This window comes from Pseudomonas sp. BN607 (genome assembly GCF_029871175.1).
Lineage (GTDB): Bacteria > Pseudomonadota > Gammaproteobacteria > Pseudomonadales > Pseudomonadaceae > Aquipseudomonas.
The window spans coordinates 1-114,708 of the sequence record NZ_SSOE01000053.1; the positions used below are offsets into that span (position 1 = coordinate 1).

The window sequence follows — 114,708 nt, forward strand, 5'->3', positions numbered from 1 at the left end:
CTCGACGAGCAGCGCCAACCGGTGCCGCAAGGGGTGGCGGGGGAGCTGTACATCGGTGGCGTACAGGTCGCCCGCGGCTACCTCAACCGGGCCGAGCTTACTGCCGAGCGCTTCATCGATGACCCGTTCGTGCCTGGCGGGCGCCTGTACCGTACCGGCGACCTGGCCCGCCACCGGCCAGACGGCAACCTCGAATACCTCGGCCGCAACGATGACCAGGTCAAGCTTCACGGTCTGCGCATCGAGCTGGGTGAAATCCAGGCCAGTCTCACCTGCATCGAAGGGGTGAAGGAGGCGGTCGTAGTCGCACGCGAGCAACAACTGCTCGCTTACTACACCGGCCAGCAGCAGCCGTTGGAGGCGTTGCGTGCGGCGCTGCTCAGCCGCTTGCCGGCGTTCATGGTTCCGGCGGTTTTCGTGCATCTACAGACGTTGCCGCTGAGCCCTAACGGCAAACTCGACCGCAAGGCGCTGCCAGAGCCCGGCGTGCTGCATGACCGCCCATTCGAAGCCCCGCAAGGCGAAACCGAAAACCTGCTGGCAGCGATCCTGGGTGAACTGCTGGAGGTGCCACAGATGGGCCGCCACGACAATTTCTTCGAGCTCGGCGGCCATTCCCTGGCGGCCATTCGCCTGGTCGACAGGCTCAACAAGGCGGGCCTGCGGGCTGCGCTCAACGACGTGTTCCAGCAGCCCAGCGTGGCGTCGCTGGCAGCCCGGCTGTGCGATCACGCAGGCCAAGGCGAGGGCGCCATCACGGTACGCGAGGGCGGGACGCAAACCCCGCTGTTCCTGCTTCACGAGTTCACCGGGCTGGACTTCTACTTCCCGGTACTGGGCCAACAGCTGGGTGGCGATTTCGCCATCTACGGTTTGCCTGGGGTGCCTGCCGGCCAGGCCCAACCGCGCACCATGGAATGCCTGGCCCGTTACCAGATTGCACAGATGCGCAAGGTGCAACCCCATGGCCCGTACCGCTTGGCCGGCTGGTCGTTTGGCGGGGTCGTGGCGTTTGAAATGGCCAACCAGTTGCTGGGGGCGGAGGAAACGGTCGAGTTCGTTGGCCTGATCGACACGCATGTGCCGCGCCTGGCTGACCAAGGCAAGGCGCGCTGGTCGGGAACACATGCACTGGAGCGGCAACTGTTGCTGAACTGCAGGACCTTCTGGCGCACCCAGGGCCCGGCAGCCGCGGAAAAACGGGCGCAACTGCAACGCCTGGAGTCAGCGCAGGCCGATTTTGCCGGGTTGCTGGCCAGCTGCCGCGAGCACGGGCTTCTCTACGGGTTGTGGGCGAGCATGAGTGATGCGCAACTGCTGCATTACTTCAGCCGTGAGCTGGCTCACGGGCATGCGTTGGCCCATTACCGCCTGTCGCCCCTGAGCATGCCGGTGCACTTGTTCCGGGCCGAGCAGGGCAGTGACAGCCTGCCGAGCCTGGGCTGGCGCGAGGCTCTGCCGACGCAGCCATTGTCGGTCATTGCCGTACCCGGTGACCACCGCAGCTTGATGGAGGCACCCCACGTGACGGCGGTTGCGCAGGCGCTGACCGAGGCCCTCGCCACCTGCAGCGCGGGGCCCCATACGGGTTATTCATCGCCTGTAGCCATCCAGACCGGCCAGGCGGGGCACACGCCGCTGTTCTGCGTGCCCGGGGCCGGTGACAGCGTGACCAGTTTCATTGGCCTGGCCGAGGCACTGGGGCCGGAATGGCCGCTCTACGGGTTGCAAGCTCGGGGCCTGGACGGTGCTGGCGTGCCGCACAGTACGGTCGAAGCTGCTGCCGACTGCCATGTGCAGGCCATCGAAGCCTTGTACCCGCAAGGCCCGCTCAGTTTGCTGGGGCACTCGTTCGGTGGCTGGGTGGCGCACGCCATCGCAGCCAGGCTCGAGGCCAAGGGCCGGCAGGTACGCTCGTTGACGCTGGTCGACAGCGAGGCACCGGGCGCAGGCGGCACCTGTGGCCAGCCCTACACCTTCGGAGAGGCCTTGCAGCGGTTGATCGATGCCTTGCAACTGGCCACGGGCAAGGCCTTTGGGATCGATCCGGCCGCTTTTGCCCAGGCCACGGATGACCAGCAGTTGCAGCAGTTGCATGCAGCCATGGTGGGCAGTGGGCTGCTGCCTGCGCGCTCCACCCCAGGTGTTCTGGACGGCACGGTGCGTACCTTCGCGACCGCACTGCGAACGGTCTACCGGCCGCAGCTGGCCTACAGCGGCCCGGTGGGGTTGGTGCTGGTGGATGACCCGCGCCTGGATGCACTGGGTAACGCCCGCGAGCACGCGGGCATGCAGGAGGGCTGGCAGCAGCTCATGCCACGCCTGGCGCTGTGGCAGGGCCCGGGGGATCACTTCAGCATTCTCAAGGTGCCGGATGTGTTCAGCCTGGCGGCCTGGTGGCATGACGGGCAGGCATTGCAGCACGGCAAGGTTACCCCATGACCATTGGCGGTGATTGCCCCTTGGTCGAGTGAATTTTTTGGAAAGTGAGTGTTCATGGACAAATCCAGATTCCGCAAATACAGCCTAGGCGTTGCCGTGGCCCTGGTCGTCGGCATCAGCCTGTACGCCATCCAGGCCCCGGCCAAGCCGCCGCAATACATCACCGCTACGGTCGAGCGGGGCGACATCGAGAATGCGGTGCTGGCCAGTGGCATGCTCGAAGGTATCAAGCAGGTGGATGTCGGGGCCCAGGTCTCGGGGCAGCTGAAGTCGCTGAAGGTGAAGCTGGGGGACAAGGTCAGCGCGGGCCAGTGGTTGGCCGAGATCGACCCGCTGGTACTGCGCAACACCCTGCGCCAGGCCGAGGTCGATGAAGACAAACTGCAGGCCGAGCGGCGTTCGACGATGGCCCAGCTGAAGCAGGCCCGGCGTGTGTACGAGCGTTACCGCGAGTTGCAAGCCGACGAATCGGTGTCGCGCCAGGATTTCGAGAACGCCGAGTCCGAGTACGAAGTGCAGCAAGCTGCCGTGCGCTCGCTGGATGCGCAGATCCAGAGCGCCCGGGTCGAAATTGACACCGCCAGGGTCAACCTGGGCTACACCCGTATCAACGCGCCAATCACCGGCCATGTGGTGGGCATCGTCACCCAGGAAGGGCAGACCGTGATCGCCAACCAGTTGGCCCCGGTGCTGCTCAAGCTGGCCGACCTCGACACCATGACGGTCAAGGCGCAGGTGTCGGAGGCCGATGTGATTCACATCAGCCCTGGCCAGGAGGTGTACTTCACCATCCTCGGCGAAGACAAACGCTACTACGCGAGGCTGCGCGGCACCGAGCCTGCGCCGCAGAACTACGCGCAAAGCAGTGACAAGAGCGAGGGCGGTACCAGCAAGGCCAGCGGAGCGGTGTTCTACAACGCCCTGTTCGAGGTACCGAACCCGGATCACCGACTGCGCATTTCGATGACCGCTCAGGTGCATATCGTGCTCGATACCGCCCAGGCCGTGCTCACCGTGCCGGTGGCGGCGTTGGGCGCGCGCAACGGTGATGGCAGCTTCCCGGTGCGGGTGCTGGATGCGAAGGGCTTTGCCCAGGTACGCAACGTGCAGGCGGGCATCAACAACAACGTGAAGGTGCAGATCAAGGACGGCCTGGCCGAAGGCGAAAGGGTGGTGATCGGCGAGCCGGTGTCTGGCGAAACAGGGGCGTGAGCATGAACATGAATGTCCAGCCGTGCGCCGGCATGGCGGTTGCCTGCAGCAACGCCGAACCCTTGTTGCATTTGCGCGGTGTAACGCGCAGCTTCCAGGCCGGCGACCGCGAGTTCCTGGCGCTCAAGGGCATCGACTTGCAGATTCACAGCGGCGAACTGGTGGCGATCATCGGTGCCTCTGGGTCTGGCAAATCGACCTTGATGAACATCCTTGGCTGCCTGGACAACGCCAGCAGCGGCAGCTATCAGGTGGGTGGGCAGGAAACCCGCGCGCTGGACGATGACGCACTGGCGGCACTGCGCCGTGACCACTTCGGCTTCATCTTCCAGCGCTACCACTTGCTGCCGCACCTGGACGCCCTGCACAACGTCGAGATACCGGCGGTGTATGTCGGCACGCCGCAGGGCCAGCGCCATGCACGGGCGCGGGAACTGCTGTCCCGCCTGGGCCTGGCCAGCCACCTGGCGCACCGCCCCAGCCAGCTGTCGGGTGGCCAGCAACAGCGGGTGAGTATCTGCCGGGCGCTGATGAACGGTGGCCAGGTGATTCTTGCCGACGAACCGACCGGCGCGCTGGACACGGCCAGCGGCAAAGAGGTGATGAACATCCTGCTGGAGCTGCACGCAGCCGGGCACACGGTGATCCTGGTGACTCACGATCCGAAGGTAGCGGCCCATGCCGAGCGCATCATCGAAGTCAGTGACGGGCAGATCGTCAGTGATCGGCGCAGTGCTGCAGTGCCTGTGCCCAAGCCCGAACCGGAGCCCGTGGCGCAGGGGCCGCGGCGCCTGCTGGTGAGCCTGGGGATGTTCCGCGAAGCGTTCAAGATGGCCTGGATCGCGCTGATCTCGCACCGCATGCGTACCTTGCTGACCATGCTGGGGATCATCATCGGTATCACCTCGGTGGTGTCCATTTCGGCCATCGGCGAAGGCGCCAAGGGTTACGTACTCAAGGACATCCAGGCGATCGGCAGCAATACCATCGATATCTATTCGGGCAGCAACTTCGGTGACAGCCGGGCCAAGACCATCGAAACCCTGGTGCCCGCCGATGTCGCTGCCCTGAATGAACTGTACTACGTGGACAGCGCGACCCCGGTGATTGGCCAAAGCACATTGGTGCGTTACCGCAACCTGGATGTGGACGTGCAGCTCAATGGCGTCAGCGAACACTACTTCCAGGTGCGGAACATCCCGTTGGCGGCAGGTATCGTGTTCAGCGCCGACGATGCCCGGCGCCAGGCCCAGGTGGTGGTGATCGACCACAACACGCGCAAGCGCCTGTTCGGCGCGAACATCGACCCGCTCGGGCAGGTGATTCTGGTCGGCAACCTGCCGTGTACGGTGATCGGCGTCACGGCCGAGAACAAGAACCTGTTCGTGGCCAGCAACCAGCTGAACATCTGGGTGCCTTACGAAACGGCGGCGGGGCGTGTCCTGGGGCAGCGCCACCTGGACAGCATCAGCGTGCGCATCAAGGACGGCGTCCCCAGCAAGCGGGTGGAGGAGGAGGTGACGCGGGTGATGCTGCAACGGCACGGTACCAAGGACTTCTTCACCAACAACCTCGACAGCATCATGCAGACCGTGCAGAAGACCAGCCGCTCCCTGACGTTGCTGTTGTCGCTGATTGCGGTGATTTCGCTGGTGGTCGGCGGCATCGGCGTGATGAACATCATGTTGGTGTCGGTCACCGAGCGTACCCGCGAGATCGGTATTCGCATGGCGGTAGGGGCCCGGCAGTCGGACATTCGGCAGCAGTTCCTGGTCGAAGCAGTGATGGTCTGCCTGTTTGGCGGGCTGGTGGGGATAGGCCTGTCGTATGGGGTGGGGTATCTGTTCGAGTTGTTCGTCAAACAGTGGGAAATGGTGTTCTCACCTGCCTCGATCGTGATGGCATTTGCCTGCTCGACGTTGATCGGCGTGGTGTTCGGGTTCGTGCCGGCCAGGAATGCGGCGCGGCTGGACCCGATCGAGGCGCTGGCGAGGGACTGACACAGCCCCGTGCGCCCGAGACAGACCCGCGACGTGCAGGCGCAGCGCAAGGCTGCCCCTGCAGGGGACCGTGCCGGGTCAGCAAGGGTGCTCAACCGGTGCGAAGAAGGTCGGCACTGGTTACGCTATTCAGGCCTCGGCATACATCCAGCGCATCAACGAATGCCGACCGCTGATCCCTAGTTTGATGGCTGCCCGGCGCAGGTAGCTTTCCACGGTATTGACCTTGAGCCCCAGCCGATCGCCCTGTTCCGGCGCAGTATGCCCGGCCAGCAGACCCAGGCACACCTGGCGCTCGCGTTCGGAAAGCGTCAGCCCTGACTGCGCCAGCCGGTCGACAAAGCGCTGCTCCAGGCTTTCCTTGGTGTGCCGTTCAGGAGTGGGCTGCAACGCATCGACGTGCTTTTCCAGCATCGGCAGCAGCAACGGCGAAATCGCGTCCAGGCGGCTGCGCTCGAAGGCCGAGAAGCCATAGGTGGAGTCGGCGCGGATCACCTGGATTTCCAGGCGGGCGTTGCCTTTACGGGAGATGCGGTGCAGCCGTGAGGGGTCGTTGAAATCGCCATCCGGCTGTTCGTCCGAGGAAAACACCGTCTCGTCGATCAGCGTCGAATCGCAGGGCAACAGTGGCAACTGGCGGATCTGCGTGGCGTCGATGGACAAGTGGGCCTGGATCAGGTCGTGCAGCATCCGCGGGAACTGGCGGCTGCCGGTGCTGGCAATGACTTTGCCAATTTGCGGGTAGAGCAGGTTCGAATTCATCGTGTCATCCATGAAGGCCAATGAGGGTTATCCCGCCGCGGTATTGCCGGCCCGCATCCAGGGCGTGCGAAGGGAAGTGGTTGGTATCCTAGTACAACGAATGAGTGACGCTTAAATGAAGCAGGAATAATGGCAGAATAATGGCATCTATGCGTGCCCGGCTGGCACTGCGCGGGTTGTCGGGTATCATGCGGCTCCCCACCATTGTCACGAGGCCCGTCCCATGTCCCTGAGCGCTGAACAGATCGGCGAATTTCGCGTATTCGCCGAGCAATTGGCCGATGCTGCCGCTGTGGCGATCAAGCCGTACTTTCGTGCCAGCCTGGCTGTCGAGGACAAGGGCGGGCGCCTGTACGACCCGGTGACCGTGGCCGACAAGGCGGCCGAAGACGCCATGCGTGAGCTGATCCAGGCACGTTACCCCGAGCATGGCATTCTTGGCGAAGAGGCCGGCGTTGCCGTGGGCAGCAGCCCGTTGACCTGGGTGCTGGACCCGATCGATGGCACCCGCGCCTTCATTACTGGCTTGCCACTATGGGGCACGTTGATCGCGCTGAACGACGGCACGCAGCCGGTGGTGGGGGTGATGAACCAGCCGTTCACCGGCGAACGTTTCGTCGGCACCCCGGAAGGCGCCTGGCGCAGCGGCACACCGCTGCAGACCCGTGCCTGCGCCGACCTGGCGTCGGCCACGCTGATGTGCACCACGCCGGACATGTTCGACACCGCCGAGCGCAAGGCGGCATTCGAAGCAGTCGCCGGCAAGGCGCGATTGATGCGGTACGGCGGTGACTGCTATGCCTACTGCATGCTGGCCTCGGGTTTTGTCGACGTGATTGTCGAAGCGAGCCTTCAGCCGTATGACGTACAGGCACTGATGCCGATCATCGAAGGGGCGGGTGGCGTGATCACGGCGTGGGATGGCAGTTCGGCGCAGGATGGCGGGTGCGTGGTGGCCTGTGGTGACCCTGCGCTGCATGCGCAGGTGCTGGAGATGCTGCGCCAGGCACAATGAAAGCGCTGGCATGACCGCTGCATGTGACGAGCCACTGCGTGCATGCAATGGCTTGTCACTGGCTTTAGCGGGGCTCAGATCAAGAGTTGCATTGCGCAATAACCGCTGTCGTCACTGCGCAATGCAACGAATCGGAGGCCGTTGGGCCCTAACTGCGCAGCGGATATTCTCGTCACCTCATCGGGCACCAGATAGCGCCCTCCCGTCCCGAAGCTTACGTCCGGTTTACCGTCGTGGGTAATTCTGTAAATGATGCCTCTGTGGGAAATCGAGTCGCCGTCGAGCATGTACAGGTTTCCGGCAATGTAGATGGCACCGGTTGGGCCGATGATGACCGTTCCTGCATTGAACGCCCTGATCTTCGCATCTAGACCAAGGTCGATACTCAGGGTGCCGGTCCCGTTGAACGCAGTATCCGGCTCGCCTGTGTGCTTGTCGCAGACCTTGACCAACAGCTTCACGGAATCGCTCGATAGAATGCTGCCCAGCGCGACAACGATTCTGTGCTCATCCGCGCCAAGCTGAATGTTGTGGCTACCAAAATTCAGGTACCCGATTTTGTTGAAATCCAGATCCAGTTGCCCATTACTCTTGTACCTGGCTACAAAGCTCTCGGTCTCCTCCATGCCTGTCAGGGCAAACCCGCCGTCCTCGAAGAAATGGGCGTCCGTAGGTCGGAATGGGGCATCACCGCCCCTAAAATCTTTAATCTGCCACTGGCTCTGGTCTTCATTCGGGCCGAGACCGGCAACTGGCTCACCGGTCTGAGCATCATGCAAGGCAAGCCAGAACTTCTGACTGTTCGGTTGCAAATAGATCGAAGAAGCGTACAAGGTTTTGATCGTCTTGCCGAATAATACACTACGGGAAGCTGCTCCCGAAACGGTGGCCTCCTTGACTTCTGCCTGTTGCAGTGGGTTTGAATGGCTTGTTATTTTCGAAGCGTCTGTTTCTGAACGGTGGTATTCAGAGAGCCCGCTGGATGCAGCTGGCGTGGAGGACCACTCCTCGGGTTGGACCCGTATCATGCCCTTCGTGCCGAAGCCTTCAAGGGGGAGGTAATTGCTTTGAAAGTGGCCAACGACGGCGTGGTATGACAAGTCGTTATTTTTTTGGGTGAGACATTGAGAGTGGGTGATGAACCTCAAACTGTCGTCGATTTTTGCACGCGTGATGAAACGGATTTCTCTTTCACCTCTAAGCTCAGGGTCTATAGAGGAATTTTCAATTTCGACGAAGACGGATTCGGGTTTGCCCTGGGCATCCAGTGATGTCCAGTAGGTATAGATATCGTTATCAACGACGGTTTCGGCGATCCATATCATTCGGCCCGCGGCGTCAATGTTCCAGGAATAGGAAGCTGGGAAGGCTTGGGCGTTCTCAGGTTTAGGTAGAGCGGCATAGCCCTGGTCGCCAAACTTCAGATCCAACGTTCCCGCTTTATTACCAAGCTCGCTCATGATGTTTCCTCCGAGAATTGCAGCGAAGTATCAACTCATTCTGGCAGGCCTGGGTACTATCAAATTTGTCAGGTGGTGCTCGCTGTCCGGTGTGCTAGGCTGTGTACGAAAAGTCTTAAGACGCAGGTCAGGCAAGGCGAAAACAGCCGAGGAACGGCCGGGGTCGCGCCCGACTGTACTGGAGTACATGAGCATTCCGAGGCTGTTTTCAACGCAGCATGAACAAGTATCAAGGCTTTTTGTACAGCGCCTAAGGTGAACCGCGGGGTAATGTATATAATTCTTGCTTTAGATTTAAGTGGCGGGTGTGGGATGACATGACCGCTGACTGCGACAAGCCACTGCGTGTCATGCAATGGCTTGTTCCTTGCTTCAATGACGATCAGATCATCAGTTTCATGGCGCAGTAACCGGCATTTTCATCCAGTTGTGCAACGAACTGGAGGCCGTCGGGCCGTAACTGCGCCTCTTCTAATTTAGTCACTTTATCGGGAAATACGTAGCGGCCTTCCGACGCGAAGCTGACGTCCAGTTTTCCGTCGCGGGTGACTCTGTGAATGATGCCACGATCCGACATTGAAGGGCCGTCATAGTAAAACAGGTTTCCGGCGATGTAGATGTCACCGGTTTGCCCAATGATAACGCTTTTTGTACCAATACCTTTTATCGTCATGCCGAGATCAATTTCTATACTTAGCGTCCCGGTTTCGTTGAAGGTCGTATCCGGCGCCCCTGTGTGCTTATCATAGACCTTGAGCAACAGCTTCACGGGTTCGTATAGCAAAGGTGTGCTCACCGCGATAACGATTCTGTCTTCATTCGCGCCAAGCTGTATGGTGTGGGCACTCAGCCTTATGAACCCGACTTTGTGGAAATCGAGATCCAGTTGCCCATTGCTTTTGTATCTGGCGACAATACTTTCGCCCGCTTCAGTGCCTACCAGGGCGAATCCGCCGTCCTCGAAGAAATGGCATCCCTCAGGTACGAATACGCTATCACTGTCAAAAAAATTTTTAATCTGCCATTGGCTCCGACTTCCATCCGGCCCGAGCCCGGCGACTGGCACGCCTGTCTGTGCATCATGCAAAGCAAGCCAGACTGTCTGGTTCGGTTGCGAATCGAACGAAGAAGCGTACAAGGTTTTGATCGTGTTGCCGATCAAAACGCTCGGGTGGCTGGCGCCATTGCGCGATCTCTGTCTTCTCGTTGCAGCTGCTCTGGAGTACTGGCATCGCTGAGACAGTGTGCTTCCGAACGGCGATGTTCAATGGCAGTGCTGGGCGCAGTTATCGACGTGGGATGGCCGTCAGGTCGAACCACTATCATGCCTTTTGTGCCGAAGCCGTCAAGCGGGGTGAAGTTGTTTTGAAAGTGCCCAATAGCGGCGTGATAGAGCAGGTCGCCATTTTCCAATATATTACATTGGGAGCAGGTGATGAAGGTCGAATTCCCTTCTGCTGTCGCGGGCGTGACGAAATAAATTTTTCGTTCATTGGAAAGCGCGGGATCTATGGGGGAGTCTTCGATTTCGACGAATCCGGGCTTGGGTTGCCAAACACCCTTTGCATCCAGCGTTGTCCAATAGTAGAAGAGCTTGTTATCAATGGCGGTAGCAGCGGTCCAGACCATTCGGCCCGCTGAGTCAATTGTCCAGGCGTAGGACGAGGGCGTATGGAGGGCGTTGGGTGGTTCCGGTAGCTTGGCGTAACCCTCATCGCCGAACTCGAGATCCAGTTCACCCGCTTTATAAATACGTGTGCTCATGGGGTTTCCTCCGTTTGAGCGCAGAGTATCAACGCATTCGGGCAGGCTGGAGTACTGTCAGATTTACCAGGTAACGGGAGTGACCTGCCGGGGCTGCTGAAGCCGGTCTATCGCCAAATCGGCCGGTTAAGGTCAGTGCAACAGTCATTCACGCGTCGTTGGTGCTGGACCGCGCCGCAGGGAGGAAAAGCCGTCGTGGTGTACCCCTGGCTGCATCAACACTGAAACCGGGACTTGCTATCAACGTCAGGTTCATTGATCCCACCGCAGTGCACTTTTTCCATTTTCCGGGCTCTATGCTTGGCCAGGCCCTATTTATCTCCAATGTGGCCGCCGAATTTCGAACCTGTGCCGATGGCTTTAACCGACTCCAATTTCTTTCCCCGCCTGCTACTGACAAGTGCCCTCGCATGCCTGTGCGCCTGCACGCAGCAGCAGGGGCGTGACATGGTCAACCAGCTCGGCAACGGCAAGCCCAGCGAACTGTTCCAGACCAGTGTCGACCGCCTGGCCACGCTGTCGATGCGCGACAACCTGCAAAGCCTGTACCTGCTGATGAACAAGCTTTACCTGCGTAACCCCAACCAGTGGAAGCTGTCCGGGTACGTCGACGCCGCCACGGCCGAGCGGCAGATCCGTATCGCCATCGAGCAACGTCAGCCGCTGCCGCAACTGGGCAACCGCCGCGACCTGGCTGCCTTGAGCTACGCCCTGAGCCCGGAGTTCCGGGGTGACCGCGTGGGCGCATTCATCTACGCGATCGGCAGCATGCTGATTACCGCGCACGGGGGGCGTAGCGAGTTCTACATGACCGACACGATCGACCCGTTGTTCATCAACAACGCGGCGCGCAATATCGAGAAGGCCACCTGGATGCTGAGCCAACGGCAGGATGCCAATGGCGTATTGCTGTTGTTCTCCAATGAAATTTCGGAGGAGGGCAGCAACCTGAGCTTTGCCGTGGAGTTCGGCAAGATCGTGGCGCGCCTGGATTTGCTGGCCGAGTTGCTGGATGAGCGGTATCGGCGGATCGGGCTCAACTATGCCCAGAGCCTACTGCTGATGAATTTCCTGCCCGTGCAGTGACATTGCCTCCAGCATGGGGCGAAACTCGTCCAGCAACCAGTCGCGCAACCTTTGGCAGCTGGACTCATGTTCCTTGTCTTCATTGAAGGCCAGGAAGTGGAAGGTGTCCTTGAGCACCAGTTCTTCTGCCACCGGCCTTACCAGCAGCCCCTGCGCCACCAGCGGCGCCACCAGGTGGTGCCAGCCCAGTGCCACGCCCTGGTTGCCCAGCGCCAGTTGCACCAGCAGGTTGTAGTCGTTGGCATTGAAAAAATGCGGTGCGGTGTTGGCGCGGCTTTTCAGGTCGACGTCATGGAAGGCCAGCCACACGTTCCAGTCCACATGCTCGGCCACCTGCGAACGGCCATAGGGGCTCAGGTTGAGCAACGTGGCGTCGCGCAGCCCCTGCAGGGTGCGTATCTCCGGGTGCTGCGCTAGGTAGTGCGGCGTGCACACCGGGTAGATCACGTCATGGTTGAGCGGGTGCGAGCTGTAGCCTGCCTGCACTTTGCCCAGCTTGGTGATGTAGATATCAGGGCGAACCCCCGGCTCCATCGACAGGAAGTTCTGGGTGGTCACCAGGTTGATGTCGATGTCCGGGTTCTCGTCGAAGAACCTTGGCATGCGTGGCCCCATCCACAGCGCGGCAAAGGCCGGTGAACAGCACAGGGTGACCACCTGCTTGGTGTTGGTGTTGCTGCGGATGCGCTCGGCCGCCTGGGAAATGTTGACGAACGATAACTGCACCGCATCGAAGAAGATCGACCCGGCGACAGTCAACTCTACCGCGCGCCCCACCCGGGTGAACAACTCTGCACCCAGGTAGGTTTCCAGCTCACGGATCTGCCGGCTTACGGCGGCTTGGGTCACACACAAGGCTTCGGCTGCACGGGTGAAGTTCTGGTACTTGGCGGCAGCGACGAAGACTTTGACCGCGCGCAGCGAGGGCATCTTGATCAGCGTCTGATCGGGTTCGGAGTGTCTGACCATGGCGTTGGGTGCAGGTCCTTGGTGATACCTGATGGGAGCAGCCTTGTGCTGCGCAAGGCCCCGTCCAGGCCCCGCTAGCGCAGTGTATGAGCGGGCATCTTCCCAGCACAAGGCTGCTGCTGGATTCGACTGTTTCCAAGCGCTCTGCGGCGGGGCTTGCCCTGCGATTGATAACTTCAGGTAATGGTTTGCGTGCTGCAAATGTCGTTGGACCCGCTTTGTATCAGGCCCTAACGTTAATCACACGGCGCGACACCGAGACATCGATGTCGAACAATTTTTCGAAGCAGGACATTCTGCGTGCCGGTTATGACTCACGTTCGAATTTGAACGGACTGCCAAGCGTACTCGCACTGATCGCTACCCGCCTTATTGAAAGTGCGATGTTGATAGATTGGTTAATAAGCATAATAAAGAGGGTCGTATGAGCCATGCCGATGAGATTCTTTCGGTAAACAATATCTTCAAGGTGTTCGGTCCCAACCCGAACATGGCCATGGAGATGCTCCGCAAGGGCGCCGACAAGAACGAAATCTTCAGCAAGACCGGCCACGTCGTCGGCGTGTTCGATGCAAGCTTTTCCGTCAAACGTGGCGAGATCTTCGTCATCATGGGGCTGTCCGGCTCGGGCAAGTCGACCATGGTGCGGCTGTTCAACCGCCTGATCGAACCTACCTCCGGCAGCATCCACCTCAACGGCAAGGAAATTACCGGGCTCTGTGACAAGGCCCTGCTCGATGTGCGCCGCAAGGAAATGGGGATGGTGTTCCAGTCCTTTGCCTTGATGCCGCACATGAGCGTGCTGGAAAACACCGCGTTCGGCCTGGAAATTGCCGGCGTACCGGAAGGCGAACGCCACCGCCGTGCCAGTGAAGCCTTGAGCCAGGTTAGCCTGGCGGGCCACGAGCACAGCTATCCGCACCAGCTCTCAGGTGGCATGCAGCAGCGCGTGGGCCTGGCCCGGGCGCTGGCCAACGACCCGGCGATTCTGCTGATGGACGAGGCGTTTTCTGCGCTCGACCCACTGATCCGCAGCGAAATGCAAGGTGAGCTGATTCGCCTGCAGGCCGAGCAGCAGCGCACCATCATCTTCATTTCCCACGACATCGAGGAAGCCATTCGCATCGGCCACCGCATTGCGATCATGGAAGGTGGTCGCGTGGTGCAGATCGGTACACCGCAAGAACTGATCAACCAGCCGGCCAACGATTACGTGCGCACCTTTTTCAAGAGCTTCGACAGCTCGCGCGTGCTCAAGGCCGGGGATGTGGCCCGGTTCGACCCGGCGGTGGTGTGCAAGGTCAACGGCAAGGCCCCGAGCTTCCAGGCCGGTGTCCCGTTCGGCTACCTGGTCGACGACCGAGGGCAGTTGCTGGGCGTGGTCGACACCGACGCCAACGGCGCCACGGCCAGTGACCGCTACAGTCTGCATGAGCAGCGCCCGGTGTACATCGACACACCGCTGCACGAGGTGCTGGGCATTGCAGCCGACCTGCCGTATCCGGTACCGGTACTCGACCGCCAGGGCGCCTTCAAAGGCACGCTGTCGAAGAACGAGCTGCTGCAGACCCTGAGCCGCAATTAAAACAACAAAGAGGTAAGCCCTCATGTCCGAATTCAGCCTTCTCGACCCGTTCCAGGCGGCCACCATCCCCTTGGGCGACTGGGTCACCGCGACCCTGAATTTCCTGGTACACAACTTCCGTGAGGTGTTCCGCGCCATCCGCTGGCCGATCGACCAGGTGCTCAACGGTATCGAGTTCACCTTGCAGAGCATCCCGCCCACCATCGGCATCATCCTTTCCTCGTTGCTGGGCTGGCAGCTCGCCGGCAAGCGCATGGCATTGCTGTGTTTCGTCACCCTGACCCTGCTTGGCCTGATCGGCGTATGGTCAGAGTCGATGACCACCCTGGCGCTGGTACTGACCTCGGTGTTTTTCTGCGCGGTCATCGGTATCCCGCTGGGCATTGTCTGCGCCCGCAGCAACCGCCTGGAAAGCATCATCCGGCCGCTGCTGGACGCCATGCAGACCCTGCCGGCGTTCGTCTACCTGGTGCCGGTCGTGATGCTGTTCGGTATTGGTAACGTGCCTGGGGTGCTGGTGACCATCGTGTTCGCCCTGCCGCCCCTGGTGCGCCTGACCAACCTGGGTATTCGCCAGGTGCCGGAGGACAAGATCGAAGCCGCACGCGCCTTTGGCTGTACGCCACGGCAGATGCTGACCCGCGTGCAGCTGCCGCTGGCCACCTCGACCATCATGGCCGGCCTTAACCAGACCCTGATGCTGTCGCTGTCGATGGTGGTGATCGCCTCGATGATCTCGGTCGGCGGGCTGGGCCAGATGGTGCTGCGTGGCATCGGCCGCCTGGACATGGGCCTGGCTACCGTGGGCGGGGTAGGGCTGGTGCTGCTGGCAATCTTCCTCGACCGCCTGACCCAGGCCATGGGCGCCCGCACCAGCGGTGACCCGAGCCTGCGCTGGTACCACACCGGCCCGGTCGGGTTAGTGCTGCGCCTGATTGGCGCAGGGCAAGCGCAAGGGCGGCGCAAGACCGCCTGAGCACTGCAAGAACCTTGAGACGTTCGATCTGCCGCACTTGAAGATAAAAATGAGAAAAAGGTAAGCGACGATGCACGAATCCAAATTCACCCGCAGCATCCTCAAATGCGCCACGGCGCTGACCCTGGCGGCCGCGGCCCTGGGTGCACACGCCTCGGCGGAAAAGCCCGGCGATGGCGTGAAGGTAACGCCGATCTTCCCCTCCATCGCCGAAGAGCGGTTCCGGGGCGAAGTGGCCATGGAAGGCCTGCGCGAGCTGGGCTACAAGGTGCAGGAGCCGAAGGAGACCGAATACGGCGTGATGATGGTGGCCTTGGCCAACGGCGATGCCGACTTTACCGTGCACCTGTGGGAGAAACTGCACAACCAGTTCTACCAGCAGGCCGGTGGTGACGAGGTGATGGTCAAGACCGGCAACATCCTCCCGGGCGTGGCCCAAGGCTACCTGATCGACAAGAAAACCGCCGACCAGTACAACATCAAGTACATCACCGACCTGAAAAAGCCGGAAATTGCCAAGCTGTTCGACACCGACGGCGACGGCAAGGCCGACATGACCGGTTGCAACCCAGGCTGGGGCTGCGAGCTGGTGATTGCCCACCATATGAAGGCCTACGACCTGGACAAGAGCATCACCGTCAACCAGGGCTCGTACTTCGCGCTGATGGCCGACACCATCGCCCGTTTCAAGGAAGGCAAGCCGATCTTCTACTTCACCTGGGTACCGCAGTGGATCGCCAGCGTGCTGGTCGAAGGCAAGGACGTGGTCTGGCTGGAAGTGCCGAAAACCGACCTGCCAGACGGCAAGAACGATGTCGACACGATGTACCACGGCAAGAACCTGGGCTTTGCCATCGACAAGGTGGTGGCTGTGCTGAACAAGGACTTTGCCGATAAGAACCCGGCAGCGCAGAAGTTCCTGTCGCTGGTGCAGATCAGCATCGACGACGAGAGCAACCAGAACCTGAAAATGCAGCAGGGCGAGAAGAAGCCTGCCGACATCACCCGCCATGCCAAGGAATGGGTGGCAGCGCACCGCCAGCAGTTCGACCAGTGGCTGCAGGCCTCGCGCGACGCTGCGGCCCAGGCCGGTAAGTAACCGGATCCATCAGTGTTGGCTCATTCGCGGGCAGACCGCACCTGCAGGAAGTTGCAGGGGCGGGCTTGCTCGCGAACGAGCCAACGCTAATTTTGCTGTTGAGTCAAAGCCATGAGCCACTTCGAAAGCACCCTCAAAAACACCAACCTGGCCCACCTGGCCCCCGCCATCCGCACCACACTCAGCATGCCCTGCCAGCGGGTGGCCTTTATCCTGCGCGAACACTTCTCGATGATGGCTTTCACCGCCGCCATGGACAGCCTGGTCACCGCCAACCTGATGAGCGCCACGCCGTTGTTCCAGGTCCAGGTGGTAGGCGAGGGCGAGCAAGTGCTGAGCGACCTGGGCATTGCCTTGCCCGTCAACACCCAGCTGGCCGACCTGGACGTACAGGGCCTGGACTGCCTGTTGGTATGCGGCGGTTTTCGCGTGCGCCTGGAAACCGCAGCGCTGCTACGCGCCAGGTTACGCCAGGCCGACCAGCACGGCTGCCAGCTGGGTGGCCTGTGGAACGGTGCCTATTTCCTGGCCGAAGCAGGATTGCTCAATGACCACGATTGCGCCTTCCACCCCGATGGCAGGGCAATGATGAGCGAACTGTTCCCCAAGGTGCGCATCAGCCGTCAGGCCCATGTGCTGGACCGCCGCCGGATGAGCTGCGCCGGTGCCAGCAGCGCCCTGGACATGATGTTGGCGCTGCTTGAGCAGTGCGGCGGAGTGCCGTTGCGCCGCGCCGTGGAGCAGATGCTGGCATGTGATCGGGCGCGGGTGATGAGCGATGCCCCGGCCAGCACCCCGGAAATCGACCCCGGCCTGCCCAAGGGCGTGCGCCTGGCGCTGGAACTGATGCACGCCAACATCGAGGACCCCATTGGCATCGATGAGATTGCCCAGCATGCCGGTTTGTCCCGCCGCCACCTGGAGCGGTTGTTCCGCCGACATGTACAGGCGACCCCTCCGCGTTATTATCTGGAACTGCGCCTGACCCATGCGCGGCAGTTGCTGCAGCACACCAGCAAGTCACTGACCGAAGTGGCGGTGGCCAGCGGGTTCGTGAGTTTCCCGCATTTCTACCGGCGTTTTCGCGAGTTGTTCGCCATTGCGCCACGCCAGTACCGGGCACGCAGCCAGGGATGGACGGCGCGGCAGGATGTGGCAGTGCATTGAGTGATGGGCTGCCTGTGCCGGCCCATTCGCGGGTAAACCCGCTCCCCCACAGTTCGAGGTAGCAGATTTACCCCGAGAAGAGGGAGTTGCCGGAAAAAACGTTCGATAACCGAACATTTACAGCATTTGAATTGTTCGCTATCCGCCCAGCCAATCCCATCGTTGCATTGCCCAACCCCCCCCTTTTTGCTGTAGTGTCCCCCATTCGCCGGCTGTCGCCTGCCCCTGCGACGCGCTGCCAGCCCGATAGAATGACCGTGATGACCGCAACCACAGCCCACAAGGCGGTAGGACGCGGCGACCAGAACAATAACGATACCGAGTGCCTTGCCTATGGAAAGCCGCCTGCTGAGCGAGCGCAGTAGCGTGTTTCACCACGCCGACCCTTATGCTGTGTCCGATTATGTGAACCAGCATGTCGGCCAGCATTGCATCGGTCTGTCCCGTACCACCCACCCCCAGGCTAGCCTGAGCCATCGCAAGTTCGCCGAACTCGACCTGTGCCGTATCAGCTACGGCGGCAGTGTTCGCGTTACTTCGCCCGCGCTGGAAACCATCTACCACCTGCAAGTCCTGCTCAATGGCAACTGCCTGTGGCGCGGGCACAAGCGCGAGCAACACCTGGTGCCGGGTGAATTGCTGCTGATCAACCCCGACGACCCGGTTGACCTGACTTACTCGGAAGACTGCGAGAAGTTCATCCTCAAGGTGCCGACCCGGCTGCTGGACTCGATCTGCGATGAACAGCGCTGGCAGCGCCCTGATGGAGGCGTGCGGTTCTTGCGCAATCATTACCGGCTGGATGAGCTGGATGGCTTCGTCAACCTGCTGGCCATGGTTTGCCACGAGGCGGAAGTGGGCGATTCACTGCCCAGGGTGCAGGGCCATTACAGCCAGATTGTCGCCAGCAAGCTGCTGACCCTGATGAGCACCAATATCCGCCGCGAGAGCCTCAGCTCACCGGGTGCAAGCCTGGAGCGGATCATCGATTACATCGACCACAACCTTAAGTTCGAGCTGACAGCGGAGGCGCTGGCGGAGCAGGCGTGCATGAGCTTGCGCTCGTTGTATGCGCTGTTCGATCGGCACCTGCAGACCACACCCAAGCAATACGTGCGACAACGTAAGCTGGAACAGGTGCGTGCCTGCCTGGGCGATGCCAGTTGCTCTGTGCGTAGCGTGACCGAACTGGCCATGGATTATGGCTTCCTGCACCTCGGGCGTTTTTCCGAAGTGTATCGACAGCAGTTTGGCGAATTGCCCTCCGAAACCTTGCGCAATCGGCGTTGAACCGTACCGGTCTCTCGCGGGTAGGGCCGCGAAGAGACGCTTGAGCCTGTCACCTCAACCTGCACAAAACGGATAGCACCCCGCACAAACCGGATATTGCGACCCAATCCCAGCCTCTAACCTGACCAGGTCTAAACAATAACAAGGGAGACCCTGGCCATGTCCCTGGGATTCGACTACCTCAATGCCATGCTTGAGGACGACCGTGAAAAGGGCGTCTACCGCTGCAAGCGCGAGATGTTCACCGACCCACGCCTGTTTGACCTGGAGATGAAACATATCTTCGAGGGCAACTGGATCTACCTGGCCCACGAAAGCCAGATCCCCGAGAAAAACGACTTCCTCACCCTGACCATGGGGCGCCAGCCGATTTTTATCGCGCGCAACAAGGACGGTGAGCTCAATGCCTTCCTCAACGCCTGCAGCCACCGCGGCGCCATGCTCTGCCGCCACAAACGCGGCAACCGTTCCAGCTACACCTGCCCGTTCCACGGCTGGACGTTCAACAACAGCGGCAAACTGCTGAAGGTGAAAGACCCGAGCAACGCCGGCTACCCCGACAGCTTCAACTGTGACGGCTCCCACGACCTGACCAAGGTGGCACGCTTCGAGTCGTACCGGGGCTTTTTGTTCGGCAGCCTGAACGCCGACGTGAAACCGCTGGTCGAGCACCTGGGTGAGTCGGCCAAGATCATCGACATGATCGTCGACCAGTCGCCAGAAGGCCTGGAGGTGCTGCGTGGTGCCAGCTCGTACATCTACGAAGGCAACTGGAAGCTCACCGCCGAGAACGGCGCTGACGGCTACCACGTAAGCTCCGTGCACTGGAACTACGCCGCTACCCAGAACCAGCGCAAGCAGCGCGAGGCGGGCGACGAAATCAAGACCATGAGTGCGGGTGCCTGGGCCAAGCAGGGCGGCGGTTTTTACTCCTTCGACCATGGCCACCTGCTGCTGTGGACCCGTTGGGCCAACCCGGAAGACCGCCCGGCCTATGAGCGCCGCGACCAACTGGCCGCCGACTTCGGCCAGGCCCGCGCCGACTGGATGATCGAAAACTCGCGCAACCTGTGCCTGTACCCGAACGTGTACCTGATGGACCAGTTCAGCTCGCAGATCCGCGTTGCCCGGCCGATTTCGGTGAACAAGACCGAAATCACCATCTACTGCATCGCGCCGAAAGGCGAGAGCGCCGATGCCCGCGCCAAGCGTATTCGCCAGTACGAAGATTTCTTCAACGTCAGCGGCATGGCCACCCCGGACGACCTGGAAGAATTCCGCTCGTGCCAGACCGGCTATGGCGGCGGCACTGGCTGGAACGACATGTCCCGTGGCGCCAAACACTGGGTAGAAGGCGCCGATGAGGCAGCCAAGGAGATTGACCTCGAACCCCTGCTGTCCGGCGTGCGCACGGAGGACGAAGGCCTGTTCGTGCTGCAGCACAAGTACTGGCAGGACACCATGATTCAGGCCCTCAAGGACGAACAGCAGCTGATCCCCGTGGAGGCCGTGCAATGAGCCTGTATGAAACCGTACGCGACTTTCTCTACCGCGAAGCGCGCTACCTGGACGATGCCCAGTGGGACCAGTGGCTGGAACTGTACGCCAGCGATGCCAGCTTCTGGATGCCGAGCTGGGACGATGACGACACCCTCACCGAAGACCCACAAAGCGAGATCTCGCTGATCTGGTACGGCAACCGTGGCGGCCTGGAAGACCGCGTGTTCCGCATCAAGACCGAACGCTCCAGTGCGACCGTGCCCGACACCCGCACCTCGCACAACATCAGCAACATCGAGATCGTCGAGCAGGGCGAGGGCAGCTGCCAGGTGCGCTTCAACTGGCACACCCTCAGCTTCCGCTACAAGACCACCGACAGTTACTTCGGCACCAGCTTCTACACCCTCGACCTGCGCGGCGAGCAGCCGCTGATCAAGGCCAAGAAGGTGGTGCTGAAGAACGACTACGTGCGCCAGGTCATCGACATCTACCACATCTGATACAGGGTTTTGCGAGCATTGCCCGGTGCGTCTTGTGATGCGCCGTGGCCCGGCTCGCCCGCGAGGTGCAACATGAGCTACCAGATCGCACTGAATTTCGAAGACGGGGTTACCCGTTTCATTGAAGCCACCGGTCAAGAAACCGTGGCCGATGCCGCTTACCGCCAGGGTATAAACATTCCGCTGGACTGCCGCGACGGCGCTTGCGGTACCTGCAAGTGCAAGGCTGAGTCCGGGCGTTATGAGCTTGGCGACAACTTTATCGAAGACGCACTGAGCGAGGACGAAATTGCCGCAGGCTACGTGCTGACGTGCCAGATGCGCGCCGAAAGCGACTGCGTCATCCGCATTCCGGCCTCGTCGCAGCTGTGCAAGACCGAGCAGGCCAGTTTCGAGGCAGCCATCAGCGCTGTGCGCCAGCTTTCGGCCAGTACCATTGCCCTGTCGATCAAGGGCGAGGCCCTGAGCCGCCTGGCCTTCCTGCCAGGGCAGTACGTCAACCTCAAGGTGCCGGGCAGCGAGCAGAGCCGGGCCTATTCGTTCAGCTCGCTGCAGAAGGACGGCGAAGTCAGCTTCCTGATCCGCAACGTGCCGGGCGGGCTGATGAGCAGCTTCCTGACCAACCTTGCCAAGGCTGGCGACAGCCTGAGCCTGGCCGGGCCGTTGGGCAGTTTCTACCTGCGGCCGATCCAGCGCCCGCTGTTGCTGCTGGCCGGTGGTACCGGGCTGGCGCCGTTCACGGCGATGCTGGAGAAGATCGCCGAGCAAGGTAGCGAGCACCCGTTGCACCTGATCTACGGCGTGACCAACGACTTTGACCTGGTCGAGCTCGACCGCCTGCAGGCGTTGGCAGCATGCATCCCCAACTTCACCTACAGCGCCTGCGTGGCCAACCCGGACAGTCAGTACCCGCAAAAGGGCTATGTGACCCAGCACATCGAGCCACGCCACCTCAACGACGGCGATGTCGATGTGTACCTGTGCGGGCCGCCGCCGATGGTCGAGGCGGTCAGCCAGTACGTGCGGGAACAGGGCATCACCCCGGCCAACTTCTACTACGAGAAGTTTGCGGCTGCGGCCTGACAGCCCCCTCTGATTCAACGCAATACCCCGACCCTGTGGGAACGGGCTGCGCGGTGGAGGGCACGGGCTTCGCCCGTGTTCGCGGGCATGCCCGCTCCCACAGTCATCGCGCAGCCTTTCAGGCTTTGAGCAAGACAGTGGCTGCCACAGGGTCTCTCGCGAACTGGAGATTTGCATATGAACAACAGATTCCAAGGCAAGGTCGCCCTGGTCACCGGTGCCGCCCAAGGCATCGGCCGGGGTGTGTGCTGGCGGCTCAAGGCCGAAGGTGCGCAAGTGGTAGCGGTGGACCGTTCCGAACTGGTCCACGAGCTGGCGGGTGAAGGCATGCTTACCCTCACCGCCGACCTGGAACTACACAGCGACTGCGCCCGGGTCATGGCCAGCGCGGTGGAAGCCTTTGGGCGCCTCGACATACTGGTCAACAACGTAGGCGGGACCATTTGGGCCAAGCCCTTCGAGCACTACGATGTCGAGCAGATCGAGGCCGAAGTACGCCGTTCGCTGTTCCCGACACTGTGGTGCTGCCACGCCGCGCTGCCATACATGCTTGAACGCAGCAGCGGCGTCATCGTCAACGTTTCTTCCATCGCCACCCGTGGCGTCAACCGTGTGCCCTATGGCGCGGCCAAAGGCGGCGTCAATGCGCTCACCGCTTGTCTGGCCTTCGAAACGGCGGGCCGCGGGATCCGGGTCAACGCCACCGCGCCGGGTGGCACCGAAGCGCCGCCCCGGCGCGTACCCCGCAACAGTGCAGCGCAAACCGAGCAGGAAAAGCACTGGTACCAGCAGATCGTCGACCAGACCCTCGACAGCAGCCTGATGCACCGCTACGGCAGCATCGACGAACAGGTCGGGGCCATTCTGTTCCTGGCGTCCGACGAAGCCTCGTACATCACCGGCGTGACCCTGCCGGTAGGGGGCGGTGACCTCGGCTGAGCAACACCTTCAGGGCAACAGCTTTCCAACACAACAAAAACAAGAGCGACAGATGCCATGCGAACCCTTGACGTACACCCGATCATCGATAACGCGCGCTTTACCTCGTTCCACTGGATGGTCATGGCCTGGTGCGGCCTGCTGCTGATTTTCGACGGCTATGACCTGTTCATCTACGGTGTGGTACTGCCGGTCATCATGAAAGAGTGGGGCCTGACCCCCTTGCAGGCCGGAGCACTGGGCAGCTATGCGCTGTTCGGCATGATGTTCGGCGCCTTGGCCTTCGGCAGCCTGGCCGATCGCATCGGGCGCAAGAAAGGCATTGCCATCTGTTTTGCATTGTTCTCGGGGGCGACCATCCTCAATGGCTTCGCCAGCAGCCCCAGTGAATTCGGCATCTATCGCTTCATCGCCGGCCTGGGCTGTGGCGGCCTGATGCCCAACGCCGTGGCATTGATGAACGAATACGCGCCCAAGCGCCTGCGCAGCACGCTGGTGGCGATCATGTTCAGTGGTTATTCGCTGGGTGGCATGCTGTCGGCGGGTGTCGGCATTTTCATGCTGCCACGCTACGGCTGGGAATCCATGTTCTTTGCCGCGGCCGTGCCGCTGCTGCTGTTGCCGGTGATTCTCTACTACCTGCCAGAGTCGATCGGTTTTCTGGTGCGCCAGGGGCGTAGCGACCAGGCGCGAGGGCTGCTGAAGCGACTGGACCCAGGCTGCGATGTACAGGCCGATGATGTGCTGCAGGCAACTGATCGCAAAGCCGGCGGGGCATCGGTGCTCGAGCTGTTCAGAAACGGCCTGGCCATTCGCACCTTGGCGCTGTGGCTGGCGTTCTTCTGTTGCCTGCTGATGGTCTATGCGCTCAGTTCGTGGCTACCGAAACTGATGGCCAACGCCGGTTACAGCCTGGGCTCCAGCCTGTCGTTCCTGCTGGCACTGAACTTCGGCGGGATGGCCGGGGCGATCCTCGGCGGCTGGTTGGGCGACCGCTACAACCTGGTCAAGGTCAAGGTGGTGTTCTTCATTGCGGCCGCGCTGTCGATCAGCCTGCTGGGTGTGAACAGCCCTATGCCGGTGTTGTACCTGCTGATCTTCATTGCCGGTGCCACTACCATCGGCACGCAGATCCTGCTGTATGCCGGCGCTGCACAGATGTACGGCCTGTCGGTGCGCTCCACCGGCCTGGGCTGGGCTTCTGGCATCGGCCGCAACGGCGCCATCGTCGGCCCACTGCTGGGTGGCGCGCTGATGGGCATCAACCTGCCGCTGCAACTCAATTTCATCGCATTCGCCATTCCTGGTGCGATCGCCGCGCTGGCCATGGCCGTACACCTGGCCAGTGGGCGGTCACGGGCTTTGCAGGAGGCCTAAGCCACCGCGAAGCAGGCAACACACCACCAAAGCCAGCCACCAGGCCGGCAGCTGCCTTGCGAGAAATTCATGAAAACCTTGATCAGGGACAGCTCGCTGTCCGCCATCGTGGCAGGCTGCATCGCCACGATGATTTCCTATGCCGGGCCATTGGTGATCATCTTCCACGCCGCCGAAGCCGCCGGCCTGTCGCACCGGCAACTGTCATCCTGGGTCTGGGCGGTGTCCATGGGCAGTGCGGTGTTGGGTGCGCTGCTCAGCCTGCGCTACCGCGTACCGGTGGTGATCGCCTGGTCCATCCCGGGCTCGGCACTGCTGGTCACCGCGTTGCCGCAATTGGGCCTGGCCCAGGCCGTGGGGGCTTATCTGGTGGCCAACCTGATCCTGCTGCTGATCGGCATCAGCGGGGCGTTCGACCGCATCATCGCGCGCCTGCCAGGGTCGATCGCTGCGGGCATGCAGGCCGGCATCCTGTTCAGTTTCGGCATCGAGGTGTTCCGGGCATTGCCGGTGCAGCCGTTGCTGGTCCTGGGGATGTTCGTCACCTACGTGCTGATGCGCCGGTTACAGCCCCGTTATGCCGTGGTCGCCGTGCTTTGCGTGGGCACGTTGATAACAGTCGCCAGCGGCGCATTCCGTAGCGAGGCGCTGGTGCTGGAGCTTGCCTCTCCCCAGTGGATCACCCCGCAGTTCAGCCTGCCAGCCGTGTTCAGCCTGGCACTGCCCCTGGTGCTGGTGGCGCTGACCGGGCAGTTCATGCCCGGCATGGCGGTATTGCGTAACGCCGGCTACAGCACGCCGGCCAGCCCGCTGATCGGCGCCAGTGCCCTGGCCGGTACCGTCCTGGCGCCGTTTGGTTGCCACGGGCTGAACCTGGCGGCGGTCACTGCCAGCCTGTGTACCGGGCATGAAGCCCACGAAGACCCACGCCGGCGCTACGTGGCGGCAGTAGCTGGCAGTGGGCTGTACCTGCTGCTGGGCATCGCGGGCGCCACCTTGATGTCTTTGTTCGCGGCCTTTCCTGCCGCATTGATCGCCGCCCTGGCTGGCCTGGCCCTGTATGGCGCCATCAGCGAGGCCTTGGCCCGCAGCCTGGCAGAGCCGGCAGAGCGTGATGCCGGGCTGTTCACCTTCCTGGTCACGGCTTCCGGGGTGGCGTTCCTCGGGCTGTCGGCAGCGTTCTGGGGGTTGCTGTTCGGCCTGCTGGCACACGCACTGCTCAGGCTGCGCCGGCCACGTGTCCGGGAGGTGCTGCGCCGTACATCCTGAATTGCCGTGTTCCCAACGCTTTACCCATAACAACAAGATCAAGAGAGCTTCGGAATGAATCACACCCCTTGCGTCGCCCTGGGCCTGACTTTGCTCAGCCAACCATTGCTGGCTGCCGAAGGCGGCTTCTTCGAGGACTCGAAGGCCACCCTGAGCGCCCGAAACTACTACTTCAGCCGCGATTTTTCCGACATTGTCGGGGCCAACCAGCAGTCCAGGGCCGAGGAGTGGGCCCAGGGCTTCATCCTCGACTTCAGGAGCGGTTACACCCCGGGCAGGGTCGGCTTTGGCGTGGATGCCCTGGGCCTGTTGGGCATCAAGCTCGACAGCAGCCCCGACCGGGCCAACACCGGCCTGCTGCCGGTGCACGGTGATGGCCGCGCTGCCGATGAGTACAGCCGCCTGGCACCGACCTTCAAGGCGCGCCTGTCGAAGACCGAACTCCGTGTGGGTGAGCTGCAACCCAACCTGCCGGTACTGACGTTCAGTGATATCCGCCTGTTACCACCCACTTATCAGGGTGCCAGTATCAGTTCGGCGGAGATCGACGGGTTGACCGTACAGGCCGGCCACCTGAAAAGCACCCACCTGCGCAACGAGGGCGGCGACGGCAAGATGAACGCGATGCTTGGCCATGTGCCGATGCGCCAGGCCCAGAGCGATGCCTTCAACTACGTTGGCGGCGACTACGCGTTCAATGCCAACCAGAGCAGTGTCAGCTTGTGGTACGGGCAGCTAGAGGATATCTACGAGCAGGGCTTTGTGGGCTTCAAGCACAGCAAGCCAGTGGGGGAATGGGTGCTCAGCGCCAACCTGGGCTATTTCACCGCGCGTGAAGAGGGCGGTGCATTGCTGGGCAACATCGACAACCAGGCGTTCTTCTCGATGTTTACCGCCCGACATGGCGGGCACAGCTTCCACGCAGGCTACCAGGGCATGTATGGCGACAGCCCTTTCCCACGGGTGTTCGCCAACATCTCGCCGCTGGGTAACGAGGTGCCGACGTATGAGTTCGCCTACACCGATGAACGCTCTTACCAAGTGCGCTACGACTACAACTTCGCCGCCATGGGCGTACCTGGGCTGACGGCGACGGTGCGCTACATAACCGGTAACAATGTGGATACCGGGCAGGGCTATGAAGGGCGCGACCGCGAGCGCGATCTGGATATTGGCTATGCGGTGCAGAGCGGGGTACTGAAGGGGCTGGGGATTCGCGTGAGGAACGCCATGGCGCGGTCCAATTACCGCAGCGATATCGACGAGAACCGCCTGACGCTGGTTTATACCTGGCAGTTGTTCTGACCGCGGCACGGTGCGTTCCCACGCTTCAGGCGCCTTTTGCAGGAGCGCACCCAGGTGGGCAGTTGCATCAGCAACAAGGCAGGCATTTGCCTATCCGCCTTGGTTGAGGGTAGTTTTCAGCAATCACCTGCCAGGAATGCACCCCTTGGACTCCATCACCCAAGCTGTACTCGGCGCTGCCCTGCAAGGCACCGTGCTCGGTCGCATCCAGGGCCGCCGTGCGCTGCTGTATGGTGCAGCGCTGGGCACGCTGCCCGACCTCGATGTGATCATCCGCTACGCCGACCCGGTGTCGCAGATGACCTATCACCGTGGCTTTTCCCATTCGCTGTTCGTGCTCACGGGGCTGGCCTTGCTGCTGGCCTGGCTGGTCAACAAATGCTGGCCTGGCAAGGGCTATACCTTGCCCAGGCTGTTCCTCGCATTCTGGCTGGTACTGGTTACCCACCCGTTGCTGGACGCCTTCACGGTCTACGGCACGCAGCTGTTCTGGCCGCTGCAAGGTACCCCGCAAAGCTGGGCGGCGGTGTTCATCATCGACCCGGTCTATACCGTGCCACTGCTGCTGGCGGTCATCTACGCCATCGCCAAGGGCGTGACTGCCAGGGCTGAACGCCTGCTGACCCTGGCGCTGGTATTCAGTACCGCCTACCTGGGGTTTGGCCTTGCCGGGCGCATGGCGGCCGAGCAGCGCTTCGAGGCGGCGCTGCACCAGCGCGGCATCGCTACCAGCGAGGTCCGCGCCGTGCCGATCGCGTTCAACAGCCTGGTCTGGCGGGTGCTGGCCAAGACCGCGGAAGGGGACTACTACGAAGGCATCAGCAGTGCATTCGACCGACAAGCGCCAGAGATGCAGCGCCTGTCGCGAAACCTGCAGCTTGCGCAAGCGCTGAGCGATGATCCCCTGCACCAGCGGTTGCGCTGGTTCACCGATGACTGGCTGCGCTACGACCAGATCGGTGATGCGCTGGTGGTCACCGACCTGCGTATGGGTATTCCAGGCAACTACACCTTCCGTTTCAACATGGCCCACCGTGACAACCAGGGGCGCTGGATTGTCGATGTGCCTTCGATGTTTCAGGGCGCTGGCCCAGGTTCGATGTTCAACGGCGCAGACCTGGCGTTGATCTGGCGGCGCATTATCGAGCAGCAACCACCCTTGCCTCTGGCAGTGTGGACCGAACGCTATCTGGGCGTCAGCCCCGTCGAGCGCGAGCGCTAGGTAGTGCGCTCGGCCGGGCTGGATCTGGTCAAATGGACGGCGATGTTGACCATGGTCGTCGATCACTTGCGTTTTCTGTGGCCCGAGACCGATGGCCTGTTCGTGTTGGGGCGGCTGGCGTTTCCACTGTTCTGCCTGGCGATAGCAGTGAACGTGGGGCGAGCCGGGGCGGGGGCGCTGTATACCCGTGGCAACCTGCGCTATCTGGCGCTGATGCTGATGTTCGTGGTGCTGTCCGAGCCTGCGTATCGTTGGCTGGACAGTGGCTCGCAGACATTCAGCGTGATGCCCACCCTGGCATTGGGGCTGGTGGTTGCCTGGGGTGTGCATCACCCCTTGATATCGGCACGCGTGCTTGGCATCGCCGGCCTGCTGGCAGGTTGGTTGTTGCGTGAGCAGCTGATGTATGGGTTGCCGGGGGTGTTGCTGCCGGGCGCCTGCTTGATGGCGCGCAGGCAAGGTGGGGTTGTCGGGTTGTTGCCTTGCCTGTTGGCTGCGGGCGGCAATCTGACCAATAGCTGGTTGCGCGAGCACCTGTTGGCACCGTTTACGGTGCTGACACTGGTTGCCGCAGCCCTGGCGATTCCGCTCGGGGTGCTGCTGTTACGGCAGGATGAATGGCGGGTGCCTGCGGTGGGGCGCTGGGGTTACCTGTTCTATCCGCTGCATTTGCTGGCCATCAAGGTCCTTTCATGAGCCAGTCATCCGGCCGGGGTGAAGGGGGGACTGGGAGCCCGGCGTTGGGCTCCCATTGCCCGCGAAGAGGCCAGTACAGGAAGACGATCAGCTGCGGGCCAACCGCCCACTCACATAATGCGCGACATCATTGAACCCTGGGGTCGACGCATGTCCCGGTGTCACCAGTGAGTCAATGAACGCCTCGTCCTCGGCGGTGATCTTCACCGCCAGCGCCCCCCCATAGGTCTCCCACTGTTCCTCGGTGCGCGGCCCTACGATAGCGGAACTCACCCACTGGTTATTCAACACCCAGGCAATGGCGAACTCGACCATCCCCACACCTTTGGCCTCGACATAGGCCTGGATCTGCCGGGCAATCGCCAGCGATTCCTGGCGCCACTCCACCTCCATGATGCGCTTGTCCTGGCGCCCGGCACGGCTGCCAGCGTCCGGCACTGCCCCGGGCGCGTACTTGCCACTGAGTACACCTCGCGCCAGCGGGCTGAACGGCACCACGCCCAGACCGTGCGCGGCCGCAGCTGTGAGTTGCTCTGGCTCGGCCTGGCGGTTGACGATGTTGTACAGCGGCTGGCTGACCACCGGTTTGGGTACCCCCAGGCGCTCGGCAATGTGACAGACCTCGGCAATGCGCCAGCCACGGAAGTTGGACACGCCCCAGTAGCGGATCTTGCCCTGGCGCAGCAGGTCGCCAATGGCCTGTACGGTCTCTTCCAGGGGTACCTGGCGGTCTTCACGGTGCAGGTAGTAGACGTCCAGGTAGTCCATGCGCATGCGCGTCAACGTCGCTTCAAGGGCGTTGAAGATGTGCTTGCGCGACAATCCGCTGCGGTTGGGCAGGCCGTCGGACGGGCCGAAGCCGACCTTGCTGGCGACGATCCAGTCCTGGCGATGGCGCGCCACCGCTTCACCGACGATTTCTTCTGAGCGCCCGGCGTTGTACACGTCGGCGGTATCGATGAAGTTGATACCTTGGTCCCAGGCCTTGTCGATGATGCGCAGGGCGTCCTCGGTGCTGGTCTGCTCGCCGAACATCATGCTGCCCAGGGTAAGGGCGGAAACCTGCAGGCCACTGTGGCCAAGAGGGCGGTAGATCATGCGCGTGGGTCCTTTTGCAATCGGCTGACCTGCCTGTTTTACACACAACCCGGGTGCATTGAAAGGCGCTGCTCAACCGATCAGCGCCATGGCCTCCGGCAAGGTCAATGGTCGCTTCATGCGTTGCGACAGCGTCGCCATGGTGTCGGAGTAGCCCATGGCGATCACCGCTTCGACGCGATCATCCACGCATTGCAGGGCCATGAAGTCACCCTGTTCCGGTTCACCGACGAACGCGATCCGGTTCCAGTCCTGCGCGTGCCCCAGCACTTCGTACGTGCGGCCATGCTGGTAGGTCCAGAAAAACGGCACGTCGGCATAGCGGCGCTGCTCGCCAAGCATGTTGGCGGCAGCGATCACCCCGTGCTGCTGGGCCAGGCGCCAGTGTTCGATACGGACCGGGCGGCCTGTCAACGGGAAGGTCACGATATCGCCCGCAGCCCACAGGCCCTCGGCAGCGCGCATTTCCGCGTCGACCCGCACCGACTTGTCCTCGCCCAGCGGCACGCCTTGCAAAAAAGCGGTCGCCGGCTTTACCCCAGTCCCCAGCAGTACCAGTGGCGTTTGCAATCGCTCACCATTGGCCAGCACTACGGCTTCGACCTTGTCCTGCCCCTCGATCCGCTCTACCTCGGTAGGGCCGTGGAAGATGACCCCTTTGCGTTCATGCAACGCACGGATGCTGCGCCCGATGCGTTCACCCAGCTGCTGCGCCAGCGGGACGTCTTGGCGAGTGACCAGATGCACTTGCGCGCCGTACTGGCGCAGGGCCGAGGCTGCTTCCAGGCCAATGAAACCGTCACCGACGATCACCACCGGTTTGCCAGGTTCGGTGGCATCGAGCAACTGGGCAGCATCCTCGCGCGAACGCAGGGTAAACACCCCTGGCAGGTCGATACCTGGGAGCTCAGGGCGCAGGGTTTTAGCGCCAGTGGCCAGCAGGCAGGCGTCATACTCGATCTGCTGCCCGTCTGCGAGGGTGAGTTGGCGTTTCTGGCTGTTGAGGCTGCGCACTTTGCCGTGCTTACGCTCCAGGTGGCCCTTGCGCAGTGCGTCGGCTTCGAGCAGCGCGGGGACCTCATCGGGCGCCATCTGCCCGGCTATCACGAATTTGCTGAGTGCGGTGCGGTCGTAGGCGGGCTGGCGCTCCTGGTCGACCCACACCAGGCGGCCGGAAAAGCCATGGTTGAGCAGGGTGGCGACTGCGGCGCTGCCGGCAGCACCGGCACCCACCACCACGAAGCAGCGGGCGTCGCTGTGCCTTGGCGGCTCGATCGGTGGCAGGGGCTGGTCATCGACCCAGACTTCATCGCCCTTGACCCACGCCTTGTAGCGGCGCAGGTCGGCCAGTGCAGGTGGCTCGCAGACCACGCCGTCGTCAACGGCGAACGCAGCCTTGTGCCAGGGGCAGACCAGCAGGCCACCGCAGACTACGCCCTCGTCGAGTGGCGCCCCGGCATGGGGGCAGTTGCCTTGAAAGGCGTGTACCTGCTCCCCTTGACGGACGAGGATGAGTTCTTCGCTACCGGCCTGGACGCGCAGGGGGCGATGTTCGTCGAGTTGGTCCAGGCGGGCCACGGCGTGCTCGGTCATGGGGTTTCTCCAAGGGGGTTTGAAACCATTTGACGCCTGGGTAGCGAGGGGGATGCGTTGATCTGACGATCGGAAGCTTTAACCCGCCGGGTGACACGCTGGCGGTGACGGGGACACCATCTTCCCTGATGAAGATGATAATCGTGCTAAAGGGCTACCGCGCAACGGTAGCCCTTTAGCGTGACGGCGAGGTGGCCGGAATCTACCGCGAATGCCTCAACGGGTGAGTGCAGAGCTCAACACACCCGCCCGGGTCACGCGCAAGGCCACCAGGCTGCCCAGCACGATCAGCGCGGCCAGCGAATACAGTGCGGCATCGGTCGAGCCGGTCTGGTCCTTGATGAACCCCACCAGGTACGGGCTGAGAAAACCGGCCATCTGGCCTACCGAGTTGATGATCGCCAAACCGGCGACAGCGGCGCTGGCACTGAGCAGCGCAGTCGGCATGGGCCAGAACATCGGCAGGCCGGTGAGGGCGCCCATGGTGGCGATCGACAGGCCAAGAATGGCGATGCTCGGGGTGCCGGCGAAGTTCACCGCGATCAGCAGGCCAATGGCGCCCATCAGCATCGGTACGACCAAATGCCAGCGGCGCTCGTTGCGCAGGTCGGCGGAGCGCCCGCAGAGGATCATGAACACACCAGCCAGCAGGTACGGGATCGCGCTGAGCCAGCCGATCAGCAGCGGGTTGTCGAAGCCCATGCCCTTGATGATCGAGGGGAGCCAGAAGTTGATCGCGTACACGCCGCTCTGGATGCAGAAATAGACAAAACCGAAGGTCCAGATCAGCGGGTTGGTCAGCACGGCCAGCACGCTGTCGCCTGCGGTGTTCGGCTTGCTGGCGGCATCGGCGTCGAGATCGGCGGCGATCAGTTGGCGTTCCGCCGGGCTCAGCCACGCGGCTTTCTGGTAGCCATCACTGAGCAGGAACACCGCCATTACCCCCAGGGCAACGGTCGGCAAGCCCTGGATCAGGAACATCCACTGCCAGCCGGCCAGGCCGTGCTGGCCGGCGGCGAAGTGTTGCAGGATCCACCCGGAGAACGGCCCGCCGAGCAGGCCCGACACCGGGATTGCCGACATGAACAGGGCCATGATGCGCCCGCGGCGGGCAGCGGGGAACCAGCGCGAGAGGTACAGCACCACGCCGGGGAAGAAACCGGCTTCGGCAGCGCCGGTGAGCAGGCGCAGGGTATAGAACTCGGTGGGGGTGCTGACGAACAGCAGGCAGGTGGAGAGGCTGCCCCAGGCGATCATCATCAGCGCGATCCAGCGCCGCGGACCGAAGCGGTTGAGCGCCAGGTTGCTCGGCAGACCGCACAAGACGTAGCCGATGAAGAAGATGCCGGCGCCAAGGCCGTATACCGTTTCGCTGAATTTGAGGGCGTCGAGCATCTGCAACTTGGCAAAGCCGACGTTGACGCGGTCCAGGTAGTTGAACAGGTAGCAGATGAAAATGAACGGAATCAGCCGCAGGGTGATGCGCCGGTACAGCGCGTTGCGGGAGGTATCCATGCCTTGGTCAGGGGCGGGGCTGTGTGCCATGATCGGGTTCTCTGTTGTTATGGTTGTCGCCGCGTCGCCTGTTCCGGCGCTCGCCCTGACGAGTCTCGGGGACTGCGGCGTGCCTGTCTTTGTGCTTTTGCACAGCGATCGGCCTGGGCTGCTGTGCCCGGGCCCAAAAGCCTAACACCCAAAGGACCGTTCAATGTTCGAACTCGACCATGACCTGGCACAGGATATCGTGGACCGGGCAATGGCCATTCTGCCCTGCAACGTCAATGTCATGGACAGCCAGGGCCTGATTCTTGGCAGTGGCGAGCCGGAGCGCATCAACACCCGTCACGAAGGGGCGCAGCTGGTGCTGGCCAATGGCAGGATCGTCGAGCTGGATACTGACGCGGCCAAGTGCCTGAAGGGCGTGCAACCCGGCGTGAATCTGCCGCTGATGCTCGATGGCCGGCTGATGGGCGTGCTAGGCCTGACAGGCGACCCGCAGCAGGTGCGCACCTACGGCGAACTGGTACGCATGACCGCCGAAATGCTGTTGGCCCAACGGCATTTGCAGGCCGACCAGAAATGGCGTCGACAGCGCTGTGATGATTTGCTGGCCTTGTTGCTGGGGGGCAGCGGTGACTCCCCGCGTTTGCTCGACGAAGCCCGGCAGTTGGGCCTCAAGCCGCAGTTGCCACGGGTACCGTGCCTGTTCGAGCTGGCCTCGGGGCCGGCCGCCGAGGCGCTTGCCGCGTGGTTGACCAGCCGCTACCCGGACAGCTGGTGCGTCAGCCCCGCGCGCCACTCGCTGCTGTGGTGTCGCCCGGCCGGGCTGCCCCTGGACGAGCCGCGCTTGCTGGAACGCTTGCAGCGACATGGCTGGGAGGTGGAGCGGCTGGCCCTGGGCAGCGCTGCGCAGAGCCTGGAGCAGCTGCGCCGCGGTTACCGCCGGGTACGTGACCTGTTGGCTTACGGCCGGGAGGTAGTGCCTGGCGAACGCTTGCTCAGCCTGCAGCGCTACCGGCTGCCGGCATTGCTGTGGCGCCATCGCAACGATGACGCGCTGGATGAACTGCTGGAACCGTTGCTGCGTATTCGCGCGAAAGACGGCAGCGGCCAGCTCCTGCCCACCCTGCGCGCCTGGTGTGCCCATGACGGCCAGAGCCAGGCCTGTGCCGATGCCTTGGGCATTCATCGCAACAGCCTGCGCTACCGCCTGGAGCGGATTGCCGAGTTGGGCGAAGTCGACCCGCTGCGCATGGAAGGGATGTTCAGCTTGTACTTGGGGTTGCAACTGTTGCCCCCAGACTGACCGTGAACGATCCGGTGATTGTCCTCCAAAGGTTCAGACCGCAGGCACAAAGGCATCTGCCCAAACAACCCGGCCGGCGTTTTGTGCATTTGACCGAGGCCGCTTGGGCGTACAACTGTCAGCATGCCGCCATCAGGACAGGAGAATCCCCATGAAGATCGTCATTGCCCCCGACTCGTTCAAGGACAGCCTCGACGCTGCCGCTGTTGCCCGCGCCATTGCTGCGGGCCTTGGCGAAGCGTGGCCGGACGCACAGCTGGTCGAGTGCCCGATGGCCGACGGTGGCGAAGGCACCATGGATGCGATTCTGGCTGCCAGCCACGGCGAACTGCGCCGCCAAATTGTGCGCGGGCCGCTGGGGCAAAGCGTCGAGGCCGGCTGGGGCTGGTTGTCGCACAGCCGCACGGCCATCATCGAAATGGCTCAGGCCAGTGGCTTGCAACTGGTGCCGACTGGCCAGCGTGATGCCTGCCGCAGCAGCACCTGGGGTACTGGCGAGCTGATTGCCGCCGCCTTGGCTGCCGGTGCCCAACGCGTGGTGCTGGCCATTGGCGGCAGCGCTACCAACGACGCCGGCAGTGGCATGTTGCGCGCACTGGGCCTGCGTCTGCTGGACGCCGACGGTCAGCCGCTGGAAGAGGGCGGCCTGGCCCTGGCCAGGCTGGCCCGGATCGACGCGAGCGACCTCGACCCGAGGCTGGCCGAAGTGCAATTCGAAGTGGCAGCCGATGTCGATAACCCACTGTGTGGCGCCAATGGGGCGTCGGCGATCTTCGGCCCACAGAAGGGCGCGAATCCGCAGCAGGTGCAGGCCCTGGACCAGGCGCTGGGGCATTTTGCCGACCATTGTGCGCGGCTGCTGGGTGTGGATGTGCGGGACGAGCCGGGTTGCGGTGCTGCCGGCGGCATGGGCTTCGCTGCCCGGGCATTCATGGCGGCGCAGTTCCGCCCCGGGGTAGAGGTGGTGGCCGAACTGGCCGGTCTTGACGCCCTGGTGCAGGGCGCCGACCTGGTGGTGACGGGTGAGGGGCGGTTCGATGCGCAGACGCTGCGCGGCAAGACCCCGATGGGGGTGGCGCGGGTTGCCAAGCGTCATGGTGTGCCGGTGGTGGTGCTGGCCGGCACCTTGGGTGAGGGCTACCAGCAGTTGTATGGCCATGGTGTCGATGCTGCGTTCGCCTTGGCCAGTGGGCCGATGAGCCTGGAGCAGGCGTGTGCCAATGCCGCCGAGCTGCTTCAGGCGCGCGCCTGTGATATCGGTCGTCTGTGGCGTTGTGCCAAGCAGTGCTGAACAGCATCTTGCGCGGCCGTTTTCGTCTTGCCTGACCTTCGCTTCAGGCTTTCAGACAGCGCCTAGTCGCCGGTGACGCCTTGGTTTTCGAACAGGGCGATGAAGTTGGCCAGGGCCGGCGACGTATTCTGGGCGCTCCATTTCATGTACAGACCAATGCCGGGGGCGGGCTGGTCATCAAGCGGGCGGATCGGGCGAAACTGCACCCGCTCGCGCGACGTAGAGCTGGCGAACGAAGCCGGTACCAGGGCCACCCCAAAACCGCAGGCCACCAGGCCAAGTAGCGTATGGATCTGCGCCGCCTCCTGTACCACCTTGGGGTAGAACCCCGCCGACTGGCACAGTGCAATCAACTGCGCATGGTACCCGCCGCCCAACGCTTGCGGGGTGAACACGAAATCTTCCTCGGCGAACTCGCGCAGTTCTATCTCGCGCGATTGCGCCTTGGGGTGGGCGGCGGGCAAGGCCATCACGATCTGCTCGTCGAGCAGCAAGCGTGCTTCGAGGGTACCTGCAGGCAGGGGCAGCCTGCGCATGAAGCCGATGTCTGCCTCACCGGCCAACAGCGCTTTGGCCTGCGAGGCCGAAGGCATCTCGCGAATGGTCAGTTGTACGTTCGGGTAAGTTTCACGGAAGCGGCGTAAGGTGCCGAGCAACGCGTCGTAGTAGGCGATGGAAATGGCGGTGATGCTCAGCTTGCCGCTGACCCCCGCCGACACATGGCGGGCGTACTCGATACCCTGATCCAGCTCGGCCAGTGTGCGGTACGCGGTGTCAAGAAACGCCGTGCCAGCGGCGGTCAGGCGCACCTCGCGCTTGTTGCGCAGCAGCAGGCTGAAGCCGAGCTTTTCCTCAAGCCGGTTGATCGCCTGGCTCAGCGGCGGTTGCGCCATGTGCAGGCGCTCGGCGGCCTTGTGAAAGTGCAGCTCTTCAGCCACGGCAATGAACTGCCTGAGCAGACGTGTCTCGATCATCCAGCATTCCTGCAAAGCCGTGGGCCGGCGGTGATATCCATGAGATATCAAAGTTGCATGCTTTTAATATTAAGTCATTGATTTTTTTGTTGATATCTTAAAAAGGAGAATCCAAGGTAGCCAGAAATGCCCGTTCCAGACCCTTTCCACAATAAAGTAGCGGTCATCACCGGGGCCGCACAGGGCCTGGGCCTGGCCTATGCCATGGCGCTCGCCAAGCGCGGGGTGCGGGTAGTGATCAGTGACCTGGGCACCGATCGCTCAGGACAAGGGCAGGATGCGTCGACGCTCGAACAGGCGCTGGCAGCGATGCGCGCCAAGGGCTACGCGGTGGTTGGGCACGCCGGTCAGCTTGACGACGAGGGCGCCTGCAAGCAGCTGATCGAGCTGGCCATTGCCCATTTCGGTGCGCTGGATATCCTCATCCATAACGCCGGCTGGGTCGATTACCAGCGTATCGAAGCACAGGAAGACGGCTTCCTGAAGCGTGCACTGGGTATCAACGTGCAGGCGCCGGTGTGGCTGGCCAAGCACGCCTGGCCCCATCTCAAGCGCTCCGCTGCACCGCGGGTAGTACTGACCACTTCGGACCGCGCCATGTACCAGCGCTACGCACAGCCTGGGCTGGTGGCCTATGCCGCCGGCAAGATGGCGCAGGTTGGGATCATGAATGCCTTGAGCATGGAGGGTCAGGAGCACGGGATTCTGGTCAATGCGATTTCGCCGGTGGCCAAAACCCGCATGTGGGGTATCAGCCAGCCGCCGCAAGAGCTGAAACCCGAATGGGTTACGCCCGGTGTGTTGTACCTGGCCAGCGCGCTGTGCCATGACACAGGCTACATCCTGAGGGCCAGCAATGGCCAGTTCACCGCTACGCGATTCAATGAAAACAGCGGCGTCAGCTACCCACGTGACCTGGGCCGGGTGCAGGCCGGTGACCTGACGGAAGTGGCTGAGCGCTGGAACCGCATCAAAGAATGCAATTACGTGCCGGTCAAGGTCGCCAACACCCGCGCGGACCTGGGTGAAAGCCTGGTCTGGGAGGAGCTTAGCGGCACGTTGTACTTCGTCGACATTTCCGGCGGTCGTATCAACTGCCTGACGCCAGATGGCGAAGTCGAGAACCTTTACGAGTCTGCCGCGCGGATTGGCGCACTCGCACTGACCGACCGCGGTAACCTGATCTTCACCGAAGATGCCAGCGTGGCGATCTACGATGTGCCGGCGCGCAAGGTGCGCCAGCACTCGGCGTCAGTGCATCCGCGGCCGTCCTACCGTTTCAATGACGGCGCGTGCGATCCGCAGGGGCGCTTTGTCACCGGGTTGATGGACGATGCCCTGAGTGGCAACACCGGGGCCCTGTTCCGTTTTGACGGGCATCTGAGCGACCAGGTGATCCACGATGACCTGGCACTGCCAACTGGCCTTGCCTGGTCGGAGGATGGCCGTACGTTGTACTTCGTCGATTCGGCGGCGCGTGCGATCTATTGCGCTGAATACCTCAGCGAAGGCCGGCTGGGCGCGATCACGCTGTTTGCCGAAACACCTGCTGAGCTCGGCCGGCCAGACGGTTTGGCGCTGGACCGTGAAGGCGGGCTGTGGGTATGCCAGTACCAAGGCAGCTGCTTGCTCCACTATGATCGCCACGGCCACCTGGCCGACCAGGTGTTGATGCCGGTGCCATGCCCGACCAGTTGCTGTTTTGGCGGCCCCGGGCTCAATACCTTGTACATCAGTACCGCGCGCTTTGGCATGAGTGCCGAGGACCTGCACCATTATCCTGACGCCGGTGACCTGTATGCCATCCGCCCGGAAACCGGCGGCATCGCCCGGCACAGCTTCAGGGAATGAGCGGCTGGGCCTGGCTGGCCGGTAACACGGCCAGTTCGCCGAAGCGTTGCGCCGAGTCGATGTAGCGCAGCGCCGACTTGGCGTCTTTCCAGCCCACGTAGCTCATCAGCGATTTCAATTCCCAACCGTTGGCGGTGGCCCAAGTGGCGAAACCGCGCCGCAGCGAGTGGCCGGTGTACAGTGCCGCAGGCACCCCGGCACGTTCCAGCATGCGCCGAAGCAGACCCACCAGGCTGTTGCTGTTGAGCGGGCTGTCGCCGAGGTTGCCCCAGCGGTCGAGCTTGCGGAACACGGGCCCGTGGGCAATGCCGGCAACTTCCAGCCATTGCAGGTAGGCCGTGACCGGGCACAAGGCTTTGAGGGCAGGGGTGCGGTGCTGCACACCCAAGGCCTCGCGATCGCCCTTGCTGCGCGGCAGGAACAGGGTAATGCCGACGCCGGCTTCGGCCTGGATGTGCTCGATGCGCAGACGCGCCAGCTCATCACCGCGAAAGCCGCGCCAGAAGCCCAGCAGCAGCAGTGCAGCATCACGCCGGGCCCGGCGCAAGGCTGCCAGGTCGTGGTGTTCACGGGCCTGGCGGGCTTCTTCTTCAAAATGCCCAATGGCGGTTTGCAGGTGCTGCAGCAGCAATGGGGCAGCCTGCCTGGGCGGTGCCGGGTGCAGGGTGCGGATGCCGCGCAGCACCTGCCGTACCAAAGGTGCCTTGGTCGGGTCGGGGAAACCTTGGGCGACGTGCCATTGGCTGAGTGCGGCCAGGCGCTGACGCAGGGTGCTGACCGCATGCTGGTCGGCATGGTCGGCCAGGTAGCGGGCGACGCTCTCGGCGGTGGCTGGCAGGAAGCCGCCCCAATGGCTTTCGAAGTGCTCGATGGCAGCCTGGTAGCTGCGCCGGGTGTTGTCACGGGTGGCGGCGCGCAGGTAGCGCTCGATGTCGGTCATGGTGCGGGGAGCCGGTGAGGATGAGTACACCTTAAACCGAAAAGGTTCGGCTGTCCCGCATCGCCTGTGGTGTAGATGCTACGTACCCGGTGGGTGCACCTTTGCCGGTGTGCGCGGGTGCATCCGCTTGCTCGACGCCGTTGAATGGCGGGTAGTCGAGCAACTGCGCGGACGACAGCGGCCGGCTGAAATGATAGCCCTGAGCGATATCGCAGCCGGCCAGTTTCAGGCACACCACCTGTTCACGGGTTTCTACGCCTTCGGCAACCACTTCAAGGCCCAGGCGCTTGGCCAGGATGATGGTTGAAGACACGATCGGGCTGTCATCTGGGCTGTTGGACAATGGCGCAATCAGCGAGCGGTCAATCTTCAGCTTGCTCAATGGCAACGAGTGCAAGTGGGCGAAGCCGGCGTAGCCGCGGCCAAAGTCGTCCAGGCTGATGCCCAGGCCAGCGCCACGCAAGGCATGCAAGTGGCCTACTGCAGTGCCCTCGGGGTCGAGGATAGTGGTTTCGGTGATTTCCAGCTCCAGCCGCTGGGGCGCGATCCCATGCCGCTGCAACTTGCTCAGCAACCGCGCAGCGAAACCGTCCTGACGCAGTTGCAGCGCCGATACATTCACCGCCAGCCGCGTTTCCCTCCCATGGGCATCCCAGCTTGCCAAAGCTTCGCAGGCCAGGCGCAGCACCTCCCAGCCGAGGTCGACAATGAACCCGCTGCGCTCGGCCAGCTCGATGAAACGGTCCGGGTACAGCAGGCCGAACTCGGGGTGGTCCCAGCGCACCAGTGCTTCGTATCCCAGCACCTGCTGGGTATCGAGGCGAATCTGCGGTTGATAGTGCAGCACGAACTGGCGCTCGGCCAGGGCACTGCCAAACGCCTGCTCCAGGGTAAAGGCCTGGATGTCGGCCAGGTTCAGCGAGGGGTCGAAGAAGCGATACTGCGCACGCCCGGCCTGCTTGGCCGAATACATCGCCGCATCGGCACTGCGGATCAGGCTGTCGATGTCCTGGCCGTCGCGCGGGCAGATGCTGACGCCGACGCTTGGGCTGGTGTTGACTTCCTGGCCGTCCAGGGCGTAGGTGGCCGACAGTTTCTGCACCAGTTCGCGGACCCAGGCATTGATCTGTTCCTCGCTGCGTTCGCCGGCCAGCAACACCACGAATTCGTCGCCGCCAAAGCGCGAAGCCTCGTCGCCCGGCTCCAGCAGGCGCTGAATGCGTCCGGCGACGGCCTGCAGCAGCAGGTCGCCGATCTTGTGCCCGAGGGAGTCGTTGATCGATTTGAACCGGTCCATGTCGATGAACAGGATCGCCATCAACCGGCGCTTGCCACGCTGGTGGGTCAGGGCCTGGCCGGCAACTTCGACGAACTGGCGACGGTTGTGCAGGCCGCTGAGGTGGTCGGTGGCGGCGGCATGGCTGCTGCGCCGGTGTTCGTCCTCGAGGCGGCCGATCAGTTGCTGGTTGACCTGCTGGGCCTGCTCCAGTGCATTGAAGGCCTCCTGCCGCTTGCGCAACAGGCGCAAGGTCCATAGGAGGCTGGCGATGATCATCAGGGTCATGCTCAGGTTCAACCAGAACTGCCGCGCATAAGCCCGCGTCGAAGGCGCCAGGATCTCGTCCTGGCGTTGGCTGACCACCACGCTGAAACCTCGCTCAGGTATCCGCCGGTACAGGCTCTGGTAGGCTTCGCCGGCAACGTACTGGGTGAGCACGCCCGTGTCCGCTCCCAGGTCCGTGAGTTGGGGCTGCAAGGTATCGCTGGCCATCGCCACGCCGCTGGTGTCAATGCGCAGCCGCTCCAGGCCATCATCCTGCAGCAGCCGCACCAGGCCGGTGCTGCCCAGGTCGATGTGCTGGAACAGCACTGCCAGGTAGCCGATGTCCAGCTGCACCACCAGGATGGTGTCGATTTCACGGCCGGTGGGGCCCGTCAGCGGCAGCAGGAAGGGCAGCCGCCAGGTGGGCAGGGCGACCGGCAGGTCATGGGGCTGGATGCTCGGCAGGAACGGGGTGAAACCGTAGCGTGCGACGTGCTGCTGAAGCTGCTGCAACCACGGGCCAGGCAACTCAGGCGCCTCGTCAGCGTGGCTGGCCGACAGCAGCTTGCCATAGCGGTCGTACAAGCCCATGCGCTTGAACACAGGGTCTTCGGCAAGGATCCGCGCCAGGCTGAAGTTGCCCTGGCGCAGTACCTTCATGTCGTCCTGAGTGACCCGGCCCACCGCCTGGGCCCGGTCGACCAACTGGCGCAGGCTTTCGCCGACGATGCTGGCCAGGTTCAGGTGCTCGGCGGCCTTGGCCGACAGCGCATCCTGGCGGGCGGCGGCTTTCTGGGTGGAATGAAGCCCCCATAGAAAGGCCAGCGTCGCTGCACAGAGCATCAGGATCAGCAGCCGCAGAAGGCTGGCGGAGGAAAGTGAACGGCGAATCACTGCTGAAAGTTCCCGACCCTGGGTGATGCTGGAAAAATACGACAGTGAGATGACAGCCTGATGACTGATGGCAAATAGCCTTTAAGGTTTTCCCCTGTCCGCGACAGGCGTTTGCAGCCGTGCGGTTTCTTCTTCGAGGTAGCTCATGAGGGCACTGACTTCGGCATCACCCAGGCGCATGTTGGGCATGGCCAGGCGGTTGTACTGCTCGTACAGCAGCAGGGCCAACGGGTCTTTTTTGGCCAGCATCTGGTCCGGCTCCTTCAGCCAGCGGGTCAGCCAGTTGGCATCACGCTGGCGGGTCATCCCCAGCAGGTCCGGGCCGATACCGGGCTGGCCGGGCTCGTTGTTGCCCAATGTGTGGCAGGACGAGCAGCGGGTGCGGAATATCTGCTCGCCACTGCTGGGCGGGCGTACCTGGGGGGCCTGGGCGTAGTCATTGTTCGTGGCGCTGGCCTGCTTCCAGTTGTGCAGGCTGTTGCCCAGGCGGTCGGCGAGAATATAAGGGCTTTCGAAGGGAGAAGCCTTCATCCAGCGGCCGGTGGCCTGGTTGCCGATGATCAGGCTCAAGTTGTGGTCTTTGGAGCGGCCGTTTTCCAGGCCATCGATCCACAGCCCCAAGCGCCGGCGTAGCTGTTCGATGTCATCGGGCTCGCCGGTGAGCAGGGTCCAGCCAGGGCCGATGCCGAACTTTTCGGCGTAGCGTTTGAGGGTAGCGGGGGTGTCATTGTAAGGGTCGATGCTGATGGAGTAGAGGTGTATGTCGTTGCCGACCCGGTCGCCGAGGATTTTCTGTACCTGGCGCAAACGGGCGGTTTCCACCGGGCATGAATCGGAACACCCGGTGAAGATGAAGTTGATGGCCACCACCTTGCCCTTGATCAGGTCGTCGTAGAAGTGCACGTGTTCGCCGTCTTGGGTGACAAGGGGGATGTTGGGGAAGTAGTCGGCCCCCCAAGGTGTGGCGGCCTCTTCGGCTACCGGTTGCCTGGGTTGCAGCGGCCAGAACGGGACGCTGGCGGCAAACAGCGCGACTACCAGCAGGAAACGCCATGAACCGGACATGATGGGGTCCTCGTCGGTTGGCAGTTGGGCTTGAATGACAGATCTGGCTGAGCCCCTTGGAGCGCCCGCGAAGGGCCGCAGAGCGGCCCCCGCTTTTCACTCACTTGTACTGGACCGGCGCCGTCACGCTCTGCCCCAGCGCCGATTTCACGGTCACCGTCGCCGGTGTGGCCGGGCCGTAGCCGGTGGTGGTCACCGAAACCCGCCAGCGGGCACCGCTAGTGGTAGCCGTGAGCGTTGCAGTCCCCAGGCTCACCGGCCCGCCGGTGGTTGCGGCCGTCACACTGATGCTGTTGCCCGTGGCCACTGTGGTCGTCCCCGATACATCCCAGGTGAAGCGGTTGCCGCTGCGTACCTGCACGGTGGCGCTGGTGACCTGAATCTGGTCCATCGCCGCTGCCTGGCTCACGGCGATGCTGACCGTGGCCGGTGTCAGCGACTCGGCACCCTTGGCATCACGCGCCGTGTAGCTGAAGTTGGCCGTGAAGGGGGCATTGATCGTGGCCGGCGGGGTGTAGGTCACCGTGGTGCCGTCAGTGCTTACCGTGCCTTTGCCAGAGTCTGGCTGGTTGAGGCCGGTGACCGTCAGCGGCACGTTGCCATCCGGGTCGCTGTCGTTGGCCAGCACGTTCAGGGTGACGGGCGTGCCGGCGGTGGTCGCCGCGCTGTCATTGGCCGCGACGGGTGGCTTGTTGGCCGGGTCGTCGTTGTCATCATGGCCTTCGGTGCGGAAGGTAGGCAGGCCTACCGAGGCCATGTACTGCACACCGTCCCAACCCGGCAGCGGCGTCGGCATCACCTGGAACTGGCCGGGGCGGTCGATGTCCCAGCGCAGCAACATCGACGAGTCCTCATGCTGGGTGTTGTGGCAGTGCTCCATGTAGGTACCGGCGAACTCGCGGAAGCGGATGGCGATTTCCACTTCTTCCGAAGAGTCGGCGTCCGGCCCGATGCGATACACGTCCTTGCGCGCCCATTTTTCCCACTCGGGTGGCGCCTTGCCGTCGCGGCTGAGGATCACGCCTTCCTCGAAGTGCACATGCACCGGGTGGCTCCAGCCATTGCCGCCGTTCTTGATTTTCCACACTTCCAGGGTGCCATCGCCACTGAACCCGCCGTCGGTGGACTGGTTGGCCAGTTGGGGGGCCGCACTGATGCGTCGGGGGTCCATGCTGTAGCCGAAGCCGCCGTCAGTCTTGATGGTCCACGGGGCGGTGTCGGTACCGTCGGAGCGGCCAAATATGAACTCGCGGTGGCGGGCATCCTTGATCTTGGCCAGGTCGCCAGCAGCGTTGCGGTCAATCGGCAGCGGCAGCATCTTCAGGCCTGCAGCCTTGCCTGGCTTGGCCGGTTCGTAGGCTACCGGGTCCATGCTCAGGTCCTGGCCGGTGTAGGGCTGCACGATCAATTGCAGGAACTTGCCAACCACCGGGTCGCCGTTGTCCCACTGCGGGCCCTTGCTGGTTTGCTTGATCACTGCCTTGTATTTCCCCGACAGCACGTCTGCCAGCGGAATGGCGGCTTCCGGGCCCTTGCCGGTCTGGTGCTCCATCAGGTTGACGAAGTACAGCTTGTCGCCCGCCTTGATCCCGTTCTTGGCGAAATTGATGATGATGTCGTAGCGCTCGGCGATGCCTTGCAGCGGCAGGATGCCGTTGCTGTCCTGAAGGCTGCCGTCGCCGTTGAGGTCCATGGAACCGTCGAACGGCACAGCGTGTTCCATGATGTTGCCGTCGTTGGCGATCATGTGGAACGGCACCCGTGCATAGGACAGGTTGGAGCCAGTCGGGCCCTTGAACTCACCGCTGCTACCGGCGATCTCGCGTACCACGGCAAACTTGAAGTAGCGCGACACCGAGCCATTGAGGATACGGAAGCGATAGCTGCGTGCGCGTACCTTGAGCCGGGGCTGGTACTGCCAGTTGACCAGGATCTGGTCACCGAGGAAGCCGTCGGTATTGAAGGGGTTGAACCACAGTTGACCATTGGCATCCCAGGCCTTGTCAGCGATCACCAGGTTGACGTCGTAGTCACGGTTGCCCCACGGCATGGACGAGCCGCTGGGGAAGCGCAGGTTCACGCCGTCCTGCAGTGCTTCGTTGCCGCGGTCCAGAGCGCTGTAGTAGTTCATCATTACGGCGTTGCCCTTGTAGACGTTCTGCGCCGTGAAATCCATCATGTGGTCGTGGAACCAGTGGGTACTCATGGTTTCGCGCCAGTCACCACGAATCTTGATGCTACCGTTTTCGCAGGTTTTCAGGCCCGGCGAGGCGTCGTTGACGAACAGGGTTTCACCCGGGGAGCAGGGGAAGGCGGCACGCGGGTCCTGGGCACGGGTGTTGATGGTGTCATAGCCGGCCAGCTGCACCGGCCAGCGGTAGTCATAGTACTGACCGGGGAAGAAATAGGCGTTGGCAAAGCCATCGCTCTCGGCCGGCGAGTGGCCGTTATGCTCGTGGGTGGAGAGGGTGTGCAGGCCAAACCCGCCGTTGGCCGACGGGTCGATCGGCAGGGCGTTGTAATGGCGCATCAGCACTGGCTGGCCGTAGCGCACCATCAGCAGCTTGGGCGGGAAGGTGCCGTCGAAGGTCCAGACCGACTTGTGATTCTGCAGCGGCATGCTTGGGTGGAAGCGGGTGTCGATGCCTTTGGTGGTACCCAGCGTGGTGGGGATGTCGGATGTCTGGTAGTACAGGCCGCCGGGCGCGAACTCCCCAACCGCGTAGTTGTGCAGTTGTTTACGGTCGCGCAGGCCGAGGTTGATGCGCGCACCGGCCTGCGCGGTCTTGAATGCTGCCTGTGGGTAGAACTCGTTCCAGCGCTGGTGCGACCAGCCTTTTCCTGGTGGCCGTCCCTCTGCCGGCGAACCGACTGGTTGGCGGTTGAGAAACATCTCGATCTGCGCCTTCCAGGGGTTGCGATCGAGCACATTGGAATACTGGGTAGGGAACGGGTACAGGCCAGGTTGCTTGAGGAAGGCCTCCAGGGCAGTGCCGCTGGGGCCGCTGCGGGCCACCTTGTCAGGGTCCTGAGCGGGTGCTGCGCCAAGGGTAGGCACCGGGAATGTCAGGCTTGGCGGCGGCAGCGTGGGGTCGAGTTTTTCCGTGCCGAATTCCTCGAACAGCAGCAGTTGCTGGGTGAACGGCTGGGCGCCGAACAATGGGCTGGGTTTGCCGTTGGTGGGGTATTTGTCCGAGGTTTGCAGCGCCGGCGGCAACACGTTGTCGGTAGTGACTGTGTTGCGGTCGCCGTACGCGCCATCTGTCAGCTCCAGCGAGCCTTCATTAGCCTCGGGCAAGGTGTTCAGGTTGAGCAGTGCAGTGGTTGGGTCAGCGGGTTGGTCGGTATACGCCGACGGGTCGGTCGGCGATGGCTGGCTGTTGTCATCAAGGGAAGATGCCATGGCCGTGATCAGCCCGAGGCTGAGCATCAGCGCAGTGGCAGAGGACAGCTGGAATGCGTGCCTAGCTGGATGGATGACGGCAGGTGTTTTCATTGCTTTATGCCTCACTCGCGGCTGCATGGCGTAAAGCCATCGATGGCGTTTTGCCCGGTTAAAGGGCCACGAGCAACGGCTGTGCCAACCGATATTTTTGTAATGCTTTGTTAAACAAATCCTTGCGGCGACTGATGCGCGCTAAATAAAAGGGCGTCAAGAATGGGGACAGGTCCCCATTAGCGGGGCCCCAATCCCCAGGGTTTGGGTGCGCAGGCTAGTGACAGCGGGGGCGCCCTGCGGTATATCTGAACGCCACCAAGGGGAGCCCGGCAACGGGCTGAGAAACTGCTGAGCGCTGCAGCGCGGTGACCCTTCGAACCTGATCCGGATCATGCCGGCGAAGGGATGGGATTCATTACCTGCCTTTTTGCCGGCCTCACTGCGAGGCCTGTCCATGCCAACCTCAACGGTCTCGCTGTCAACTTCATCAAGGACAGCAACATGACCGAACGTTTCAGCCAGTCCCTGCGCCAGCAGAGCGAACCCACCTGGTCGGCGGCCGTCGGGCACCGTTTCGTGACCCAGTTGTGCGACGGCAGCCTGCCCGACCCGGTCATGGTTGATTACCTGGTGCAGGACCACCGCTTCCTCGACAGCTTCCTGACCCTGTTGGGCGCCGCCATCGCCACCGCCGACACCTTCGAGGCGCGCCTGCGTTTCGGCCGCTTTGCCGGAATGATCTCCAGCGACGAGAACACCTACTTCCTGCGCGCATTCGAGGCACTGGACGTAAGCCCGGCACAACGCAGCGAACCGGCCGATACCCTGCCAACCGCAGGGTTCAAGGCGATCATGCGCGAAGCGGCAGCCACCCGGTCCTATGCGGCGGCGCTGGCGGTACTCAATGTTGCCGAAGGCCTTTACCTGGACTGGGCGCTGAAGGCGCCAAAACCCCTGCCGGAACATTTCATCCATGCCGAGTGGATCACCCTGCACGATAACCCGGCATTCCAGGCCTTCGTCGCTTTCCTGCAAGCCGAACTGGACCGCGTCGGCCCGCAGGAGGCGGCGCTGGCAACTGACTTCTACCAACGCACCGTGGCCCTTGAACTGGCGTTCTTCGACGCCGTGTACCCGGAGGGCAAATGAGCATGGATATCTTCGAACGCCTCAAGGCCGCTGCCACACAGCAGTGGAGCCGCTACGTGGATCATGACTTCGTGCGGCAAATGGGCGAGGGCACGCTGGACGAGGATGCGTTTCGGACCTACCTGGTGCAGGATTACCTGTTTCTGGTCCAGTTCGCCCGCGCCTGGGCGCTGGCCGCCTACAAAAGCCGCCGCCCGGCCGACATCCGCGCCGCGCAGGCCACGTTGTCGGCGATCCTTGATGAAACCGAGCTTCACCTGCGCCTGTGCGCACGCTGGGGGCTGAGCCAGGCCGATATCGAGGCGGCGCCCGAGCACCAGGCCACCGTGGCATACACCCGCTACGTGCTGGACTGCGGCGCTGCCGGAGACCTGCTGGAGCTGCACGTGGCACTGGCACCTTGCGTGGTTGGCTATGCCGAGATCGGTCGGAACCTGGCCGAGCGGATCGGTGACTTGAGCAGCCATCCGTATCGCGAATGGATTGGCGAATATGCCGGGGAGGGTTACCAGGCCGTGGCAGCGGCAGCGCGCAAACAGCTGGATGAACTGGCGGCGCGGAGCATGACCGAGCAGCGCTTCGCCGAGCTGGTTGGGATTTTTGGCCAGGCCTCCAGCCTGGAGGCTGATTTCTGGCAAATGGGCCTGGACGCCGCCTGCCCCCGGCAGGGATAGCAGCGGCTTCACGCCTTGTTCAGGATTTGCATGGGGCGGTCGCCATGCTGCTATCGTGCATGAGCGAAGCCCACGGCAAGGAGTAACAGCATGAATATCATCAACGCACGCCTGCGCGGCAAAGATGGCCTGTTCCGCATCGAGCTCGATGGCGCGCGCATCGCCGCCATCGTGCCTCAGGCCGACGTGGTGGCTGTTGTTGGCAATGATCTGGACGCCACGCAAAACCTGGTAGTGGCACCCTTTGTCGAGCCGCACATCCACCTCGACGCCACCCTGACCGCCGGCGAGCCGCGGTGGAACATGAGCGGCACGCTGTTCGAAGGCATCGAATGCTGGGCCGAGCGCAAGGAAATCACCACCCACGACGACATCAAGCGCCGGGCAAAGAAGACCATCGACATGCTGGTCGATCACGGTATCCAGCATGTACGTACCCACGTCGACGTCACCGACCCGAAACTCACCGCGCTGAAGGCAATGGTTGAGGTGCGTGAAGACGTGCGCGAGTTGGTCGACCTGCAGATTGTCGCCTTCCCGCAGGAGGGGATCGAGTCGTACGCGAACGGCCGGGCCTTGATGACCGAGGCGGTGGCCATTGGCGCCGACGTGGTCGGCGGCATTCCCCACTTCGAGAATACACGCGACCAAGGCGTGTCATCGCTGAAGTTCCTGATGGACCTGGCCGAGCGTACCGGCTGCCTGGTAGACGTACATTGTGACGAAACCGATGACCCGCAATCCCGCTTCCTTGAGGTGCTGGCCGAAGAAGCCCGCGTGCGCGGCATGGGTGCGCGGGTGACGGCCAGCCATACCGTGGCCATGGGTTCGTACGACAACGCTTATTGCTACAAGCTGTTCCGGCTGCTGAAACTGTCGGGCATCAACTTCGTCTCGTGCCCGACCGAAAGCATCCACCTGCAGGGGCGCTTCGACAACTACCCGAAGCGCCGTGGCGTTACCCGCGTGGCCGAGATCGACCGCGCCGGGATGAACGTGTGCTTTGGCCAGGACTCGATCGTCGACCCCTGGTACCCGTTGGGCAACGGCAACATCCTGCGCATTCTCGAGGCTGGCCTGCACATCTGCCATATGCTCGGTTACGAGGACCTGCAGCGCTGCCTGGACCTGATCACCGACAACAGCGCCCGCACCCTGAACCTGGGCGAGCGCTACGGTATCGAAGTAGGGCGCCCGGCGAACCTGTTACTGCTGTCGGCACCAGACGATTACGAAATGGTCCGCAGCCAAGGGCATGCGCTGGTGTCGGTACGCAATGGCAAGGTGCTGATGCAGCGCACGCCCGCACGCGTGCAGCGCACCCGTTGATGCAGTGCTAGTCGCAGGCGCTCAGTGCCGTCAGGGTGCAACTTGCGACTTGCGCATCTTGTACTGCTACGCCGGTCAAGTCTGCCAAGGTAATCTGGCCGTCGTGCTCACGCCCCTTGGCGCGGCCGGCCAGCAGCGCACCCAGTTCGATCAGCTGGTCAGGGCTGACTAGGCCACTGACGAGTGCGTGAGCCACTTCGCCGTACTGGCTGCACTGGACGACCGAGTCGACGATGATGCGATCGGCCCTGGCAACCAGCGCGGGCTCCAGTTCCTGCTTGCCCGGCGCATCGGCACCGACGGCGGTGATATGCGTGCCAGGCTGGACCCATTCGCTGCGCAACACCGGCTGGCGGGAAGGGGTGGCGCAGACAATCAGGTTGGCGGCCCCGGCGAGTTCGGCCGCATCCTGGGTGCTGCGAACCTGGAAGCCCAGGTGACGGGCAAAGGCTGCGCAGGCGTCAAGCCGGCTGGCATTGCGGCCCCAGACGAACACCTGGCGGCAATCCGTAACGGCGCGCAACTGTTCCAGCTGCATTTGTGCTTGCATCCCGGTACCAATAATGCCAATTGCCTTGACCTGCGCCGGTGCCAACAGCCTGGCCGCGATACGTCCGGCCAGGGCGGTGCGCATGCCGGTCAGCCAGCCTTCGTCCTGCAGCAGGGCCAGTGGTTGGCCAGTGGTCGCAGACAGCACCAGCATCAGGCCATCGTTGCTTGGCAGGCCCTTGGACGGGTTGTCATAGAAGCCGGTCGAGAGCTTGACGGTGAAGGTGGGGCTGCCTTCGACGTACGCCGATTTTACGCAGCAATCGCCGTTGTTTTGGGTAAATGCAAAGCTCTGCACAGGCGGCACTTGTACCCTGGAGTCCGAGTACGCGACAAAGCCTTCCTCAAGCCGGCGTACCGCCAGTTCCGTGTTGAAGCTGGCAATGATCTGGGCCTTGTCGTAGGTCTTCATCCGATCGCCTCTAGGAACTTGTCCAGCACGATGTTGCGGCCACACAGGATCACCGCGACCCGTTTGCCCCGATAGCGTTCGGCGAGCTTTTTCATGCCGGCGACCGCGACCCCCGCAGCACCTTCGATGATCCAACGTTCACTGCTGGCAATTTCACGCATGGCTGCGCGGATTTCGGCTTCGCTGACCCGCACGGTATCGGTCACCAGCGACTGGCACAGTGGGAAGGTGATAGCACCGGGTTCGACGCCGCCCGCAGTGCCGTCCGACAGCGTGTCGCGGGCGTCCACTTCAATAATTGTGCCGGCCTTGAGCGATTGCTCCAGGGCCGGGTCATTCTCGGGCCAGCAGCCGACGATCGCCGTGCCCGGCTTGAGTACCCGCAGCGCAGCGCCGATGCCGGCAATCATGCCGCCACCGCCCACGGCCACGAACACTGCATCCAGGTCTGGTGCCTGCTCGAACAACTCCATGCCAATGGTGCCCTGGCCGGCGATGACTTGCGGGTCGTTGTAGGGCGATACGAAGGGCACGCCCTGGGCTTTTGCCTGGCGGGCCGCCTCGAGCTCCACGCCGAGCGGGTCGATGGGCAGGCACATCACTTCAGCACCCAGCGCCCGCATCGCCGCGATTTTATAAGGGGAAGCCGAAGTGGCGGTGTAGACCTTGACCGGCACGCCGGCAGCCTTACCTGCCAAGGCGAGCGCCTGGCCGTGGTTGCCAGAGGAGGCGGCAATGACACCGTTGCCACGCTGGTCCGCCGGCAGCAAGCGGATCTTGTTGCTGGCGCCGCGAAACTTGAAAGAGCCGGTGTGCTGCAGGTGTTCGCATTTGAGCAGCACTTCACAGCCAGTCTGCGCCGACAGACTGGCGCTGTAAGTGAGCGGGGTGATACCGACAGCGGGACGCAGTGCGGCATGGGCTTGCTGGATGGCTTCATGGAGCGCATCGAGGTATGGGGCATCGACAACGGTTGAAGAAACTGTCCCGGGTGACATGCGGCGCTCCTGAATGCATGTGGAATATTTTTCCACGATAGAATATTCATCTACTTCAAGCAAGCGGGCAGGGCAACGGCTGGCATCACCTGTTTGGGTGGCCAGCGTGGCGGCGAGGCATTATCAGCCTTTGATTTCTTTCAGGTACTTGTACACGGTGGCGCGGCCCATGTTCAGCACGTTGGCAACATAATCGGCACCACTGCGCCCTTCGAACGCGCCTTCGGCATGCAGCGCCTGCACCAGGCTGCGCTTGTCCTTCATCTGCAGGGTTTGCAGGGACAGATTGCGCGCCTGCAGCCAGGCATGCAGAAAGGTGTTGATACGCTCCTGCCAGTCGTTGCGGAACAATGCGTCAGGCTGCGGCACCAGCCGGCTCATCTGGAAGAACGCGTCCAGCGCCACACGAGCCTGCTCGAGTACCGACACATTCAGGTTGATGCACATCAGGTGCTCGGCTTCGCCTTGGGCGTTGCGCAGCACGGTGCTGATGGACCGCACCTTCTGGCCATTCCAGTTGAGCTTTTCGTACGGGCCCAGATTGCCGCCCTCGAGCAGATCGCCCAGTTCGTGATCGATTGCCGAATCGTCACCCAGCTGCCGCTGGGAAAAGTTGTTGGCGATGTACACGACTGTCTGGCTGCCAAGGTCATGCACGATGACTTCAGCGTGCGGGTACAGCAGCAGGGCGATGCTGTCGGCGATTGCCTTGTAGTTTTCCAGGGTCATTTTCTGTGGGTGCTTTCTGTGAGCGCTTGGTACCGGACGCCCATGGTGCCGCCGCAGCGCCGCTGGCACAAGGTGGCGCACCACCGGCTTCAGTACGGCTTGAAGCATGGGAAACAGCCGCTTTTTGCAGCTCACATGCGATAAGCCGTGATTATTCAATCTTAGGAAACGTTTGCAGGGGTAAGATAGAGTTGCCATAATTGGTATGTAATTACATGTTACATAACACAGTACAAAATCGTAGGAGCAAGCATGGCCCGGGGCGGTATCAACAAGGTGGTAGTGCAGCAGGCGCGACAGGCGCTGATCGCCCGTGGCGAGAACCCCAGCATTGATGCGATACGTATCGAACTGGGCAATACGGGCTCCAAGACCACGATTCACCGCTACCTCAAAGAGTTGAACGGCCAGCATCCAGTGGCTTCCGAGGGCGGCGTGGCGCTGAGTGATGTTCTGAGCCGTCTGGTCGGGCAATTGGCAACACAACTGCAAGACGAGGCTGACCTGAAGATCGAACAGGCCGAAAGCGCCTTTACAGAACAGCGGGAGAGGCTGCAGGCGCAGTTGGAAAACGCCCAGCAGGCATTGGCTGCTGCTCAGCAACGCCATCAGATCGATGCAGCGGCCTTGGCCGCTGAGACTGAAAAGCTGTTGTCCACGCAGAGCACGCTGCAGGCTGAACAATTGCGCAGTGCCAGCCTCAATCAATCGCTGGGCGAGATGCAGGTGCGCCTTGCCGACAAGGACGAGCAGGTCAAGTCGCTGGAGGACAAGCACAGGCATGCCCGTGACGCGCTAGAGCACTATCGCACCGCCAGTCGCGAGCAACGGGAGCAGGACCAACGCCGTCACGAGGCACAACTGCAACAAATGCAGGTTGAGGTGCGCCAGTTGCAGCAGGGCATGATCGTCAAACAGGACGAACTGACCCGCCTGCACCGGGATAACGAGCGTTTGCTGGGCGAGCACCGCCAGGCTGCCAGTGAGTGCCGGGCGCAGGATGAGTTGCTGGAGCAACGCGATGCACAGATCCAGGGCTTGCGTACGATCCTGGCGCAGGCCCAGGGCGCAAGCGAGGAGATGCGCCGGCAACTGGACGTGCTGACACAAAGCCTGGAGCAACGTCGCGACATGTGCGCGGAGCAGGCGCGACAGCTACAGCATCTGCAGCAGCAGCTGCAAGCGCGTGACGAAGCACTGGCGCTGTGCAGGGCGCAGGTGGCTGAAGGCGCAGATTAATCAAACTTTTCCAGGCCGGGGCTTTCTTCCTTAAACACCCACGGGAGAGAACGCCATGACTGGATCACGACCACCTGAAAAAGAAGGGCCGCACTCCTCGGAGCAGGCTGAAACGCAGGATGATCTGGGTTTCGACCCGGATTCGCCCGATGTAGACGACCCACAGGTCGACCCACAAGGGCCGGCCAAGCCACCCAGAGATATCGAGAAGAACACCTGAACGCGTGTAGGAGCGGCGCAGCCGCTCCTACTACGATCCGCTCAGGATTCAGCCTGTCTCGCCGCTTCGACACCCGCCGCCGACAGCTTGATGGGGTAGTGCACGCTGATCTGGTGGTCACTGTTCACCGCCACGCTGCCATCCTGGATCAACCCGGCCTCCTGCAGTGTCTTGAGCATGCCTGCCACTGCTTTCTCACCGCGGTAGTTATCCAGCACTTCCTTGCCCAGCCCCTCGGGGTGCGCATGCAACAGCCGGGTAAGCACTTCGGTTTTCAATGCATCGTTGCTCATGTCGGGCCTCACTTGCCGTGCTTGGCCTGAAGTGCCTTGGCATGCTCCAGGTGCTGTTCCAGTTTGGGCAGGGTTTCGCTGGCGAAAGCCTTCAGCTCAGCCTTGTCAGACGATGCAGCCTCTTTCTTGAACAGCTCCACCGCTTTTTCGTGAGCGTCGACCTGGTTGTTGATGTACGACTTGTCGAACGATTCATCGCGCCATTCCAGGATCATCTTCTTGACCTTGTCGGTCATTGCAGCGTCATCCGGTACCGAAATGTCGAGCTTGCGGGCGATTTCAGCGAGTTTCTGGTTCGCCTGGGTGTGGTCAGTGACCATTTGCCCGGCAAAGGTCTTGATGTCGGCATTCTGGCTTTTTTCCTTGGCCAGGTTACCGGTGACCACCTCGGCAATGCCGGCCTCGGTTGCCGCATCGACGAAGTCATCGGAACTGGCCGCCAATGCATGCGCCGATGCCAGCCCCAGCACCATGGACAAACCGACGCGTTTCATGAATAGGCTGCTCATGCTTCACTCCTTACCCTTGGCGCGACCTCAGTGTCGCGTACGGTTGAGGGGGCGAGCGGGGTAAAGGTTTAATCTTTTTCGTCGCAGCTTTCTGTGCGCGGCGCTGAACTATAGTGAAAGGCGGCAAACGCGTTAAGGCCAGGGATTCCAATGGGCGCAGCCAGGCAACAGGACGACGACGGGCTTTTCGCCGCAACTGGCGAGGGGCGCGCGGTCGCGTTGTTCCGCCTGGTACTGGCCTTCATGGTGGTGGTGATGCTGGCCTTTGTGCTTGTGGAAGGCTGGCGCATCTGGCGTGATTACCGACACGCCTACGGCAATGCCGAGAACATGGTCACTAACCTGGCGCGAGCAACGGCGCAGCATGCTGAAGACGCCATTCGCCAGGTCGATGCCATCACCGCCGCCTTGGCTGAACGCCTGGAGGGTGACGGCTTCGAGCGTATCGACCGGCCGCGCCTGCATGCGTTGCTGGCGCAACAGAAGACCATCATGCCGCAGCTGCACGGGTTGTTCGTGTATGGGCCGGACGGCAGCTGGATCGTTACTGACCAGGCGGCCATCCCGCCGAACGCCAATAACGCCGACCGTGATTACTTTGTCTATCATCGCAACCACACCGACCGGGGTGTACGCATCGGCTCAGTGGTTCGTAGCCGCTCGACCGGCGACTTGATCATCCCCATTTCCAGGCGCCTGGAGTATGCCGATGGCAGCTTCGCCGGCGTACTCCTTGGCACCATCAAGGTCGAATGGTTCGTACGCTACTACGGTGATTTCAAGCTCGATGAGCGCGGCGCGCTGGTGCTGGCCAAGCGCGACGGCACCATCCTGGTACGCCGCCCCTTCGTGCAGCAGGTGATAGGCCGCAGCCTGGCGAGCAGCGAAATCTTCCGCAACCATTTGCCGTATGCCGCGGAGGGCGTAGCCGAGGCAGTCGCGGTGGTGGATGGCACTCCGCGGCTGTATGGATACCGTGCGCTGACCAGCTACCCGCTGGTGGTGGAAGCGGGGCTGTCGCGTGAGTCGATCATTGCGCCCTGGCGCCACGACGCGGTCAAGTCGGTGGCGGTGTTGCTGCTGTTTTTGCTCGGGCTGGCGGCCTTTGGCGGGGTAGTACTACGGCAGTTACGCGAGCGCATCGCCATCGAGCGGGCGCTGCACCAGGCGCACCAGACGCTGAAAGCGCTGGCATTGACCGATAGCCTGACCGGTCTGGGTAACCGTCGGCGGCTGGATGCGGTGTTCGAGCCCGAACTGCGCCGGGCGCGGCGGCAGGGTTATCCGCTGGCATTGGTGATGCTCGACCTGGATTACTTCAAAGCCTATAACGACTTGTACGGCCATCCCGCGGGCGACTGGTGCCTGCGGCGCTTTGCCGAGTTGCTGCCCCAGGTATTGAAACGGCCGGCCGACTTGGCGGTGCGCTATGGCGGCGAGGAATTCACCCTGCTGCTGCCCGATACCGATGGCCGAGGCGCAGAGCTTTTGGTGCTGGAGTTGCAACAACTGTTGCGACGCCAGGTGCTGGAGCATGCGGGTAGTCCGTTGGGGCGGGTGTCGTTCAGTGCGGGAATTGCCGTAGGTGACCTGGCGCGGGAGGGGGTGACGGCGCAGACGCTGCTTGCATCAGCGGATGCGGCGCTATACCAGGCCAAGCGCGAGGGCCGTGACGGGTACCGGGTGGCAGAGACGCTGGTTGTTCATGCGGACTCGTAATGTGCCGGGACCTGGCAGCCCGTTCGCAGCGCAAGGCTGCGCCTGCAGTCGAACGCGTTTGCAGGCGCGGCTTTCAGCTCCCGCCTTGGTCATTCAATCCGCCGCCAATACCTGTTGCTGTAACTGCCAGCGCACTGAACTTACCCCTTTTTCCAGGCTGACCCGGCTGACCAGGCGCTCCAGCTGCGCAGGGGCCTGGGCGGTGCCCAGCAATTCAGCACGTACTTCCAGCCGGGCAGGGTTGTCCAGATCAGCGCTTTGCAGTGACTGCAGGCGCAACTGCGGGTCGCCCAGGCTATGCAGCATGAGGCTGCGCACCTGGATCTCGTCCTCGGCGCGGCAGACGATGCGCACTTCGAAGTGCTGCTCCACCTCGGTGGCCGGCACCATGTCCTGCCGGTCCAGGCGCTGGGCGATGTCGCGCAGCAGGATATTGGCGCACAACACCACCAGGCTCCCGAGGGCCGCCTCCAGCAGCAGCCCCAGGCTGCACAGCACGCCAACCGCAGCGGTGCACCACAAGGTGGCGGCGGTATTCAGCCCACGGACGTTGAAACCGTCACGCATGATCACGCCACCACCAAGAAAGCCGATGCCCGAGACCACATAGGCAGCGACCCGTGAGGCATCGGCGGCGGCCATGCCCGGCACTGCCTGGGTCATCAGCACGAACAGGCAGGCACCTGTGCTGACCAGTGCGTTGGTACGCAGCCCGGTCAAGCGTTGGCGCAACTGGCGCTCGGCGCCGATCAGCGCCCCCAGCAGCAGGGCGATGCTGACGCGCAGCAGAAATATTTTCCAATCCATAGCAAACCTCTTCCACGGGCACACACCCGCATGAACGCCATCAGTTGGCGCGGTTGAAAAACCAGAAAAATGCGCAGGACCACGGGGAGGGGAGATGCGGGGTTACAAGAAACCACCGTCTTGCCAGGCTGGCCAGACAGTACAAGACACTGCCGGGCTAGCGCGCCACGCGGGCCTGTCGCAAGCGACTGGGGCTACTGTCCAAGGCAGGTCTCCTGTTGAGGAAGGCAAAATTGCGACGCGGACCATACGTTGCGTGGCCAAGCAGGTCAAGGGCAAAAACATGACAATGGCTTAATGCGCAAATGGGCCTCATCTGGTCACGCAAAATGGAAAAAAAACTGGCCAGCCGTTAACCTTGCGGCTCCCTTTGCCATCACCCGGATCGTTCCATGTTGTTCAATCTCACCGTGCTGTTCGGCACCCTGGTGGCCATGGAGGGCGTTGGCACGCTGGCGCACAAGTACATCATGCATGGCTGGGGCTGGTGGTTGCACCGCTCGCACCATGAGCCACAGCTGGGCATGCTCGAAACCAACGACCTGTACCTGGTGGCCCTGGGGCTGGTTGCTGCGGCACTGATGGCGCTGGGCAAAAGTGGCTATGCGCCGCTGCAGTGGGTGGGCGGTGGCGTGGCGGGTTATGGCGTGCTGTACGTGCTGGCCCATGATGGGTTCTTTCATCGGCATTGGCCGCGCGAGCCACGGCCGGTCAACCGCTACCTGAAGCGCCTGCACCGGGCGCACCGGTTGCACCACGCGGTGAAAGGGCGCACGGGGAGTGTGTCGTTCGGGTTTTTCTATGCGCCGCCGTTGAAGGTGTTGAAACAGCAACTTCGGGGCAACCGTAGCGAACGCTGACCGACGCTTGCTCGCGCCAGCTTCCAGGTGTTGTGCAAGCCAGTTGTTTCCCCAGGTACTGCATCATCCTCAAGCCAGCGGGGGTACCTGTGGGAGCGGGCTTGCCCCGCGAAGAATGCAGCATGGTGGATGGCACGGGCTTCGCCCGTGTTCGCGGGACAAGCCCGCTCCCACAGTCCAATTGCGCTAGATTCTAGAAATCGAGCAAGCCAGTTGTTTCCCCAGGTACTGCATCATCCTCAAGCCCGCTCCCACAGTGATTGCGCTAGATTCTAGAATTGAGCAAGCCAGTTGTTCCCCAGGTACTGCATCAGCCTCAAGCCAGCGGGGGTACCTGTGGGAGCGGGCTTGCCCCGCGAAGAATCCAACACGGTGGATGGCACGGGCTTCGCCCGTGTTCGCGGGACAAGCCCGCTCCCACAGGGATTGCGCTAGATTCTAGAAATTGAGCAAGACAGTTGCTTCCACCGGGTAACCAGCAACGTCAATTGAGGGTTTCAACCTTTGGCTGCGCCGCCGCATGCCCACGGCAGACCCACCAGCCGAACACAGCGGCGGTGAAGAACATGATCAGGCTGTAAAGCGCCGCCGGCACCGCCATGGTCGGGTTGTTCAGCAACGAAGGGCTCAACGCCAGGGCAATCGCCAGCGTCCCGTTGTGAATGCCAATCTCCATGCCGATGGCGATGGCCTGGCGCTTGGGAATGTGCAGCAAGCGCGGCACCCAGTAGCCGACCGTCAGGCTCAGCAGGTTGAACAGCAAAGCCGCCAGCCCCACCACCGGTGCGTACTCGACGACAGTCTGCCAGTCCTTGGCCAGGGCGAGGACGATGGTAAAGGCCAGGAACAGCGCTGCTACCAGCTTCATCGGTTTTTCCATCCGTGCGGCAAACCCAGGGGCGAAATGGCGAACCAGCATGCCCAGCGCCACGGGCAGCAGCACAATCGCGAACACCTGCATGACCTTGGCGAACTGCAGCGGGATGGCCTGGTCCGAGGCCATGAACCAGCCCAGCGACAGGTTCACCAGCAGCGGCATGGTCAGGATCGCGATCAGCGAATTGACCGCCGTCAGGGTGATGTTCAACGCCACGTCACCCTGGGCCAGGTGGCTGAACAGGTTGGCCGTGGTCCCCCCCGGCGAGGCGGCCAGCAGCATCATCCCCACTGCCAGGGCCGGCGCCAGACCGAAGCCGCTGGCGATCAGGAAGCACACCAGCGGCAGCAGCAGGATCTGACAGGCCAGGCCCACCACCACAGGTTTAGGATACTTGGCCACGCGCGCGAAGTCGGCCAAGGTCAGCGACAAGCCAAGGCCGAGCATGATGATGCCCAAGGCAAGCGGCAGTACAGCGGTGAGCAGTGGCGAGGCGGTCATGAGCGGACTCTCGGACGAAGTATCCCGAGCAGTGTAGGTCGCCGCTGATTCAGTGCTAATCGCAAATGGCCAGCTCTTGGTAACCAGTTGTTACCAACCACAGCGACCAATGAGGCCGTACGCCGCGTTGCGGCAGGCCTGCTGGCACAGTAGCATTCGCGTTTTTACCAAGGATTAGCCTGTCATGCCGTTCCAGCAAGGTCTGCTTGCCAAACCGGTGCCGGCCCACGCCCGCCACCTGTTCTTCTCCCTGCAGTCGCCCGAAGCGTTGCCTGCCGCCCTGGATGCCTTGCTGCCGCAGGTAGATGGCCTACAGCTGATCCTCGGCATCGGTGCGCCGCTGGCCAGGGCCCTGGGCCGTGATGTCCCAGGCTTGCGGGTTTTCCCGCTGCTGGATGCCGCAGTGGAGAACCCAAGCACGCAACACGCCCTGTGGCTGTGGCTGCGCGGTAACGAGCGGGGCGACCTGCTGTTGCGCGCCCAGGCCCTGGAGCACACGCTGGCACCAGCCCTGCGCCTGGCCGACAGCGTCGAGGGCTTCCTCCACCGTGGCGGCCGTGACTTGACTGGCTATGAAGACGGCACCGAAAACCCGGTGGATGAAGACGCCGAGCAGGCGGCCATTGCCGCCGATGGCTCCAGCTTCGCCGCATTCCAGCTGTGGAAACACGACCTGGAGTACTTCAAGTCGCTGCCCCAGGCTGACCAGGACAACATCATCGGCCGCCGCCTGAGCGACAACGAAGAACTCGAAGACGCCCCAGAGTCCGCCCACGTCAAGCGCACTGCGCAGGAAAGCTTCGAACCCGAGGCGTTCATGGTCCGTCGTTCGGTGTCCTGGGCCGACCAGCGCGGCGCCGGCCTGGCGTTCGTGGCCCTGGGCCACAGCTTCGATGCGTTCGAAGTGCAACTGCGGCGGATGAGCGGCCTGGAGGACGGCATCATCGATGGCCTCTACCGCTTCAGCCGTCCATTGACCGGTGGCTATTACTGGTGTCCACCCATGGGCGAGGCAGCTGTCGACCTGAGCCAGCTGCTTCAGGCCTGATCAATAAACATTCAGATACATAAACCCACAGCGGCGCGGAATAGAGCGGCTAGCCTTGAAAGTTTCCGATTCATGACGGGAGCTTTTCCATGTACGCACGTCGTGATGTCCTACGCGCCGGTGCCACCTTGGGCCTGCTGGCTGCGACCCCTTGGCTGTACGCCGCCACACCGGCGGCGTTGCTGACCCGCAAGGTGCCGTCCACGGGTGAAGCTTTGCCGGTGATTGGCGCTGGTACGTCCGGTAGCTTCGAGGTACCCGCCGGCTCGGCCGCTTACCAGCAATTGAAAGCGGTGCTCAAGGCGTTTTTCGAAGGCGGGGGCCGGGTGATCGATACCTCGCCGAACTACGGCGGCGCCGACAGCATTCTGGGCCAGTTGCTGGAGGAGGGTGGCTGGCACCAGCAGTGCTTCATTGCCACCAAAATCGCTGCCGACAGCCCGGCCGACGCCCAGGCGCAGTGGGCCGACAGCCTCCGGCGCCTGCGTACCGACAAGGTCGACCTGCTGCAAATCCACAACCTGCGCGACTGGCAGACCCAGCTGCCCTATGCCCGCGAGCTGAAGCAGCAGGGCAAGACCCGTTATGTCGGGATCACCCACTACCTGAACAGTGGCCATGACCAAGTCGCCCGTATCGTGCGTAACGAGCCGCTGGACTTCATCCAGATCAATTACTCGGTCAATGCGCCCGACGCGGCCCGCGAACTGCTGCCGCTGTGCCAGGACAAGGGCGTCGCGGTACTGATCAACCGGGCTTTCGACGACGGCCGCTTGTTCGCTCGGGTCAAGGACCAGGCATTGCCCGGCTGGGCCGCCGAAATGGGCATCGGCAGCTGGGCGCAACTGTTTCTCAAGTTCGCCATCAGCCACCCTGCAGTAACCACGGTCATCCCTGCCACCGGTCGGCCCGACCGCCAGCTTGACCAGCTCAAGGCCGGGCAAGGGCCGATGCTCACCCCGGCGCAGCAGCAGGCGCTGATCAAGCAGTTCGCGTGACCCGATGACAGCCTGGCGGCGGCGCCTTGAGCACGGGCTGAACATTCAGCCCGGCGAGGGTGCGGCGGTAGTCGCCGGCTTGCTGCTGTTCTACCTGTTGTTCACCGGCTACTTCATGTTGCGCCCGGTGCGCGAGACCATGGGCGTTGCCGGTGGCGTGGAGAACCTGCAATGGCTGTTCAGTGGTACCTTCATCGCCACGCTGGCGTGCTTGCCGCTGTTCGGCTGGCTGGCGTCGCGGGTACAACGCCGGTATATCCTGCCGTGGACCTATGGTTTTTTCGCCAGCAACCTGCTGTTGTTCGCCGGGCTGTTTTCCCGCGAGGCGGATGACCTGTGGACCGCCCGGGCATTCTACATATGGCTGTCGGTGTTCAATCTGCTGACCATCTCGCTGGCCTGGAGCGTGCTGGCCGACCTGTTTTCCACGGCCCAAGGCAAGCGCCTGTTCGGCTTGCTGGCGGCCGGGGCAAGTCTGGGCGGGCTCAGCGGCCCCATTCTTGGCACCCTGCTGGTGGCGCCGTTGGGCCATGCCGGGCTGCTGCTCCTGGCGGCGGCCTTTCTGCTTGGCAGTATCGGCGCGGCGCTGTTCCTGCAACGCTGGCGTGCGCGGCAACCATTGCCGGAGCAAGCCCTGCGCCCCGACTCGCGGCCCTTGGGCGGCAACCCCTTCGCCGGGGCAACCGCGGTAGCGCGTTCGCCTTATCTGCTGGGCATTGGTCTGTTCGTGGTGCTGCTGGCCAGCGTCAGTACTTTCCTGTATTTCGAGCAGGCGCGCATCGTCAGCGAAACCTTCACCGACCGCACCCGGCAAACCCAGGTTTTCGGCCTGATCGACAGCGTGGTACAGGCCCTGGCCATCCTGACCCAGGTGTTTCTTACCGGGCGCCTGGCCCGGCGGTTGGGGGTAGGGGTTTTGCTGGTCGCGGTACCACTGGTAATGACCGCGGGCTTCCTGTGGCTGGCACTGGCCCCGGTGTTTGCCGTGTTCGTGGTGGTGATGGTGGTACGCCGCGCCGGGGAATACGCGCTGGTGCGGCCGGGGCGCGAGATGCTGTTCACCGTGCTGCCTACCGAGGACAAGTACAAAGCCAAGAACTTCATCGACACCGTGGTCTACCGGGGCGCAGACGCCCTCAGCGGCTGGGTCAAGCGTGCCCTGGACGTGCTGGGCGATCACCCCCAGTTGGCAATGTTCATCGGTGCGTTTCTGGCCCTGGGCTGGGCCGCTACCGGCGGCTGGCTTGGCCGTCGTCAGGCGCGCCTTGACAGCCAGTCGCGCGACTGAACAGCGCACCAAATATGGCGTGGCCGCTTATTTAATGCCACCGGTCCGAACCCTTCGCAATAAAACGAATCCCGCCATATGTGCGAACTCCGAACAAGTGTACGGCAGTCAAGCCGTGCACTCCGAAGTCATATGAGGTTTGCGACCATGGCCAACAAAGAGAACAGCCGTACCGGCAATCAACAAGGCAGCCAGGGCGGTACCAAAAACCCAGGCAACTTTGCTAATGACCGCGAAAAAGCCTCCGAGGCAGGCCGTAAAGGCGGCCAGCACTCCGGTGGCAGCCAGAGCAGTGAATCAAGCCGCAAAGGCGGCCGCTCGTAAGTGAGGCCATGCAGTGCCGGGTAACCGGCACTGCAATTTCCCGCGCTGGAGGACAGTATGCGATTGACACCCCTGCTAGCCCTGATGGGCGCCCTTACCTTGCTTGGCGGCTGTTTTGACCGCGATAACGACCACCCGGCCAAGGATGCCGACCCCAGCAAGCCGTCCCTGCAGATGCAGCAACCCGACGACAAGCCCGCCCCACAACCTGCACCCGATCCTGAACCGATGCCTGGGCAGAAACCCAGCCAGTAAACGTGCATGAGGAACTCGGCATGACGGTCATGACCCGCAAGACTGCTGCGATGGTATCGGCCACGCCAAATGGGCCAGGCCTGCAGCAGCGCTATGACGCGTTGCTTGAAGGCAGTGACAGGGTCAGCGTCGAGTGGTTGAACGAACAGCTGAAGCAGGCCAGGCACCTGCCGGATGACCTGCCTGCCAACCCCGCGCATCTTGAAGCCTGGAGTGCCCGTCACGCCGCAGACGTAGCGCTAGCTTATGCTGCCTACCTTGAGGAGCGCCACCAAGGCGAACCGCGCCGGTATTTTGCAACGCGCGCCCAGGCGTTGTGGTTTTTGCAGCAAGTAGCGCCGACCAAGGCAGTGGATGGTGCATGGCTACATAGTGCACTGCGCCATTGGCATGACCCACGCTACCACGGCCTGATTCGCACTTATCTCGAAGAGCTTGGCAGTGGCGACCCACGCTGCAACCATGTGCTGATCTACCAACGCCTGATGAGCCGGCTGGGCTGCCTGGAGCAGTTGCAGCTCGAGGACGACCGCTATCTACAAGGTTCGGTACAACTTGCACTTGGGCTCTACGGTGACCAGTTCCTGCCAGAGGTGATCGGCTACAACCTCGGCTACGAGCAGCCGCCACTGCATTTACTGATTACTACCTACGAGCTCGCCGAACTGGGTATCGATGGCCAGTATTTTCAATTGCACGCCACCATCGACAACGCCGCCAGCGGCCACGCCTACCTCTCGATCCAGGCCCTGCGCCAGCTCTGCCCGGCCGACGACCCTCGCGGCTTTTATCGGCGCGTGCGGCTGGGGTATCGCTTGAATGATCTGGGCATCGACACACCGCACCTGATCAGCTGCTTCGATCTTGAGGCGGCGTTGATTCAGGCCTTGGAGCACAAGCGCCCATTTGGCCAGTTCATGCACTCTGACCGCTGCCGGCTGCAGGGGCGCACGATCAACCAGTGGTTGGCCGAACCTGGCGCCATGCCACGGTTTCTGCAAGCGTTGCAGGCACAAGGCTGGATTCGCCGCGGTGAAGACCCGGCCCAGAGCCGTTGGTGGAAGCTTGTGGAAGGCCCGTCCGCACCCATGTACGGGGTGTTTACCCCCTATGAAAAACAGCTGTGGCACGACTGGATTGCGGCAGGCTGGCAGTCGCGCATCAGGCGAGTGCTGCCCGGCAGCTGGGAAGTCGCGCTAACGCCTGACGAGATGTCTGACGAAAGCGCCGAGCCTGATATCGATAACCTGATCGAAAGGATGTCCGGCAATCGGCACGCGGCGCCTGAAGGTCTGCGTGCTACCCGTGCCTACCTGCGTGCCACAGGTATGATTCAGGAGGGCGCTCGCTGATGATGCTTGACCCGCAGCAACTCGCGACCGACCAGGCACTACTGCAACTGGGCAAGCGGCTGCGCGCCGATGGTTATCGGTTTACCTGTGTGACACCTGCCACCCATGCCCGCGTCATTGCTCGCCGTGCAGGCCAGCATGCACATACGCTGCGCGATGTATTCGGCTGGAGTCGGCCGTTCGCTCCCGGGCTTGTCTCCAGCGATGAACTGGGCCAGTTACAGCGTGCCGGGGTGCTTGCCGCGCAGGGCGACCTGTTGCGAAGCACAGTGCGCTGGTCCACGCTGGATGATTTGTTGCTCGTGCATTCAGCCTATCCGACTGACGCCACAGACGCGGTGTTTTTTGGCCCGGACAGCTACCGCTTTGCCCAAGTCATTCACGCGCATATGCAAACCAGTCCCAAGCGCGTAGAGCATGCGGTCGATATTGGCTGTGGTACCGGTATCGGCGCCTTGCTGATTGCCCGCGGCGCGCAACATGCCCAAGTCAGTGCCGTGGACATCAACCCGTTGGCGCTGCGCTATACCGCCCTAAACGCAGCATTGGCGGGCGTGAGCAATGTGTCCGTGGAGCCCAGTAACTTGCTCGACGGCGTTACTGGCACATTCGACCTGATCGTCGCCAATCCCCCCTACATGCTCGATGCTGGCGAGCGGACCTACCGGCATGGCGGTGGCACCCTGGGGGCCGAGCTGTCCCTGCGTATCGTCGAACAAGCACGTGAACGGCTCAGCCCAGGCGGGTCGTTGCTGTTGTATACCGGCGTGGCGGTGGTCGATGGGCGTGACGCCTTGCTTGAAGCCATCCGCCTGCGCCTGGCCGGGCCTGATTGGTCGTGGGTGTATCGCGAAGTCGACCCGGACGTGTTCGGCGAGCAACTGGCCGAGCGCGGCTATGAGCAGGTCGAACGCATCGCTGCCGTTGCGCTCACCGTTACCCGTATCGGCTGAGCACCATGGTTGAGCGCTGTACGTTCGGTATCGAGGAAGAATACCTGCTCGTCAGCTTGGCCTCCGGACGCGTAAAGGCCGCGCCCTCGCCAACGCTGATCGGCCGCTGTCGCGAAGTGATGGGGCAGTATTTTGCCCAGGAAATGTTCCGTAGCCAGATCGAGGTTGCATCGCCAGTGTTCGCCAACCTGTACGAGGCGCGCGAATTCTTCCAGCACGGCCGCTGCGCGCTGCGCTCGGCATTGGCCGAGGAGGGTTTGGGGCTGTACGCCGCAGCCAGCCACCCCAATGCCGACTGGCTAAGACAGCGGCCTGCTGCATCGGCCCACTACCAGCAGTTGTTCGATGACTACGGCCACGTGGCGCGGCGTAGCTTGCTCAATGGCCTGCATGTGCACGTGGGCGTAGGGCCCGGCTGCGACCGCATGCAGCTGATCAACCGGTTGCTGGGCTGGCTCCCGCTGTTGCTGGTGCTGAGTACCTCATCACCTTTATGGCAGGGTCGGAGCACCGGCTATATGAGCTATCGCCGGGTAATTTGCGGGGAGTGGCCGCACATGGGCTTGCCCGAAGCGCTGCCGGACTGGGGCGCATACCAACGTTACCGCGCACTGTTGCAACGCACAGGTGCGATGGCAGAGAAGGGCGATTTCTGGTGGGCGATTCGCCCCTCGCGACGCTACCCGACGGTTGAATTGCGCATTTGCGATGGCTGCCCTCACCTGGAAGATGCCTTATGCATCGCCGCACTTTTCCGCCACCTGGTGGAGCACAGCATCAACCACCGTCATCAACCGGCCGCCTGCAACCGCGAGTTGCGTTGGGTTGCCCAAGAAAATTATTGGCGCGCAATGCGTCATGGGCGCCGTGGGCAGTTCATCGGCACGCACGAGCAGCAGCCGGTCACAGCCGAGGGCTGGCTGGCCCAGTTGCAGGAGCAGGTTCCCATCGATAGCGCCGACGCCGAGCGCGCCTGCCAGCATGCCCGTGAACTGCTGCGCAATGGCACTCATGCCGACCTGCAGTTGCAGTGCCTGGCACAGGCCGGCGCTGACGGGCTGGGCAAGGCGCAGGCACTGCACGCCGTGGTGGCCGCCGGGGCTTGCAATTAGGCGGCGTTGGCCGACAATGACCGCGCCCATTGCAGCCATTCGGAAACACCTGCTCCATGATGCTGATCAAGCAATTCCCCGACATTTCCCTGGATGACACATTGTTCGTCTTCGCCCTCGAAGCCGAAGCAGGCGATGTTTTCCAGGCACTCAACACCGTGTTCACCGGTATCGGCAAGGTCAATGCTGCCATCGCCCTGACCAAGGCCATCGCGGTCCACAAGCCCAGGCTGATCGTCAATTTGGGCTCTGCTGGCAGCCAGCGCCACGGTAAGGGTTCGGTGGTGTGCTGCAACCGTTTCGTGCAGCGCGACATGGATGTGACGCCTTTGGGCTTTGCCCGTTACGAGACGCCGCTGTCGGACATTCCGGTGGTGCTGGAACACGGCGCGGCCATTCCTGGCCTGGCCTTGGAGACCTGCGGCAGCGGCGACAGCTTCGAGGTCAACCATGGCGACGCCCCTTATGACGTGGTGGACATGGAAGCCTATGTGCTGGCGTTGATCGCACGCGGCGAAGGCATTCCGTTCGTGTGCCTGAAATACATTTCCGACGATGCCGGCAGCGAGGCGGCAGGGGACTGGGCGGTGCAGGTGCATCTGGCGGCCGAAGCGTTCAGGCGGGTGCTGTTCAGCCAGGTTTGATCACGGGCGGCGTTGCCGTAGGGCAGGGCAGCTAAACCTTCGTGGCTTGCCGCAGTCACTTCTGGTATCGGCAGGCAACCCTGGAGCAGCGTCATGGCTCGTGCAATCTGGAAAGGCGCCATTAGCTTTGGCCTCGTGCATATCCCCGTAGCCCTCAATACCGCCGTACGCAGCGAGCGTGTGGATTTCGACTGGCTCGACAAGCGCAGCATGGAGCCAGTGGGCTACAAACGGATCAACAAGGTGAGCGGCAAGGACATCGACAAGGACAACATCGTCAAAGGCGTGGAGTTCGAGAAAGGCCGCTATGTGGTGATCAGCGAGGAAGAAATCCGCAAGGCCCGGCCCGAAGCGACGCAAACGATCGATATCTTTTCCTTCGTCGACGCCAGCGAGATCCCGCTACAGCATTTCGATACGCCGTACTACCTGACCCCCGACCGGCGTGGGGGCAAGGTGTATGCCTTGCTCCGCGAAACATTGCAAAAGACCGGCAAGGTGGCGCTGGCCACCGTGGTGCTGCACACCCGCCAGCACCTGGCGCTGCTGCGGCCGCTGGAAGATGCGCTGGTGATGATTACCCTGCGCTGGCCGGACGAAGTGCGCGGGCTGGAGTCGTTGGAACTGGACAGTAGCGTGACCGACACCAAGGTGGAGAAGCGCGAGCTGGACATGGCCAAGCGACTGGTGGAGGACATGAGCGGGTCCTGGCAGCCCGAGAATTACCATGACGCTTTCCGCCAGACCATCATGGATCTGGTGGAAGAGAAGGCCAGCAAGGGCAAGATCGAGACCGTGGAGAAGGGCGAAGCGGGTGGCTCGGACAAAGGTGCGGATATCCTCGACCTCACCGAACTGCTCAAGCGCAGCCTCGGTGGCAAGAAACCGGCGAAGAAGGCCCGCAAGGCCTCCTAGTCCCCGGGCGATTACCGGGGCGCCTTGCGCTCCGGCTGACCTGTGGGCATCACTGGAGGTGCGCCTGTAATCCTTCGAGATAATCGCCGAAACCCTCCCGGGCACGGCTGTCTCGCCGGCTGCTGGTCACCACGCTGTGCCTGGCGGTCCAGACGATCTGCGCGCCACTGGCCTGCAGGTCGCTGACCAGTTGCACATCTTCGTGGGCCGCCAAGGGCTGAAAACCGCCCACGCGCTGGTAGGCGTCCGCGCAGATGCCCAGGTTGGCCCCGTGCACATGCCGGTGGCCTTCGCAGGCCGCGTAGCGGCTTTGGTACAACTTGCGCAACGCCGCGGTCTGCCACGGCTGCCAATATTCCACATGCACCGTGCCGCAAACCACCTCGGCGCTACAGCCCAGCTGGGACACCAACCAGTGCGCCGGCACACGGCTGTCGGCATCGGTGCACGCCAACCACTGCGCGCCGCGCTCGACCATGTGCGCGGCACCCACCCGCCGGGCCATGCCCACATTTCCCGCATCCACGGCCAGCACCTGCACGCCGAAGCGCCGCGCCACGGCCGCACTGCCATCGCTGCAGCGATCCAACACCACCAGCACTTCCACCCGATGCCCCGCCTGCTGCGCCTGCGACGCGGCAATCAGCACCGCCCGCAAGCACCGGCCCAAGCGGCGCGCCTCGTTGTGCGCCGGAATGACGACGGCAATCATGGGCATGTCTCGTCGAGGTCGACCACGCTTGGCTGGCACGACCAGTATTCCAGCACGAAGTCCGCCTCCTCGTGCTTCAACTGCTGATACAACGGCAGGTGCCGGGCGAGCATGCGGTGCACTTCGCGGCCGTCCTGCGGGCAACCGGCAATGGGGTGCTTCCAGTGGCAGACCAGCAGCGCGCCATCGTAGGTCAGGCTGGCCACTGATTGTTCGATCACCTGCAGCCAGTCGGTGGAGTCCAGGTAGTAGCCTACTTCGCTGAGCACGATCAGGTCGAAGCGCCCGCCCGGCCAGTCAGCCGGTAGCCGGGCCAGTTCCACCGAAGCATTGCGCACCTCTGCCAGGCGCTCGCGGGCCAGGCGCGCGGCGGTGGGGTCGAGGTCCTGGCACAGCAGTTCTGCGCAGCGTTCGGCCAGCAACGCACTGAGTTCGCCATTGGCGCAGGCTGGCTCGAACACGCGCTGGTAGCACTGGCGCGGCAAGCAGGCCATGACCAGTTCGCGCTTGCGCTTCTCGTACCAGCGGGTGCGGAAGGCCCAAGGGTCCTCGCTGGTGGCGTAAAGGTCGGCAAAATATTGTGGGCTGAGGCTCATGACAACTCCATTCACAGGAACACCAGTTCGAAAGGTTGTAACAGGCAATCCAGTAGGTGCGGTGGGAGCACGGGCGGCTGGTCACCGTCTGCCTCCAGTTGGCTGGTATGCGCATTCAGTGCCTTGCGCTTGTCCGCCACCCGGGTTTCATCCAGTTGCAGGCGGTGCGCGCGGGGCCAGGGCAGGCGAGGGTCGTCGGGTTGTGCCCAGTGCCAGGCCCATACCGGCACTTCGGCCAGTTGCACCTGGCGGGCCTGCGCTGCGTGCGCGGCAGCTCGGCCTACGGCCTCGTGATCGCAATGGCCATCGCCTCGCCAGGTGGCCATCAACAGGTCCCCAGGGCGTAGCAACTGGGTGAGATGGCTGACCAGAAAGGCTTCTTCACGCGGCAACTGGCCGTCCTTTAGATGCAGCCGCCGCCAGTCCAGGCGGTTGGGGTCCAGGCCCAGCTGTTTCAGGGCCTGTCGGCTCTCCAGGGGGCGCTGGCGGCGCAAGCGGTGCTCGGTCCAGTGGCTGGAGCCAGGGTGGCTGCCTTCACCGTCAGTCGCGGAAATCAGCATCAGGTCTTGCTCGCGTCCCTTGAAACCCGCCAACAACCCACCCGCCATGAGAATTTCGTCATCCGGATGCGGCGCGATCATTACCAGCCGGCGCCCCGGCGGGCAGAGTTGACGCGGATCTAACCAGGTGGCGCGCGCCAGATGCGCGGCCTGCTGCCAGGCTGCCCAAGGCGTGCCGCGGGTGGACTGGATCAGGTTCGCACTCATAGCTGCCAGGCTCCTGCAGGCACTTGGGCCAGCTGTTGGCCCAACACTGCCAGGTCGCGCTCGGCATGGCTCTGACGCAGGAATACCGGCAGGTCGGCGCTCAGCCGGGCAAAATGGCTGCTGCGGCAGAAAGGGGTGGCGCCCAAGGCACGGCCAACATGGCTGATGACTTGCTCAACAGCCTGCTCGACCTGAGCGCGGGTACGGCGTACCTCGAAACTGGCATCCACGCCGGGCTGTCGATCGATCCAGGCGGCGCATTCGCGCAGTGCCGCCCGGGCGCCGTACAAGGCAGCATCCACCGCGCCCAGGTGCGCATCGGCATGCGGGTCGGGGCGCGGCTTGCGGCAGTGCTCACGTAAATAATCCGCCAGCGCCTCGGCCGCACCGTACCAGCAGGCGGCGATGCCGGCACCACCTTGCCAGAAGCCGGGCCGTGCGAGGTATTGCCCGGGCTTGCCGACAAGCGTGCCAGGCGTATCATTGAACGCCACTTCGACGCTGGCGGTGGTAGCCATGCCAACGGCCTGCCAATGTTCGATGTTCAACCCTTGACTGGGTTGCGACAATTCAATGGCCACCAGTTGCGGTCGCTCAGCCTCATCCCATGCCGTGATCAGCGCGCGGTCGATCTGCAAGGCACCTGAACACCAGGCTTTTCGGCCACCCAAGCGGACCTGGTCGCCGTCCCGCGCCGTGATGTAGGCCCGCGCATCGGGTGGCTCAGCGGCCCATACCCCCCAGATGCCGTCTTCAGCCTGATGGGCCGCGCCACATTCAGCGAGAATCGCCAAAGCATCGGTGTGGCCCTCGTAGAGCTTGGCCAGTGCCAGGTCGCAGCCGGCCACCCGCGCCAAGGTCTGCCAGCGGCGCAAGGTGTTGCCTTGCCCTGGCAAGGGCAGCAGATCGAGGTGATCCGCCTGCAGCGCCTGGATCAGTTGCGGTAGCTGGGTGTCGAGGTTGAGCGGTTGCAGGCGTTCGCTGAAGGTACGTAGCAAGCGGTCAAGGGTGGTCAGGTTGAAGTCCTGGACGATGCTCATGGGCGTATCTCCCGGGTCATGGCCATCATTCGAGCCCCAGTTGCCTGCGCATGCGGGCGGTAATGGACTGGCGCACCTTGCTCATGTCCGCCCAGGGGTCTTCGACCTCTGCCAGGCGCTCGTGCAGATTGGCGATGTTCCACTGGTTGGCCGCCTTGATCTTGGGCAGTTCCTCGCGCCAGATCGGCACCGACACCGGCAAGCCGTCTCGGGCCCGCAAGGAATAAGCGCATGCCGTGGTTGCGCCCTTGCCGTTGCGCAGGTAGTCGATGAAAATCCGCCCGACCCGGTTCTTTGGCCCCGACACCGCACTCAGGCGCTCTGGGAAAAGCCCGGCCAGGTGTTTGACGATGGCGTGACTGAAATCCTTGACCTCGTCCCAGCCCGCCCGCCGGGTCAACGGCACGACTACATGCATGCCTTTGCCGCCGCTGGTTTTCAGAAACACCTGCAAACCCAGTTCATCGAGCAGGGTGAGCGTGAGCTGGGTCGCCTCCAGCATGGCCTTCCACGGCAGTGCGGGGTCAGGGTCCAGGTCGAGCACAAAGCGGTCGGGCTTGTCGAAATCCTTGTCGGTGGCGTTCCAGGTGTGCAGTTCGAGCATGTTCATCTGCACCGCGCCGAGCAGCGTGTCGGCTCGATTGATGACCATCGCTGCCTGGCCGGCCTCGGCCTTCTCGTAGTTGAGCACGTGGGGTATGTGCAGCTGCTCCGCGTTTTTCTGAAAGAACAGCTCGCCGGCCAAGCCGTCTGGGGCACGCACCAGCGCTACCGGCCGATGCTTGAGCTGGGGCATGAGGTACGGGCTGACGGCGGCGTAGTATTCGGCCACCTCGCGCTTGGTTACCCCGCTAGTGGCGTCGATCACCCGGTCGGGGTGGGTCAGGCGCAGTTCGCCCAACGTATCAGGCGCCTTGGCCTGCTTGCGTTTGGCTACGGTCTTGGCGGGCATGGCGCGCTCCAGGTCAATGGCAGTTGGCGGCTTGTCATCACGCAGGCCGTGGAACACCGCATGGCGCACGATGCCGTCCCGGGTCATCTGGGCATAGGCCACTTCGGCCAGCAGTTGGGGCTGCAGCCAATGCACGCCACGGGCTTCGGCACCAGTGGGTGGCCTGGACAGGGCTGGCCCGGTGGTTTCCAGTGGTGTTAGCCGGGCATGGATGGTGGCCAGGGTGGTGGCACTGAACCCGGTGCCCACCTTGCCGGCATAACGCAGCTCGCCAGTGTCGTTGTCGTGCAAGGCCAGCAACAGGGCACCGAAGCCACTGCGGCTGCCTTTCGGGTCGGTGTAGCCGACGATCACGAACTCCTGGCGCTGCTTGCACTTGAGTTTGACCCAATCGGAGCTGCGGCGACCGCTGTAAGGGCTGTCGGCACGTTTGCCGATCAGGCCTTCAAGCGCCAGCCGGCAAGCGCTGTCGAGCAACGACTCGACGGGCTGGTCGAAGTCATCGGAGTACTTGAGAAGCTCCGATTCGTTGTGTTCCAGCAAACGCCGAAGGGCTTCACGGCGGTCCTGCAACGGCCGTTGGCGCAGGTCCTGGCCGCCGAGGAAGGGCAGGTCGAACAGGTAATAGGTCATGTTCTCGTCATGCTGGGTGTCAAAGGCGTTCTGCAACGCCTGGAAATCTGCGGCGCCATGTTCGTCAGCCACGACCATTTCACCGTCGAGCCAGGCCGAGTCGATGCCAAGCGCGCGCAGGGCAGCGACCTGGCCAGGCATCTTGCTGCTCCAGTCATGGCCGTTGCGGGTGAACAGGCGGATGTCTTCGCCGTCTATGCGGGCGAGGATCCGGTAGCCGTCGAACTTGACCTCGTAGCGCCAGTCGCCACTGGGGGGCGAATCCACCAGGGTGGCCAGTTGTGGCTGCAGCTGTGCCGGGAGTACCGCCTTGCGGGCATTACCAGCGCGTTTACGGCTGGCCCGCGGTGTGGCTGCTGCCGTGTTGGCAGTTTTGCGTGGGACCAGCGTGCGGTCGCTGAGTACGCTGTCGGGCTGGGCCTCGACAATACTGTAATCGGCTTCGCTACGGGCCTGGCTATCGTGCGATTTCACCAGCATCCATTGCTCTTTCTTGCCGGCCAGGTGTGTGCGAAACAAGTTCCACACGCCACTGAGCTTTTCGCCTTGCAGGCGAAAGCGCAGCTTGCCCTTGGCATAGGCCTCCCGCGCATCGCCTTCCGGCTCCCAGATACCACGATCCCAGACGATGACATCCCCGGCGCCATAATGGCCTTCGGGTATATGGCCCTCGAAGTCGGCGTAGTCCAGTGGGTGGTCCTCGACGTGTACGGCCAAGCGGCGGACCTTGGGGTCCAGTGAAGGGCCCTTGGGGATCGCCCAGCTTTTAAGCGTGCCGTCGAGCTCCAGGCGGAAGTCGTAGTGCAGGTGACTGGCGTCGTGTTTCTGAATGCAAAATTGCAGCGCGTGAGCCCGCTTGCCCCGACCGCGCTTGCCGCTGGGCTCGGGCGTTGCGTTGAAGTCGCGCTTGCGCGCGTATTCCTGCAGGGGCTTGGCCATGGCGGGCTCCGGGCGAATCACAATCTGTAGAAATGGGAGGCAATGGCCCGGCGGGTAGTTCAAAAAACTCTGAATCTTCTGCAGTGCGACGCAGTCGACCACATGAAGCCACCTGAAGGAGAACGCACATGGCCAGAGCAGATGAACCGAAGCCCTACACCCCCAGTGAAATCGACGACACTGAAGACCGCATGGGCAGCGTCCATGAGCTGGACTTCGACGAGCGCCTGGACGAGCGCGAAGGGCGCGTGGGTGACCTTCGCCCCGCCGACGAGGTCGCCCGCGAATTCCCGCCACGGCGCGTAGCTGAAAGTGGCATGACCGGGGGCGAGGCGTTAAGCGACAGCCTGCATGAGGACAACGTCACCTATGACGACCTGAGCCCGGACACCCTGCTGGACGAAACCGGCGCCCGCGACCCGCACGAGCCGGGAGGCAGCGGCGGCCCGGCAGACCAAGTGCTGCGGCGAGTGGATGCCGACGAGATTGGTGGCGGGATCGGCCTGGACGAGGCGGAGCTGGCACGGTCTGCACCGCTGGATGGCGAACCGTGGACCGATGACGTGATCGATGAAGAGGAGGGCAAGCCATGAACGAGCAGCGTTGCGCGTGTGCGCACTGTTCCTGCAGCGTAGATGCCAATGCCTTGCAGCGCGACGGCAAGGCCTACTGCTGCGAAGCCTGCGCGAGCGGGCATCGCCATGGTGAAGCGTGCCGGATGGGGGATTGCCATTGCGGTGAAAAGCCGGGGGAGAGTGCCGTGGACAATGCGCTGGATGAAACGTTTCCGGCGAGCGATCCGATTTCGCCCTGAAGCCTCCTGGTGCTCAGGGCAAACGAGTGCGCTGTAGCACGCTGCCTTGCGCTGCGATGACGCCATTATTGCCAGGGAAGGTCGTTGGCTTGACCGGCCTCTTCGCAGCACACGGCGCCTGACAGCGATTGGCATGCCAGATCAATGGGTTTGCCAGATGCCGTTGTTGCGTTCGCAATCGGTGCGGGCCTGGCCGAGGCTGGGGGTGTCGTAATAGTAGGTGATCACCCGGGCATCCTTGGGCATCGCGGGTTGCTCACCGCCGGTAGCCTTGGGGTTGGCCAGCGCTTCCTGGGTCAGTGGCGCAATACAGCTGCCGACACTGCCATCGGCACATCGCGCAACCTTGTGCTTCTCGCTGTTGAGCATGTCTTTGCTCTCGTTGCTGCATGACCAGTTGATCGCTTCGGCGGGCAGGTTGCTGTAGCTGTAGCAGGTGTGCCGCTCAACTGGCGTTACCGCGTCGCTGGAGGAGCGGGTCAGTACGTTGCAGGCTTCGGCCAAGGCCTGGCCGCTGGCCAGGCTGGCAACCATCAACAGCATCACTCGAATACGCACTTGCCACCTCCCGGGCCAATGGCCCTTGTCAGGTCTGGGCGGGCTTGTCGCGCCGGCGCATGGCCTTGGCGCGCTTTTCCAGGATCAGGTAGGTAACCACCGCCAGCAGCAGCGGCAGCAGGTAGTACAGCGTGCGGTAGCCCAACAGCGCAGCCACCAAGGTGCCTTGGGCCATTTGCCCGTGCAGCAGGGCGAGGAAGACCGCTTCAAGCACCCCCAGCCCCGCCGGGATATGGGCGACCACGCCTGCCACACAGCTGATCAGCAAAATGCCCAGAATCGAGGGGTAGAACGCGTCTGCCGGCAGTAGCCAGAAGATCAGCAACGCCATCAGGGCCCAGTTGCTGGCACCCAGTGCCACTTGGCACAGCGCCAGTCGCAACGAGGGCAGCGTCACTTCATGGTCACGCCAGCGCCAGGTCCGTTTTTTGGCCAGGCCACAGGCTAGCAGGTAACCCGTGGCAACAGCCAGCAACACCAAACCGATCAGGCGCAGACCGGTGGCGCCCACCGCCCAGCTGCTGGGCAGCTCGACCAAACCCAAGGCAAACACAGTACCGGCCAGCAGCATGTAGCCCATCCAGTTGGTCAGCAGGCCCAAGGTAAGGATGCGGGTAATGGTCGGCGTATCCAGGCCCAGGCGGCTGTAAAGCCGGTAGCGCAAGGCAACACCGCCTACCCAGGTGGTGAAGTTGAGGTTGAAGGCATAGCAGACAAAAGCAATGGGCAATACTTGCCTTGCCGGCAGGTGGTGCCCGGTATACGCCCGCGCCAGCAAGTCGTAGCTGGCGAAGGTCAGGTAGCTGCACAGGGCGATTGCAAGGCCTATGGCCAGCGTCCCGGGCTTGTACGCCAGCAAGGACTGACGTACCTCATTCCAGTCCAGGTTACGCGCCAACAGGTATAACAGCACCGGAATGAAGACCAGAAAGGCCAGTGTGAGCAGGCGTTTGCCCCAGGTTTGCCAAGCTTTGCGCGCCATCAGGTATTGCCCTCATGCAAATCGCCCTGGGACGACGCCTCTGGTTGCACCGAGCGCAAACGCTGACGGTGCGCCGGGAACCAGCCGGCAATGCGCGGGAAGTGGCGGATTACATGGAAGCACACGAAGATCAGCGGTGCCCGCCACCAGTAGCCGCGGATCATGCGTTCCAGTGTGACCGGCTTGCACTGCTTGCTAGCCAGGGCTTGCAGATGCTCGTGCAGTTGCTGGTTGAATGCGGGGTCGCGGATGAACAGGTTGGCCTCCAGGTTGAACGACAAGCTCAGCGGGTCCAGGTTGCTGGAGCCGACGGTGGCCCACTGGTCGTCCACCAGGGCAACCTTGCCGTGCAAGGGCCGCTCGCAGTACTCGTGAATGGCCACACCGTCGCGCAACAGGTAGTTGTACAACAGCCGCGACAGCGCGCGGACCCAGCGCATGTCTGGCTGGCCTTGCAGGATCAGCCGCACCTCCACGCCACGCCGGGCCGCGTTGCGCAGTTCCCGCATCAGGCGATAACCCGGGAAGAAATAGGCATTGGCTACCACGATGCGCTGCTTGGCGGCGCGAAATGCCTGCAGGTAATGAGCCTCGATATCGGTACTGCGTACCCCGTTGTCGCGCTCGACCAGTACGGCGCTGCTGGCGCCAGCCGGCTCAGTGACCGGCCTTACGGCGCTGGGCGGCTGCAGGACCGGCGACATCAGGCGCTTGCTGGCGGCGTGCACCTGCGCCACCACCGGGCCTGTGACTTCCACGGCGTAGTCCTGCTTGGCCATGGCGCCAAAGTCACCCAGATGGTCGGCGCTGTAGTTGATACCACCGATGAATGCCCGTTCACCGTCAACCACCACGATTTTGCGGTGCAGGCGACGAAACAGATTGGTACGCATGCCCACCAGCCGCGGTTGCGGATCGAAGGCATGGAAGCTGACGCCGGCATCGGTCATCGCCGCGATGAAGGCTTCGGGCAAGTCAGCGGTGCCGTAGCCATCCACGGCCACCTCGACCCGCACGCCTCGGCGCGCCGCGTCTATCAACACCTGCTGTAGCTGCCGACCGACCTTGTCATCGAAGATGATGAACGTTTCCAGCAGAATCTCTTCCCGTGCCTGGGCCATGGCCTCGAACACCCGGGGGTAATATTGTTCGCCGTTGATCAACAGCTCCACGTTGTTGCCATCTACCCAAGGTCGGTTCACAGGTTTATCTCCGCGGCCAATGGGGCGTGGTCGGAAAGGTGCGACCACGGATACGTGGACAACACCTTGGCATTGTCGGGTACGGCGTTGCGCAGGTAGATGCGGTCCAGGCGCAACAGCGGCAAGCGCGCCGGAAAACTCCGCGCGGGGGTGCCGGAACATGCGCCGAACGCTTCGACCAGGTGCTGGCTGAGCAGCGCGTCCGCCTTCAGCCGCCAGTCATTGAAATCCCCGGCAATGATGACGGGGGCTTCGGGCGGCAAGCTGGCCAGCAGATCGAGCAGCAGCTTCACCTGGCTTTGCCGGTGGGCCTCGCGCAGGCCCAGGTGCACGCACACTGCATGCACCTGGTCATGGCCGGGTACGTCCAGCCGGCAATGCAGCAAGCCGCGCTGCTCGTTACCCTGTACTGAAACATCGAGGTTGTTGAAGCGGGTAATCGGAAACTTCGACAGCAGCGCGTTGCCGTGGTCACCGTGTGGGTACACCGCATTACGCCCATAGGCGAACTGCGGCCACATGCTGTCGGCAAGGAACTCGTACTGCGGTGTTTCCGGCCAGGCTGGGTGCCGCAGGGCGTGTTGCTGGTGGCTGCCGTGCACTTCTTGCAAGAACACCAAATCAGCGCCGGTGGCGCGCACGGCCTCGCGCAGTTCAGGCAGGATGAAGCGCCGGTTGAAGAAGGTGAAGCCCTTGTGCACGTTCAGGGTCAACACATTGAGCCGGCGTACGGCGGTGACCTTGTCGATGGTGCGGCGCGGGGCGGGGAGGGTCTGGTTCACAGGGCCACCTCCGGCACCACGCCAGGCTCAGTCATCAGTTCATGGTCCAGCGACAGCTTCTGCAGCAGCCGCCGGGCGTCGTAGGGCGCATGCACTTTCTGGTCATTGTCGAAATAGCAGTAAACATCACGCGCGGCGCGCCTAGGTGGCGGCCCGGGCACGATCAAGCGGGCATCTTCCACTTGGCTACCCCGGCTCCAATGCTGGATGCGCTCCTTCCAGCGCCGCAACGCACGAGCGGTATAGCCGCTGCTGTACAGCTCCACATCCCCATGCAGGCGCATGTAGACGAAGTCGGCGGTCACGTCCTCGACATAGGGCCACTTGCCAGCGCTGTCGGCCACCACCAATGCCACCTGATGCTTGCGCAGCAATTTGACAAAGGCTTCGCAGACGAAGCTTTCGTGGCGGACCTCCACGGCGTGGCGCAAGCGCGCGTTGCCTTTGATCGCCAAGCCGCCATTGCCCTTCAGGCGCTCGGCGCAGCCCTGGGCACACTCGCGGGCGGCCTGGCGATTACGCGGCAACAACGCCAGGAACCGGGCAAAGCGCGCCTCATCGAACTTCATGTTCGGCGGAAACTGCCACAGGAACGGGCCGAGCTTGTTGCCTAGCAACAGCGGCCCCGAGGCAAAGAAATTGGCGACGGGCTCCTCGATGTCCTTCAACCGCCGCACATGGGTAATGTAGCGCGGCCCCTTCACTGCAAACACGAAACCCTCTGGTGTTTCGTCACGCCAGCCCAGATAGCGCTCGGGGGTTTGCAGGCTGTAGAACGAGCCATTTATCTCGATGCTGTTCACCGCCCGCGAAGCGAACGCCAGTTCGTCATCCTGGCGCAGGCCTTTGGGGTAGAAATCCTTGCGCCAGGGGCCATAACGCCACCCGGAGATACCGATGCGGATATCACTCACGCTGCCGCCCTCATTGCCGGTTCCTTGTTCGGTCGCTCTGAAAGTGCGACTCACAAAGGGCAGCGCGGGTTCAGCAGGATTGACCAACGGAAAACACCTACGGCAGGTTGAACTTTGCGGCCCCTTACGTTTCCACCGCATACCCGCGTCATGGAAGGGTACCAGGATGAAATTCGACCGTTTCGCCCACTGGCTGTCAAACTGGGCCGGCCGCCCGCTCAGCTTCGGCATCGCCTGCCTGCTGATCCTGACCTGGGCGGTTACCGGGCCGTTGTTCGGTTTCAATGATACCTGGCAGTTGGTGATCAACACCTCAACTACCATCATCACCTTCCTGATGGTGTTCCTGATCCAGAATACCCAGAACCGCGATAACGACGAACTGCACATCAAGATCGACGAGCTACTGCGCACCACGCGCCGGGCGCACAAGGCCCTGCTGGACCTGGAAGACATGGACCCGGCCGAGCTGCACGCCCTGCGCAAACACTACCAGCAGATGGCGGGGCAGGGTGACGATGGACAGAACGCCAAGGAATGACCTGCCAACCGTGGAGGCAAGCATGGCCAGACATATCATTCACTTCACCGGGCCGATCAACTCATCGACGTGTGGCAACCTGATCAACACCTGTTCGCGGGTATTGCAGCAAGGGCCCGAGGTGCTGCAATTGAACATCGCTACGATGGGCGGCGAATGCAGTTACGGGTTCACCCTGTACAACTTCCTGCGGTCCTTGCCGGTACCGGTGCATACCCACAACCTTGGCACGGTCGAGTCAATGGGCAATATTCTGTTCCTCGCCGGGGAGCGGCGGACGGCGTGCAGCCACAGCAAGTTCCTGTTCCATCCGTTCCACTGGACCTTGCATGGTTCGGTCGACCATGCGCGCATGGCCGAGTATGCAATGAGCCTGGATTACGACTTGCAGCTGTATGCACAGATCGTCGCCGAGCGGACCCAAGGCGCGACCCAGGTACTGGATGTGCCGCGGTATCTGATGGCCTATCCGCGGATACTGGGGCCTGCGGAGGCACTGGAGAACGGCATGATCCATGCCATTGACGAGATGCCGATCGAGTTGGAGGCGTGTCAGTGGAGTGTGCACGCCTAGTGCTTGCCTGTGCCGGCCCTTGCGCGGATGAACCTGCGTGAAAGGCCGGGACAGGCAACCCACCCGCCTTCAGTACGGTACCGTACCGCTCAACGCCTCGATGGCCTCGACCAGCTCGTCATAGCCGACCGGTTTGTTCAAGTGGCGATCGAACCCTGACTGCCGCGACTTGTGCTGGTCAGCGCTGGCGCCGTAGCCGGTGAGCGCAATGGCCGGTGTGTGGCGCAGGTGCACATGGCCGCGCAAGGCCTTGATCAAGGCATGTCCGTCCATGACCGGCATGCCGATGTCGGAGATGATGATGTCGAACTCTTCGCCCGCAGCCGCAGCAAGGGCCTCGAGCGGCTGACTGAAAGCGTTGACGCTGGCGCTCTCCATCTCCAGCAACTCCTGCATCACCTCGAGCACCGCCACGGAGTCATCCACCAACAGCACGCGGATGCCGTTCAAACGGCCTTCACTCTGCACTTCCACACCTGGCACCGCCTGTGGCCCCTGTACATCGCACAACGGCAAGCAGACGGTGAAGGTGCAGCCCAGGCCCAACCCAGGCGAACTGGCCTGAACGCTACCGCCCTGTGCTTCGGCCAGTTGCCGCACCAACGACAGGCCGATGCCCAGGCCTTCACGGTTGTGGCTGGCCAGTTGCGGTGCAGCTTGGCTGAACAGGTCGAAGATATGGTCCAGGCTGTCGTGGCTCAAGCCCACGCCATGGTCGATCACCTGCAAGCATGCCTGATGGTCGTCGTGGCTGAGCACCAGGCGTATCTCGCCGCCGGCCGGGCTGAACTTGATCGCGTTGTTCAGCAGGTTCCAGATGATCTGCTCCAGGCGCGTGACATCGCCTTCGATCATCACCGGTAGCCCGTCGGCGGGCATTTCCAGGTGCACCGGGCAGGCATGCTGCTCGTTCAACACCACGCCATGGATGCCTTGCAGGACGACGCCGAGGTCTACCGGTTCGGTCTTGAGCTTGAGCTTGCCGGTGCGAATACGGGCCACATCCAGCAGGTCGTCGATGATCCGCGCCTGGCTCGAGACCGCCTCGCAGATAGTGGCGACAGCCTTGCTGGCTGCCCCGATGTTCTTGATCGATGGCAAGCGACGCAGAATTTCGGCATTGAGCTGGATCAGGTTCAGCGGGTGCTTGAGCTCATGCGACATGACGGCGAAAAACTCATCTTTCATGTGGCTGGAGCTCTGCGACTCTGCCAGTTGCCTGCTCAGCTTTTCTTCACCCTGGCGCACTCGTTCTTCGGCCGCGTGGCTGCTGCTGATGTCGATGAACGTCAGTACCGTGCCATCGATTTTTTGTTCGCTGGACCGATACGGCAGCAGGCGCGCCAGGTACCAGTGGTCGTTCTGGCCGCCGATTTCTCGTTCAATGATGGCTGCACCCTGGGCCACGGCGCGGGCATCGTCGGCCAGCGCGGGGTAATCCAGGCGGTGGGTGATGTCGAGCAGCGAGCGGCCGGTGTCGACGGCCAGGATATTGAACAGGTCGGTGGCGCGTGGGGTGAACCAGCGGATATGCAGGTTGCGGTCGACGAACACCGTGGCGATTTCGGTGCAGGCAATCAGGTTGCTGAGGTAGTCGTTGACCTTGTCGGTTTCCTCGACCTTGTTCTTCAGCTCGTAGTTGACCGTCAACAACTCCTCGTTGATCGACTGCAGCTCTTCCTTGCTGGTTTCCAGCTCTTCGCTGGCCGAACGCAGTTCTTCGTTGATCGCCTGCATTTCTTCGTTGGAGGCGGTCAGCTCTTCGCTGGAAACTTCCGACTGCTCGATGGTTTCCTGCAGTTGCAAGCGGGTGCGCTGCAGTTCGCGCTCAAGGTTGTGCAACACCATGCTGTCGGTCTGGCGAATGACCCCGGGCAGCGGCAAGGACGGGTCCGGCGCGCGCTGTTCAAACACTACCAGCAGGCAATCGCTGCCATGGAGGTCGTCCCTGTAGGGCTGAACGGTGATCTCTACCTGTAACCTGTGCTCGCTGTCGACCAGGTCGACCGGGCGGGAAGTCACTGCCTCGGTACCTTGGCGAGCCTGGAACAGCGTGCTACGCAGGGCCAGCCGCAAGCTGGGCAGTACCAGGCTGAGCAGGTTGCGGCTGGGCTCGCCACCGGCCAGCTGCAGGAAGCGACCGACGCCATCGCTCATGTGCAGGATATGGCCTTCGGTATCGACGATCAGGCTAGGCGGCATGCGCTGCGCCAGTGCCCGGTGGTGCAGTTCGGCATACGACGATCTGCGCCCGGGCTTGACCTTGGCCACGGTGTCCAGGTTGGTACTGCTGACGGACTTGCCCGGTAGCTGGCGTTCAGCGCGGCGCCCGGCATTGCTGACATCGCGGGCACGGAAGATGCGGTTGCGCTTGTCGACGGGGGCGAACAGTTCGCCGGCCACATCGGCCGACTCGGAGGAGCCAAGGAACAGGTAACCCCCTGGGCGCAAGGCAAAGTGGAACATCTGCAGGATGTCGCGCTGCACCTCACGGTCCAGGTAAATCAGAAGGTTGCGACAGACAATCAGGTCGATCTGCGAAAACGGTGGGTCTGATAGCAGGTTATGGCGGGCGAACAACACCTTCTCGCGCACCTCCTTGCGAACCCGGTAATGCTGGTCTTCCTTGACGAAGAACGGGCGCAGGCGACTCGGCGGCACGTCGGTGACGATCGCCTCGGGGTATGAGCCAGTGCGGGCGATACCAATGGCGCGCTCGTCAAGGTCGGTGGCGAACACTTGTACCTTGCATGCGCGCTGCTCCAGCGCCAGCTGTTCGCACACCAGCATGGCCACGCTGTACGCCTCTTCACCGGTGGAGCAACCGGCTGACCAGATGCGGATCTCGTCATTGCCGTCGGCGGGGTCACGCTCGCAGGCCAGTTGCGGCAACACATGCCGCTCCAGTGACTCGAAGGCTTCGCGGTCGCGGAAGAAATTGGTCACGCCGATCAGCATGTCGGCGAGCAATGCAGTGGATTCGGCCGGGTGCTGCTCCAGATAACGCAGGTAGCCGGCCAGGTTGCTCTGCCCGGTCACATGCAAGCGTCGCTCGATGCGCCTTAGCACGGTGGCGCGCTTGTAGTGCTGAAAATCATGGCCGGTGTTGCTGCGCAGCTGAAGGAGGATCTCTTCGAGCAGTGGTTCGCTTGCCTGGGCGTCACCCGCGCGGGTGCCCAGGGCGGGTGGCAGGGTGTCGTCTTCTATTTCGGGCAGCTTTACCTGGCGTGCATTGCGCCACAGTTCAAGCAGCTTTTGCGGCATTTCCGCCGCAGGCAGCACCAGGTCGACCATGCCGGTTTCGATGGCTGCACGGGGCATGCTGTCGTACTGGGCGTCATCCGGGGTCTGTACCAGGGTCACGCCGCCCTGTTCCTTGATCCGCGACAGGCCCACCGCACCGTCGGCGCCCGTGCCGGACAACACCACACAAAAGGCGTGGTCCTTGTGCACGTCGGCCAGGTCACGGAAAAACAGGTCGATGGCGACGTGGTCGCCGCGCCGGCGGTTGGCCGGGGCCACGCGCAGGTAACCGTCGTTGGTGGACAGGCGATTGGCGGGTGAGATCACGTAGACGTGGTTGCGTTCGATCGGCACCGGCTCGGTTACCTGGCGCACCGGCATCTTCGTGGTGCCCTGGATGATGCGGTCGGCCACGCTCTGGTGGTCGGGCGAAAGGTGCAGGACCACGACAAACGCCATGCCGCAATCGCTGGGCATTTGCCGGAACAGCGTACAGATGGCTTCCAGTCCACCTGCCGAGGCACCGATGCCCACCACCGGAAAATTCAGGTGGCTTGGGCTGAGCGCCGGGTTGTGCGGTGAGGCGGGTTGCTTGGGGGACGTCATCGGCGGAGCCTTGTGCAAGAGCCTTTGGTACGGCCCGTGACAGCAGCGCCGGGCATGTGGTGTGGCGGGATTATAGGCCGTCACCCGGCAATTGTGACCGCGGCCAGCGGGCCAAAGTGCGATCCGCCTGCAGCCAATACGCAAACATTTTGCCTGCGTGAGTTTCGTGCCACTGGTCAGGTACCGGCAAAACCATTGAGCAGAGCCGGTGATCGGCGGTTCGGAAATAATGCATGGCACAGATCCATGCCACACGCGACCAGCCAAACCATCGCAAGGAGAAACGACATGGCGCAGGACCAAGAGCGTACCCGCCAGCGTGGCGGCACCAAGGAAACCAACCCAGGCAACTTCGCCAATGACCGGGAACGCGCCTCGCGCGCTGGCCACAAGGGTGGCCAGGCCTCGGGTGGGAATTTTGCCAACGACCGCCAACGGGCATCCGAAGCCGGCCGCAAAGGTGGGCAGAACAGCCACGGCGGGGGCCGCAGCCAGTGAAGGGCCCACTCGTTTGAGGTTGGGTACCCGATAGGTGCCGGGCCGCGATTCCGGGTGTGTCGACCCGGAATCGCGCCAGGACTTGCCAGGGAGATACAAGCATGCGCGCACTGACCTACCACGGCGCGGGCGATGTCCGCGTCGATACCGTTGCAGATCCCGACCTGCAGGAGGACGACGATATCCTGCTTCGGGTTACCGCAACTGCCATCTGCGGGTCCGATTTGCATCTTTACCGCGGCAAGATCCCGATGGTCGAGCAAGGGGACATTCTTGGCCATGAATTCATGGGCATCGTCGAAGAGGTTGGCAGCGCCGTTACTGCCGTGCGCCCGGGTGACCGGGTAGTGATCCCGTTCGTGATTGCCTGCGGGGATTGCTTCTTCTGCCAGCACGCACTCTTTGCGGCCTGCGAAACCACTAACACCGGTCGTGGCGCGTTGCTCAATAAAAAAGCGATCGCGCCGGGCGCTGCACTTTTCGGCTACAGCCACCTGTATGGCGGCATACCCGGTGGGCAGGCCGACTATGTGCGGGTACCGAAGGGCAACGTGGGACCATTCAAAGTGCCGGGGCACCTGGCCGACGACCAAGTGTTGTTCCTCTCGGACATTCTGCCCACAGCCTGGCAGGCAGTGCTCAATGCCGAGGTCGGCCAGGGCTCGTCACTGGCGATCTACGGTGCCGGTCCGGTTGGGCTGCTGTCGGCGGCCTGCGCGCGCATGCTGGGCGTTGAACAGATCTTCATGGTCGATGAATGCGGCTACCGGCTGGACTATGCCCATCAGGCCTACGGTGTGATTCCAATCGACTTCGCCCACGACGATGACCCGGCCGATACCATCGTGCGCCAGACTGCTGGCATGCGCGGGGTGGATGCCGTGATTGATGCCGTGGGGTTCGAGGCCAAGGGCAGCACCGCCGAGGCCGTGTTGACCGCGCTCAAGCTCGAAGGCAGCAGCGGCAAGGCGCTGCGCCAGAGCATCGCGGCCGTGCGCAGGGGCGGGGTGGTCAGCGTTCCGGGGGTGTATGCCGGCTTCATTCACGGCTTCCTGTTTGGTGACGCCTTCGACAAGGGCCTGACGTTCCGCATGGGCCAAACTCACGTACAGCGGTACCTGCCGGAATTGCTGGCACACATAGACGCGGGCAGGCTCGACCCGCAAGCAATCGTTACTCACCGCATGGCCCTGGAAGACGCCGTGCGCGCCTATGAACTGTTCGACGAGCAGCAGGAGCGTTGCCGCAAGGTCATTCTGGTGCCTGGCGCGGCTGCGGACCCGCTGTATTAGCCCTGAATGGCCATTGGTACACATTGTTCGACAAAATTTTGAATCTTCTGGCCATGGCCCGATCAATGAGGTGTCATCCATGGAGAAGAGGAGGCCCCTGCGATGCCTAGCCCACAGCTGTACATCATCGATTACCAACTGCATGGCCAGCCGCGCAGTTTCATCATTCGTCTTGAGCGCCTGGACAATGCCGAGGCCTGGCATTGGGCAAGTTGCGATGCGGGCATCGGCATCATCCCGAAGTTCGGGCGCGAGAAAATCAGGAAGGTCAGCCGGCCAATGGCCGAGCGCTACGGGATCACCGCCGTGAGCTGGCGAATTTCCGGGAGCAAGCCGAACCAGTCGGTGGGCGACCCAGCGGCGATGGTGTAATAACGCACCACGAACATTGCCCAACCCCCTGCTTCGTGGGTCCGCCCTGGCCTGCAGGGGGCGTGCCGGCCTGTCGGGTTGGCATCAATTGCCGGTGTACTTCACCGCCGCTGCCGTCCGCGAACTTACCCCCAGCGCCTTGAGCAACGACGATACATGGATGCGCACGGTAAACGGCGAGATAGCCAGTGCCTTGGCGATCTCCTTGTTGGTCTTGCCCAGGGCAATCAGCCGCAAAACGTCCTGCTGACGCTGAGTAAGCTGCTCCGCTGCGTATTCGCCGCCGAGGTTGGGCAGCAGCCCTGAGGGGGCGTACCTGACCAACACCTCGCCATCACGGATGGCAAGTATCGTTGCACCGAGCTCGTCGGCGGCGATGCTTTTGCCGATGAACCCGTCCACGCCTGTCGCCATGACCTGTTCGACAACACCGGGGTCATCGACCATCGACACGATGATCAGCGTGGTGCGCGACAGCTGGCGGCGCAAACGCGCCAGGCACTGGACATCGGACAGCCCCGGAAACCGCAGGTCGAGAATCAGGGTATCGGGCGCCTCACCGGCATCGGCCAGGGCCAGCACTTGCGCCAGGCTACCGGCTTCCTCCACGCGGGCATCCGGCAGCACGCGCTGTACGGTACGCGCCAGGGCCTCCCTGAATAGCGGATGGTCATCTGCGACAATGATCCGGCACGTCACGCCTGGCTACTCCCTGTGGCCGCGGGTGGTATGGAGCATGTTACTTTAGCAGCCACGGGCAAAGGGTGCTGCCTACGGATGGCGGTAATGCGACCCCGTGCACAAGGGAACCGGCCATGGAACTGGACAACAACAACGAGCTCGATCAAGCCAACCTGCGCGTTATCGTCGCCTGCTGTGCCATGGTCTACATCACCGTGCTGGGCTTTCTGCCAGGCAGCACGCATGGGCCTTACCTGCCCGTCATCTACTACATCAGCGGTTTCGTGCTGGTGTCCATCGCTTTTCGCCAGGCCATCGCCCACTGGCCTGGTCATTACCCTTGGCGCCGGGTGCTGGGCATGGTGCATGATTACACCGGCACCTGTTTCGGCCTGGTAGTTGGTGGCGAGGCAGCGCTGCCTATCTATGCGGTCATGGTGTGGGTGAACCTGGGCAATGGCATGCGCTTTGGCTCGCGTTACCTGGTGATTGCCACAGTGCTGGCGCTGGCGGCCTTGCTGGTGGTCTACCGGATTACCCCTTACTGGCAGGCCAACCCGTTCATGGTGCTGATGCTGCTCACCACCAGCACGGTCATCCCGATTTATGCGCATCTGTTGCTGGAGCGCACGCGCAAGGCTTCTGAGCAGGCTGCGGCAGCCAACCGCGAAAAGTCCCGCTTCCTGGCCCAGGCCAGCCACGACCTGCGCCAACCAATCCATTCCATCGGGCTGTTCACCGCCTGCCTGCGCGAATCCCGGCTGGGCCATGAAGAACGGCGGCTGGTGGACAGCATCGACCGCTCGCTGCTCAATGTATCGCAGCTGTTTCGCTCCATTCTCGACCTGTACACCCTGGACAACGGGCGCGTGCAACCGCGCAGTGAAACCTTCGCCTTGGCTGGGTTCCTGGCTGAACTGGTTCGCCAGAACGCCGAGGCGGCCCGCTGGGCCGGGGTGGAGATACGTTTGCGGCCCTGTGCATACTGGACGTGTGCCGACCGCGGCATGCTGGCGACCATGGTGCAGAACGTATTGTCCAACAGTTTCAAGTATGCGGCCCATCGGCCACTGCTGCTGGGGGTACGGCGTCGGGGCCACGGCCTCGCGATCGTGGTCTACGACCAAGGGCGCGGCATAGATGAAACCCATCAGCGGCTGGTGTTCGAAGAGTTCTACCGGGTACGTCAGGTGCGGGACAAGGATGTCGAGGGTGTGGGCCTGGGGCTGTCGATCGTACGCCGGCTGGGCCACCTGATGGGGCTGGAGGTTCAGTTGCGCTCGCGACCCGGCCATGGCACGGCGGTGAGCCTGCAAGGGCTGCCACGGCTTGCGGCGCAACCGGCCCAGGCCACGGGTGAGCACTCGCCGGCAGCAGCGGGCTTGCTGGGTGGGGTGCGGGTGTGCCTGGTGGAAGACGACCGCAACGTGCTGCGGGCGACGTCGGCGTTGCTGCAGCGCTGGGGTTGCGAGGTGCAAGCCCACAGCTCGCCGGTTGGCCTGAGCAGCGATTGTGAGGTGATCGTCGCCGATTACGACCTTGGACAGGAGGAAACCGGGGTCGACTGCATCGACCGACTGCGGGCTCAGCGCGGTTGGGCTGTGCCGGCGTTGATCATGACCGGGCATGATCCGGAGAAAATTCAGGCAGTGGTGCATGGACGCAATATCACGGTGCTTTCCAAACCGGTGCGCCCCACCGAACTGCGGGCTGCCCTGCGCGCCTTGCGCGAGGAGCCTGCGGCGCCGGTCGGGTAGACCGGCAGGGCGCAAGGGTTGTGCGGGGGGTTATTGCAGGATGATGGCCTGGCCTTCTTTCATGCAGGAAGGCGTGGGCTGGTAAAGGCCCATGCTGCCGACCGCAACAATGGCGCCACTGGGCATCTGGCACTCGTACTGGCCTTTGGCGGTGGTGGCGGTGTAGTAGGTGAGGGTGCTGTCATTGCGCACGTCGGACACTTTCGAGACCTTGGTGTTGAGGATGAACGCTGTACGCTGCTTCAGGGTGTCTTCGGTAGGGTTGATGGTCTGGCAGCCGGCGATGCCGACCAGCAAGGTGGCGCTGAGGACAAGCTTGAAGGGTTGCATGGTGGGGGCTTCCTTGGCGTTGTTATCACTGGACTATAACGCCGAGGGGGTGAGGGGGCGATTAGGGCAGATGTACGAGATGGCCCTTGGCCTTTATGTTGCGGTCGCCAAGGTTCACTCGGGCCCATAGGCGCTCCGAAGAGGCTGTCACGGCATGGGATCGTCCATACCGACAATGACCTCTTCGCAGCAAGGGCCTGCTGCTACACAGGTATTGCACAGGTTCGGGACGCTGTGCATACCTGCGTAGGCCCGCGAGGTCGAAGCATTACTGCGGCTGCTTCAACACCAGGGTCAGGATGTCATAGCTGGCAACCAGGTCACCCAGCTGGTTGGTCACTTCTACATCCCAGGCAACGACACCCTGTGGCTGCCCCAACGGGCTGGTCTTGCCCTGGTCGATCTTGCGCTTGCAGGTCAGCCGCGCCTGGATGGTGTCGCCGATGCCCACCGGGTTGATGAAGCGCAGGGTATCCAGGCCATAGTTGGCCAGCACCGGCCCGGCCCCCGGCGACACGAACAACCCAGCCGCCGCCGAAAGCACGAAGTAGCCATGGGCGATGCGTTTGCCAAACTGCGATTCCTTGGCGGCAATCTCGTCGAAGTGCATGTAGAAGTGATCGCCCGACAGGCAGCCAAAGTTGACCAGATCGGCTTCGGTCACGGTGCGGCGGTGGGTCAGCAGCGACTCGCCGATACGCAGCTGCTCGAAGTAGCGGCGGAACGGGTGTACTTCGGTTTCGATCACATCGCCGCCGCGCACGTATTCGCCGGTCACCGCCGTGAGCATGCTTGGCGAACCCTGCACGGCGGCACGCTGCAGGTAGTGCTTGACCGCGCGCAGCCCCCCCAGTTCTTCACCGCCACCTGCACGGCCCGGGCCGCCGTGCTTGAGCTGCGGCAGCGGCGAGCCATGACCGGTGGACTCCTTGGCGGCCTCACGGTCGAGCACCAGCAGTCGGCCATGCCACGCAGCGGCCACGGGGATGGCCTTGGCTGCCACATTACGGTCGGCGGTGACCAGGGTCGCTACCAGGCTGCCCTTGCCACGGGCGGCCAGGGCTAGCGCTTCGTCGAGGTCATCGTAGGCCATCAGCGTGCTGACCGGGCCGAACGCCTCGATGTCGTGGGCGCCACCTTCGGCATGCGGATTGCGAGCCTGCAACAGGGTCGGGGCAAAGAAGGCACCCTCGGCCACACCTTCACCCCGGGGGGCAAAGCCGTCGCTGGCGCCGAACAGCTGGTCACAGCTGTGCAACAGGCTGCGTACCCGCTCGGCCACATCGCGCTGCTGGTCGTGGGAGGCCAGGGCGCCCATGCGCACGCCTTCCAGCGACGGGTCGCCAACCACCACCTTGCTCAACCGCTCGCGCAGGCGCGTGGCGACGGCATCGATATGTTTGGCCGGGACGATGGCGCGGCGAATGGCGGTACATTTCTGCCCGGCCTTGGTGGTCATTTCTCGCACCACTTCCTTGATGTACAGGTCGAACTCTTCACTGTCCGGGGTAACGTCCGGGCCCAGGATGGCGCAGTTCAGCGAATCGGCCTCGGCGGTGAACGGGACCGAGTTACGGATCAGGTTAGGCGTGACCCGCAATTTGGCAGCGGTATCGGCAGAACCGGTAAAGGTCACCACGTCCTGGCCTTGCAGGCGGTCGAGCAGGTCGCCGGTGCTGCCGATTACCAGTTGCAAGGTGCCTGCGGGCAGCAGGCCGGAGGCGTTCATCAGGCGCACCACGGCTTCGGTCAGGTAGCTGGTAGAGGTCGCCGGTTTGACGATGCACGGCATCCCGGCCAGGAAGGTCGGGGCGAACTTTTCCAGCATGCCCCAGATGGGGAAGTTGAAGGCGTTGATGTGTACCGCTACGCCAGCCCGCGGTACCAGGATGTGGCTGCCGGCGAAGTGGCCTTGCTTGCCCAAGGGGATGGCCGGCCCCTCATGCACCAAGTTGCCCGAGGGCAACTCGCGGCTGCCGATTCCAGCATAGGCAAACAGCGTGGCGTTGCCGCCTTCGATGTCGATCCAGCTATCGGCGCGCGTGGCGCCGCTGTGATGTGACAAGGCGTAGAGCTGCTCTTTGTGTTCGGCCAGGTACAGCGCCAGCGCCTTCAGGCATTGCGCCCGCTGCTGGAAGTCCATGGCCATCAGGCTGGCCAGGCCGCGGGCGCGGGCGAAGTCCACGGCTTCGGCAAAGTCCGGGCGCTCTTCATGGCTGTAGGCCAGCACGTGGCCGTCGAGGGCGCTGCGCAGGGCCTGGGCGCCGTGCTGGCCGAGCCAGCGGCCGGCGATGAAGCTTTGCAGGGTAGGGGCGACAGACATGCGGTTCTCCAAGCTGTTCATGAGTGAGGGCGCGGTTACCACAGCGCCAGGGTGTAGCCGATGATCAGGCGGTTTTCGTCAACGGCATTGGTCAGGCCATTGCCGGAACGGAAGGTGACATTGCGCCAACGCAGACTCACGTCCTTGAATGGGCCGCTTTGAATGACGTAGGTGATATCGGTGTCGCGTTCGCGCTCGCGGCCGTTGCTGACGGTGGCGGTTTCCGCGTGGCGGCCGTCGGTGTAGCGGGTCATGAAGCTCAGGCCGGGAATGCCCATGGCAACGAAGTCGTAGTCGTAGCGCACCTGCCACGAGTCCAGGCCGGCGCGGGTGAAGGTGTTGTAGGTGACCAGGTTGACGGTGAACGGGTCGCCGCCATTGACGAACGGAAAGGCGCTGTCCCCGGACATCTGCTGCCAGGTGGCGGTGAACTTGTGCGCGCGTACGCCGAGCGTGAACATGGCGTTGAAGTTGCGGTTATCGACAGTGCCAGCCCGTTCGGCGCCGTCGTTACGGCTGTCGAAATAACGCAGGTCGCTGCGCAGGCTTATGCCCTCGGCCAGCGGGCGGGTGTCGATCAGGCCGACGAACTGCTGGCGGTAGATGTCCTGGAGCTTGGCGTAGTAGTAACTGACGCTGGTTTGCGGGGTGATGGCGTAGCTGCCGCCGCCAAAGTCCAGGTGATCACTGGTCGCGGCGCCATAACCGATGTCGTCACGGCCCGACGAGTCACGCAGGTTGGCCTTGGTCAGGCGACCGGCGTTGAAGGTAAGGCCTTCAAGGTCCTGGCTGGTCAGCAGCCCCCCCTGGAAGGTCGATGCCAGCAGCCGGGTGTCGTTGTAGACCACCACCGGCAGGATCGGCTGCAAGGTGCCCAGGCGCAGGGTGCTCCTGGACACACGCACCTTGCCGGTCAAGCCCAGCTCGCTGTAGTCGTCGACCGGCGCCTGGCTGTTCGGCCCGAACGGCAGCAGGCCCGTGTTGCGCCGGTCGCGGCTGGAATCGAGCTTGATACCCAGCTGGCCCATGGCGTCGACGCCAACGCCGACCGGGCCGTCGGTGAAGCCTGACTCCAGCTTGGCGGTGAAGCCTTGGCCCCATTCCTCGGCTTTGGCTTGCGGGGCATTGCCCTGGCGGAAGTCGCGGTTGATGTAGTGGTTGCGCAGTTCCACCCGTGCGTGGCTGTCGCCGATAAAGTCGGCCATGGCCGGCAGCGGCAGGGCGAGAGCAGCCAGCCAGGTGGCTGAGATGAAGTGCGTGCGGTTCATTGTTGTTGTTTTATCCGACATGCGTGTGCGTCCTTGAAGTCAGTGCTTGCTGGCGCCGGCGGCGCCGATACCGGTCATGGAGCGGATGAACTGGCCCAGGTAGCGGCCGCGTTCTGCGGTGGCGCGCTCGGAGCTGTCAGTGACCGAGAACAGCCATGCCCCGAGGAAGGCCAGACTCATCGAGAACAGCGCCGGGTTGCTGTAAGGGAACAGCGCTTTGTCGTTATGCAGCACGTTGACCCACACTGCCGGGCCCAGCACCACCAGCACTACCGCCGAGACCAGCCCCGCCATGCTGCCGCACACTGCGCCGCGGGTGGTCAGGCCCTTCCAGAACATCGAGAGCAGCAGCACAGGGAAGTTGACGGAAGCAGCCACGGCCAGCACCAGTCCAGAAAGGAAGGCGATGTTCTGCGACTCGAACATCAGGCCGAGAATGACGGCCAGCAGGCCGATGATCAGCGTGGCGATACGCGACACGCGCATTTCCTCTTGCTCGGTCGCCTGGCCTTTGCGCATGACGCAGGCATACAGGTCGTGGGACACCGCCGATGCGCCAGACAGCGCCAGGCCGGCGACCACGGCAAGGATGGTGGCGAATGCCACGGCGGAAATGAAACCGAGGAACAGGTTGCCACCCACGGCCTGGGCCAGGTGCACGGCGACCATGTTGCCGCCGCCGATGATTGCCCCGCTGGCATCGCGATAGGACGGTTCGGTGCCGACCATGACAATGGCGCCGAAGCCGACGATGATCAGCAACAAGTAGAAGTAACCGATGAAGCCGGTGGCGTAGAACACGCTCTTGCGTGCTTCCTTGGCGTCACTGACCGTGAAGAAGCGCATCAGGATATGCGGCAGGCCGGCGGTACCGAACATCATGCCCAAGCCCAGGGAGATGGCATCGACCGGATTGGACAGCAAGCCACCGGGCGCCATGATTGCCTGGCCCTTGGCATGCACGGCCACGGCGCTGGCAAACATCGCTTCGGTGCTGAAGCCGAAGTGCTTGAGCACCATGAACGCCATGAAGCTGGTGCCGGACAACAGCATCACGGCCTTGATGATCTGCACCCACGTGGTGGCGAGCATGCCGCCGAAGGTGACGTAGGCGACCATCAGCAGGCCGACCAGCATCACCGCGTACAGGTAACTGATGCCGAACAGCAACTCGATCAGCTTACCGGCACCGACCATCTGCGCCACCAGGTACATCAGTGCCACCACCAGCGTGCCAAAAGCCGAAGTCAGGCGCACCGGGGTTTGTGCCAGTCGGTAGCTGACCACGTCGGCGAAGGTGTACTTGCCCAGGTTGCGCAGGCGTTCGGCGATCAGGAACAGGATGATCGGCCAGCCCGCCAGCACGCCCAGGGCATAGAGCAGGCCGTCATAGCCGTTCAGGAACATCATCGCCGATATGCCCAGGAATGACGCGGCGCTGATCATGTCACCGGCAATCGCCAGGCCGTTCTGCATACCCGTCAGGCCACCGCCGGCGGTGTAGAAGTCGCTTGCCGAACGGGTGCGCAGCGCGGCCCAGCGGGTAACCAGCAGGGTGAAGCAAACGAACACCATGAACATCGAGATGGCGGTCCAGTTCATTGTGCGCACTCCTGCTTGACCTTGTCGTTGAGCGGGTCGAGCACGTTGTTGGCGCGGTGCACGTAGATGCCGGTAAGGGCGAAGGACAGCAGCACCATCAGCACGCCGACCAGCATGCCGACCGTGGTCACGCCACCACTGAGCGACTGGCCGAGCGTGCTGGGCGAGAACGCCACCAGCAGCACAAAGCCGTAGTAGATCACCAGCATGGCCAGGGTCAGGCTGCCGTTGAGACGGCGCTTGCGTCGTACCAGGTGCTGGAAGTCGGGGTGGTTGGCGATGCTTTCTATGCGTTCGGGTGTCATGGGATGCGATCTCTGGGTGTTGTAATTGTTTTGTTGAGGTCACGCGGGTGTTGCAGTGCTGCTCACGGCCTCTTCGCGGGCACGCCCGCAAAGGAGGCAGCTCGGTCTCAGAGCTGGTCGAAATCGAGGACTACCTTGGCGCTCACCGGGTAGCTCTGGCACGAAAGCACGTAGCCGGCGGCCACTTCGTAGTCTTCCAGGGCATGATTGCTGTCCATTTCCACTTCGCCCTCGATCACCCGACACTTGCAGGTCGAGCACACGCCGGCCTTGCACGAGTAGGGCAGCTCGGCGCCAATGGCATTGCCGGCGTCCAGCACGTTCTGGGTGTTGCGCGGCAAGTCGAAACTCAGTGCCCGCCCGTCACTGATCACGGTGATGTGGCTGAGCGCTGCATCCACCTGGCGCGCTGCCTCGCGGGCCTCGCGGCGAGCTTCGCTGCCGGCCGCCGCGAACAGTTCGAAGTGGATGCGCTCCTTGCCAAGGCCATTGGCCTGCAGGCTGTCGCGCACGGTCTCGGTCATCGCCTGCGGGCCGCAGATAAAGGCCGCGTCCAGGCCGGGAACGTCAAGCCAACGCGAGAACAGCTGGCCACACTTGTCGGCGTCGATCCGGCCGTTGTACAGGTCCACGTCCTGCTGCTCGCGGCTGAACACGAAAATCAGGTTGAGGCGGTCGAGGTAACGGTTTTTCAGGTCTTCGAGCCTGTCGCGGAACAGGGCGCCCGAGCTGGAGCGGTTGCCATACAGCAGGGTAAAGCGGCTGTCGGGCTCAGTTGCCAGGGTGGTTGCGATGATCGACAGGATCGGCGTGATGCCGCTGCCAGCGGCCACGCCCAGGTAGTTGCCCTGGCGGGTCGGGTCAAGCGGTACGTGGAAGTTGCCCGAAGGCGGCATCACTTCCAGTTGCTGGCCGGCCTTGAGTACTTCATTGGCAAACGCCGAAAAACGACCGCCCGGCACGCGCTTGACAGCCACGCGCAGCTCGCCGTCCTGGACCGCGCTGCAGATCGAGTAAGACCGCCGGACTTCTTCGTTGTCCAGCAGGGTACGCATGACCAGGTACTGGCCCTGCGTGAAGCGGAATTGGCCCTGCAGGTGGTCGGGTACGTCAAAGGCAATCGACACCGCATCACGGGTCTCGTTGCGTACTTGCTTGATGGTCAGGCTGTGAAACTGGCTCATGGCGTTCTCCACGGCTCAAATGCATTTGAAATAGTCGAACGGCTCCAGGCACTCGCGGCAGCGGTACAGCGCTTTGCAGGCCGTGGAACCGAACTGGCTGAGCAATTCGGTATGGTCGCTGCCGCACTGGGGGCAGCACACCTGGGGGGCTTCGCCTAGCAGGGTGCGTTTGCTGGCGCTGCCCTGTGGCGGTGCGATGCCATAGGCACGCAGGCGTTCGCGGCCCAGCTCGCTGATCCAATCGGTGCTCCAGGCCGGGGTCAGCCGGCGCTCGAGCGCCGGCGCGGAGAAACCGGCCTGTTCCAGCGCCTGGCGAATGTCTCCCTCGATCACCTCGGTTGCCGGGCAACCGGAGTAAGTCGGGGTGACCACCAGGTGCAGGTGGCCGGCGCGCCAATCAAGATCACGCACGATCCCCAGGTCGACCACACTGACCACTGGCACTTCCGGGTCCATCACCAGGCCCAGCACTGCCCAGGCCCGGGCCAGATCGTCGCCTTGCTGCGCCCGCGCACCGCGGTCGCCGGCAATCAGCTCACCAGGTTGCATCGGGGTAGGCCCTTGGCAGGAACTGCATTTCGGCCAGTAGCAGGCCCAGGTGCTCGGTGTGCAGGCCTTTGCGGCCATCCAGGTAGAAGTGGCTGGCAGCCTTGGGCAGCGGCAGTTCAACCGAGGCGAAGATCGCGGCCACCTGCTTGAGCCAGGCGGCGCCCACCGCAACCGGGTCGGCGGCAATGCCGGCGTTGGCCAGACGCACTTCATGGTCGCTGGCAGCGCTGAGCTCGACGGTGAAGCGCCACAATGCCGGGATGGCGGCGAGCATGCGCTGGCGGCTTTCTTCGGTGCCACCGCCCAGGCGCTGCACCCACTCGCCAGAGCGGCGCAGATGGTAGGTCACTTCCTTCAGGGCCTTGGCGGCGATACCGGCAATACGGGCATCAGCCGACTCGGCCAACCCCTGGAGCACCGCGAAGTGCCAGGCGTCGTAGAGGAACTGCTTGGCCATGGTCACGGCAAAATCACCGTTGGGTTGCTCGACCAGCAGCAAATTGCGGTAGGCGCGCTCGTCGCGGCGGAAGGCGAGAGCATCGGCATCGCGTCCATCATCAAGCAGCTCGGCGGCGTACTCCAGCCAGTTGCGCGCCTGGCCAACCAGATCGAGGCCGACATTCATCAAGGCCAGTTCTTCTTCGATTGCCGGGGCGCGGCCACACCATTCGCAGAGGCGCTGGCCCTGCACCAGGGCACTGTCGCCGAGCAGCAGCAGGTAGGGGACAAGGGCTTCTTTGTGCATGACCAACCTCACATGTGTCCGACTTCGTCGGGGAGCTCGTAGAAGCTGGCATGGCGATAGACCTTGTCGTCTGCCGGGGCGAACAGCGGGTCTTTTTCGTCCGGGGAGGAGGCGGTGATCAGTGCCGAGGGCACCACCCAAAGGCTCACACCTTCGCTGCGGCGGGTGTACAGCTCGCGGGCGTTCTCCATGGCCATGGCGGCATCGGCGGCATGCACGCTGCCCACATGCTTGTGGTTGAGGCCGTGCTTGCTGCGCACGAACACTTCGTAGAGGGTCCAGACAGACATTTTCGATCTCCGCATCAATCGCCGCTCAGGCGGCGTTCTTGTTCTGTTGCTTGCGCGCATAGGCCACGGCGGCCTCGCGTACCCAGGCACCGCTCTCGATTGCGTTGCGCCGGGTGGCGACGCGCTCCTGGTTGCACGGGCCATTGCCCTTGATCACTTCGTAAAACTCGTCCCACTGGATTTCCCCGAAGTCGTAGTGGCCGCGTTCGGCGTTCCACTTCAGCGCAGGGTCGGGGGCGGTGCAGCCGAGGAGCTCGAGCTGTGGCACGGTCTGGTCGATGAAGCGCTGGCGCAGTTCGTCGTTGGTCTGGCGCTTGATCTTCCAGGCCATCGACTGAGCGCTGTTGGGTGAGTGTTCGTCGCTGGGGCCGAACATCATCAGCGCCGGCCACCACAGGCGGTTGATGGCGTCCTGGACCATGTCGCGCTGGGCTTGGGTGCCCTGGCGCATCATGGTCAGGAGCATTTCGTAGCCCTGGCGCTGATGAAAGCTCTCCTCCTTGCAGATCCGGATCATCGCGCGGGAGTAGGGGCCGTAAGAGGTGCGCTGCAATACCACCTGGTTGACGATGGCGGCGCCGTCCACCAGCCAGCCCACAGCGCCCATGTCGGCCCAGCTGAGGGTGGGGTAGTTGAAGATGCTCGAGTACTTGGCCTTGCCGCTGTGCAGTTTGGCGATTTCTTCGTCGCGGTCAGCCCCCAGGGTTTCCATGGCGCTGTACAGGTACAGGCCGTGGCCGGCTTCGTCCTGGATCTTGGCCATCAGCTGCAGTTTGCGCTTGAGGCTGGGGGCACGGGTGACCCAGTTGCCTTCGGGCAGCATGCCGACGATTTCAGAGTGGGCGTGCTGGGAGATCTGCCGGACGAGGGTCTGGCGGTAGGCCTCGGGCATCCAGTTCTTGGCTTCGATCTTGATTTCGGCGTCGATTTTTTCCTGGAAGTTACGTTCCTCGGGGGACATTTCTTCCAGCGACTTGATGCGCTTGACTCCGGTTTCCACTAGCTGTGCGTACATGGGTTCAGACTCCTGCTGAGGCATGAGTCATTTGTAAGCGATACAAAACAGGACGTCAAACGCTTTTGCATGTATCAAATAATATTTGTGTATCGCTTTCCGCCGAAGCAACCGCTGCGCAGCCCGGGTCCAGCGCAAGGCTGCACAGCGCCACGGCGCTGTGACAGGCAAAAAAAAGCCCCGGACTGTGCCGGGGCCTGGACAGGCAGCCGAATGGATCAGCTGGCCAAGCGTTTGTCGAACACGTGGCAAGCCTTGCCTTCTGAACGCTTCAATGCGCCGCAGGGTTGCAGGTGTACCTGGGTGCTGATGCCGATGTAGGTCTTGATCTGTTTGCTCAACTCGGCGATCACCAGCTTGCGCTGGCCCTCATCGAGATGCTGGCACTCGGCACGCAACTCCACGTGCACCTCAACGCTATCCAGGTTTCCATTACGATACAGGTGTATCTCATAGAGCTCGGAAAGCTGTTTTATTTTTAGCACCTGTTCCTCGATCTGGGTTGGGAACACGTTGACCCCGCGAATGATCAGCATATCGTCGCTGCGCCCTGTGATCTTGCCAATGCGCCGCATCGGTCGCGCGGTGCCGGGCAGCAGGCGGGTAAGGTCGCGGGTGCGGTAGCGCACCATCGGCAGCGCCTCTTTGCTCAGGGACGTGAACACCAGCTCGCCGAGCTGGCCGTCTGGCAGCACCTGGCCGCTGACCGGGTCGATGATCTCAGGGTAGAAATGGTCCTCCCAGATAGTCGGGCCGTCCTTGGTCTCTATGCACTCCATTGCCACCCCGGGCCCCATGATTTCTGAAAGGCCGTAAATATCGAGGGCATTGATGCCCAGGCGCTGCTCGATCGAACGGCGTAGCTCGTCGGTCCACGGCTCGGCGCCAAAAATCCCCAGGCGCAGCTTGAGGTCGTGGGGGTCGATGCCCTGCCGCTCGATTTCATCGGCCAGGTTGAGCATGTAGGACGGCGTAACCATGATGATGTCGGGCTGGAAGTCACGAATCAGTTGTACCTGTTTCTCGGTCTGGCCACCGGACATGGGAATCACCGTGCAGCCCAGGCGTTCGGCGCCGTAGTGCGCGCCGAGCCCGCCGGTGAACAGGCCATAGCCATAGGAAACGTGCACCTTGTCGCCCTTGCGACCGCCGGCCGCACGGATGGACCGGGCGACCACGTTGGCCCAGGTGTCGATGTCGTTCTGGGTGTAGCCAACCACGGTCGGCTTGCCGGTGGTGCCGCTGGAGGCGTGCAGGCGGACTACTTCCTGCTGCGGCACGGCAAACATGCCGTAGGGGTAGTTGTCGCGCAGGTCGTTCTTGCCGGTGAAGGGGAACCTGGCGAGATCATCGAGGCTGTGGAGGTCATCGGGGTGCGCACCGCACTCGGCAAAGCGTTGACGGTACAGCGGTACGTTGTCGTAGGCATGCTTCAGGCTCCAGCGCAGGCGCTCCAGCTGGTGCTGGCGCAGGGCGTCGACGCTGGCAGTTTCCATCGGGTCCAGCAGGGCACGATCGGCATCATGGTACATGTTCATGGCTTCACTCGAATTGTTCTTGTACGCCGCGCAAGCCCCATTGCGGGCCGCGCGGTGAGTGTCATGGAGGCAGCATATACGGCTGCGTTCAGTTCGGTAACAAGCGGATGGTCGGAACCGCTCAGAGGCGCTCGATGACCATGGCAATGCCCTGGCCAACGCCGATGCACATGGTGCAAAGGCCATAACGGCCGCCGATCTCTTCCAGTTCGTGCAGCGCCGTGGTCACCAGCCGGGCACCGCTCATCCCCAGTGGGTGGCCGAGGGCAATGGCGCCGCCGTTGCGGTTGACCCGCGCATCGTCATCAGCCAGCCCCAGCTCACGCAACACGGCCAGGCCCTGGGCAGCAAAGGCTTCGTTGAGCTCGATGACGTCCAGGTCAGCCAACGACAAGCCGGTCAGCTCCAGCACCTTGCGCGTTGCCGGTACTGGGCCGATGCCCATCAATCGCGGTTCGACACCGGCCACCGCCATGCCGACGATGCGGCCGCGCGCCTTCAGGCCATGGCGGCGGGCCGCGGCGCTGCTGGCCAGCAACAACGCGCAGGCACCATCATTCACCCCCGAGGCATTCCCCGCTGTAACACTGCCGCCCTCGCGAAACGGGGTACCCAGCCTGGCCAACTGCTCCAGGGTCGTGTCGCCGCGCGGGTGTTCGTCATGTTCGATCACTTTCGCCGGGCCTTTACGCTGCGGAATCTCGACCGGCACGATCTCCCTCGCCAGGCGGCCACGGGCCTGGGCCGCAGCGGCCTTGTGCTGGCTGCGCAGGGCAAAAGCATCCTGGTCTGCACGGGAGATAGCGAACTGCTCGGCGACGTTTTCGGCTGTTTCCGGCATCGAGTCGGTGCCGTAGGCGGCCTTCATCAGCGGATTGACGAAACGCCAACCGATGGTGGTATCGAACAGCTCTGCGGCACGGCCAAATGCTTGCTCGGCCTTGCCCATCACGAACGGCGCGCGCGACATTGATTCCACGCCGCCGGCCAGCATCAGCCCAGCCTCACCACAGCGCAAGGCGCGGGCCGCATTGCCGATTGCATCCAGGCCCGAGCCGCACAACCGGTTGATGGTAGTGCCCGGCACTTGATGCGGCAGCCCGGCAAGCAGGCTGGCCATGTGCGCCACGTTGCGGTTATCTTCACCAGCCTGGTTGGCGCAGCCGAGAATGACGTCATCGACGGCTTTCCAGTCCAGTTCCGGGTGGCGCTGCAATAGCGCCTTGAGCGGGATGGCAGCCAGGTCATCGGCACGCACGCCACTCAAGGCCCCAGCATAACGGCCAATCGGCGTGCGTACAGCGTCGATGATCAAGGCATCGGCCAGGGTGTGTTCAGTCATCTTGCGTCTCCTGCGCCAGCACGGTGCCGCGCACTTTGTAGGATTTGCCATGGAACATCGCCACCAGCTCACCTCGCTGGTTGTCGATGCGCACGTCGTACAAGCCAGTTCGGCCTTTACGGCTGACCTCGCTGGCGTAGGCGGTAAGCACGTCGTCGCGCAACGCCGGTGCCAGGTAATCGATGCTGCAACCCAGCGCCACGGTGGCCTGGTCGTAGCTGTTGCAGGCGAAGGCGAAGGCCGAGTCGGCCAAGGCGAACATGAAACCGCCATGGCAGGTGCCGTGGCCCTGGATCATGTCGCCGCGTACCGGCATGCGCAGGGTTGCCCGGCCTGGCCCGGCATCCAGCAGGGTGATGCCCAGGCCCTGGGTAGCGTGGTCGCGGGCGTACATGGCGTCGGCACAAGCTTGTGCCAGTTGCACGTCAGTCATGCAGGGTGCCTCCTTTGGCTTCGCAGCGGCGTAACAGCAGGGAAGGGCGATAGCGGCTTTCACCGTAGCTGCGCTGCAGGTTGTCGAGCACGGCCAGGGTGTGGGCAAGGCCGATGTCTGCGGCCCAGGCCAGCGGGCCGCGGGGGTAATTGACACCGGCACGCATGGCCAGGTCGATGTCGGCAGCGCTGCCGACACCCTGCAGCACCGCATCGGCGGCTTCGTTGGCGAGCATGGCCACGGTGCGCAGTACCACCAGGCCGGGCAGGTCGGCGACGCCGGTCACCTTCAGGCCGGCACGCTGCAGCAGGGCTACGGCTTGGTCGCGGGCGCTGCTAGTGGTATCGGCGGACCAGCTGATGGCAAGGCGGGTGGCGCTGCTGTAATCCAGCGCCAGGTCGAGCAGCACCAGGTTGCGCAAGCCGTCTTCGCGGGCGCGCTGGCTGGCCAGGCGGCCATCGGACAGGGCCAGGGTGGCATCGCCCACCTGGATCAGGCCAGTACCGGCACGCTGGGTCACGGCAATGCCGCTCTGGCGCAGGCGCTCGACCAGCGGCTGCATCACCCCGAGGCTACCCTCGATGACACAGGCCGCAACGCTGGCATTGCTGGTCAGCTCGGCTGGCTGGGGGCGTTCGGCACCCTCGGCATAGCTATAGAAGCCTTGGCCGGCTTTGCGACCAAGGCGGCCAGCGTCTACCAGTTCTTTCTGCACCAGCGAAGGCTGGAAGCGGAAATCGCCATAGAATGCCTCGAATACCGAACGGGTCACGGCATAGTTGACGTCGTGCCCGATCAGGTCGGTGAGTTCGAACGCGCCCATGCGAAAACCACCCGCGTCACGCAACAGCGCATCGAGGCTGGCACAATCCGCAGCGCCTTCTTGCAATAGCCGCAGGCTTTCGGCATAGAACGGCCGCGCCACACGGTTGACGATGAAGCCAGGGGTAGAGCGCGTGTGCACTGGCTGCTTGCCCCAAGTCTGGGCAGTCGCATGGATGCGGGCGGCCACCTCAGGATCGGTTGCCAGGCCGGACACTACCTCGACCAGCGCCATCAACGGTGCCGGGTTGAAGAAGTGCATGCCAACCACCTGCTGCGGGCGCTTCAGGCCGGCAGCGAGGCTGGTGATGGACAGCGACGACGTATTGCTGGCGAGGATGCAATCGGCGGCGCACAGGGTTTCAAGCTGACTGAACAGTGCCTGCTTGACCTGCAGGTGCTCGACAATCGCTTCGATCACCAGGCCGGCGTCAGCCAGCGCCTCGAGGCTATCGACTGGGCATAGCCGGGCGCTGATGGCTTCGCGCTCATTGGCTGACAGCTTGCCTTTTTCTACCAGCCGTCCCAATTGCCGATCAATGCCTGCCATGGCTTGGGCGGCAGCGCCCGGCCGGTTGTCGTAGAGCTTTACCGGGTGGCCGGCCTGGGCCGCGACCTGTGCGATGCCGGCCCCCATCGCGCCGGCACCGATCACCGCCACCAGCACATTGCTTGCGAGTGCTTCCATGTTCAGTGCCCCTTGAAAGCCGGCGTGCGTTTGTCCATGAAGGCACTCACGCCTTCGCGGTAGTCCTCACTACGCCCGGCCAGGCGCTGCAGGTCGCGCTCCAGTTCAAGCTGCTCATCGAAACCGTTGTCGAAACTGGCATTGAGACCGCGCTTGATCAGCGCCAGGCCGTAGGTAGGCTGGGTCGCAAGCTGGCGGGCGAGGGTGAGGGCTTCGTCACGCAATGCGGCGTCGTCTACCACACGATGGATCAACCCCCACTGCTGGGCCTGTTCGGCGCCAAGACGCTCGCCCAGCATGGCCAGTGCTTTGGCCCGCGCCATGCCGACCAGGCGCGGGAGCAACCAGGTACCGCCGGAGTCCGGCACCAGGCCGATCTTGCAGAAGGCCTGGATGAAGCTGGCAGAACGGGCGGCCAATACCAGATCACAGGCCAGAGGGATATTGGCGCCTGCGCCAGCAGCCACGCCGTTGACCGCACAGATCACCGGCAGCGGCAGGTCACGCAGGGTGCGCACCAGCGGGTTGTAGAACTTGTCGATCGACTCGCCGAGGTCTGGGATTTCGGCACCCGGTGCGACGTTGCGGTCGGACAGATCCTGGCCAGCACAGAAACCGCGGCCTTCGGCTGTCAGTAACAGCACGCGCGCTTCACTGCTCTGGCGTACTTGCTTTAGCGCCTCACGCACCTCCCGGTGCATGGCGGTGTTGAAGCTGTTCAGTTGCTCGGGGCGGTTCAGTGAAAGGAGGGCAACGCCGTCGTCGATGGAAAACAGGATGTGCTGGAAAGTCATGACAGACTCGCTCCGTCAGTCGAGGGGTTGATGATCAGTGGCCCTGGAAGCGGGCCTGGCGTTTTTCCTGAAAGGCCCGGATGCCTTCATCGCGGTCGGCAGTGCCGGCCAGCAGGGTGAAGGCATGGCGTTCAAAGCGCAGGCCGCTGGCCAGGTCTGTATCACCGGCCTTGAGCACAGCCTCCTTGGCCAGGCGCACGGCCAGCGGCGCCTTGGCGGCAACGCAGCGGGCAACCTGCAGGGCGCGCTCCACGGTGAATTCGGGCTGGGTGACTTCACCGACCATCCCGGCCTGTTGAGCGTGGCGGGCGGTTATCGCTTCGCCGGTCAGCACCATCTGCATCGCCAGCGGCTTACCTACCGCCCGCAGCAGGCGCTGTGTGCCGCCAGCGCCGGGAATGATGCCGAGGTTGATCTCCGGCTGACCGAAACGGGCGTCTGTGCCGGCAATGACGATGTCGGCGCACATCACGAGCTCGCAACCGCCACCCAGGGCATAACCGTTGACTGCAGCAACCAGCGGCTTGGCGAAGGCAGCGATGCTTTGCCAGTGGCCTACGCGTGGGTCATTGAGAATCCCGACCAGATCTCGCTCGGCCATCTCGCGGATATCGGCGCCGGCAGCGAACGCCTTCGTGCTACCGGTAATAACGACGGCGCCAATCTGCTCGTCGTGCTCGGCGACCTTCAGCGCAGCGGCCAGCTCTTCCAGAAGCTCGGTACACAGAGCGTTCAACGCCTCGGGCCGCTGCAGGGTGATGAGCTGTACGCCGAATTCAGGCGCCTGCACGTCGAGATATCGGGGCATAACGGGTTCCTCTGGCTGCACGCACGGCACGTCGTGATGCCGGCATTTCTTGGAGTTTTTTTGCAGAGGCGTGATCGGGAGCACGCTCAGGTGCAATGAGTATATGCACCACACGATACAGATATGCAACATTGAAATTCGTTTCGCGTATCTGTTTGTACTGCGCCTGAAGTCTGATCTGGTCACGTGCTCCGGCTATTACTACGATCATATACTGCATGATCAAAGCATTTGGCGGCATTTACCAGCCTGGACTCATAATCGCCCGAAATGATACAAAAACTGTAATTGACGTGTCGCTATATTGAGATACAAGATCAAGTGACACATCAAATCACTTGAGGAGCTTTTGGCATGCCTTGCTATCGCCTGGACGGGCTGACGCCCGTGGTCCACCCAACAGCCTATGTGCACCCCAGTGCGGTACTGATCGGTGACGTCATCGTCGGCCCCGGTTGCTACATTGGCCCACTGGCGTCGCTCAGGGGCGACTTCGGTCGTATCGTGCTGGAGGAGGGCGCCAACGTGCAGGACACCTGCGTGATGCATGGATTCCCGGGTGGCGACACCGTGGTAGAACGCAACGGCCACGTCGGCCATGGCGCCGTGCTGCATGGCTGTCGTGTGGGCGAAGATGCCTTGATCGGCATGAACGCGGTGGTGATGGATGGCGCGCATGTCGCACCACGCTGCATTGTCGCGGCCACGGCCTTCGTCAAAGCCGGCTTTGAATGTGCAGCGCAAAGCCTGTTAATGGGTTCACCCGCGCAGGTCAAACGCCCATTGACTGATCAGGAGCTAGCCTGGAAACAGCGCGGGACGGCGGAGTACCAGCACCTGGCGCAGCGCTGCATGCACAGCATGGTCGAATGCCCGCCACTGAGCGAAGCCGAGCCAGGACGGCCACGCATGGAAGACACTGGGGTACGCCCCAAAAGCCAGGCAAGCGCATGAGCCTGGCTGCGACACGCAATGGCCAGGCGGCCCGCCGCGCAGGTATAGTCGGTACTTTATCCGCGCACAGTTCGCCCATGAGCAATCTTGCCCCACTGAATACGCTGATCACCCGCTTCCAGGAGCAGACGCCGATCCGCGCCAGCTCCCTGATCATCACCCTGTACGGCGATGCAATCGAACCTCACGGCGGGACCGTCTGGCTGGGAAGCCTGATCAACCTGCTGGAGCCGATCGGCATCAATGAACGCCTCATCCGCACGTCGATTTTCCGGCTGACCAAGGAAGGCTGGTTGACCGCTGAAAAGGTTGGCCGGCGCAGCTACTACAGCCTGACGGGCACGGGGCGCCGGCGCTTTGAGAAAGCGTTCAAACGCGTCTACAGCCCAAGCCAGCCAGCTTGGGACGGCGCCTGGACCCTGGTGCTGCTGTCGCAACTCGATGCGGGCAAACGCAAGGCCGTGCGCGAAGAACTGGAATGGCAGGGCTTCGGGGCGATGGCACCGAACCTGCTCGGCAGCCCGCGCGCCGATCGCGGTGACCTCGCCACCACTCTGCGCGAACTTGAAGCCGACGACGACAGCATCGTCTTCGAAACCCACACCCAAGAAGTCCTGGCATCCAAGGCCATGCGTGCACAGGTAAGGGAAAGTTGGCGCATCGACGAACTGGGGCAGCAGTACAGCGAATTCATCCAGCTGTTCCGGCCGTTATGGCAAAGCCTGAAGGAGCAGGATGAGCTGGGGCCACAGGATTGCTTCCTGGCGCGCACGCTGCTGATCCACGAGTACCGCAGGCTGCTGCTACGTGACCCACAACTCCCTGACGAACTGCTGCCCGGTGATTGGGAGGGAAGGGCTGCGCGCCAATTGTGCCGCAACCTCTATCGCTTGGTGTTTGCCAAGGCCGAGGCATGGCTGAATGCCGCGCTGGAGACAGCGGATGGGCCGTTGCCGGATGTTAACGACAGTTTTTACAAGCGGTTTGGCGGGCTCGCATGACAGGAATTTAGACAGTAGCGCACCTGAAGTTCTTCCGGGCGAAGACTTTTCGGGTTTGGCGTCCAGGGTGCTCTGCGTCTCGCGATCAGTGATTCATAGTGAATGGGTCAATTTGAATCACTGCTGACGTAATGGCCAAGCGGGAAGAAGCTCGTCCTCTGGAGACCTTTCTGATTGGCTTTATCTTACTGAATTTAAAGGATTTAATTTGTCTTGAGTTGAACAGTCAAGTTGGCATTCGTGTTGCTATCGAGGTTTTGGGAAGCAGTGAACCGTTCCCGAAATACTGATTACGGTCGGCATACACCTAGAGAAGGAAACTTCGCATGACTGAACAACTCCAGCATCTCTACGCCAGGCCACTGAGCGGCGGGACCGTGCCGCTCATGGAGCCTGCAACGCAAAGCGTTCTGGCAGACCTGACGCTCGCAACGGCTGCTGATGTGAACAATAGTTCATCACGGGCGGCGGTAGCTCAGCGGAGCTGGGCGGCAGCGCCCTTTGACCAGCGGGCGAAGGTCTTACGTAAGGCAGCTGAACTTCTAAGCGACCGCCAGGCGCTTTTCAATAGTTGGAATGTGCGTGAATGCGGCTCTATCACGGCCAAGGCTGCGTGGGAGCTCGAGGCGTCCTGTGAGCAACTCTACCTAGCGGCAGGGCTGGCTGCGCAGCCCCACGGGCAAATCATCCCTTCAGCCATCCCGGGCCGGCTCAATCTGTGGACCCGTATTCCAATCGGCGTAGTCGGCGTGATCACCCCCTGGAACTATCCGCTGCTGCTGGCTATGCGCTCTATTGCCCCAGCATTGGCATTAGGCAATGCGGTTTTGCTCAAGCCGGCCATCCAGGGGTCTGTTTGCGGGGGGCTACTGTTGGCCGAACTGTTCAAGGATGCTGGCCTGCCTGACAGCGTGTTTCAGGTCCTGCCGGGTGAGGCCGAAGCGGGCGAGGCGCTGGTCAATGATCCCAATGTGCATATGATCTCGTTCACTGGGTCTACCGCCATCGGGCGTCGTATCGGGTCGGTTTGCGGAGGGTTGCTGAAAAAGGTGGCCCTGGAGCTCGGCGGTAATAATGCATTTGTCGTGCTGCAAGACGCCGACATTGAAGCGGCAGCGTCGCATGGCGCTTGGGGAGCCTTTCTGCACCAAGGGCAAATCTGCATGCAAGCCGGCCGTCATCTGGTTCACGCGTCGGTAGCAGATGCTTACGCACAAGCGTTGACCCGGCACGCGGAGGCGCTGCTCAGCGGTGACCCGAACGTCGACCAGGTCCATCTGGGGCCGCTTATCAACGCTCACCAACATCAGCGTGTTGATGCTCTGGTTCAAGACTCGATCGCTCAAGGGGCGGTGTTGCAGGCCGGCGGCCCAGGACCAGGCTTGCTCTACAACGCGACTGTACTGACTGGGGTCTCGCCAGACATGCCAGTGTTTACCGATGAGGTGTTCGGCCCCGTGGCGCCAATCATGCCATTCGAAACGGACGATGAGCTGGTCACGCTGATCAACTCTTCGCCATATGGGCTGGCAGCGGGTATTCACACGGCCGATATGGCCAGAGGGATGAGTATCGCTGCTCGCCTCCACACCGGAATGGTGCATATCAATGATCAGACCGTGAATGCCGAGTACAACGTTCCGTTCGGCGGCATGGGCGCCTCGGGGAATGGGGGGCGATTCGGCGGTTCTGTCAACGCCGAAGAGTTCACGCAGAGCCAGTGGGTTTCTGTCGCTGCAACGCCTGCCATTTATCCATTTTGATTTTCCGGGAGCAACAGATGGACGAACAAGACGTAAGCAAACTGGCATTGAATGAGCAAGTCAACCGGATGGAAAGCGAACTGCTCATGGGCCGTGGAAGCCGACGCGAATTTCTCAAGGCGTCAGTTGCCGCGGGATTCACATTGGCGACCGCTACTGCGATGGCAGGTTTCGCTTCCAAAGCGTTTGCTCAGCAAACCGAGAACCGCGCGGGGCTGACGTCCGAGTATGACTTCATTGTGTGCGGTTCGGGTTCTGCAGGTTGTGCAGTTGCCCGCCGCCTGGCAGATAACCCCGAAGTGAGAGTGTTATTGCTGGAGGCCGGGGGATCGGACGATGTACCGCAAGTGATGGATGGTACGCGCTGGCCCGAAAACATGGGCAGTTCGCGTGACTGGGGTTTCAAAGGCCAGCCCACACCGACGCTCAATGGCCGCACGCCGCCTTTCCCCATGGGCAAAGTGTTGGGTGGCGGTTCAAGTATCAACGGCCTAGTCTGGGCCCGGGGGCACAAGAATGACTGGGATATGTGGGCTGACGTCTCCGGGGAGTCGGCCTGGAATTATGAATCGGTTCTGGGGATCTACCGGCGTATCGAAGACTGGCAAGGCCCGGCCGATGCAAAGCGTCGCGGGAAGGGAGGGCTGGTACATGTCTCTCTACCTGAGGCGCCTATCAATCCGATCGCCCCGGCGCTGGTCGAGGCGGCGGGCGATTTCGGCATGCCTAAAGTGCAAGACCTTAACGGCGAAACCATGGAAGGCGCCGGCGGCGCTGGCATGCCTAACCTCATCGTAAAGAACGGGCGCAGGGTGTCGATGGCCGTGGCCTATATTCACCCTATTCTGGATCGTCCGAACATCACCTTGTTGCTTGGGGCGCATGTCAACCGCCTGACGTTGAAAGGCAAGCGCGCAATGGGGGTCGAGTTCGTCTATCAGGGCAAACTTCATCGGGTGAGCGCCAAGCATGAAGTCATCCTTTCCACGGGGGCCATCAACACGCCCCGAATTCTGATGCTCTCGGGCATTGGGCCGGAGGCTGACTTGAAGAAACACGGCATTCCGGTAGTGCAGAAGCTGGAAGGCGTCGGCCAGAACTTTCAAGACCACATCCTGCTAGGGGGATGCATGTGGGAATATAATACCCCTGAGCCTGGCCGCAATAACTCGGCTGAATTTACATTCTTCTGGAAAAGCGATTCGGCACTTAAAACTCCAGACTTACAGCCATTCCTTGAGGAGTTCCCGTACACCAGCGAGGTGACGCGCGAGCAATACACCATTCCGAAGGCAGCCTGGGTGCTCGCCGCGGCTATTGTGCAGCCGACGAGTCGCGGCCATATGACCATCAGTGGCCCTAACCCGGAGGACCCACCACTGATCTATCCCAATTTCCTATCCACCGATCAGGATATGAAGGCGCTGACCAAATCCGTGGAGATTTGCCGGGAGCTGGGTAACTCGTCACACCTCAGGCCCTACGCCAAGCGCGAAATCATGCCAGGGGAGCTGAAGGGCAAGGAGCTGGAGCGCTTTATCCGCAACGCGGCGGGTACTTATTTCCACGAGACATGTACTTGCAAAATGGGCACGGACAACATGTCGGTCGTGGACGGCAAGCTTCGTGTCTATGGGATTCAGGGATTGCGTATCGCTGATGGTTCCATCATGCCTGCGATTACTACGGGCAACACCATGGCGCCCTGCGTGGTGATCGGTGAACGCTGCGCCGAGGAAATCAAGGCGCAGTACCGGATCTAGTCGCTGCTTCTTCCATCATCACGGCTCCGCAGCAACCTCGGGTTGCTGCGGATTCGCCGTTGTAGCGTAGACCGACTGATCCCTAGCCGCTCTGCAGCAAGCGAAACATTGCCATGAACACTGCGCAATATGGCGCTGATGCTTTGCTCTTCCAGATCCGCTAGCAGCATTTCGCTGGCAGGGGGCTTCAGAAGAGGCTCGGTACACGCGGAGCGCGTCTCTGATGGCAGCGCAAAACGAACGTGCTCCGCCGTGATGGTTTCATCAGCTTCGCACATAAGCGTTGCGCGTTTGAGCACCGCCACAGCCTCGCGTGCATTGCCCGGCCATGGGTATGAGCTTAACAGGTGCAGTGCTTGCGTCGACAAGGGGCCAGTGTGATCGCATTTGTCGTGTAACAATGCACTGAAGAGTTGCCCGAGGTTGGTTCTGTCACGAAGCGGTTTTAGTTGCACTGTCATGCCACAGATGCGGTAAAACAGGTCCGCACGGAATCGCCCTGCCTCTACTAGCGTCTCCAGGCTTTGATGGGTAGCGCAGATCAGATTGAATGAAACTTTCCTCGCCTTGCCGCTGCCTAGCCGGGTCACCTCCTGAGCGTCCAGTACCCTCAGCAGTCGGGCTTGTAAAACCACCGGCATGTCACCGATCTCGTCGAGAAACAGCACCCCGCCGTCCGCTTCTTCGATGCGTCCGGTAGCGCCGCCTTTTTTGGCGCCTGTGAAAGCGCCGTCCATATAGCCGAACAACTCCGATTCAATAAGGGTCTCAGGAATGGCTGCACAATTGATGGCTACAAATGGCCGGCTCGGACAATGGTGAGTATGGAGGCTGCGTGCGATCACCTCCTTGCCAGTGCCCGTCTCGCCGCGTATCAGAATCGGCAATCCGCGCCCGATAGCCTTGAGCGCCAAATTGAAATTGCCATCGAACGAGGGATCGCCCATCTGGGGGAGAGTCAGCCGGGGCGAAGGCGCAGGCAATGTAGATTTGGGTTGCGAGTGGTTGCGCGCCTCGATAAATACGAACAGGCCGGATTTAAGCTTGATGGGAAGAGGGCGGCAGGCTCGGCGCAGCAGGTCGTGCCAGTGGCCAAACTCACCGTCAAAGACTTTTTCGAACGAGAGCCAACCCAGGGCTTGAGCCAGCGGGTTGAGAATCCGGCTTGCTTCTCGTGTCATGCCAAGGATTTGCCCATCCTCGCCGAACGCAACGGTTGCGTTGCGTGATTCACCATTGGCCGTCCAGGAGATGCGGATCGTGAGGTGAGCCAGCAGGCGCTCCAGCTGGCGGTGCTCTATCGCGGTGGCGCAGCTTTCGACGAAGCTCAATGCGCCAAATTCCCGGCCTTGGGTATATTTTGTCAAGTTCACCGCGCCGAGCAGACGGCCATCAAAGCCGAAGATAGGGGCAGCAGCACAGGAGAATGACGCGTTGGCGTCGAAGTAGTGCTCATGACCAAACACCTGCACAGGGCGATGTGACGCCAGCGCACAGTTCATCGCAGCCGTACCAATGGCCGCTTCTGACATATCGCTACCTAATTGCAATGCATCGTAGAGCGCACCCGCCGAGCGCAGAGGATTATGTGAGCGAGCGATGGTGGTCGCGTGCGTATCGACGAGTACCGGATGGAATCCTGAACTGTCCAGTACACGTGCGAATGCCTCAAGCACGCTGTTGAAATCCTGGATCAACCCTGAATTGGCTTCTTGTACCGTTGAAACGATGCTGCGCTCCCTCACATTGAACACGACATCCCCGCCGGTCCGACGATGAATTTGCGCGCAGCGCCTCCACGACTCCAGCACCGTCGGGTCGATGAGCCCTGCTGGATCGGTACCGTCTTGAAAGAACATCGCGCGGGCACGCTGGATATCGAACACTGAGGATTGTGTGATCGGTAACATTTTAACTTGCCCCTGTTGTTAGAATAATTCGACCGGTAACGAAATGGGGGGCTCCTTCCGCGCTGCCGTTACTGAATCGCGACGTTTGATTAGGAAAGCAAGATTGATGCCTGCGCATCCAGGACAGTGCTCCGTAGGTCAGAGCACTGCCTTACTGATGTTGGATACCCGGTTAACGTCAGCTAATACCGCAAGCGCAATGTAGGCAGGTGTTTTGCTGTCTACAACGCGGGCGTGAATTCGGACAAGTCGTTGCCGATCAATCTTCCCCAGCCGACGAAGGCGATCCAGGCGGCCTTGCGAGGTGCGAATCGAAGCCATTGCACCAATATAGAGCGCGGGGGGGGGCTGGACGGCTTCAAGGGTGAAATCATCCAGCCTAGGGCCCTGGGTCAGCGCGACTACCGCGGCCCTGTAGTGGCAATGATGCGGCCGAGCTGTCAGCGGGCCGAGCGCACCTGGCTTGCAAGCAGCGCTTGCGGTAGCGGGGACTTACATCTCTTAGTATTCCCCATTTCGCCCCGGCGCAATATCAGTTTCCATCGAAGTCGGCTTCTCGTTCGTGGCACTTTCATCAGCAATGGAGCGACGAAAACCTTTGATGGTTTCGCCGAGATCGGACCCCAGTGATCTTAAGCGTTTGCCGCCAAAAAGTACCAATACGATAAGCAGGATTACCAGCCAATGCTTCCAATCGAAAATACCCATGGGTGAAGGCCCTTATTATCCAAGCTAAGCGTTTGATTAAGCAAGGACTGTATGGACAATATTGTACTTTCGTCAAGTGTGGAGTGAGTGATTTATTGTTTTAAAGTTGGGTTTTCTGGGCGGTGGTTCAGCCTGACCCAGCGACTCGTTGGTGCGCGGTTCAATATGACCCGAACGAATGTGGCTGCATCAGTCATGGGCGTAAGAAAATGCCTCTGGGACCGCGTTGTGGATTGCCTATATTCATGAATTGAAATGAAATTCATGAATTGTTACAGGTGCGAATACCGTCTTTTTTGTAATGGCACCCTGGTTGCTATAGGGCTATGCCCTCTAAACCAATCCTGGAGTCTGTAATGAAAAAAGTACTGTTGCACGCGCTTAATCAATGGGCCCATCACCTAAGGAGAGCGTCCCTATGCTTCATGCTGTTAAGCGAAGGCGCAAGCGCAATCGATATTGATGCCGGAGACTATACTGCGGCCCCGGCTGGTACCAATGTCGGCTTGCTGTATATGCAGCATAGCGAGAGCAAGAAGCTATATTCGGACGGCCACGATGTATCAGGCGACGGTCGCCTGCGTACAGATGTCGGGATCCTGCGGGCCATCCATTTCATGGATGTCAAAGGTTACATCATCGACCCGCAAATTCTCCTGCCGTTCGGAAACTTGAAAGCAACAGGGGACTATGGCAGCACCCTGGGTGCCAACGCCGGGGTAGGGGACCCAATCCTCGCTGCCACTGTCTGGACATTGAATGATCCAGTGAATAGGCGGTATTTCGGTATTACTCCATTCATCTACGTCCCCGTCGGTAGTTATGACCACAACGAGGCGCTGAATATGGGCGAAAACCGTTGGCGCTATGCGCTACAAGCAGGCTACATCCATGGGTTGGGTTCAAAGTTCACGGTAGATCTGGCAGCGGATGTTACCGCCTATGGCGCAAACGACGAGTACGGCCCCCAAAAGCTGAAGATGGAGCAGGACCCTACCTATCAAGTTCAGGCGTTCGGTCGATACCACGTCAGTCCTGCACTCGACCTAAGGGTGGGCATCGCTCATTCGTGGATCGGCGCGGTCGATGTCGATGGGAATCAAGCTACTGGGCAAGCCACCGAAACCAAATTTACCGCTGGGGTAGGCTATCAGCTGGATCCGCGGCTGCATCTTATGGCTCTTTACGGAAGGGATATAAACGTCAGTGACGGCTTCAAGGAGCAGAACCGAATAAACCTGCGTGTAGCCGTCGCTTTCTGATTGAGGGCTTTAGCGCATGGCTGTAGAGGAATGTAACTACACTAAATGACTATTTAGCGTAGTTATCCCTTGCGTTCATATTATAAGGGCAGGGTAGCTCATCTATTTAGCTAGGGGTAGCTCATGCGTTATCGCTAACGTCCACGTTTGCACGCTAGCCTTCAAGAATGAGCTACCCTCGGCTGCAGTCACTATCGAGTAGCACCATTTAATGACTCACTTTCTAGGCTGGATGCTTGAAAGCGCCCATAACTACCTCAAGGCCGCTGAGCTTCTAGACGTCCAAAACCTCCCGCATGTCGGCATGGACAATGCACCGATCGGTATGGCAATCCTGCTAAAAAGCTTGATTTCCGTGCCAGATCAGCATGAAGGTACGTCCGGCGAAACCTATAGCTTGACGTCGAAGCACTCAAAATGGCTCACCAGTACCTGCAGTCGATCGGCAAGATTCCACCCAAACAAAAGCGTGGCGCTCACGATCTGCTGATACTATTTCACGCGATGCCTGCAGCTATTCGCAAGAGCCTAGCCCTGATCAGCCAGGACCACTCATTCGAGAAGTATCGCGATGTGTTCACCAATAGCCGGTATCAATAGGAGTCGGCCAGCTCCAAATTTTCTGAGCCAGTGCTGATGAGTTTGCTGCGGTGGACGTTGGCCAACGTAGGTGGCTAGTACAAGGAACGAGGCTCGCAGGATCCATTCGTGCTGAGTTACATCGCTGAGGTCCAAGCTCGATCTGCGACCCAGTGATTGAGCCCAGGGGCCTGGCTTCAAATCTACCCACCCACGGCCCTGGCACCTCCACACGAAACTGCCCATAATGTTTCTGACCTTATGTTGAGCGACGTCTGGAAGATGCCACCGGCTCCAGGCGTCGCGTAACA

The 114,708-nt window shown here is 62.4% G+C and carries 101 protein-coding genes, 3 pseudogenes and 1 riboswitch; of the genes and pseudogenes, 53 read left to right on the forward strand and 51 right to left on the reverse strand.

Annotated elements, in window-relative coordinates; translation table 11 throughout:
- The 3 genes from E8E68_RS12085 to E8E68_RS12095 form a co-directional block, all read left to right on the forward strand.
- Positions 1-2,442, forward strand: a 2,442-nt coding sequence (locus tag E8E68_RS12085) for a non-ribosomal peptide synthetase (protein WP_280341727.1), incomplete at its 5' end; no start/stop codon positions are given.
- A gap of 54 nt (positions 2,443-2,496) precedes the next feature.
- Positions 2,497-3,654, forward strand: coding sequence for a macrolide transporter subunit MacA (macA, locus tag E8E68_RS12090; RefSeq protein WP_280341730.1), 1,158 nt, complete (start codon positions 2,497-2,499; stop codon positions 3,652-3,654).
- Positions 3,655-3,662: 8 nt separating this feature from the next.
- Positions 3,663-5,654: a MacB family efflux pump subunit gene (locus E8E68_RS12095; protein ID WP_280341876.1), complete on the forward strand. Its 1,992-nt coding sequence runs from the start codon at positions 3,663-3,665 to the stop codon at positions 5,652-5,654.
- 129 nt (positions 5,655-5,783) lie between these two features.
- On the opposite strand, the gene E8E68_RS12100 is transcribed toward E8E68_RS12095, so the two are convergent.
- Positions 5,784-6,416: a helix-turn-helix transcriptional regulator gene (locus E8E68_RS12100; RefSeq protein WP_110745451.1), complete on the reverse strand. Its 633-nt coding sequence runs from the start codon at positions 6,414-6,416 to the stop codon at positions 5,784-5,786.
- A 223-nt stretch (positions 6,417-6,639) separates the two neighbouring features.
- Between E8E68_RS12100 and hisN the strand changes: the two genes are divergently transcribed.
- Positions 6,640-7,431 (forward strand): histidinol-phosphatase, encoded by a 792-nt coding sequence (gene hisN / locus E8E68_RS12105; protein WP_280341736.1) that lies wholly within the window; start codon positions 6,640-6,642, stop codon positions 7,429-7,431.
- Between the two features lie 74 nt (positions 7,432-7,505).
- Here the strand turns inward: hisN and E8E68_RS12110 are convergent, their stop codons facing one another.
- From E8E68_RS12110 to E8E68_RS12120, 3 genes are all read right to left on the reverse strand, one after another.
- The gene (locus tag E8E68_RS12110; RefSeq protein WP_266034138.1) at positions 7,506-8,891 is read right to left on the reverse strand and encodes a hypothetical protein; all 1,386 of its coding nucleotides are present in this window, start codon (positions 8,889-8,891) and stop codon (positions 7,506-7,508) included.
- Positions 8,892-9,273: 382 nt separating this feature from the next.
- A complete protein-coding gene (locus E8E68_RS12115; protein WP_280341740.1) occupies positions 9,274-10,029 on the reverse strand; it encodes a hypothetical protein in 756 nt (251 codons plus the stop codon).
- 20 nt (positions 10,030-10,049) lie between these two features.
- On the reverse strand, positions 10,050-10,655 hold the full coding sequence (locus E8E68_RS12120) for a hypothetical protein (protein ID WP_266034145.1): 606 nt from the start codon (positions 10,653-10,655) through the stop codon (positions 10,050-10,052).
- A gap of 324 nt (positions 10,656-10,979) precedes the next feature.
- Between E8E68_RS12120 and E8E68_RS12125 the strand changes: the two genes are divergently transcribed.
- Positions 10,980-11,741 carry a hypothetical protein gene (locus tag E8E68_RS12125; RefSeq protein WP_266034148.1) on the forward strand — a complete coding sequence of 254 codons (762 nt, stop codon included), beginning with the start codon at positions 10,980-10,982 and terminating at the stop codon, positions 11,739-11,741.
- On the opposite strand, the gene E8E68_RS12130 is transcribed toward E8E68_RS12125, so the two are convergent.
- Positions 11,709-12,710, reverse strand: a complete 1,002-nt coding sequence (locus tag E8E68_RS12130) for a LysR family transcriptional regulator (protein WP_266034150.1) — start codon at positions 12,708-12,710, stop codon at positions 11,709-11,711. The genes E8E68_RS12125 and E8E68_RS12130 overlap by 33 nt on opposite strands.
- Positions 12,711-13,134: 424 nt before the next feature.
- On the opposite strand from E8E68_RS12130, the gene E8E68_RS12135 reads away from it, so the two are divergent.
- The 14 genes from E8E68_RS12135 to E8E68_RS12200 all read left to right on the forward strand — a co-directional run bounded on the left by E8E68_RS12135 (position 13,135) and on the right by E8E68_RS12200 (position 28,718).
- A complete protein-coding gene (locus E8E68_RS12135) occupies positions 13,135-14,295 on the forward strand; it encodes a glycine betaine/L-proline ABC transporter ATP-binding protein (protein WP_266034153.1) in 1,161 nt (386 codons plus the stop codon).
- A gap of 22 nt (positions 14,296-14,317) precedes the next feature.
- Positions 14,318-15,271 carry a glycine betaine/L-proline ABC transporter permease ProW gene (gene proW, locus E8E68_RS12140; protein WP_266034156.1) on the forward strand — a complete coding sequence of 318 codons (954 nt, stop codon included), beginning with the start codon at positions 14,318-14,320 and terminating at the stop codon, positions 15,269-15,271.
- 70 nt (positions 15,272-15,341) lie between these two features.
- Complete coding sequence (gene proX / locus E8E68_RS12145) at positions 15,342-16,370, forward strand: glycine betaine/L-proline ABC transporter substrate-binding protein ProX (protein WP_266034158.1); 1,029 nt, start codon at positions 15,342-15,344, stop codon at positions 16,368-16,370.
- Positions 16,371-16,481: 111 nt separating this feature from the next.
- Positions 16,482-17,537, forward strand: coding sequence for a helix-turn-helix domain-containing protein (locus tag E8E68_RS12150; RefSeq protein ID WP_266034161.1), 1,056 nt, complete (start codon positions 16,482-16,484; stop codon positions 17,535-17,537).
- A 333-nt stretch (positions 17,538-17,870) separates the two neighbouring features.
- Positions 17,871-18,827, forward strand: coding sequence for an AraC family transcriptional regulator (locus E8E68_RS12155; protein WP_266034164.1), 957 nt, complete (start codon positions 17,871-17,873; stop codon positions 18,825-18,827).
- 159 nt (positions 18,828-18,986) lie between these two features.
- Positions 18,987-20,345, forward strand: a complete 1,359-nt coding sequence (gene benA / locus E8E68_RS12160; RefSeq protein ID WP_266034169.1) for a benzoate 1,2-dioxygenase large subunit — start codon at positions 18,987-18,989, stop codon at positions 20,343-20,345.
- Positions 20,342-20,827 (forward strand): benzoate 1,2-dioxygenase small subunit, encoded by a 486-nt coding sequence (gene benB, locus E8E68_RS12165; RefSeq protein ID WP_004374327.1) that lies wholly within the window; start codon positions 20,342-20,344, stop codon positions 20,825-20,827. The genes benA and benB overlap by 4 nt, the downstream gene beginning before the upstream one ends.
- 72 nt (positions 20,828-20,899) lie before the next feature.
- On the forward strand, positions 20,900-21,910 hold the full coding sequence (gene benC, locus E8E68_RS12170; protein WP_266034176.1) for a benzoate 1,2-dioxygenase electron transfer component BenC: 1,011 nt from the start codon (positions 20,900-20,902) through the stop codon (positions 21,908-21,910).
- Positions 21,911-22,087: 177 nt separating this feature from the next.
- Complete coding sequence (locus tag E8E68_RS12175) at positions 22,088-22,849, forward strand: 1,6-dihydroxycyclohexa-2,4-diene-1-carboxylate dehydrogenase (protein ID WP_266034179.1); 762 nt, start codon at positions 22,088-22,090, stop codon at positions 22,847-22,849.
- A gap of 57 nt (positions 22,850-22,906) precedes the next feature.
- Positions 22,907-24,226, forward strand: coding sequence for an aromatic acid/H+ symport family MFS transporter (locus E8E68_RS12180; protein ID WP_280341755.1), 1,320 nt, complete (start codon positions 22,907-22,909; stop codon positions 24,224-24,226).
- A gap of 69 nt (positions 24,227-24,295) precedes the next feature.
- Positions 24,296-25,495 (forward strand): benzoate/H(+) symporter BenE family transporter, encoded by a 1,200-nt coding sequence (locus E8E68_RS12185; RefSeq protein ID WP_266034184.1) that lies wholly within the window; start codon positions 24,296-24,298, stop codon positions 25,493-25,495.
- A gap of 54 nt (positions 25,496-25,549) precedes the next feature.
- Positions 25,550-26,800, forward strand: coding sequence for an OprD family porin (locus E8E68_RS12190; RefSeq protein ID WP_266034186.1), 1,251 nt, complete (start codon positions 25,550-25,552; stop codon positions 26,798-26,800).
- A gap of 145 nt (positions 26,801-26,945) precedes the next feature.
- Positions 26,946-28,022, forward strand: coding sequence for a metal-dependent hydrolase (locus tag E8E68_RS12195; protein WP_266034188.1), 1,077 nt, complete (start codon positions 26,946-26,948; stop codon positions 28,020-28,022).
- A 3-nt stretch (positions 28,023-28,025) separates the two neighbouring features.
- Positions 28,026-28,718, forward strand: a complete 693-nt coding sequence (locus E8E68_RS12200; RefSeq protein ID WP_266034191.1) for a TraX family protein — start codon at positions 28,026-28,028, stop codon at positions 28,716-28,718.
- 87 nt (positions 28,719-28,805) lie between these two features.
- Here E8E68_RS12200 and E8E68_RS12205 read toward each other — a convergent pair whose 3' ends face one another.
- The 3 genes from E8E68_RS12205 to E8E68_RS12215 all read right to left on the reverse strand — a co-directional run bounded on the left by E8E68_RS12205 (position 28,806) and on the right by E8E68_RS12215 (position 32,954).
- The gene (locus E8E68_RS12205) at positions 28,806-29,816 is read right to left on the reverse strand and encodes an aldo/keto reductase (RefSeq protein WP_280341760.1); all 1,011 of its coding nucleotides are present in this window, start codon (positions 29,814-29,816) and stop codon (positions 28,806-28,808) included.
- A gap of 72 nt (positions 29,817-29,888) precedes the next feature.
- Entirely contained in the window at positions 29,889-31,409 is a 1,521-nt protein-coding gene (locus tag E8E68_RS12210; protein WP_266034195.1) for an FAD-dependent oxidoreductase, read from the reverse strand.
- 216 nt (positions 31,410-31,625) lie between these two features.
- Positions 31,626-32,954 (reverse strand): MFS transporter, encoded by a 1,329-nt coding sequence (locus tag E8E68_RS12215; protein ID WP_266034198.1) that lies wholly within the window; start codon positions 32,952-32,954, stop codon positions 31,626-31,628.
- A 163-nt stretch (positions 32,955-33,117) separates the two neighbouring features.
- On the opposite strand from E8E68_RS12215, the gene E8E68_RS12220 reads away from it, so the two are divergent.
- Positions 33,118-34,215, forward strand: a complete 1,098-nt coding sequence (locus E8E68_RS12220; RefSeq protein ID WP_266034201.1) for a sugar diacid recognition domain-containing protein — start codon at positions 33,118-33,120, stop codon at positions 34,213-34,215.
- Positions 34,216-34,366: 151 nt separating this feature from the next.
- A complete protein-coding gene (locus tag E8E68_RS12225) occupies positions 34,367-35,506 on the forward strand; it encodes a glycerate kinase (protein ID WP_280341766.1) in 1,140 nt (379 codons plus the stop codon).
- A gap of 62 nt (positions 35,507-35,568) precedes the next feature.
- Here E8E68_RS12225 and E8E68_RS12230 read toward each other — a convergent pair whose 3' ends face one another.
- Complete coding sequence (locus tag E8E68_RS12230; RefSeq protein ID WP_280341768.1) at positions 35,569-36,480, reverse strand: LysR family transcriptional regulator; 912 nt, start codon at positions 36,478-36,480, stop codon at positions 35,569-35,571.
- Positions 36,481-36,684: 204 nt separating this feature from the next.
- Between E8E68_RS12230 and E8E68_RS12235 the strand changes: the two are divergent.
- Positions 36,685-37,164 (forward strand): annotated as a pseudogene (locus E8E68_RS12235) (SDR family oxidoreductase); the annotation flags it as partial.
- A gap of 57 nt (positions 37,165-37,221) precedes the next feature.
- Positions 37,222-38,331 carry an SMP-30/gluconolactonase/LRE family protein gene (locus tag E8E68_RS12240; protein ID WP_266034245.1) on the forward strand — a complete coding sequence of 370 codons (1,110 nt, stop codon included), beginning with the start codon at positions 37,222-37,224 and terminating at the stop codon, positions 38,329-38,331.
- Here the strand turns inward: E8E68_RS12240 and E8E68_RS12245 are convergent.
- The 4 genes and pseudogenes from E8E68_RS12245 to E8E68_RS12260 form a co-directional block, all read right to left on the reverse strand.
- Positions 38,321-39,271, reverse strand: coding sequence for a site-specific integrase (locus E8E68_RS12245; RefSeq protein ID WP_280341771.1), 951 nt, complete (start codon positions 39,269-39,271; stop codon positions 38,321-38,323). The genes E8E68_RS12240 and E8E68_RS12245 overlap by 11 nt on opposite strands.
- A 130-nt stretch (positions 39,272-39,401) precedes the next feature.
- A pseudogene (locus E8E68_RS12250) lies at positions 39,402-41,708 on the reverse strand (EAL domain-containing protein); the annotation flags it as partial.
- An 81-nt stretch (positions 41,709-41,789) separates the two neighbouring features.
- Entirely contained in the window at positions 41,790-42,773 is a 984-nt protein-coding gene (locus tag E8E68_RS12255; protein WP_280341773.1) for an SCO family protein, read from the reverse strand.
- 100 nt (positions 42,774-42,873) lie between these two features.
- Positions 42,874-46,269 (reverse strand): Ig-like domain-containing protein, encoded by a 3,396-nt coding sequence (locus tag E8E68_RS12260; RefSeq protein ID WP_280341776.1) that lies wholly within the window; start codon positions 46,267-46,269, stop codon positions 42,874-42,876.
- 251 nt (positions 46,270-46,520) lie between these two features.
- A riboswitch (TPP riboswitch) is annotated at positions 46,521-46,635 on the forward strand.
- A 78-nt stretch (positions 46,636-46,713) separates the two neighbouring features.
- On the opposite strand from E8E68_RS12260, the gene E8E68_RS12265 reads away from it, so the two are divergent.
- The 3 genes from E8E68_RS12265 to codA all read left to right on the forward strand — a co-directional run bounded on the left by E8E68_RS12265 (position 46,714) and on the right by codA (position 49,364).
- Entirely contained in the window at positions 46,714-47,361 is a 648-nt protein-coding gene (locus tag E8E68_RS12265; protein WP_266034215.1) for a TenA family protein, read from the forward strand.
- On the forward strand, positions 47,358-48,035 hold the full coding sequence (tenA, locus tag E8E68_RS12270) for a thiaminase II (RefSeq protein ID WP_266034218.1): 678 nt from the start codon (positions 47,358-47,360) through the stop codon (positions 48,033-48,035). Before E8E68_RS12265 ends, tenA begins: the two co-directional genes overlap by 4 nt.
- 90 nt (positions 48,036-48,125) lie before the next feature.
- Positions 48,126-49,364, forward strand: coding sequence for a cytosine deaminase (codA, locus tag E8E68_RS12275; protein WP_266034221.1), 1,239 nt, complete (start codon positions 48,126-48,128; stop codon positions 49,362-49,364).
- A gap of 7 nt (positions 49,365-49,371) precedes the next feature.
- On the opposite strand, the gene E8E68_RS12280 is transcribed toward codA, so the two are convergent.
- From E8E68_RS12280 to E8E68_RS12290, 3 genes are all read right to left on the reverse strand, one after another.
- Entirely contained in the window at positions 49,372-50,325 is a 954-nt protein-coding gene (locus E8E68_RS12280; protein WP_280341785.1) for an ornithine cyclodeaminase family protein, read from the reverse strand.
- The gene (locus tag E8E68_RS12285; protein WP_280341787.1) at positions 50,322-51,323 is read right to left on the reverse strand and encodes a threonine/serine dehydratase; all 1,002 of its coding nucleotides are present in this window, start codon (positions 51,321-51,323) and stop codon (positions 50,322-50,324) included. Before E8E68_RS12285 ends, E8E68_RS12280 begins: the two co-directional genes overlap by 4 nt.
- A gap of 123 nt (positions 51,324-51,446) precedes the next feature.
- Positions 51,447-52,052 (reverse strand): PAS domain-containing protein, encoded by a 606-nt coding sequence (locus E8E68_RS12290; protein ID WP_280341790.1) that lies wholly within the window; start codon positions 52,050-52,052, stop codon positions 51,447-51,449.
- A 252-nt stretch (positions 52,053-52,304) separates the two neighbouring features.
- Between E8E68_RS12290 and E8E68_RS12295 the strand changes: the two genes are divergently transcribed.
- Positions 52,305-53,291 (forward strand): DNA-binding protein, encoded by a 987-nt coding sequence (locus E8E68_RS12295; protein WP_280341795.1) that lies wholly within the window; start codon positions 52,305-52,307, stop codon positions 53,289-53,291.
- A 55-nt stretch (positions 53,292-53,346) separates the two neighbouring features.
- On the forward strand, positions 53,347-53,511 hold the full coding sequence (locus E8E68_RS12300; protein ID WP_177410749.1) for a DUF6021 family protein: 165 nt from the start codon (positions 53,347-53,349) through the stop codon (positions 53,509-53,511).
- Between the two features lie 41 nt (positions 53,512-53,552).
- Here E8E68_RS12300 and E8E68_RS12305 read toward each other — a convergent pair whose 3' ends face one another.
- Positions 53,553-53,804, reverse strand: coding sequence for a hypothetical protein (locus E8E68_RS12305; RefSeq protein WP_110745418.1), 252 nt, complete (start codon positions 53,802-53,804; stop codon positions 53,553-53,555).
- A gap of 8 nt (positions 53,805-53,812) precedes the next feature.
- Entirely contained in the window at positions 53,813-54,313 is a 501-nt protein-coding gene (locus E8E68_RS12310; RefSeq protein WP_110745417.1) for a DUF4142 domain-containing protein, read from the reverse strand.
- A gap of 150 nt (positions 54,314-54,463) precedes the next feature.
- On the opposite strand from E8E68_RS12310, the gene E8E68_RS12315 reads away from it, so the two are divergent.
- Positions 54,464-56,032, forward strand: a complete 1,569-nt coding sequence (locus E8E68_RS12315) for a sensor domain-containing diguanylate cyclase (RefSeq protein WP_280341800.1) — start codon at positions 54,464-54,466, stop codon at positions 56,030-56,032.
- A gap of 93 nt (positions 56,033-56,125) precedes the next feature.
- Here E8E68_RS12315 and E8E68_RS12320 read toward each other — a convergent pair whose 3' ends face one another.
- Entirely contained in the window at positions 56,126-56,839 is a 714-nt protein-coding gene (locus tag E8E68_RS12320) for an MgtC/SapB family protein (protein WP_110745415.1), read from the reverse strand.
- Between the two features lie 392 nt (positions 56,840-57,231).
- Here E8E68_RS12320 and E8E68_RS12325 point away from each other — a divergent pair, with 392 nt between their 5' ends.
- Entirely contained in the window at positions 57,232-57,699 is a 468-nt protein-coding gene (locus E8E68_RS12325) for a sterol desaturase family protein (RefSeq protein ID WP_266034239.1), read from the forward strand.
- Between the two features lie 484 nt (positions 57,700-58,183).
- Here E8E68_RS12325 and E8E68_RS12330 read toward each other — a convergent pair whose 3' ends face one another.
- Entirely contained in the window at positions 58,184-59,077 is an 894-nt protein-coding gene (locus E8E68_RS12330) for a bile acid:sodium symporter family protein (protein WP_280341807.1), read from the reverse strand.
- A gap of 184 nt (positions 59,078-59,261) precedes the next feature.
- Between E8E68_RS12330 and E8E68_RS12335 the strand changes: the two genes are divergently transcribed.
- The 10 genes from E8E68_RS12335 (at position 59,262) to E8E68_RS12380 (ending at position 67,966) form a co-directional block, all read left to right on the forward strand.
- On the forward strand, positions 59,262-60,125 hold the full coding sequence (locus tag E8E68_RS12335; protein WP_110745412.1) for a Dyp-type peroxidase: 864 nt from the start codon (positions 59,262-59,264) through the stop codon (positions 60,123-60,125).
- An 89-nt stretch (positions 60,126-60,214) separates the two neighbouring features.
- Positions 60,215-61,123, forward strand: coding sequence for an aldo/keto reductase (locus E8E68_RS12340; RefSeq protein WP_266029267.1), 909 nt, complete (start codon positions 60,215-60,217; stop codon positions 61,121-61,123).
- A gap of 4 nt (positions 61,124-61,127) precedes the next feature.
- Complete coding sequence (locus E8E68_RS12345) at positions 61,128-62,411, forward strand: MFS transporter (RefSeq protein ID WP_266029266.1); 1,284 nt, start codon at positions 61,128-61,130, stop codon at positions 62,409-62,411.
- A 147-nt stretch (positions 62,412-62,558) separates the two neighbouring features.
- On the forward strand, positions 62,559-62,735 hold the full coding sequence (locus E8E68_RS12350) for a KGG domain-containing protein (RefSeq protein WP_110745409.1): 177 nt from the start codon (positions 62,559-62,561) through the stop codon (positions 62,733-62,735).
- A 57-nt stretch (positions 62,736-62,792) separates the two neighbouring features.
- Positions 62,793-62,990: a hypothetical protein gene (locus E8E68_RS12355; protein ID WP_110745408.1), complete on the forward strand. Its 198-nt coding sequence runs from the start codon at positions 62,793-62,795 to the stop codon at positions 62,988-62,990.
- A gap of 20 nt (positions 62,991-63,010) precedes the next feature.
- The gene (locus E8E68_RS12360) at positions 63,011-64,342 is read left to right on the forward strand and encodes an iron-containing redox enzyme family protein (RefSeq protein ID WP_280341816.1); all 1,332 of its coding nucleotides are present in this window, start codon (positions 63,011-63,013) and stop codon (positions 64,340-64,342) included.
- Positions 64,342-65,295 (forward strand): class I SAM-dependent methyltransferase, encoded by a 954-nt coding sequence (locus tag E8E68_RS12365; RefSeq protein ID WP_280341818.1) that lies wholly within the window; start codon positions 64,342-64,344, stop codon positions 65,293-65,295. The genes E8E68_RS12360 and E8E68_RS12365 overlap by 1 nt, the downstream gene beginning before the upstream one ends.
- A 5-nt stretch (positions 65,296-65,300) precedes the next feature.
- Positions 65,301-66,407 (forward strand): carboxylate-amine ligase, encoded by a 1,107-nt coding sequence (locus tag E8E68_RS12370; protein WP_266029263.1) that lies wholly within the window; start codon positions 65,301-65,303, stop codon positions 66,405-66,407.
- A 56-nt stretch (positions 66,408-66,463) separates the two neighbouring features.
- Positions 66,464-67,051 (forward strand): nucleosidase, encoded by a 588-nt coding sequence (locus tag E8E68_RS12375; protein ID WP_110745404.1) that lies wholly within the window; start codon positions 66,464-66,466, stop codon positions 67,049-67,051.
- Positions 67,052-67,144: 93 nt separating this feature from the next.
- Positions 67,145-67,966 carry a Ku protein gene (locus E8E68_RS12380; protein ID WP_266029261.1) on the forward strand — a complete coding sequence of 274 codons (822 nt, stop codon included), beginning with the start codon at positions 67,145-67,147 and terminating at the stop codon, positions 67,964-67,966.
- Between the two features lie 49 nt (positions 67,967-68,015).
- Here the strand turns inward: E8E68_RS12380 and E8E68_RS12385 are convergent, their stop codons facing one another.
- The 5 genes from E8E68_RS12385 to ligD are packed head-to-tail and all read right to left on the reverse strand — an operon-like array spanning position 68,016 to position 73,605.
- Complete coding sequence (locus E8E68_RS12385; protein WP_266029260.1) at positions 68,016-68,678, reverse strand: glycosyltransferase; 663 nt, start codon at positions 68,676-68,678, stop codon at positions 68,016-68,018.
- Entirely contained in the window at positions 68,675-69,274 is a 600-nt protein-coding gene (locus E8E68_RS12390) for an SAM-dependent methyltransferase (RefSeq protein WP_266029259.1), read from the reverse strand. The genes E8E68_RS12385 and E8E68_RS12390 overlap by 4 nt, the downstream gene beginning before the upstream one ends.
- Before the next feature lie 11 nt (positions 69,275-69,285).
- Positions 69,286-70,041 (reverse strand): PIG-L family deacetylase, encoded by a 756-nt coding sequence (locus E8E68_RS12395; protein ID WP_266029258.1) that lies wholly within the window; start codon positions 70,039-70,041, stop codon positions 69,286-69,288.
- Positions 70,038-71,081 carry an acyl-CoA dehydrogenase family protein gene (locus tag E8E68_RS12400; protein ID WP_110745399.1) on the reverse strand — a complete coding sequence of 348 codons (1,044 nt, stop codon included), beginning with the start codon at positions 71,079-71,081 and terminating at the stop codon, positions 70,038-70,040. Before E8E68_RS12400 ends, E8E68_RS12395 begins: the two co-directional genes overlap by 4 nt.
- Before the next feature lie 25 nt (positions 71,082-71,106).
- Positions 71,107-73,605: a DNA ligase D gene (ligD, locus tag E8E68_RS12405; RefSeq protein WP_280341827.1), complete on the reverse strand. Its 2,499-nt coding sequence runs from the start codon at positions 73,603-73,605 to the stop codon at positions 71,107-71,109.
- Between the two features lie 128 nt (positions 73,606-73,733).
- Between ligD and E8E68_RS12410 the strand changes: the two genes are divergently transcribed.
- Positions 73,734-74,198: a phosphotransferase system, HPr-related protein gene (locus E8E68_RS12410; RefSeq protein WP_110745397.1), complete on the forward strand. Its 465-nt coding sequence runs from the start codon at positions 73,734-73,736 to the stop codon at positions 74,196-74,198.
- Positions 74,195-74,419 carry a metallothionein gene (locus E8E68_RS12415; RefSeq protein ID WP_110745396.1) on the forward strand — a complete coding sequence of 75 codons (225 nt, stop codon included), beginning with the start codon at positions 74,195-74,197 and terminating at the stop codon, positions 74,417-74,419. The genes E8E68_RS12410 and E8E68_RS12415 overlap by 4 nt, the downstream gene beginning before the upstream one ends.
- A gap of 141 nt (positions 74,420-74,560) precedes the next feature.
- Here the strand turns inward: E8E68_RS12415 and E8E68_RS12420 are convergent, their stop codons facing one another.
- Genes E8E68_RS12420 through E8E68_RS12440 form a run of 5 tightly spaced genes read right to left on the reverse strand, consistent with a single transcriptional unit; the run spans position 74,561 to position 78,857 of the window.
- Complete coding sequence (locus E8E68_RS12420) at positions 74,561-74,977, reverse strand: hypothetical protein (RefSeq protein WP_266029255.1); 417 nt, start codon at positions 74,975-74,977, stop codon at positions 74,561-74,563.
- 28 nt (positions 74,978-75,005) lie between these two features.
- A complete protein-coding gene (locus E8E68_RS12425) occupies positions 75,006-75,959 on the reverse strand; it encodes a lysylphosphatidylglycerol synthase domain-containing protein (protein WP_280341831.1) in 954 nt (317 codons plus the stop codon).
- Positions 75,959-77,161 (reverse strand): cardiolipin synthase ClsB, encoded by a 1,203-nt coding sequence (gene clsB / locus E8E68_RS12430; protein WP_266029253.1) that lies wholly within the window; start codon positions 77,159-77,161, stop codon positions 75,959-75,961. Before clsB ends, E8E68_RS12425 begins: the two co-directional genes overlap by 1 nt.
- Positions 77,158-77,943 carry an endonuclease/exonuclease/phosphatase family protein gene (locus tag E8E68_RS12435; RefSeq protein WP_266029252.1) on the reverse strand — a complete coding sequence of 262 codons (786 nt, stop codon included), beginning with the start codon at positions 77,941-77,943 and terminating at the stop codon, positions 77,158-77,160. The genes clsB and E8E68_RS12435 overlap by 4 nt, the downstream gene beginning before the upstream one ends.
- On the reverse strand, positions 77,940-78,857 hold the full coding sequence (locus E8E68_RS12440; protein ID WP_280341834.1) for a DUF72 domain-containing protein: 918 nt from the start codon (positions 78,855-78,857) through the stop codon (positions 77,940-77,942). The genes E8E68_RS12435 and E8E68_RS12440 overlap by 4 nt, the downstream gene beginning before the upstream one ends.
- A gap of 166 nt (positions 78,858-79,023) precedes the next feature.
- Here E8E68_RS12440 and E8E68_RS12445 point away from each other — a divergent pair, with 166 nt between their 5' ends.
- Together E8E68_RS12445 and E8E68_RS12450 are read left to right on the forward strand one after the other, a co-directional pair.
- On the forward strand, positions 79,024-79,398 hold the full coding sequence (locus tag E8E68_RS12445; RefSeq protein WP_110745390.1) for a low affinity iron permease family protein: 375 nt from the start codon (positions 79,024-79,026) through the stop codon (positions 79,396-79,398).
- A 22-nt stretch (positions 79,399-79,420) separates the two neighbouring features.
- Entirely contained in the window at positions 79,421-79,972 is a 552-nt protein-coding gene (locus tag E8E68_RS12450; protein WP_266029249.1) for an ATP-dependent Clp protease proteolytic subunit, read from the forward strand.
- 69 nt (positions 79,973-80,041) lie between these two features.
- On the opposite strand, the gene E8E68_RS12455 is transcribed toward E8E68_RS12450, so the two are convergent.
- Positions 80,042-83,821, reverse strand: coding sequence for a CheR family methyltransferase (locus tag E8E68_RS12455; RefSeq protein ID WP_280341837.1), 3,780 nt, complete (start codon positions 83,819-83,821; stop codon positions 80,042-80,044).
- A gap of 288 nt (positions 83,822-84,109) precedes the next feature.
- Between E8E68_RS12455 and E8E68_RS12460 the strand changes: the two genes are divergently transcribed.
- The 3 genes from E8E68_RS12460 to E8E68_RS12470 all read left to right on the forward strand — a co-directional run bounded on the left by E8E68_RS12460 (position 84,110) and on the right by E8E68_RS12470 (position 85,983).
- A complete protein-coding gene (locus E8E68_RS12460) occupies positions 84,110-84,319 on the forward strand; it encodes a general stress protein (protein WP_110745387.1) in 210 nt (69 codons plus the stop codon).
- Positions 84,320-84,420: 101 nt separating this feature from the next.
- A complete protein-coding gene (locus tag E8E68_RS12465; RefSeq protein WP_280341841.1) occupies positions 84,421-85,611 on the forward strand; it encodes a zinc-dependent alcohol dehydrogenase in 1,191 nt (396 codons plus the stop codon).
- A 102-nt stretch (positions 85,612-85,713) separates the two neighbouring features.
- Positions 85,714-85,983 carry a DUF6555 family protein gene (locus tag E8E68_RS12470; protein WP_110745385.1) on the forward strand — a complete coding sequence of 90 codons (270 nt, stop codon included), beginning with the start codon at positions 85,714-85,716 and terminating at the stop codon, positions 85,981-85,983.
- Between the two features lie 84 nt (positions 85,984-86,067).
- Here E8E68_RS12470 and E8E68_RS12475 read toward each other — a convergent pair whose 3' ends face one another.
- On the reverse strand, positions 86,068-86,682 hold the full coding sequence (locus E8E68_RS12475) for a response regulator transcription factor (protein ID WP_280341844.1): 615 nt from the start codon (positions 86,680-86,682) through the stop codon (positions 86,068-86,070).
- Between the two features lie 116 nt (positions 86,683-86,798).
- Here E8E68_RS12475 and E8E68_RS12480 point away from each other — a divergent pair, with 116 nt between their 5' ends.
- Positions 86,799-88,421: a hybrid sensor histidine kinase/response regulator gene (locus E8E68_RS12480; protein ID WP_280341846.1), complete on the forward strand. Its 1,623-nt coding sequence runs from the start codon at positions 86,799-86,801 to the stop codon at positions 88,419-88,421.
- A gap of 30 nt (positions 88,422-88,451) precedes the next feature.
- Here the strand turns inward: E8E68_RS12480 and E8E68_RS12485 are convergent, their stop codons facing one another.
- From E8E68_RS12485 to paaF, 16 genes and pseudogenes are all read right to left on the reverse strand, one after another.
- Positions 88,452-88,751 (reverse strand): hypothetical protein, encoded by a 300-nt coding sequence (locus E8E68_RS12485; protein WP_266029243.1) that lies wholly within the window; start codon positions 88,749-88,751, stop codon positions 88,452-88,454.
- Positions 88,752-89,019: 268 nt separating this feature from the next.
- A complete protein-coding gene (gene paaZ / locus E8E68_RS12490; protein WP_280341849.1) occupies positions 89,020-91,074 on the reverse strand; it encodes a phenylacetic acid degradation bifunctional protein PaaZ in 2,055 nt (684 codons plus the stop codon).
- Between the two features lie 35 nt (positions 91,075-91,109).
- Entirely contained in the window at positions 91,110-92,342 is a 1,233-nt protein-coding gene (locus E8E68_RS12495; RefSeq protein ID WP_280341880.1) for an OprD family porin, read from the reverse strand.
- A 39-nt stretch (positions 92,343-92,381) separates the two neighbouring features.
- Positions 92,382-93,944 (reverse strand): annotated as a pseudogene (locus E8E68_RS12500) (cation acetate symporter); the annotation flags it as partial.
- Positions 93,941-94,249, reverse strand: a complete 309-nt coding sequence (locus tag E8E68_RS12505; RefSeq protein WP_012272262.1) for a DUF485 domain-containing protein — start codon at positions 94,247-94,249, stop codon at positions 93,941-93,943. The pseudogene E8E68_RS12500 and the gene E8E68_RS12505, both read right to left, overlap by 4 nt.
- A 107-nt stretch (positions 94,250-94,356) precedes the next feature.
- On the reverse strand, positions 94,357-95,433 hold the full coding sequence (gene paaE, locus E8E68_RS12510) for a 1,2-phenylacetyl-CoA epoxidase subunit PaaE (protein ID WP_266029241.1): 1,077 nt from the start codon (positions 95,431-95,433) through the stop codon (positions 94,357-94,359).
- A gap of 15 nt (positions 95,434-95,448) precedes the next feature.
- Positions 95,449-95,982, reverse strand: a complete 534-nt coding sequence (gene paaD, locus E8E68_RS12515) for a 1,2-phenylacetyl-CoA epoxidase subunit PaaD (protein WP_266029240.1) — start codon at positions 95,980-95,982, stop codon at positions 95,449-95,451.
- A complete protein-coding gene (gene paaC / locus E8E68_RS12520; protein ID WP_110745377.1) occupies positions 95,969-96,727 on the reverse strand; it encodes a 1,2-phenylacetyl-CoA epoxidase subunit PaaC in 759 nt (252 codons plus the stop codon). The genes paaD and paaC overlap by 14 nt, the downstream gene beginning before the upstream one ends.
- 8 nt (positions 96,728-96,735) lie before the next feature.
- Positions 96,736-97,017 carry a 1,2-phenylacetyl-CoA epoxidase subunit PaaB gene (gene paaB, locus E8E68_RS12525; protein WP_110745376.1) on the reverse strand — a complete coding sequence of 94 codons (282 nt, stop codon included), beginning with the start codon at positions 97,015-97,017 and terminating at the stop codon, positions 96,736-96,738.
- Between the two features lie 25 nt (positions 97,018-97,042).
- Positions 97,043-98,032, reverse strand: coding sequence for a 1,2-phenylacetyl-CoA epoxidase subunit PaaA (gene paaA, locus E8E68_RS12530; protein ID WP_266029239.1), 990 nt, complete (start codon positions 98,030-98,032; stop codon positions 97,043-97,045).
- Positions 98,033-98,250: 218 nt separating this feature from the next.
- Positions 98,251-99,570: a phenylacetate--CoA ligase PaaK gene (gene paaK, locus E8E68_RS12535; RefSeq protein ID WP_266029238.1), complete on the reverse strand. Its 1,320-nt coding sequence runs from the start codon at positions 99,568-99,570 to the stop codon at positions 98,251-98,253.
- Between the two features lie 121 nt (positions 99,571-99,691).
- On the reverse strand, positions 99,692-100,912 hold the full coding sequence (gene pcaF, locus E8E68_RS12540) for a 3-oxoadipyl-CoA thiolase (protein WP_266029237.1): 1,221 nt from the start codon (positions 100,910-100,912) through the stop codon (positions 99,692-99,694).
- Positions 100,905-101,345 (reverse strand): hydroxyphenylacetyl-CoA thioesterase PaaI, encoded by a 441-nt coding sequence (paaI, locus tag E8E68_RS12545; protein ID WP_266029236.1) that lies wholly within the window; start codon positions 101,343-101,345, stop codon positions 100,905-100,907. The genes pcaF and paaI overlap by 8 nt, the downstream gene beginning before the upstream one ends.
- Positions 101,338-102,855 carry a 3-hydroxyacyl-CoA dehydrogenase PaaH gene (gene paaH, locus E8E68_RS12550; RefSeq protein ID WP_266029235.1) on the reverse strand — a complete coding sequence of 506 codons (1,518 nt, stop codon included), beginning with the start codon at positions 102,853-102,855 and terminating at the stop codon, positions 101,338-101,340. The genes paaI and paaH overlap by 8 nt, the downstream gene beginning before the upstream one ends.
- 2 nt (positions 102,856-102,857) lie before the next feature.
- On the reverse strand, positions 102,858-103,649 hold the full coding sequence (gene paaG / locus E8E68_RS12555; protein ID WP_280341862.1) for a 2-(1,2-epoxy-1,2-dihydrophenyl)acetyl-CoA isomerase PaaG: 792 nt from the start codon (positions 103,647-103,649) through the stop codon (positions 102,858-102,860).
- A gap of 34 nt (positions 103,650-103,683) precedes the next feature.
- A complete protein-coding gene (gene paaF / locus E8E68_RS12560) occupies positions 103,684-104,457 on the reverse strand; it encodes a 2,3-dehydroadipyl-CoA hydratase PaaF (protein WP_266029233.1) in 774 nt (257 codons plus the stop codon).
- Between the two features lie 354 nt (positions 104,458-104,811).
- Here paaF and paaY point away from each other — a divergent pair, with 354 nt between their 5' ends.
- From paaY to E8E68_RS12580, 4 genes are all read left to right on the forward strand, one after another.
- Complete coding sequence (gene paaY, locus E8E68_RS12565; RefSeq protein ID WP_266029232.1) at positions 104,812-105,411, forward strand: phenylacetic acid degradation protein PaaY; 600 nt, start codon at positions 104,812-104,814, stop codon at positions 105,409-105,411.
- Between the two features lie 77 nt (positions 105,412-105,488).
- Complete coding sequence (paaX, locus tag E8E68_RS12570; protein ID WP_280341866.1) at positions 105,489-106,412, forward strand: phenylacetic acid degradation operon negative regulatory protein PaaX; 924 nt, start codon at positions 105,489-105,491, stop codon at positions 106,410-106,412.
- A 326-nt stretch (positions 106,413-106,738) separates the two neighbouring features.
- Positions 106,739-108,175: a benzaldehyde dehydrogenase gene (locus E8E68_RS12575; protein WP_280341869.1), complete on the forward strand. Its 1,437-nt coding sequence runs from the start codon at positions 106,739-106,741 to the stop codon at positions 108,173-108,175.
- Between the two features lie 17 nt (positions 108,176-108,192).
- The gene (locus tag E8E68_RS12580; RefSeq protein WP_280341872.1) at positions 108,193-109,938 is read left to right on the forward strand and encodes a GMC family oxidoreductase N-terminal domain-containing protein; all 1,746 of its coding nucleotides are present in this window, start codon (positions 108,193-108,195) and stop codon (positions 109,936-109,938) included.
- Here the strand turns inward: E8E68_RS12580 and E8E68_RS12585 are convergent.
- The 3 genes from E8E68_RS12585 to tatA form a co-directional block, all read right to left on the reverse strand.
- A complete protein-coding gene (locus E8E68_RS12585) occupies positions 109,935-111,848 on the reverse strand; it encodes a sigma-54-dependent Fis family transcriptional regulator (protein ID WP_266029228.1) in 1,914 nt (637 codons plus the stop codon). The genes E8E68_RS12580 and E8E68_RS12585 overlap by 4 nt on opposite strands.
- A 138-nt stretch (positions 111,849-111,986) precedes the next feature.
- Positions 111,987-112,292: an XdhC family protein gene (locus tag E8E68_RS12590; RefSeq protein ID WP_280341883.1), complete on the reverse strand. Its 306-nt coding sequence runs from the start codon at positions 112,290-112,292 to the stop codon at positions 111,987-111,989.
- A gap of 57 nt (positions 112,293-112,349) precedes the next feature.
- On the reverse strand, positions 112,350-112,556 hold the full coding sequence (gene tatA / locus E8E68_RS12595) for a twin-arginine translocase TatA/TatE family subunit (RefSeq protein ID WP_266029226.1): 207 nt from the start codon (positions 112,554-112,556) through the stop codon (positions 112,350-112,352).
- Between the two features lie 356 nt (positions 112,557-112,912).
- Between tatA and E8E68_RS12600 the strand changes: the two genes are divergently transcribed.
- Entirely contained in the window at positions 112,913-113,818 is a 906-nt protein-coding gene (locus tag E8E68_RS12600) for a transporter (protein WP_266029225.1), read from the forward strand.
- The last annotated feature ends 890 nt before the right edge of the window (positions 113,819-114,708 follow it).

Bases quoted from the DNA above. Each gene is read 5' to 3' on its own strand.
- E8E68_RS12230 (WP_280341768.1), bottom strand. From the start codon at position 36,480: ATGATCGAGACACGTCTGCTCAGGCAGTTCATTGCCGTGGCTGAAGAG.
- E8E68_RS12465 (WP_280341841.1), top strand. From the start codon at position 84,421: ATGCGCGCACTGACCTACCACGGCGCGGGCGATGTCCGCGTCGATACC.
- paaI (WP_266029236.1), bottom strand. From the start codon at position 101,345: ATGACTGACGTGCAACTGGCACAAGCTTGTGCCGACGCCATGTACGCC.
- E8E68_RS12205 (WP_280341760.1), bottom strand. From the start codon at position 29,816: ATGATCTACCGCCCTCTTGGCCACAGTGGCCTGCAGGTTTCCGCCCTT.
- E8E68_RS12130 (WP_266034150.1), bottom strand. From the start codon at position 12,710: ATGGTCAGACACTCCGAACCCGATCAGACGCTGATCAAGATGCCCTCG.
- proW (WP_266034156.1), top strand. From the start codon at position 14,318: ATGTCCGAATTCAGCCTTCTCGACCCGTTCCAGGCGGCCACCATCCCC.
- E8E68_RS12285 (WP_280341787.1), bottom strand. From the start codon at position 51,323: ATGTCACCCGGGACAGTTTCTTCAACCGTTGTCGATGCCCCATACCTC.
- E8E68_RS12180 (WP_280341755.1), top strand. From the start codon at position 22,907: ATGCGAACCCTTGACGTACACCCGATCATCGATAACGCGCGCTTTACC.
- pcaF (WP_266029237.1), bottom strand. From the start codon at position 100,912: ATGACTGAACACACCCTGGCCGATGCCTTGATCATCGACGCTGTACGC.
- E8E68_RS12485 (WP_266029243.1), bottom strand. From the start codon at position 88,751: ATGCAACCCTTCAAGCTTGTCCTCAGCGCCACCTTGCTGGTCGGCATC.
- E8E68_RS12410 (WP_110745397.1), top strand. From the start codon at position 73,734: ATGGCCAGAGCAGATGAACCGAAGCCCTACACCCCCAGTGAAATCGAC.
- E8E68_RS12380 (WP_266029261.1), top strand. From the start codon at position 67,145: ATGGCTCGTGCAATCTGGAAAGGCGCCATTAGCTTTGGCCTCGTGCAT.
- E8E68_RS12470 (WP_110745385.1), top strand. From the start codon at position 85,714: ATGCCTAGCCCACAGCTGTACATCATCGATTACCAACTGCATGGCCAG.
- E8E68_RS12110 (WP_266034138.1), bottom strand. From the start codon at position 8,891: ATGAGCGAGCTTGGTAATAAAGCGGGAACGTTGGATCTGAAGTTTGGC.
- E8E68_RS12345 (WP_266029266.1), top strand. From the start codon at position 61,128: ATGACAGCCTGGCGGCGGCGCCTTGAGCACGGGCTGAACATTCAGCCC.
- E8E68_RS12585 (WP_266029228.1), bottom strand. From the start codon at position 111,848: ATGTTACCGATCACACAATCCTCAGTGTTCGATATCCAGCGTGCCCGC.
- proX (WP_266034158.1), top strand. From the start codon at position 15,342: ATGCACGAATCCAAATTCACCCGCAGCATCCTCAAATGCGCCACGGCG.
- E8E68_RS12135 (WP_266034153.1), top strand. From the start codon at position 13,135: ATGAGCCATGCCGATGAGATTCTTTCGGTAAACAATATCTTCAAGGTG.
- E8E68_RS12450 (WP_266029249.1), top strand. From the start codon at position 79,421: ATGGCCAGACATATCATTCACTTCACCGGGCCGATCAACTCATCGACG.
- paaY (WP_266029232.1), top strand. From the start codon at position 104,812: ATGCCTTGCTATCGCCTGGACGGGCTGACGCCCGTGGTCCACCCAACA.
- E8E68_RS12425 (WP_280341831.1), bottom strand. From the start codon at position 75,959: ATGGCGCGCAAAGCTTGGCAAACCTGGGGCAAACGCCTGCTCACACTG.
- E8E68_RS12280 (WP_280341785.1), bottom strand. From the start codon at position 50,325: ATGAAGACCTACGACAAGGCCCAGATCATTGCCAGCTTCAACACGGAA.
- paaC (WP_110745377.1), bottom strand. From the start codon at position 96,727: ATGCACAAAGAAGCCCTTGTCCCCTACCTGCTGCTGCTCGGCGACAGT.
- paaE (WP_266029241.1), bottom strand. From the start codon at position 95,433: ATGAGCCAGTTTCACAGCCTGACCATCAAGCAAGTACGCAACGAGACC.
- E8E68_RS12600 (WP_266029225.1), top strand. From the start codon at position 112,913: ATGAAAAAAGTACTGTTGCACGCGCTTAATCAATGGGCCCATCACCTA.
- E8E68_RS12155 (WP_266034164.1), top strand. From the start codon at position 17,871: ATGGAAAGCCGCCTGCTGAGCGAGCGCAGTAGCGTGTTTCACCACGCC.
- E8E68_RS12290 (WP_280341790.1), bottom strand. From the start codon at position 52,052: ATGACCCTGGAAAACTACAAGGCAATCGCCGACAGCATCGCCCTGCTG.
- E8E68_RS12365 (WP_280341818.1), top strand. From the start codon at position 64,342: ATGATGCTTGACCCGCAGCAACTCGCGACCGACCAGGCACTACTGCAA.
- E8E68_RS12260 (WP_280341776.1), bottom strand. From the start codon at position 46,269: ATGAAAACACCTGCCGTCATCCATCCAGCTAGGCACGCATTCCAGCTG.
- E8E68_RS12330 (WP_280341807.1), bottom strand. From the start codon at position 59,077: ATGACCGCCTCGCCACTGCTCACCGCTGTACTGCCGCTTGCCTTGGGC.
- paaB (WP_110745376.1), bottom strand. From the start codon at position 97,017: ATGTCTGTCTGGACCCTCTACGAAGTGTTCGTGCGCAGCAAGCACGGC.
- paaF (WP_266029233.1), bottom strand. From the start codon at position 104,457: ATGCCCCGATATCTCGACGTGCAGGCGCCTGAATTCGGCGTACAGCTC.
- E8E68_RS12575 (WP_280341869.1), top strand. From the start codon at position 106,739: ATGACTGAACAACTCCAGCATCTCTACGCCAGGCCACTGAGCGGCGGG.
- E8E68_RS12340 (WP_266029267.1), top strand. From the start codon at position 60,215: ATGTACGCACGTCGTGATGTCCTACGCGCCGGTGCCACCTTGGGCCTG.
- E8E68_RS12305 (WP_110745418.1), bottom strand. From the start codon at position 53,804: ATGAGCAACGATGCATTGAAAACCGAAGTGCTTACCCGGCTGTTGCAT.
- E8E68_RS12460 (WP_110745387.1), top strand. From the start codon at position 84,110: ATGGCGCAGGACCAAGAGCGTACCCGCCAGCGTGGCGGCACCAAGGAA.
- codA (WP_266034221.1), top strand. From the start codon at position 48,126: ATGAATATCATCAACGCACGCCTGCGCGGCAAAGATGGCCTGTTCCGC.
- E8E68_RS12150 (WP_266034161.1), top strand. From the start codon at position 16,482: ATGAGCCACTTCGAAAGCACCCTCAAAAACACCAACCTGGCCCACCTG.
- E8E68_RS12370 (WP_266029263.1), top strand. From the start codon at position 65,301: ATGGTTGAGCGCTGTACGTTCGGTATCGAGGAAGAATACCTGCTCGTC.
- E8E68_RS12445 (WP_110745390.1), top strand. From the start codon at position 79,024: ATGAAATTCGACCGTTTCGCCCACTGGCTGTCAAACTGGGCCGGCCGC.
- paaG (WP_280341862.1), bottom strand. From the start codon at position 103,649: ATGACTTTCCAGCACATCCTGTTTTCCATCGACGACGGCGTTGCCCTC.
- E8E68_RS12240 (WP_266034245.1), top strand. From the start codon at position 37,222: ATGTGGGGTATCAGCCAGCCGCCGCAAGAGCTGAAACCCGAATGGGTT.
- E8E68_RS12125 (WP_266034148.1), top strand. From the start codon at position 10,980: ATGTGGCCGCCGAATTTCGAACCTGTGCCGATGGCTTTAACCGACTCC.
- benC (WP_266034176.1), top strand. From the start codon at position 20,900: ATGAGCTACCAGATCGCACTGAATTTCGAAGACGGGGTTACCCGTTTC.
- paaA (WP_266029239.1), bottom strand. From the start codon at position 98,032: ATGTACGCACAGCTAGTGGAAACCGGAGTCAAGCGCATCAAGTCGCTG.
- E8E68_RS12310 (WP_110745417.1), bottom strand. From the start codon at position 54,313: ATGAGCAGCCTATTCATGAAACGCGTCGGTTTGTCCATGGTGCTGGGG.
- paaZ (WP_280341849.1), bottom strand. From the start codon at position 91,074: ATGTCTGTCGCCCCTACCCTGCAAAGCTTCATCGCCGGCCGCTGGCTC.
- benB (WP_004374327.1), top strand. From the start codon at position 20,342: ATGAGCCTGTATGAAACCGTACGCGACTTTCTCTACCGCGAAGCGCGC.
- E8E68_RS12505 (WP_012272262.1), bottom strand. From the start codon at position 94,249: ATGACACCCGAACGCATAGAAAGCATCGCCAACCACCCCGACTTCCAG.
- E8E68_RS12220 (WP_266034201.1), top strand. From the start codon at position 33,118: ATGTTCGAACTCGACCATGACCTGGCACAGGATATCGTGGACCGGGCA.
- E8E68_RS12295 (WP_280341795.1), top strand. From the start codon at position 52,305: ATGGCCCGGGGCGGTATCAACAAGGTGGTAGTGCAGCAGGCGCGACAG.
- E8E68_RS12215 (WP_266034198.1), bottom strand. From the start codon at position 32,954: ATGGCACACAGCCCCGCCCCTGACCAAGGCATGGATACCTCCCGCAAC.
- E8E68_RS12175 (WP_266034179.1), top strand. From the start codon at position 22,088: ATGAACAACAGATTCCAAGGCAAGGTCGCCCTGGTCACCGGTGCCGCC.
- E8E68_RS12225 (WP_280341766.1), top strand. From the start codon at position 34,367: ATGAAGATCGTCATTGCCCCCGACTCGTTCAAGGACAGCCTCGACGCT.
- tenA (WP_266034218.1), top strand. From the start codon at position 47,358: ATGAGCATGGATATCTTCGAACGCCTCAAGGCCGCTGCCACACAGCAG.
- E8E68_RS12360 (WP_280341816.1), top strand. From the start codon at position 63,011: ATGACGGTCATGACCCGCAAGACTGCTGCGATGGTATCGGCCACGCCA.
- E8E68_RS12185 (WP_266034184.1), top strand. From the start codon at position 24,296: ATGAAAACCTTGATCAGGGACAGCTCGCTGTCCGCCATCGTGGCAGGC.
- E8E68_RS12495 (WP_280341880.1), bottom strand. From the start codon at position 92,342: ATGAACCGCACGCACTTCATCTCAGCCACCTGGCTGGCTGCTCTCGCC.
- macA (WP_280341730.1), top strand. From the start codon at position 2,497: ATGGACAAATCCAGATTCCGCAAATACAGCCTAGGCGTTGCCGTGGCC.
- E8E68_RS12400 (WP_110745399.1), bottom strand. From the start codon at position 71,081: ATGAGCATCGTCCAGGACTTCAACCTGACCACCCTTGACCGCTTGCTA.
- benA (WP_266034169.1), top strand. From the start codon at position 18,987: ATGTCCCTGGGATTCGACTACCTCAATGCCATGCTTGAGGACGACCGT.
- E8E68_RS12320 (WP_110745415.1), bottom strand. From the start codon at position 56,839: ATGGATTGGAAAATATTTCTGCTGCGCGTCAGCATCGCCCTGCTGCTG.
- E8E68_RS12120 (WP_266034145.1), bottom strand. From the start codon at position 10,655: ATGAGCACACGTATTTATAAAGCGGGTGAACTGGATCTCGAGTTCGGC.
- E8E68_RS12480 (WP_280341846.1), top strand. From the start codon at position 86,799: ATGGAACTGGACAACAACAACGAGCTCGATCAAGCCAACCTGCGCGTT.
- E8E68_RS12265 (WP_266034215.1), top strand. From the start codon at position 46,714: ATGACCGAACGTTTCAGCCAGTCCCTGCGCCAGCAGAGCGAACCCACC.
- E8E68_RS12375 (WP_110745404.1), top strand. From the start codon at position 66,464: ATGATGCTGATCAAGCAATTCCCCGACATTTCCCTGGATGACACATTG.
- E8E68_RS12315 (WP_280341800.1), top strand. From the start codon at position 54,464: ATGGGCGCAGCCAGGCAACAGGACGACGACGGGCTTTTCGCCGCAACT.
- E8E68_RS12335 (WP_110745412.1), top strand. From the start codon at position 59,262: ATGCCGTTCCAGCAAGGTCTGCTTGCCAAACCGGTGCCGGCCCACGCC.
- E8E68_RS12350 (WP_110745409.1), top strand. From the start codon at position 62,559: ATGGCCAACAAAGAGAACAGCCGTACCGGCAATCAACAAGGCAGCCAG.
- E8E68_RS12245 (WP_280341771.1), bottom strand. From the start codon at position 39,271: ATGACCGACATCGAGCGCTACCTGCGCGCCGCCACCCGTGACAACACC.
- E8E68_RS12385 (WP_266029260.1), bottom strand. From the start codon at position 68,678: ATGATTGCCGTCGTCATTCCGGCGCACAACGAGGCGCGCCGCTTGGGC.
- E8E68_RS12395 (WP_266029258.1), bottom strand. From the start codon at position 70,041: ATGAGTGCGAACCTGATCCAGTCCACCCGCGGCACGCCTTGGGCAGCC.
- E8E68_RS12415 (WP_110745396.1), top strand. From the start codon at position 74,195: ATGAACGAGCAGCGTTGCGCGTGTGCGCACTGTTCCTGCAGCGTAGAT.
- tatA (WP_266029226.1), bottom strand. From the start codon at position 112,556: ATGGGTATTTTCGATTGGAAGCATTGGCTGGTAATCCTGCTTATCGTA.
- ligD (WP_280341827.1), bottom strand. From the start codon at position 73,605: ATGGCCAAGCCCCTGCAGGAATACGCGCGCAAGCGCGACTTCAACGCA.
- E8E68_RS12255 (WP_280341773.1), bottom strand. From the start codon at position 42,773: ATGTCCGGTTCATGGCGTTTCCTGCTGGTAGTCGCGCTGTTTGCCGCC.
- paaK (WP_266029238.1), bottom strand. From the start codon at position 99,570: ATGAACATGTACCATGATGCCGATCGTGCCCTGCTGGACCCGATGGAA.
- paaD (WP_266029240.1), bottom strand. From the start codon at position 95,982: ATGCAACCTGGTGAGCTGATTGCCGGCGACCGCGGTGCGCGGGCGCAG.
- E8E68_RS12355 (WP_110745408.1), top strand. From the start codon at position 62,793: ATGCGATTGACACCCCTGCTAGCCCTGATGGGCGCCCTTACCTTGCTT.
- paaH (WP_266029235.1), bottom strand. From the start codon at position 102,855: ATGGAAGCACTCGCAAGCAATGTGCTGGTGGCGGTGATCGGTGCCGGC.
- E8E68_RS12390 (WP_266029259.1), bottom strand. From the start codon at position 69,274: ATGAGCCTCAGCCCACAATATTTTGCCGACCTTTACGCCACCAGCGAG.
- E8E68_RS12100 (WP_110745451.1), bottom strand. From the start codon at position 6,416: ATGAATTCGAACCTGCTCTACCCGCAAATTGGCAAAGTCATTGCCAGC.
- paaX (WP_280341866.1), top strand. From the start codon at position 105,489: ATGAGCAATCTTGCCCCACTGAATACGCTGATCACCCGCTTCCAGGAG.
- E8E68_RS12095 (WP_280341876.1), top strand. From the start codon at position 3,663: ATGAATGTCCAGCCGTGCGCCGGCATGGCGGTTGCCTGCAGCAACGCC.
- hisN (WP_280341736.1), top strand. From the start codon at position 6,640: ATGTCCCTGAGCGCTGAACAGATCGGCGAATTTCGCGTATTCGCCGAG.
- E8E68_RS12325 (WP_266034239.1), top strand. From the start codon at position 57,232: ATGTTGTTCAATCTCACCGTGCTGTTCGGCACCCTGGTGGCCATGGAG.
- E8E68_RS12300 (WP_177410749.1), top strand. From the start codon at position 53,347: ATGACTGGATCACGACCACCTGAAAAAGAAGGGCCGCACTCCTCGGAG.
- E8E68_RS12210 (WP_266034195.1), bottom strand. From the start codon at position 31,409: ATGACCGAGCACGCCGTGGCCCGCCTGGACCAACTCGACGAACATCGC.
- E8E68_RS12190 (WP_266034186.1), top strand. From the start codon at position 25,550: ATGAATCACACCCCTTGCGTCGCCCTGGGCCTGACTTTGCTCAGCCAA.
- E8E68_RS12455 (WP_280341837.1), bottom strand. From the start codon at position 83,821: ATGACGTCCCCCAAGCAACCCGCCTCACCGCACAACCCGGCGCTCAGC.
- E8E68_RS12580 (WP_280341872.1), top strand. From the start codon at position 108,193: ATGGACGAACAAGACGTAAGCAAACTGGCATTGAATGAGCAAGTCAAC.